The following is a 115,343-nucleotide window of genomic DNA, read 5'->3' as shown; positions in this document are numbered from 1 at the left end:
CCGGAAGTACTCGGCAGCATCGAGTACGGCGTGAGCGTGCTGGGTTGCCCCCTGGTCGTGGTCCTGGGCCACGACTCCTGCGGCGCGGTCGCGGCCACCCGGTCCGCCCTGCAGGAGGGCACGACCGCGAGCGGATATGTGCGGGACGTCATCGAGCGGGTGACCACCAGCGTGCTGGCCGCCCACGCCGCGGGCCGCACGGAGGAGGAGGACTTCATCGCCGAGCACATACGGCACACCGTCGACCTGCTCCTGGACCGCTCCCGCGTCCTGGCCGAGGCGGTCGCCGAGGGCCGGACGGCGGTGGTGGGCCTGTCCTACCGGCTGGCCGACGGCACCGCCCGCCTGGTCACCGCCAAGGGCGTCGAGGTGAAGGCCGACGCCGCGGCCTGACGATTCCGGTGACGTACTGCCCCCGCATGCACTGACCGCGGGGGCAGTACACGGCTTCTCCGGCGGTCCGCCACCTCGTACGCCGCGCCATTTCGCGACCGCAGAGTCTATGGTTAAAGAATGGGCAAAGTTCAGCATGAGACCGGACCCCAGGGGGCGCTTGCCTGCCCGGTCTGCAAGCAGCCCCTGGCCATGACCGTCAAGAGGCGGCACAAGACCCTCGGGATCTTCGTGCCCGTGTGGACCCCCTCTCCCTGCCACAACCCGGACTGCCCCGAGTACCTGGAGGAGCCGGAGATCACGGAGGACACCCGGCGCCGGAACGACTGACCGACGACGCCCGCCACGGCGCCCGTCCCGCGGGAGCCCGCCGCGTGGTGTGCTCGCGCCCCACGGGTTCTCAGGGCCGGTCATCCGGGCCCGTCAGGTGGCGATCTCGCCGCCCCGGGCCAGCAGCAGGGCCAGGCACACGGCCGCGACCGCCACGGCCGCGGCGAAGGGCGCTTGCGGACGGGTCCGGCTCAGCGCCGCCCCGGTGAGCGCCGTCGCCGTCGCCGTCACCAGTGCCGCCGCCCCCGCGGCGGGGAACGGGCCCGGCGGGCCGAGGGCCAGGACCGCGGTCGCCGCCACCAGGGGAACCGGCAGCACCCGGCGCGTCCAGGCCGTCCCCAGCCGGTGCGGCAGGCCGCGCGCCCCCACCGCCACATCTCCGGGGATGTCCGGCAGCGTATCGGCCAGATGGGCGCCCACACCCAGCAGGGCACCCGCCACGGCCATCCACCACGGGGGCCGCAGGGGGGTGTCGAGACTCAGCGTGACGAAGGCCGGCAGGCTCGCGAACCCGGCGGCGTAGGGCAGCCAGGACCACACCGTGACCTTCAGCCGGAGGTTGTACGCCCACGCCGCCCCCACCCCCGCCAGGTGCACGGCCCCCGCCAGGGGGCCGCACATCAGTGACAGCGGCACGCACAGCGCGAGCGCGGTGTGCGCCGCCGCCCACACGGTCTGCGCGGACACCGCTCCCGTCGCGACGGGCTTGGAACGGCCCGCCGCGGCGTCACGGCGCGCGTCGAAGGCGTCGTTGCACCAGCCCACCGACAGCTGACCGCTCAGGACCGCCGCCGCGAGCAGCGCGCAGTTCCCCGCGGAGTGCCCGGCGGTGCCGGCCAGCGCCGTCACCAGAACGGTGACCGCCGCCGTCGGCCCCGGGTGGCACGACGCGGCCAGGGCGACGACCGGCCGGCCGGTCCGGCCGGTGGTCCCCCCGGTGAGCGGCATCCGGTCCGTTTCCACCACGTGAGCGTAAATCCCCGAGCGGACGGGCGGGCGGCCAAGGCCGCCGGACGGGCGACTGAGAGCGCACTCCCGCACATCCGCGGTCCGCACGGGGAACAACAGTGCCGTCGGATACCCCGGCGACCCTCATGGCGGGAGACGCATGACGACCCGGATCGCAGCCGTCCACGGCCTCCTGGCCCCCCACCGCCGGTCCCAGAAAGCCATCACCGACGCCGTGGGCGGAGCCTGCCTGCCGGACGGCCCCGGCCGCGCGGTCCTCGACCACCTCCACAGCAGCACCCAGGTGCGCAGCCGCCACATGGTGCTGCCCCTGGAGGACTACGCCGGACTGGACGGCTTCGGCGGCGCCAACGACGTCTTCATCCGCGCGGCCACCGACCTGGGCGCCCGGACCGTTCGCGGCGCGCTGCGGACCGCCGGACTGCGGGCCACCGATGTGGACCTGCTGGTCTTCACCTCCGTCACCGGCATCGCCACCCCCTCCATCGACGCCCGGATCGCGGGACGGCTGGGGCTGCGCCCGGACGTCAAACGCGTCCCCGTCTTCGGCCTGGGCTGCGTCGCGGGGGCGGCCGGCATCGCCCGCCTGCACGACTACCTGCACGGCTGGCCCGACCATGTCGCCGTCCTCGTCTCCGTCGAACTGTGCTCGCTGACGTTCCAGCGCGCGGACCGCTCACCGGCCAACCTCATCGCCTCCGGCCTGTTCGGCGACGGGGCCGCCGCGGTGGTCGCCTGCGGTGCGCACCGGCCCGCCCGGGGGCCGGCGGTCGTGGCCACCCGCAGCCACCTGTACCCGGACACCGGGCACGCCATGGGCTGGGAAGTCGGCAGTTCCGGATTCCGGGTGGTGCTCGACCCGGTCGTGCCCGAGCTGATCCGCAGCAACCTGGCCGGCGACGTCCGCGGCTTCCTGGACGAACACGGCCTGAAGACCAAGGACATCACCGCCTGGGTCTGCCACCCGGGCGGCCCCAAGATCCTGCACACCGTCACCGAGACCCTCGACCTCCCCGCCGGCGCCCTCGACCTCACCTGGCAGCACCTGGCCGAGGCCGGCAACCTCTCCTCGTCCTCCGTCCTGCACGTCCTGCGCGACACCCTGGCCCACCGCCCCCCGCCACCGGGCTCCTACGGGCTGCTCCTGGCCATGGGGCCGGGCTTCTGCTGCGAACTGGTCCTGCTGCGCTGGTAGAAGGCCGGCGGACGGCCGATGGAAAGGAGGACGCACATGCTCTGGTACCCGGCCCTGATGCTGGCCGTCGCGGCCGAACGCGCCGGTGAACTCCTCCTGGCGCGCCGCAACGCACGCTGGAGCCGGGCCCGCGGCGGCGCCCCGGCCGACCACGGCCACTACCGGTGGATGGTCGCCCTCCACACCGGGCTGCTGGTGGCCTGCCCGCTCGAAGCGCTCGTCACCGGCCGGCCCGTCCCGCCGGTGCTCGCCTGGGCGATGTTCGCCGCCGTCCTCGCCGCCCAGGCCCTGCGCTGGTGGTGCATCAGCACCCTGGGGCGGCAGTGGAACACCCGGGTCATCGTCGTCCCCGGGCTGCGCCCGGTGACGACGGGCCCCTACCGGTGGCTGCGCCACCCCAACTACGCGGCCGTGGCCGCCGAGGGCGTGGCCCTGCCCCTGGTGGGCGGTGCCTGGGTGACCGCGCTGGTCTTCACGCTCCTGAACGCCTGGCTCCTCACCGTCCGCATCCGGTGCGAGGACGCCGCACTGGCCTCCGCCGCCACGGGCGCACGCACATGATCGACGTCCTCGTGGCGGGCGGCGGCCCCGCCGGTCTGGCGGCCGCGATCCATGCCGCGCTGCACGGCATGGAAGCGGTGGTCGTCGAGCCCCGCGAGCCCCCCGTGGACAAGGCGTGCGGAGAGGGCGTCATGCCCAGTGGTGTGGCCGCCCTGCACGCACTCGGCCTGGACCCGCCGGGCCGTCCCCTGCGGGGCATCCGCTACGTGGACGGCGACAGCAGTGCCGAGGCCGAGTTCCGTCACCACTCAGGGCTGGGAGTGCGCCGCACCGTCCTGCACGCGGCCCTGCACCAGCGGGCGGCCGAGCTCGGCGTGCGCTTCGCCGCGACCAGGACCACGGCCGTGCACCAGGACGCGCACGGCGTGAGCGCCGGGGAATGGCGGGCACGCTGGCTGATCGCCGCGGACGGCCTGCACTCTCCGCTGCGCCGTGCCCTGGGCCTCCACCTGCCCGCCGGCGGACCCGCCCGGTACGGGCTCCGCCGCCACTACCGGATCACGCCGTGGACGGACTGCGTGGAAGTCCACTGGTCGGCAGCGGGCGAGGCGTATGTGACGCCCGTGAGCGAGGACTGCGTGGGCATCGCCGTGCTCAGCCGCACCCGGCGCCCCTACGACGAACACCTGCGGGCCTTCCCCGCCCTGACCGCCCGGGTGCACGGCCGGCCCGCGAGCGCCGTGCGCGGCGCCGGCCCCCTGCACCAGCGAGCCCGCCGCCGGGTGGCCGGCCGCGTCCTTCTCGCCGGTGACGCGGCGGGGTACGTGGACGCCCTGACCGGCGAGGGCATCGCCCTCGCCCTGGCCACGGCCCGGGCGGCCGTGGACAGCCTGGCCGCCGGCACGCCCCACGCCTACGAAGCGGCCTGGGCCCGCCTGACCAGACGTCACCGCCTCCTCACCCACGCCCTGCTGCGGGCGGCCCGCTACCCCGCCACCGCCCGCCTCGTCGTCCCGGCCGCCTCCCGGCTGCCCTCGGTGTTCACCGCAGCGGTCCGCGCGCTCCAATGACCCCGGGCCGCTGACCCCGGGCCGCGCGCACCCGGGCTTCGCCGCTGTGGACTCCATGCCAACCCGGTGTGGACGCGGCGCTGAAGACATCCGTGCGGCCTTCCCGGCACCGTGTACGCATGTGCACCACATCAACGTCATGCCGGCCGGTGGCCGTGAGCCGTCCGCAGTTCCCGGTAGTCCCGGGGCGGCATGCCGTAGGCCGTGCGGAAGGCCCGGCTGAACTCGGCGGCGCGGGGGAAGCCCCAGCGTGCGGCGATCGCATGGACCGGGATGTGGCGCTGAGTGGTGTCGCCGAGGTCGTGGCGGGCGCGTTCGAGGCGCTGGTGGCGGATCCAGGCGGCGACCGTCGTCGCCTCCGTCTCGAAGAGACGGTGGAGGTAGCTCAGGGAAATGTGGTGGGCCGCCGCCACGGTGCCGGGGGACAGGCGGGGATCGGACAGATGCTGTGCGATGTGCGCCCGGATGCGCAGGACCAGCGTCCGGCGGCGGGATTCGGGCGTACGGGGGTCGCCGGAATCCCGCTCCAGGGCGTGGGCGAGCAGGGCGGATAACAGCTCGACGGCGACCATGCCGAGGCGGGTGCCGTCGGAGGGGCCGCAGTGCGGGGCCTGGGTCCAGACGCGGGTGAGGTACTGGGCCAGGAGGTCCCCGATCCCGGCACTCCCCGGCAACGGCCGGTTGAGGAAGTGGTCGATGCTGCGCTGGGGGAGGGGGAGGAGTTCGCGGGGGACGAAGAGCCCCGTGCCCAGGATGCGGTCCCGGTGCGGGTCCGGCACGGCGTCGAGGGTGTAGGGGCGGGAGGTGTCGAGGAGGACGAGGTCACGGGGGCTGTAAGGGAATTGGTCGCCGGCCTGGTCGACTCTCATGGTCCCGGTGAGGGGCAGGGACAGGTGGTAGAGGCCGGGGTCGCTGCTGCGGATGAGCCGCGTGGTGCGGCGCATCCGCATGGGGGAGTGCTCGATCTTCCAGAGGCGGACGTCTCCGAGGTCGAGGAGGCGCTGCGAGGCGGTGAAGCCGGGGGCACGGGGACCGCCGGTCGCTTCCCCCTCCTCGTCGGCTCCGCTCCGCCCGGTCTCCCCGGCGGCGTCGGTCTTCTCGATGTCCAAGGGCAGGCTGCTTCCCGCTATGTACGCACGCCAGTGCTCGAAGCGCTCTGCCGGGGGCACGTCCGTGCTCCGGAAGCCGGTCTCGGTCAGCATGCACGGATGATAGCCACGGGCTCCGGCGCGCGGCCGGGCCCGCGGCACCCGGGGGCGGGGTGGTGTGGTCAACAGGTAAAGCGGTGGCGCGCGGGGGTCAGAAGTACCGGAACCGCGCGGGGGATCACCAGTACCTGACGCCCTGTTCCACGCTGCCGGCCAGGAAGCCGGAGAGCCGGGCGCCGTAGCGGATCCAGCGGCGGCGCAGGCCCGGGGACCGGGCGAGGTCGGGGGCGTGCAGGAGCAGCCAGGACCAGTTCATGAGGACCGTCCGGTGGTCGCGGCGCTCGAAGCCGGCATGGCGGTAGGCGGCGTACAGCCGGGCGCCCGACCTGCCGTAGTTCCACTTCTGCCGGGCCAGGGCGCAGAGTTCGGCGCGCAACCGGTAGTGCATGCGGGCGTCGGGCGCGTAGCCGACCCGGTAGCCGCACAGGCGGGCCCGCCAGGACAGGTCCATGTCCTCGCCGCCGCTCCGGTAGCTCTCGTCCCAGCCGCCGATCGTCGTCAACACGTCCGTCCAGGCCGCGCAGTTGGCGCCTCGCGCGAAGGGCAGGAAGTCCGTCTGCTCGGTCATCGGCACCGGTTGCTCGTCGGCGTACGCGGGGCTGAGCACACCGCTGTCCAGGCTGCCGCCGATGAGGTCGGCGTCCGGGGCGGCCCCGGTCAGCGCGGCGAGCCAGCCGGGGTCGGCGACGTCGTCCGCGTCGCAGAAGGCGATGAAGTCACCGCGGGCGGCGGCGATCCCGCGGTTGCGGGCGAAACTCTCGCCGGGGCGCTCGTGGGCGTCGATGATCCGCAGGCCGGGCAGGTCGGGGCGCGCCTTCTCGGCCACCTCGCGCGTCGCGTCGGTCGAGCCGTTGTCGACGACGAGGACCTCCCAGGGGATGGCGCAGGTCTGGGAAGCGAGCGCGCGCAGCTGCGCCGGGAGGGTGAGCGCGCCGTCGCGGACGGGGATCACGACGGAGACGAGGGCCGGGGCGCGTCCGCGTCCGGGCGCGGCCACCGGCGGCGCGCCGGCACCGGGGGTGAGGCGGGCGTCCCGCACGACGCCGGCGCCCGCGGCCCGGGCGGCGGAGACGGTGGCGGCGGTGTCGTCCATCCGGCGCCGCACCAGCAGCCGCGGCACCGTGACCCACCCGGCCGTCCGCCCGCTCGTGCCCAGCAGGTCCCGCCGCACGGCGTACGCGGCACCGTCGAGACCGGGCGCCAAGGAGATGCCCTCGACCCACGCGTCCGCCCGCAGCCGGAGCGTGCCGCACTGGACGAGGCCCGCACCCTCGCGGGCCGCGCGGGCCAGGTGGCGCAGCCAGTCCGGGAGGGCCTCGTCGCGGCCGTGGAGGAAGGCGACGTAGGGAGCCCGGACGGCGCGCGCGGCCCCGACGCAGGTCGCGGCGGCGGTTTCGGGCGCGCAGGGCACGAAGAGCGGCCGCGGGTCCGGCCGCGGGTCCGGCGGCGGGTCCGCCGGGGTGACCACGGTGATCGCGGCGGGCGGCAGAGACTGGCACAGCAGGCTGCGCACCGCGGGCTCCCACACGCCCTCGGGTGCCGCGACGACCACGCCGAACCCGGGCAGGGGCGGCTCCACGCCCGTCACCCGCCCACCGCGACCGCGTCCAGCGTGAAGTCGATGTCGTTGGGCGGCGCGACCAGCAGGGGCAGCAACTCCTCGCGGGTCGTCGCCTCGCGGCGGCGGCGCTCCTTGGCGTTCATGGCCCGGGTGTAGGAGAGGCGTTCGGCGGACCCGAAGCCCGTCCCGGGCGCCTGGGTGAGCGACTGGGGCCAGATCCGGTAGCGGTACAGGACGTGGCGCACACTGCGCAACCGGTACAGCCGGGCCGCCCGCAGCTGGAAATCGGTGTCCGCGCCCAGCCGGACCGTGCCGTCGAAGCCGCCGAGCCGTTCGAGGACCTCGCGGCGCACGACCGACGACGGGTGCAGCACCACCGTCGAACGGCCGAGGCGCATCCAGAGATTGCCGTTGCGGGGCATGCGGCGGCGGCCCGTGCTGTGGCCCGCGGCGTCGATGTATTCGTACGCGCAGCCCACCAGGTCGGCCTTGTCGCGTTCCAGCAGGGCGAGTTGGCGGCGCAGCCGGCCCGGCAGGCTGATGTCGTCGGCGTCCTGGAAGGCGACATACGGGGTGTCCACGCGTTCCAGGACCTTGTTCTTGATGCGCAGGTGGCCGACGTTCTCGGAGGTGCGCAGCACGGTCAGGCGCGGGTCCTCGGCGTAGGGGCGCAGCGCGGCCGTCCACGTCTCGTCGGGGGAGCAGTCGTCGACCACGATCAGGCGGAGGTCGGTGCGGTCCTGGGCGAGGACCGAGGCCGCCGCCGCGCCCAGGTAGTTCGCGCAGTCGTAGTGCGGCAGGACGACGGTGACCGCCGCCTGATCGGGTGCCGATGTCCGCACGGCGTCTCCCTTCCGGGGCCGCCGCAGCGGGCGGCCGCCTGTGTCGGCGTGCGGGCGGCCGCCGTGCCGGGCGGCCGCCCGGTGTCAGCGTCCGGTGCGGGCCGCCGCGGGCCGCGCCTCGGCGGCCGGGCTCCTGAAGTCGCCGTCGTCGCCCCACGGCACGTGCCGCAGCGGGCGGCCCACCGCGCCGCGTACGGCGAGGTTGGCGGCGACCGAGCAGAACCAGGCCAGGTGGACGGCCTTGACGGTCCAGCGCTTGATTCCCCGTACCGGGCCGCCGCTGCCGTCCCAGGCGGCGAGCGGCCACAGGCCGTGGAACAGGGTGCCGGTGAGGTACGTTCGCGCGGTCGCCCACGGGTAGTCGGCCGTGCAGGTCACATGGCTGTAGAGGGAGCGGCGCAGGCGGCGCAGCGTGTCGTGGGCCCCGGAGACCCGGTAGAAGCTGCCCCGGGCGTCCGGCAGGACTTCGAGGGCGTGCAGCGGGTCGGGCGCGCCGGGGTCGAGGAGTTCGAAGAGCACGTGGCCGTCGTCGGCGAGGCGGCGGGCCGGGATGCCGTCGGCGACGACGTCGGCGGCGACGAGCATGCAGGCCGCCGCGGGGTAGGCGCCCGGCGGCACGGTGACGCCGGAGACGCGGTCCATCGTCCGGGCGGCGGCCGTCGCGCGGGGCAGGGCGACGAGGTGGGCGCCGACCGCGCCGGCGCAGCCGCGTGCGTGGAAGCGGTCGACGAGCCGGGCGAGAGCGCCGGGGCCGAACTCGACGTCGTCGTCGGTCCACAGCCAGCCGGTGTGACCGAGCGGCCGGGACAGCCCGAGTGCCGTGTTGACCGTGCGGAGCTTCCCCCGGCCCGGCAGCGCGAATCCGGCGACGGGCACGGTGGAGATCCTGGTCAGCCGGCGCAGCCGGGCGACGGCCTCCGCCTGTTCGCCGGGGCCGTACTGCATGCCCAGCCAGACCGTCAGCGGCAGTGCGGGGCGGGATTCCCGTACGTCGGCGAGGGCATCGAGGAGATGACGGAGCGCACTCTCGTGAGCGGTGAGGTCGCAGCGCGCCACGTAGGTGGGCAGCAGCACCCCGAGCCCTCCGTGGGGCAGCCCGGCCCTCAAGTCCGCCGGGTCCGGCTGCACTTCCCCCGACCTGACGAGGATGAGGGGCACCTCCGGCGGGGGCAGGGGTTCAAAGCCTCGGGCCACGGCGCGCTGCCACCACGTGCGCCCGCTTCCGGCGCCCCCGAGCATCCGCGTCCCTTCGCCGGCCGACCCGTGCACCACCCGTCCCGGCCCTTCGCCGGATAGCCGCGGACGAAGGGGAATTCACCGTCGAGGCACCCGTCGCACCCATTGCGGGAGGCGCGCTGATTTCGACGCGGCGTACTCTAACCGGCGCCGTGAAGTGATCACAAGGTGTGCCGTTCGGCTCCGGGACGATGGCCGGAATACCGGCTTTCCGATGGCATCGATTCGGCGCATCCGATGGGTAGTCGTGCGGCCATCGGGCGATGGCCTGGACGAATTCCCCGGACGTTACGCGGAGTTCCTGTCGGACGACATCCGGGAAGCGGCCGAAAACAGCCGACAGGATATGCCGTCCCACTCCGTGTGCGGCGGTGCGTGCGGTCCGCGGGCCCGGCTGTGGCAGGCTGACGCCAAACATTCCGCGCCCATCGTCGCGGGCGGCGGAAGGAAGGTGTCACTCATGAGGAATTCCGCACGTGCGGAACAGCAGATGGGCGGGGTTTCCGGGCCGCCGTCCGGGCGGGATGTCCTGCTGCACGCGCACGGAATCGTGAAGAGCTACGGCCGCCGCCGCGTCCTGAACGGCGTCGACCTCGTCGTGCGCGCGGGCGAGGTCGCGGCGATCGTGGGCAGCAACGGAGCCGGCAAGTCCAGCATGCTCAAGATCTGCGCCGGGCTGCTCGCCCCGGACGCCGGCCGGGTGACCATCTCCGGACGCCTCGGCTACTGCCCGCAGAACGCCGGTGTCATGGGCTTCCTCACGCCGCGCGAGCACTTCACGCTGTTCGGCACGGGCCGGGGCATGAGCGGCCGGGACGCCGACCGCCGGGGGCGCGAACTGGCCTCCAAGCTCGACTGGCCGGTCGCCCGCCGCACCCTCGCCAAGGACCTCTCGGGCGGCACCCGGCAGAAGCTCAACGTCGTCCTCTCCGCCCTCGGCGACCCGGACGTCCTGCTGCTCGACGAGCCCTACCAGGGCTTCGACCGGGGGTCCTACGTGGACTTCTGGCAGAACGTCTGGGGCTGGCGCGACCAGGGCAAGGCGATCGTCGTCGTGACCCACATGCTCAACCAGCTCGACCAGGTCGACCACGTACTGGACCTCAGCCCCAGGAAGCCGGAGGGGGACCGATGATCCGGACTCTGCGCATGGCCGAGATGACGCTGCGCGAACTGCTGCGCCGGCGCGGGGTGCTGGGCCTGCTCCTCCTCGTGCCGCTGGTGTTCTACCTCGGCCGGCACGGCCAGCCCGGCCAGGCCATCCGCTTCGCCAGCCTGGGCGTGGGGTTCGCGGTGAGCACCGCCGCCCTCTTCTCGGCCGTCGGCGGCCGGGAGATCGAGCCCCGGCTCACCCTGTCCGGCTTCCGGCCGCGGCATCTCTACCTGGGCCGCATGCTCGCCCTCCTCGCGGCCGGGCTGCTGATCTCCGCGCTGTACGCCGTGGTCGTGATCGTGGACCAGGACGTGGCGAACCCGCAGGCGATCACCCTGGAACTGGCGCTGACCACCCTGGTGGCGGTCCCGCTCGGGCTGTTGCTCGGCCTCGCCGTGCCCCGGGACCTGGAGGGCACCCTGCTGCTGATCTCCGTCATCGGCGCCCAGATGGTGATCGACCCGGCCGAGGAGGCCGCCAAGGTGCTGCCCTTCTGGTCGACCCGGGAGATCATCACCTACGCCGTCGACGGCGCCGGCAGCGCCTCCGTCGCCTCGGGCGCGGCCCATGCCGTCGTGGTCACCGCGCTGCTGGCCCTGGCGAGCGGCGGCGTCATGACGATGCGTTTGCGGCGGCGTACCCACATGCACTTCGTGTGAATCCGCCGCGACCCTGTGCGGTACGCCGGGGGGAAAGTACTCTGTCTCGCCGATACGAACGCGTGTAGGGTTGGGCAATCGTCCTGCCGTCGCGGTGTCCACGCGCCGGCACGGTGGCCCGGCTCGTCGCCTCTCCCGGAATGGAGAGTTCGTGAACGGTGCACAGCGATTACCCCTCGGCGAATCCGCTGAACACGCCCTCTCCAGGGCGACGGAATTCCTCCGGACCGCCCGCGATGCGGACGGCTGGTGGAACGACTACGAAGTCCGCGGCCCGGGCCAGTTCTGGGCCACCGCCTTTGTCGGGGCCTCACTCGCGGAATTGCCCGGGGGCCCCGGGCGAGCGGCGGCGGTATCCGCCTGGGAGCTGCTGAGAGGGGCCCGCGGCCCGTCAGACGGCTGGGGCTACTGCCCCCGGGTTCCCGGCGACGCCGACATCACCTCCTGGGTTCTGCGGCTGGCCGAGGCGCTGGGCGCGCAGAACGACCCCCGCGCCGACGAGGGGTACCGCTTCGTCGCGGCCCACCTCCAGGAGGACGGCGGCATCTCCAGCTACCTGCCGCGGATCGCCGCGCCCTTCCTGGAGCGGGTGGCCCCCCGCTGGGACGCCTGGTACGCCGGTCACCCGTGCGTGACCTCGGCCGCCGCCGGGCTGCTCCACCTGCCGGTGCGCGAGCGGCTGCTGGACAGGCTCCGTGAGATCCAGCGGCCGGACGGATCGTGGCCCGCCTACTGGTGGCCCGATCGCGCGTACCCCACGGCCCTGGCGGCCGAGGCGCTCACCGCCGGCCGCCCGGCCGGCGACCGCCCCGAGGCGCGGGCGGCCGCCCGCTGGGCCGCCGCCACGATCGGTGCGGACGGTGCCGTACGCACCGAGTTGGAGCCGCAGGGCTCCGCTTTCGCCACCGCCTTCGCCCTGCGGGCCGTGCTGGCCGGCGAGCCGCCGGAGGGCCGGGACGCCGCCCGCCGGGCGGTCGACCACCTGATCGACTCCCAGGAGCGGGACGGCAGTTGGCGGCCGTCGGCGTGGTGCCGGGTGCCCGGCCCCATGGAGTTCGACCCGGACGCACGCGAGCACTGGGACCGCGGGCGGCGCGGCAAGGCCGCACTGGGCTCCGTCGTCCTGGACACCAAAGCGCTCTACACCACCGCGTCCGTCGTCGCCGCCCTGGCCAGGGCGAGCACCGCGGCGAGCACCGCGGCGAGCACCGCGACGGCGGCCGAGCCGAGCCGCGCGCGCCGCGCATGACGGCCCGCGGCGCGCCACGACCGGACAACGAGGGGGAACGCCGGTGAACACCTCACCGCAGTTGTTCCAGCGCACGCACGCCCCGGCCGCACCACCACCCCTGCTGGGCCCCGGCGCGGTCCTCGAGCGGCTGCGGGGGCACGAGCGGGGGCCCGTCCACATCATCGACCCGTTCAAGGTGCCGCAGGCCGAGGCCGTGGAGAAGGCGAAGACCCTGGACGGTCTCGGCTGTCCCGCCCTCATCCTCGCCAGCACCGACTACGAGTCGTTCGAGTCCCACATGGAACCCTACGTGGCGGCGATCAAGGCGGTCAGCTCGCTGCCGGTGCTGCTGCACTTCCCGCCGCGCAAAGGCTCCGGCTTCCCGCTGGCCCGCGGCGCCGACGCCGTCATCCTGCCCGCGCTGCTCGGCTCGCGCGACGACTACTACGTGTGGAAGAGCTACCTGGAGACCCTGGTCAACCTGCCCGGCCGGATCGACCGCGACGGCTGGCCGGAGCTCCTGCTCACCGTCGCCCTCACCTTCGGCGTGGACCACAAGACGGGAGACCTGCTCGGCACGGTGCCGGTGGCCACCACGAGCACCGAACAGATCGACCGGTACATCGCGGTCACCCGCAGCTTCGGCTTCCACATGGTGTACCTGTACTCCCGCTACGCCCAGGTCCCCGCCGACGTGGTCCGCCACTTCCGGCAGCGGATCCACCCCGACCAGATCCTGTTCGTCAGCGGCAACGTCCGCCGACGCGAGCACGTCACCGCGTACCTGGAGGCGGGCGCCGACTACGTGGGCTTCGCTGGAGCGCTGGAACACACCGACTGGCGGTCGGCACTCTCCGAGATCACGGCGGACCGGCCGTGAGCGCCGCACTGCCCGCGGACTACACCGCGTCCATGCTGGCCACCGAGGCCGCCAACCGCGACCACGTCACCGGCTTCGTCGCCCGCAACGGCGGCTCCCCCGCACTCGTGGCGCACACCGCGGCGCTGCGCCTGTACCTGCGGGTGCCGCACTTCCTCACCGAGTGGGTCACCGAACCGCGGCGGCGCGCCGCGGTGGCCCGGGCGCTGGCCATGGACATCGTGGCCATGAAGCTGCTCGACGACCTCATGGACGACGACACCGGGCTCGACCGCGTCGAACTCGCCTGCCTGTGCCTGCACCTTCACCTGACGGCCCTGCGGGAGATGTGCGCGCTCGCCACGGACGCCCGCGCCGTGACCGACCTGCTCGAACACGACTTCACCAAGGTCTGCACCGGCCAGATCCACACCAAGAGCCACCGCGCGCGGAACCTCGACGAGTGGTGCGCCAACGCCAGCACCTACGGCGCCACCTTTCTCGGCTGCTACGGCTCGCTCTCCGCGATCTGCGGCCGGCAGGAGACGTCCGCCGCCCCCGCGCGGCGGTTCGCCGAGGCGTTCGGCACGATCATCACGATCGCCGACGACCTGACGGACTACGACCGCAACGGCGAGCGGGAGGGAAACCTCGGTCACCTGATGCGCACCGGGGACGTGCCCGCACGGGACGTCGAGGCGCTGCTGGAGCGGCTGCGCGCCCGGGCGCTGGACGCGGTCCGGGAGCAGCCGGCCTCCTCGAGGCTCGTCCCCGTCATCGGCCTGTACACCGACGACGTACGGGACCGGCTGCTGCCGCGGCACCTCGTGCACTGACCGCCGGCCGATGGCCTACCGGAGCGCACTCCGGTAGGCCATCACGTCGTCGAAGACGAACAGGTCGACGTCGCTGTGCGCGAAGTCGTCCAGCACGTGCCGGGCGGTGTGCGCGATGGCCCGGCCGGGGCCGTTGAGCGAGGTGTTGATCAGCGCCGGGACGCCGGTCTGCGCCTCGAAGGAGGTGAGCAGGCCGTGCAGCCGCTGCTGGCCGACGCCCAGGGTCTGGATCCGGCAGGTCCCGTTGATGTGCCGGGCCTCCGGGGCGGTGCCTTCCGGCAATGGGTACTCGAAGAGCATGTACGGGGACGGCCGGCCGCCGGGGTAGAGCTCGGCGAAGCGCTCGTCGCGCATCACGGCACCCAAGGGGCGGTACCACTCGCGCTGCTTGAGCTCTTCGCTCATCCGCTTGCGCATCCCGGACACCGCCGGGTTGCCCAGCAGCGAGCGGTGCCCGAGCGCCCGCGGCCCGAGCTCGGCCGCCCCCTCCGTCAGGGCCACCACACCGCCGTCCGCGAGCAGCCCGGCGACGGCCCGGGCGTCGTACGGGACGGCCTTCAGCCCTGCCGTGTCCAAGGCGGCCAGGACGTCGGCGCGGGGCTCGCCGGCGCCGTTGCCGTACACGCTGAGCGGTTCGGGCCTGCGGCCCAGCACGTAGGTGAGGGCGTAGATCCCGGCGCCCGCCAGATGGCCCGCGTCACCGCAGGCCGGCGGGATGGCGATGTCCCGGCCGAAGGACGCGCGCAGCGCCGAGTTGGCCACGATGTTCAGCGCGCAGCCGCCGCCGAGGGCGATCGGCCCCACCCCCGTGGCGGTGCGGGTGACGTACCGGTCCAGCACGGTGTGCACGGCGGCGGTGAACAGCTCCTGGAAGGTGGCGACGACGTCCGCGGCCGAGTCGAACCCGGGTCGTCGGGCCAGGTCGGCGCGCACCCGCTCGGCCAGCTCCAGATCGTGCGTCACCCGCGGGTCCACGGCCCGCAGCTGCTCGCGTATGCGCGGGTCCGGCTGCCCGTAGCCGCCGAGCGCCATCACCTTGCCGGCGACGCCGGGGCTCTTGCCGAAGCCCAGGAGGTGGCCGATCGCGGTCCAGCCGAAGCCGTTGCCGTACCAGGGCAGCGGGTCCTTCGCGAGCCACTCCAGGCGGTCCCCCTCGACGCGGAACAGGGAGCTGCGGGTGAGCTGTCCGCGGCCCTCGTTGACCAGCACGAGGGTGCCGTCCTCGTGCCCCGCGTAGTGGGCGGCCAGCGCGGCGTGCGCCACCTCGTGCGTGACGACCACGCAGTCCACGCTCCTGCCGAGCAGCTCGCAGGTGGTCCGGTGGTGGGGCGCCCCGGCGCCGATCCGTTCCATCGCGTGGTCCAGGTCCGGTATCCGCAACAGCGCGCTGCGGACCGGGGTGCTGACCGCCACCAGCTCGATCCCACCGGTGTCCACGCACTCCTGGGACAGCACGTGTTCCAGCGCGAGGTCGCTGCGGTGGTCGTGCTTGACGCGGGTGAGCCGTTCGGTCTCGACGGCGAAGACCAGCCGCCCGTCCTCGAAGTAACCGACACCGGTGTCGTGGCCGGCGGAGTGGAGGGACAGTACCTTCATCAGCGCTCCTGGTCAGCGGGTGTGAGGGCGGGGACGGCCGAGTACGGGGCCCACTCGACGGCGCGCAGCGGCCGGCCGGTCAGCCCGCGCAGGTACAGCTCCGCCCCCACACCCGCGAACCAGGCGAAGTAGAGCCACTTGATCAGCGCCTTCTGGACGCCGCGCCGCCGCCCGCCGGTGCCGTCGAAGCCGGTCAGCGGCCACAGCCCGGCGAACAGGATGTGACGGAAGTAGTGGCGGGCCACGGGCAGGGGCCAGTCGGCGAGGTCCACGAGGTGGTTGAGGAGGAGCCTGCGGATCCTGCGGCGGGTCTCGCCCGCGGGACCGGCGACGTAGTAGTGGCAGCGGGCGTCCGGCACGAGGCGCAGCCGGGCCAGGGGGTCGGGCAGGGCGGGGTCGAGGAGCCGGAAGCAGACGTAACCGTCGTCCGAGACGTAGCGGCCCGGCATGCCGCCGGACACGACGTCGGTGGCCACCAGGATGCAGCAGCCGTGCGGGTAGTCGGTCGCGGGCGCCGCGATCGCCTTGGCGCGGGCCAGCAGGCGCGACGTGGCGAACTCCTTGGTGTGCGGGACCTTCGTGGCGCCCACCGCGCCCCGGCAGCCGGCCGCGAGGAAGTCCCGCGCCAGCCGCGCGAGGCAGCCCGCCTCCAGGGTCACGTCGTCGTCCACCCAGCCGACGCCCGCGCAGCCGAGCAGTTCGGCCACCCCGATCGCGGCGTTGAGCGTGCGGGGCTTGCCGGGACCGGGCAGGGAGAGGCCGCACACGGGCACCCGCGGCAGCCGGGCACGGGCCCGCGGCAGCAGCGCCCGCAGCCGCCGCACGGACTCGTCCTCCTCCTCGGCCGAGGACCACTGCATGCCCACGAACAGCACGACGGGGGCGTCCGGCCGGTCCTCGGCCAGCTCGGCGACGCGGTCCAGCAGCGCGTCGAGGCGCTCCGCCTGCTCGGGGAGGGTGCCGCGCGAGACGCAGGTCGGGGCGATCAGGGCGAGTGCGGGGGAGCCGGCGCGCAGGGCGTCGGCGGCGGCCCGGGCGTGGGAGAGCGGGGGAGCCTCGCCCGACGGCCCGCCGGGCAGGAAGTACCGCACCGGTACCGACCAGGACGGCGGCGGGCACAGGCCGCGGGCCGTGGTCGCGCGGACGTGGTGGGTCAGGAACGGTTCGCCGTGCCGCCGCCGGCCGTGGGCCGGCAGCGGTGTGTTGAGGCGGACGGCGGGGCCCGGCCGCAGGGACGCGGCCGGGCGGGCGGTCTCAGAAGTCACGGTCGGTGTTGGAGGTCGACCGGGCCAGGCTGCGCAGACCGTCCAGCGTGTTGCGCCACTGGCCGGTCGAGGCCATGTGGGACAGCAGCGGTGCGGCCATGGAGCGGCGCAGGAAGAACGCGCGGTAGGCGGCCTGGGCGCGGCGCTGGGCGTCGGGCACCAGATAGCCGATCCGCGCGTCGAACTCGCCGCGCACGAAGCGGTCCCAGTAGTCGGCGGGTATCCGGCCCGCGGCGACGGACTCGGTGTGCAGCGGGGTGCCCGGCAGCGGGGTCGCGGTGTAGAAGCTCGCGTAGTCCAGCGGGATGCGGCAGGCGAGGTCGACGGTGGCGCGGAACTGCTCCCGGGTCTCGCCGAGCCAGCCGACGATGAAGTAGCCGAAGCCCTTGATGCCCGCCTCGTGCGCGGAGGTGACGGCCCGTTCGATCTTCTGGAGGTCGCTCTCCTTGCGCATCCGCTGGAGGATCTCCGGGTCGCCGTGCTCGATGCCGAACCGCAGCCGTACGCAGCCCGCCCCGGCCATGTCCTTCAGGAGCGGCTCCGGCACCAGGTCCACCCGGGTCGGCGCCTCCCAGCGCACCTTCAGGCCCTGCTCGCCGATCAGAGCGCAGATCTCCCGGACGCGGCCGCGGTGCAGCGTGAACACGTCGTCGTAGAACATGATCTCCTTGATCCCCCACCGGTTCTTGAGCTCCGTCATCTCGCCGACGACGTCCTCGGGGGAGCGGTACATCGACTTCTTGTCGACGGCCTGTTTGAAGCAGAAGCTGCACTTGAAGGGGCAGCCCCGGCTGGAGATCATCGTCGCGAACGGCCGGGGAGCCATGATCGAGTAGTAGTTGTTCATCGGCAGGCCCTCACGGGACGGCCAGCCGACCTCCTCCAGGTTCACCATCGGCGCGGCGCCGCCGTCGTGCTCGCGGGTCACCAGGCCGGGAATGCCCTCCGGCTTCTCGCCCTGTTCCAGCGCCTCGGCCAGCTCGGGCATGATCGTGATGCCCTCCCCGACGCCGACGTAGTCGATGCAGTCGTGGAAGAGGTTCTCGTGCGCGTAGACCTCGGTGTGCGGGCCGCCGAGGATGACCTTGGCGCCGGTGCTCTTGGCCGCCCGGCAGGCTTCGACGGCGCCGGGCAGGCCGGGTGTGGTGGTGCTGACGCCGACCAGGTCCGGTGCGAAGTCGGCGAGCAGTGCGCGCAGCCCCTCGCTGTCCAGTCCCAGGGCGGGGGTGTCGACCTGGATGACGTGGTGGAAGCCGGCCGAGTTCAGGGCGGTGTGGATGTAGCCCAGACCGAGGTGCGGCAGGACACCGGCCCGCTTCTGGATCTGGGTGATCTGCCGGGTGTTGAGGCACAGGTCGTGGTGGCGGACCAGCGCGATCCGCAGCTTCCGCTTGCGCCAGCGCGGCAGGCCCGGGCGGGCCGGTGCCTCGGCGACGGCCGTCGAGCAACCGCCCGGCGCGGCCCCCGCCGCACCGGTACTGATGACGGGCAGTGTCTTCCGCATGATGTCCCCTCCTTCTCGGCCTTCTCGGCCTTCTCGGGCCTGTTGGTCCTTCCGGGGTCGCGCGGGCGGTGTCCTCGTCCGTCCTCAGGCGGTTCTCCCGGCCGCGAGGGACTCCAGCTGGAGCAGGTACAGGGCCAGCGGCTGGAGCCGGCTGACGCGCTGCGGCGCCCCCGGTCCGCGGCCCGCGGCCAGCAGCCGCTGCAGGACCCGGTCGCGGCTGTGCCACCAGTGCCGTTCGCCGTGCAGGGCGTGGCCGAGCAGCCGGGTGAGGTACGCCAGCCGGTGCCCGACCAGGACGAGCGCGGGGCGCTGCGCGGCGGCCGAGGCGAAGCCCAGGCCGGCGTGTTCCGGGAACGCCCGGTGCAGCGCCTGGTCGTGGAACGTGCCGTCGATCAGGAGGCGGTGCGGCACCGAGGCGAGGTGGTCGACGAGCGCGTGGTCGAGGTAGGGGGTGTGGATCACCGCGCGGCCGTCGCCGAGCGCGAAGGGGGCGAGGGCGATGGAGCGCCGGGTCCGGTTCCAGAAGAAGAAGGAGCCGAGCGGGAAGGCGGCGCCGGCGTGCCGGGCCAGCTCCCGCGCGAGCCGGGCCCGGGCCCGCTCCCGGCTCCACAGGGCCCGGGTCCGGGGGCCCAGGAGGTGTTCGACGTGCGCGCCGGTGCGGCCGGCGGCCAGCAGCCGGTCCGCGAGCCCCGGCAGGTCCCTCACGTCGTAGGGGTTGCTCCTGATCAGCTCGATACTGGGGTTCTGCGCCAGCTCGCCGCCGCCGATCCCGTCGTACCACAGGCCGCTGTGGCGGCGCAGAAAGGCCAGCAGGGGCAGGGTCCAGGCGCCGTCCAGGGTGCCCATGCCCTGGGCCGGGCCGGCGGTGACTTCCGCGCGGAACTGCGAGCGCGGCCGGGCTACAGTGCGGTGCGGCAGACCGAGGCGCCCGGCGAGGCGGGCGGCGACGCGGGCGTCGGCACCGGGGTCGGGCGGGAACTTCGCGCCGCTGACGCACAGCCGCGGCGGGGCGCCCTGACGGCAGAGCTCCAGCAGGATGTGCCGGGAGTCCCGGCCACCGCTCAGCGGCAGGACGTACGGCTCCGCGGGCAGCCGGCGCGCCACGGCGGCGCGGAACAGCTCGACGAAGCCGTCCACGGCCTGGGCCGGAGTGAGGGCCGCGGGGCCCGGCACGGGGAGCGCGGGCGCGCGCACGGCGGTCCCCTCGTCCGGGGACCAGGTCAGCGTGGCGGCGGGCGGCAGCGCGCGGACCGCGGCGAAGGCGGTGTCCTCGCCGAGGAAGAAGCCCAGCCGGATGAAGACCGCCAGCGCGTCGTGGTCGAGTGCGGTGCGCTCGCCCGGCGGCAGCAGGGCGAGCGGATCGGGGGAGAGCGCCAGGGAGGAGGCGTCGGTGCGGTAGTACAGGGGGTGCATGCCGTACCGGTCGTTGCGGACGAGCAGGCGTTCCCCGTCCCACTCCCAGGCGGCGAAGACCCCCTCGGGCACGCCCTCGGCCAGGGGGTCCCCGCCGAGGGCGTGCCCGAGCCGCGCCTGTTCGTCGCCTTCGGCCCGGACGCCGCCGGGCGTGGCGACGAGCTGGATCCGGGGCTTCACCGGGCCTCCAGCAGGGGCCGCACGGCGGCCCCGATCCGGCGGGCCACCGCCTCCTGGTCGAGTACGGACTCGGCGAAACCGATCGCGGCCTTCTTGTGCGTCTCGATCGCCGACGGGCGGGTCAGCCAGTCGTCGACGGTCCGGAACAGGTCCTCGGGCGTGGCACAGGCCCGGCCGAGAGCGTGCTCGTGGATCAGCCCGGGCACCCACTGCTCCATCGGCAGCCCCGACTCCAGCATCAGCACGGGGATCCCGAAGTAGGCGGCTTCCAGTGTGGTGTTGGGGCCCGCCTTCGAGACGAGCAGCCCGTACGGTGACCTGGACGCGCGGTCGATGTAGTCGAAGTACTGGGCCTGGGTGAGCCGGCTGTGGAAGCGCCAGTGCGCGAGCCGCTCGGCGCCGGCGGCCGCGCGGCGGGCGAGGCCGGGGTCGTCATAGCCGACGAACACCAGGTCGGTGTCCGGGTGGTGTTCGGCGATGTGGTGCACCAGCTCCAGGTAGACGTCTCCGCCGCGGTTGCAGAAGACGATCAGGCGGGGGCGGCCGGAGTCGGTGTCCCCGCCCCAGGGGCCGGCCGCCGGAGCGGCGGACTCGCTGGTCATGAAGTCACGCAGGTCGTGCTGGGCGACGAGCGGTCCGACCACCTGGACGCGGTCGGGATCACCGCCCGTCTGCGCGAGGAGGTGCTCCTTCGCCCAGGCGAAACCCACCAGCGTCAGGTCGGGATGCGGACTGCGGTGCAGCGGCAGCCGCAGGAGCCCGGGGTTGGTGACGTGGCTGACCACCCGGGTGGGCAGCCCCGCCAGCCGTACCGCGGCCACGCACAGCCGCGCCAGGAAGCCCTTCGTGCCGACCACCACGTCCGGGGCGGTGGAGCGCAGATGCGCGGTGAGCGGGGCCAGATCGGCGATCTGCTCGGGGGAGGGGGCGGTCTCGAAACCGGCGGGAAAACGTTCCTGCAAGCGGGCCATCAGAGCCATGTAGCGCCGGGTGCGGGCGGTCGCGTCCGGGCTCTCCAGGGAGATCGTGCGGATCTCGGCACCGGCCTCGCCGAGCCAGGGCAGGATCGGCTCCGCCTCCAGCAGGGTCACTTCCGCGTCGACGGCGCCGCGCAGTACCCGGGAGAACCGGGTGGCGGCGAGGTAGTTGCCGAACTCCCCCCACGTCCGCGGGGACAGCACCTGGATGTGCGGGCGGTCAGGGCGCACGGTGGGGCTCCTCGGTGAGGTCGAGGCATGCGGGGGACGGGGTGTGCGTGGGCAGCGCCTGGTACCAGAGCTGGTACGCCAGGAGCGCCCACAGCTTGCGCGAGGTGTCGCGCCGGCCGCTGAGGTGGTCGTCGGTCAGCAGCCGCACGGCACGGCTGTCGAACAGCCCGCCGCGGTCCAGCGCGGGCGCGGACAGCGTGTCCAGCAGCAGCGGGCGCAGCTCGCCGCGCAGCAGGGCGGCGAGCGGAGCCCGGAAGCCGAGCTTGGTGCGCCGCACGATGTCCGGCGGCAGCCAGTCGGCGGCGATCCGGCGCAACAGGTACTTGCCGGTGAAGCGGCGCAGTTTCAGCGCGGTGGGCAGCGTGTTGCCGTACTCGACGAGGTCCAGGTCGAGGAAGGGGGAGCGCAGTTCGAGGGCGCTGCGCATGCCGCCGCGGTCCGTCTTGGTGAGGATCACGTCGCGCAGGAAGTGGGCGACGACGGCGAGCTGGCTGCGCTGCACGCCCGTCAGGCCCGGCTGACCGGCCAGCAGCCGGGAGACCTCGGCGAAGGGGTCGTGCCCGGTCAGGGCCGCGCGGGCGTCCGGCCGCAGCAGTCCGGGCAGTTCGGCCGGCCGGAAGGGGGCCGTGGACAGGTAGAAGCGGTGCTCGGGCGCCGCGCGCAGCCCGCGCGCCAGCAGGGCCAGAGCCGCGGCGGCGGGCAGGTTGCCGGACCGGGCCGGCAGCCTGCGCACGAGGGCCCGCGTCAGAGCTTCCAGCCGGGGAGCCGGCATCAGCCGCAGCAGCGTCCCGATCGCCCGCTCGGCCTGGAAGTACCGGTAGCCCAGGAGCAGCTCGTCGGCACCGTCCCCGGTGAGCACCCCGCGGACGTGCTGCCGTGCCGCCCGGCAGACGATGCGGGTGGGCAGCAGGGAAGGGTCGGCCAGGGGCTCGTCGGTCCGGGCGTACTCCGACTCCACCACGGCGGCGAGTTCACGTCCCCCGATGCGGACGACATGGTGCTCGGTGCCCAGGTGCCGGGCGACCGAGCGGGCGTGGGCGCTCTCGTCGAAGTCGGGGTGCTCGAACCCCGCGCTGAACGTCAGAACCGGGCGCTGAGGTGAGAGTTGCTGGGCTACGGCGGCCACCGCGCTGGAGTCGAGACCCCCGCTCAGCAGCACGCCGAGCCGGAGCTCGGTGCTGGTGACCCGGCGGGCGACCGCGGCTCGGAACAGCTCCTCGAAGCGGGCGGCGGCCTCTCGCGTACCCGGCGTCCGCGCGGCCGCCGCCAGCCGCGGCCGCCAGAACTCCACTTCGCGCAGCCGGCCGCCGGAGTGCTCCAGGAAGCTGCCGGGGCGGACCTTGTGCACCCCGGTCACCGCCGAGCCGGGCGCGCAGAACGCCTGGAGCGTCAGATAGCCCGCGAGGGCCCGGACGTCCGGGGTGCGCGGGGCGTCGGGATGGCGCAGCAGCGCGGTGAGCTCGGAGGCGAAGGCGATCCCGCCGGGTATTCGCGCGTAATAGAGCGGCTTCTTGCCCATCGGATCGCGGACCAGCACCGTCGTCGCGGTGCGCGCGTCGCGCAGCACGAAGGCGTACATGCCGCGCACCCGCTCCAGCACCTTCATGCCGTGCCGTTCGTACAGCTCCACGAGCACCTCGGTGTCACCGCGCGTGCGCAACCGGGCTCCCGAGGCGCGCAGTTCCCGGCGCAGCTCCTCGTGGTTGTAGATCTCCCCGTTGAAGACGATCGCGGTGGCTCCGCTCGCGGAGACGAACGGCTGCCGGTTCCGGCCGGGGTCGACGAAGGTCAGGGCGCAGTGCGCGAAGGTCACGCCCCGGTGGTGGCACCAGTTGCTGCCGTCGGGGCCGCGGTGCGCCACCGCGGCCAGCATCCGCCCGGCCGTGGCGCGGGCGGCCTCCGAGCCGCCGGTGATGTCGCTGAATCCCACGAAGCCGCACATGCCGGCTACCCCCGGTGGGTGGGCGCCATCCCGGCCGACGAGGCGGTCTCGTGCGGCGGGGTCCTGGCGAGCGAGTGCCTGGCCCACTCGATCTGCGTGGCCAGCCCGGCGCGCAGCTCCGTCCGCGCGGTGAAGCCGAGGCGGTTCCGCGCCCGCCCGACGTCGGCCGTCGTGGCCCGCACGTCGCCGATGTGCGCCGGGCCGTACCGCGCGTCGGGCGTCCTGCCGGTCAACTCGCCCGTCAGGACGAGGACTTCGTTGACCGACGCGGCACGTCCGGTGCCGATGTTCACGACGCCGCTGCCCTTGCCGGGTGCGGCCGCGGCGAGCAGCAGCGCGCGCACGATGTCCGACACGTGGACGAAGTCGCGGATCTGGGTGCCGTCGCCGTAGATCTCGATCGGCCTGTTCTCCAGGGTGGCGCGGATGACCCGGCCGATGAACATGTCCGGGCGCTGACCGGGGCCGTAGACGGTGAAGAACCGCAGGGCGTTCACCGAGAGGGCGGCGTCGCGGCGGGCGGCGTAGGCGAGGGCGAGCCGTTCCGCGGCGAGTTTGGTGACCCCGTAGGGGGACAGCGGGCGAGGGAGGTCGTCCTCGCTCATCGTGCCCTCCGCGCCGCCGTACACGCTGGAGGACGAGGCCATGACCACGCGGGGCACGCCGGCGCGGACACAGGCGTCCATGAGGCGCTGGGTGGCCAGGACGTTGCAGTGGAGATACTCCGGGAATTGCGTCCAGGACGGTCGTACCCCCGGTAAAGCGGCTAAATGGAAGACGGTGGCGGCATTTTCCAGACAGGCGGAAAGATCCGCGGAGGCGAGATCGGCGTTGATCGCGCGGAGGGCTCCCAGCCCGGCGGACGCCGGTATGTCAGCGGTGGCCCAACTCGCTTTGCGATCGATTCCCACCACGTCGGTTCCGCCGCGCCGCAACACCTCCACGAGGTGGGAGCCGATGAAACCCGCGGCACCGGTGACCACCGCTTTTTCCACGGTTTCGACCCCGTCGTACGCGTCACCCGACATCGAGTATCCCCCTTGGTTCCGTCGGCATCCGGTCGTTCAAGGCGGTGCTCCGTGCTGGCGCTGCCCCGGGCGTCGGTCCACTGCGGGTACGGGAACTCATCCGGCCCGGACACAGGCGGGCGCCGGCGAAATATGGCCGATATCGGCTGGTGCGCAGCGACGACATGCAAGGCGAATGGCCCGGAAGACCCGTGGAGTCTAACAGTGCGATGAATCAGCAGCAACGGCTTGCCGGAGCGCGATAAAACGACACCAAACGGCTGATCATATTCCGCATGCTGCCGTCCCATTCCCGGCCCGGGCCGAAACTCCGTATGCCGAGTTGAGCAAGGCACGCGTCATTCCCAACGCACGGGAACGAACTTTATGCTGAGCCCTTCCGCGGTCCGGCGCCCGGGGGAGGGACGCGTTGGCAGGCAGCCCGTTACGGCAGCTCTCCGTACTCTTCCGCTATCTGCGCGGGGAAAGGCCGTCCGTCCTCCTCCTCGCGGTGCTCGTCCCCCTGGGGATCGGACTCCAGCTGGTGGCACCCCAGATGCTGCGCCGGTTCATCGACCACACGCTGTCCCAAAGCCCCTCCGGCCTGCTGCTCGCGGTCGCCGCCTGGTACCTCGCGGCGGCCCTCGGGCTGCTCCTGGTCACCATCGGCTGCGACGCCGTGGCCGCGCGGCTCGCCTGGCGCACCACCAACCGGCTGCGCACCGACCTCGTGGCCCACTGCCTGCGCCGCCCCTCCGGCTTCTACCAGCGCCACCCGCCCGGTGAACTCGTCGACCGCGTCGACGGCGACGTCACCCGACTCGCCGCCGTCATGTCCACGCTGGTCCTCGAAGTCCTCGCCCAGATGCTGCTGGTCCTCGGCATCCTCGGCGCCCTCTTCCAGCTCGACCGGCGCCTGGCCCTGGTCTTCGCCCCGTTCGTCGCAGTGACCCTCCTCCTGCTGCGCCGGCTCGTGGGCAGGGCCATGCCCTTCGTCGCCGCCCGGCAGACCTCCTCCGCGCAGCTCCTGGGCTTCCTGGAGGAACGCCTCACCGGCGCCGAGGACCTGAGGACCAACGGCGCCTCGGCCCACACCCTGCGCGCCCTGGAGACACGACAGGCCGACCTCTACCAGCGGGCGCGCCACGCGGCGCGGGTCTCCGTGCGCTGGCCCGCCACGGTCCAGGGCCTGTCCACCGCCAGCGTGGTCCTCGCCCTGGCCGTCAGCGTCTGGCTGCACGGCCGCGGACAGCTCTCCACCGGCACGGCCTTCGCCTGCCTCTCGTACGCCATGCTGCTGCGCCGCCCGCTGCTGGCCGTCACCACCCGCTTCCACGACCTGGAGGAGGCCGCGGTCGCCGTGCAGCGCCTCCGGGAACTGCTGCGCCAGGACGACGCCACCGTACGCACCGGCACCCGCCGCCTGCCCGCCGGACCGCTGGGCGCCCAGCTGGACGGCGTGTCCTTCTGGTACGACCCCGGCGAACCGGTCCTGCGCGACGTCTCCTTCCGGCTGCGCCCCGGGGAGCGGCTCGGCATCGTCGGCCGTACCGGCAGCGGCAAATCGACCGTCGTGCGGCTGCTGTTCGGACTGCACCGCCCCGTGAGCGGCCGCGTCAGCCTCGCCGGCCAGGACGTGGCCGGACTCGACACCCGGGCGCTGCGCAGCCGGGTCGCCCTGGTCACCCAGGAGGTGCAGGTCATCCACGCCACGCTCCGCGACAACCTCACCTTCTTCGACCGCTCCGTCGACGACCGCCGGGTGTGTGCCGCACTGGACGAGGCCGGACTCACGGACTGGCGGCGCGCACTGCCCGACGGCCTGGACACCGTCCTGGGCGCCGGAGCGCGCGGGATGTCCGCCGGACAGGAACAGCTCCTCGCGCTGGCCCGGGTGTTCCTGCGCGACCCGGCCGTGGTCCTGATGGACGAGCCGACGGCCCGGCTCGACCCGCACACCGAGCAGCAGCTCATGCCCGCGATGGACCGGCTCCTCGAGGGACGGACCGCCGTCGTCGTCCAGCACCGGCCGCACGCGCTGCGCACCGTGGGCCGCGTCCTCGTCCTCGACGCGGGGACGGTGGCCGAGCACGGGGAACGGGCCGAGCTCGCGGCCGACCCGGCCTCGCGCTTCCACGCGCTGCTGCGCGCCGGCTGACGGGCGGGAGGGTGGCCGGCATCGGCGCAGGGGGAACGTTCGGCCGGCTGGGGGCCGTGCTGCGCGGCTCGGCGGGCGCGTACTGGACGCTGACGGGGCTGTGGGTGCTGCTGCGGGCCGGGACGCTGGCGGTCGGGCTCCTGTTCCAGCGGCTGTTCGACGAGATCGGCTCCGGCGGCGGGGTCTGGCCGCTCATCGCCTGGGTGGCCGCCATCGAGGGAGCCCGGCTGTGCCTCCAGTTCGGCGTGATGATCAACCGGCTGGAGCCGCGGGTCCAGTACGGCACGACGGCCCGGCTGCGGCGGGAACTGCTGGGCTCCGCCCTGCGCGGCCGGGGAGCCGCGGCCCGCACCACCCCGGGGGAGGCCCTGCGGGTCGTGGGCGAGGACGTCGAGGAGACCGGCTTCTTCGTGGCCTGGGCGCCGACCAACCTCGCCCACTGGCTGTTCGTCATCGCCTCGGTCACCGTGATGATGCGGATCGACGCGGTGGTCACGAGCGCCCTGCTGGTGCTGCTGGTCCTGATCACCGTGGTCACGGCCGCGGTCCACGGCCGCTTCCTCCGCTACCGGCGTGCCACGCGTAGCGCGTCGGCCGAGGTCGCGGGCGCCCTGCGGGAGGCGGTCGGGGCCGTGAAGGCGGTACAGGCGGCGACCGCCGAGGACCACGTGGCCGCGCACATCGACCGGCTGAACGCGGCCCGCGCGAAGGCGGCGGTGCGCGAGGAACTGTTCGCGGGCGTGCAGCGGACCGTGATCGGCAACGCGGCCCCCCTCGGCGTCGGCCTCGTCCTGCTGCTGACGGCGGGCCGGGCGCACAGCGGGACCTTCAGCGTCGGGGACCTGGCCCTGTTCACCTTCTACCTGCAGATCCTCGCCGAGGCACTGGCCTCGATCGGGATCCTCTCGGTGCGGCTGCAGCGCGTCTCGGTGGCCCTCGGCCGCATCACCGACTTCCTCGGCGGACGACCCCGGACGCCGGACGAGGAACCGGCGCCCGCCCCCGCGCGGGCACCCGGGTTGCGGGAGCTGACCGTCCGCGGGCTCACCGCACGGCACCCCGGCTCGGAGCGCGGCATCGAGGACGTCGACCTGACCGTGGTGCGCCACTCCGTCACCGTGATCACCGGCGGCGTCGGCTCGGGCAAGTCGACCCTGCTGCGGGCCGTCCTCGGCCTGCTGCCGCACGAGCGGGGCACCGTGCTGTGGAACGGCGAACCGATCACCGACCCCGCGGCCTTCCTGGTGCCCCCACGCTGCGGCTACACCCCCCAGGACCCGCACCTGTTCAGCGGATCGCTGCGGGACAACGTCCTGCTGGGCCTGGACGACGGCGACGGGGACGGGTACGGAGACGGTGACGGGCACGGTGACGGGGACGGGGACGGGGACGGAAGGACCTTCGAGGACGCCGCGCACACCGCGGTCCTCGCCCCCGACCTGGCGGCCATGCAGGACGGCGCCGACACCGTCGTCGGCCCGCGGGGCCTCAGACTGTCCGGCGGTCAGCTCCAGCGGACGGCGATCGCCCGGATGCTGGCTCGGCGCCCCGAACTCCTGGTCCTGGACGACGTCTCCAGCGCCCTGGACCCCGCGACCGAGCAGCTCCTGTGGAGCAGGCTGCTGGACGGCTCGGTCACCGTCCTCGCGGTGTCGCACCGGCCCGCGCTGCTGCGCGCGGCGGCCCGGGTGGTGGTCCTCAAAGACGGGCGCGTGGACGCGGCGGGAACGGCACAGGAGGTGCTGGCCGAATCGGCCGAACTGCGCCGGATTCAGGCGGATCCGGGGTAGGCGCGGCGTCACTCAGCCACGCGGCGCGCCGAGCTCCGCCCAGATCCCGTCGAGCGCCTCGACGAACCGGCGGATGTCGGCGGCCTCGTGCACGGCGGAGGGCGCCACCCGGAGGATCTCCTCGCCCGTCGGCACGCTCGGCGCGTTGACGGCCTGCACATAGACGCCGTGCCGCTCCAGCAGCAGCGCCGACATCGCCTTGCACAGACGGTCCTCGCCGACGAGGACCGACACGATGTGGCTCTCATCGGACAGGAAAGGGATACCCCTGTTCCGCAACAAGCCGTGCAGCACCGCCGCATTGGCCGCGAGCCGCTCGCGTTCCCGCCGGGAGCCGCGCAGGTGCCGGACGGCGGCGAGCGCGCCGGCCGCCACCGCGGGCGGCAGTGCCGTGGTGAAGATGAACGAGCGGGCGAAGGCCCGCACCGCGTCCATCAGGACGGCGGGCCCGGCGACATAGCCGCCGGTCATCCCGAAACCCTTGGCCAGCGTCCCCATGACCACGGTGAACGCGGGGGCGAGGCCCTCCTGCGCGGCGATGCCGGCGCCCTCGGGACCGTACATGCCCACGGCGTGCACCTCGTCCACGAACGTCACCGCCCCGTACCGCTCGGCGATCTCGGCGATCTCCGCGAGTGGCGCGATATCGCCGCGCATCGAGTGCACGGACTCCGTCACGACGAGTTTGGGCCGCTGCGGATCCACCCCGGACAGCAGCTTTTCGAGATGGGCGCAGTCGTTGTGCCGGTAGATGAACTTCTGGGCTCCGCTGTGCCGCAAACCGTCGATAATGGACGCGTGATTCAACTGGTCGGAGAACACGGCACAGTCATCGATGCGGCCGGCCAGCACGGAGAGCGCGCCTTCGTTGGCGGCGTACCCGGAGGTGAACAGCACCGCGTCCTCCTTCCCGTGCAGTTCGGCGAGCTCCGCCTCCAGCGCGACGTGGTAATGGTTCGTCCCGCCTATGTTGCGCGAACCGCCGGAGCCGCCCCCGCATTCGTCGACGGCACGCTTCATCGCGGCCAGCACGTCCGGGTGCTGGCCCATACCCAAGTAGTCGTTGCTGCACCAGATCGAGATCTCGCCATGGTCAGCCGTATCGGCCGACGGGAAGCGGCCCGCGATGCGGCCGAGCTCCAGAAACTCCCTTTTCCGCTCGGCCGTCTCCTGCCCAAGGCGTGCGAAGAAATCCATGTACTCGGACATGTCTCCTACTCGCTTTCTGTCGCTTTCCCTCCGGCGCGCCTCATCGTAGGATGCCCCGCGGACCCTGCACAGTGCGCCGTCGCACGAAAGCGGAGTATCGATGACCGAATGTGAAATCCCCCTCCCGCGGATTCACACGGCATTTTCCGGCTTCTCCGGCTGTGCCGGAATACCCGGGCCGCGCCGATGAGGGGCGGTGCCACGCTCTCGGTGGCGGACGTGCTCGCGGACTCCGCGACGCGCTGCCCCGGCCGCACGGCGCTGGTGGCCGGTCACCAGCGCCTCTCGTACGGCGACCTCTGGCTGGCCGCACGCCGGTACGCGGCGGCGCTGCGCGAGGAGGGCATCGGCCCCGGCGACCGGGTCGCGCTGCTGCTGTCCAACACGCCCGCCTTCCCGACGGCGTACTTCGGTGTCCTCGCGCTCGGCGCGACCGTCGTACCGGTCAACGCGCTGCTGAAAGCGGACGAGATCGCGTACATCCTCCGGCACTCGGGGGCCCGCGCCCTGCTGTGCGCGGGGTCGCTCCTCGGCGAGGGCGAACGAGCGGCGAACCGCGCGGAGGTGCCGCTCCTGACCGTGGAGGCGGACGACGGCGCGAGCGGGGCGGCACTGGACACGCTCGCGGCCCGGGCCACGCCGGTCGAGACCCCGGTACCCCGCGCGCCGGACGACACCGCGCTGATCCTCTACACCTCAGGTACCACGGGCCGCCCCAAGGGCGTCATGCTCAGCCACCTCAATGTGCTCCTGAACATCGACACGACGATGCTCTCGCCCTTCGCCATGCACACCGACGACGTCCTCCTCGGCTGCCTGCCCCTGTTCCACACCTTCGGCCAGGTCTGCGGCATGGGGACGTGCTTCCGCGCCGGCGCGACCCTCGCCCTGATGCCCCGCTTCACACCGGACGGCGCGCTCGACCTGATGGTGCGCGAGGGCTGCACGGTTCTCATGGGCGTGCCGACGATGTACATCGCGCTGCTGGAGGCGGCGGCTGCGGACGCCCGCCGACCGCCGCTCGCCCGGGCGTACTCCGGGGGTGCGGCGCTGCCGGTCCGGGTACTCCAGGACTTCGAGACGACCTTCGGCTGTCCTGTCTACGAGGGTTACGGCCTGACCGAGACCTCCCCTTGCGTCACCTACAACCAAAGCGCCTGGCCCCGGCGACCGGGCACCGTGGGCAAGCCGATCCGGGGCGTCGAGGCGGAGATAGCCCGGGCCGGTACCGAGCACGAGATCGTGCTGCTCCCACCGGGCGAGGTCGGCGAGATCGTGGTCCGCGGCCACAACGTCATGATCGGCTACCTCGACGACCCCGCGGCCACCGCCGCCGCCCTCGTGGACGGCTGGTTCCGCTCGGGCGACCTCGGGATGAAGGACGCCGAAGGCTACCTGACGATCGTCGACCGCAAGAAGGACATGATCGTGCGCGGTGGGTACAACGTGTACCCGCGCGAGGTCGAGGAGGTCCTGTCCCGCCACCCGTCCGTCGCCCAGGCCGCGGTGATCGGCGTCCCGGACGCCCGCTACGGCCAGGAGATCCACGCGGTGATCGTCCCCCGCCCCGGCGCCGCGCCGCACGCGTCCCTCGCGGCGGACATCATCGCCTGGAGCCGTCGGCGCATCGCCTCCTACAAGTGCCCGCGCCGCGTGGAGTTCGCCGCTGCCCTCCCCCTGGGCCCGAGCGGGAAGGTCCTCAAACGGGAACTCGTCGCCCTGCTCGGAGCGGGGACGGGTGACCAACTTCCGGACTGAGGTGCTGATTCCGTTGTGCCGGGGCCGGGTGCGTCATGGCCGGGTGCGGCGGGGCTTTGCCGCTAGTGAGGTCGCCGGGTCGAGGAGTCGGCGGACAGGTGCCACCCCCTGGGAATGATCATGACGTGGGTTAGCCTGAAGATCTTCTACACCTGTAGCCGGTGCGAAGAGGACGCTGATCCGCAGGGACGTGTGATCTCCGGTCGACCTCACCCCTGGCGGAGGCTGCGCACCGGCGTTAGCCCAAGAGAGGAAGAACTTGCCTACCACGTCACTGCGGATTCCCACCCCGGACGGACAGTCCGACGCTTTCGCCGCCTTTCCCGACGGAGGCGAACGGCACCCGGGTGTGCTGCTGTACACGGACGCCTTCGGCGTCCGGCCCGTGCTGGAGGAGATGGCCCGCGAACTGGCCGGGCACGGGTACTACGTGCTCGTCCCCAACCTCTACTACCGCAACGGCCCGGCACCGGTGGTCGAACTCCCCGAGCACATCGGGGAAGAGGACCGGCCCGCGCTCATCGCCGAGCTGATGCCCCTGATGGTGGCGCACACCACCGAACGCATCCTGAGCGACGCCGACGCCTACCTCGCATTCCTCACCACCCGGCCCGAGGTCAGCGCCGGACCGGTCGCCGTGATCGGCTACTGCATAGGCGGCGCCTACGCGATGCGCACCGCAGCGGCCCACCCCGACCAGGTGGCCGCCGTCGCCGGATTCCACCCCGGGCCCCTGGTCACCGACGCGCCCGACAGCCCCCACCGCCTCGTCTCCACGGTCACCGCCGAAGTCCACCTCGGCATCTCCGAGAAGGACCAGGCGGCCGAGGCCCCCACCGAGCTCTACCAGGCCCTGGACGCGGCAGGGGTCAGCCACACCACCGAGATCTACCCCGACACCGCCCACGGCTTCACGATGTCCGACACCGACGCCTTCAACCAGGCCGCACTGCGGCGCCATTGGGACCGACTGCTTCCCCTCCTCGGCCGCACCCTCACCAAGAGCTGAAAAGCGGCGCCGGCGACGTCCCCGCCGGGGTTGCCGGCGCTTCGGCCTTGCTTCGCCCATGCCCCTGTGCGTGACGCTGGTCGGCGGGGTGCCGGAGTGATCGAACCCTGTTCACCTGTCGAGAGGAGCCCCCCATGGTGCCGACGTACCAAGACGGCGTATCGCGCCGGGACGGCCGGCCGACCTTCGTGCTCGTGCACGGCGTGCACAGCAGTTCCTACGCCTGGTCGCCCGTTCTCCAGCGACTCGCGCTGCTCGGGCACCGGGCGCTCGCCGTTGACCTGCCGGGCCACGGCCCGAACGCCGGCTTCCCGCTTTCCTACCAGGCACCGCAGGATCTGGAGGCTTTCTCGGCGCAGCCCTCGCCGCTGGCCGGGGTGAGCTTGCAGGACAACGTCACCCACGTCGTGGAGGCGGTGCGCCGGGTCGCGGAGTACGGGCCGGTGATCCTGGTGGGGACCAGCGGCGGTGGGGCGACCATCAGCGGTGTGGGCAACACGGTGCCCGATCTGATCAGCCGGATCGTGTACGTCTCCGCGTGGTGCTGCGTCGAATTGCCGAGCGTGGCCGACTATCTGGCGACTCTGGGGCACCGTGACATCGCCTCAGCCATGGTCAACTGGCGTTCGGCCGACCCGCAGTTCCTCCTCATGACCAAGGAGGCTCTGATGGCCGACGCGACCGACGAGCAGTTCCGTGCCTTCCTGAACATCCTTGAACCTGCTGACTCCGCGCGCGTCCTCACTGATGACGCCCGCGTCCGGGCTGACACGTGGGGACGGATCCCCCGCGCCTATATCCGCTTCTCCCTGGACCGGGCGATCCCGCTCGCCATGCAGGATCGAATGATCGCCGAGGCCGACGCGCTGACGCCGGAGAACCCTTTCCAGGTTCACACGGTGGACACCAGCCATGTCGGCGTGCAACTCCGCCCTGGCGAGATAGCCGAGATCCTCGACAAGCTCGCCTGAGAGATGCCCCGCTTTGCCTGCCCACGCGATCCGAATGCGAGCACTTTCGACGGGCCCCGGCACCCAACGGTTTTGCGTACCCGTGCGAACCGGACCGGTGAATCTTAAGGGAAGGAAACCACCGAGGCGTCGGACCGAACTCGGTAAAACGAGCCGGACGCCGGCCGGCGGTGACAGCTCCGCTTGCCGCCGCCGCGGCGGCCTTTCACCGATCACCGGATCGTTGTGGGCGGATGGCGCGATGGGCGAGAACAGGGCCGAGGTCGCTCACCGACCGTCCCACGAACGAGCTATGGCGATCACGCGGCGGCATACCCCACAATGCGGAATCAGTCCGGCAATTATTGCCGGAAGGCCATCAAGGGGGAGGAACACCGATGAACCCTCTGAGAGGAGCCGCGGGAGCCGTTCTCGCCGTCGGACTCGGGTTCGCCGCGGTCGGCTGGACCGCGCCGTCAGCCACCGGCGTTCACGCCGCACCGTCCACGCGGGTTCTCACCGACGTCGGCTGCAAGGGGCCCACCTGCTCCGGCCAGGATCCTCATGCCATGCAGTGCTCCACAACGGGTGACGTGCTGACCCTCGAACACCAGGAGTTGCAGGGCCGCACGATCAACCTGCGCTGGAGCCGTGACTGCCAGGCGGCCTGGGCGGAGCTCACCGGCGGGATGCCCGGAGACGACGCCCTCGTCCAGAACAGCACCGGCGAGACCCAGCACCGGTCGATCGTCTCCGGTTCGACGACGTACTCGCCGATGGTGAACGACGAGAACCTCACCGTCCGCGCGTGTGTGACCCTCCGGTCCGGCAGCCAGAAGTGCACCCTGCATCACTGACCGCGAATAACGGCTGCCGTCACCACCCGCTCCGTCCCCGTTTTCAGCGCGTCGCCCGCTCCGCCGCCTCTCGGGTGATGTCGGCGTAGAAGCGGAAGAGGGCCGGGCGGGCTTCGCCGTGGTCGTGGTCGCGGCCGCGCAGGGCCGCCCAGCACCGGGCGACGAGCTCCCGGGCCTCGGTGCCCGGCCAGGGGCGCGGGAGGAGCTGAGGCGGCAGCAGCGGGTCCGGCTCGATGGCGCGGGTGAGCTCGGCGGCCAGTTCGACCGCGATGGTCAAGAGAGCGGAGGGGGAGAGCGCGGCAGGCCCGGTGAGACGGGCGAGCCGGGGCCGGGCGACGCGGCTGAGGCGGTGGTAGCGGTCGGCGATCTCCGCCAATGGCCATAGCTCGCGGGCGAGTTCGTCAGGAGCGTGAGTGTCGCCCCGGCGCAGGTCCGTCGTGGTGAGGAGGGTGAGCGCGCCATGGGCACCCAGCCGGTGAGCTGCCTCTTCGATGTACGGTTCCCAGGTGTTGGCGCAGACGTACAGGCCGTTCTGCAGCGGGGCGCCGCCGAGGTGGACGAGCGTCTCGCGCAGGGAGTCCCGGGCGGCCCGCGCCGATTCGGGCACCGCGAAGGCGGCCAGGTGCCAGACGCCGTCCCAGGGTGCGAGCCCGGCGTCCTGCTGGAACGCGTGCCGGAGGAAGTCCGCGTTGGGGGCGAGGGCGCGCGTGGTGTCCGCGGTCGCGTGGAGTTCCGCCTTGCGGCCTCGGCCTTCGTGGGTGAACCGGCCTTCGGCCACGAGTCGCTTGACGCACAGCCGCACCTGCTGGTCGCTCATGCCCAGGGTGTTGGCGACCGTGTACAGCTCGTCCGCGCTGACGGTGCCGTCCTCGCGGATCAGGGCGTGGACGAGCATGCGGGTGGGGATCTCGACGTGGTCGGTCACGGCGTGCTGAGCCCCTTCGTCTCCTTCGTCCCCTTGGGCTCGACGGGGCGACGCATGGTGGTCACCGCGCCGAACCCCATGAGCCCGCGCAGGTAGGGCGTGCGCTCGGTCCGTACGGCCGTGAAGCCGAGCCGCTCGTACAGGGCCCTGGCGCGCGGGTTGGTGTCGATCACGTCCAGCCTGATCTGCCGGCAGTCCTGCTCCGCCGCTACGGCGGCCACTTCCTCGATGAGCAGGCTCCCGACGCCGCGGCCGCGTATGCCCGGGGCCACGGCGATGCCGTCCATGACGAGCTGTCCGGGGTCCGGGCGGCGTTCGAACAGGGCGAGGAAGAGGAGGCGGTGCAGCCCTCGCAGGTGCCCGTACGCACGCAGCACGGCGGAGGCCGAGCCCCCGGTGAAGGCCCGGCCGCCGAGCTGGTAGCCGGCGAGGCCGACGAGCTGCCCGTCGAGAAGCGCGCACACGGCGCGATCGGCGTTCAGGTGATCGGCGAGGAAAGACACCGCCTTGTCCGGCGGGTTCAGGGCGGGGCCGAGCTTGCGGCCGAAAGCGTCCCAGTACAGCTCGGCCGCCCGCCGTTCGGCTCCGGCCGGAACGCCCCGCCGGACGCTGACCGGTCCGGTGCCGGTGCCTGCTGTGCCCAGTCCCATGCCGTGCCCCCTTCGTCGCTGTAACCTCGACTCAAAACTATCACGAGCAGGACGGTCGTACGTGAAATGATAGTTTTGATGGAGTGCAGAACCGAACAGAGGCGGTCCGATCTCATGGGTCCGAAGATCCAGCCCCGACGCCGCGGGCTCCGCATCACCGTGTGGTCACTCGTCACGGCCCTGGCCGTGACCGCCGGCCTCGTCGGCGTGGTGCTGTGGCAGAACACCTACGGCATGGACGAACAGCGGGTCTCGATCCGCCACGGGGGCCACACCCTCAACGGCTTACTGGCCACCCCCAAGGGCGACCGCAAGCCCCACGGCCTGGTCGTGTACGTACACGGCGACGGCCCCGTCGACGCCACTCACGACGACGGTTACCGGCCCATGTGGGAAGCGAACGCCGCGGCCGGATACGCCTCCCTTTCCTGGGACAAGCCCGGCGTCGCGGGTGCCCCCGGAGACTGGCTCGCCCAGTCCATGGACGACCGGGCCGACGAAGCGGCAGCCGCCATCGCCTGGGCGCGTACCCGCCCGGACATCGACGGTGACCGGATCGGGCTCTGGGGTGCCAGCCAGGCGGGTTGGGTCCTGCCGAAGGTCGCCGCCAAGACGCGCGTGAGCTTCGTCATCGCCGTCTCGCCCGCGATCAACTGGCTCCGGCAGGGCCGCTACCACCTCCTGGCCACGCTGCGCGCCGACGGGGCGTCAGCGGACCGAACCGAAGCCGAGATCACCAGGAGCGATACGACCCGCCGACTGCTCGCGCGCCGCGCGACGTTCGAGGAGTACCTGGCGGCCATGGGCGATGACGTGGACGGCATGACCGCCGGCCGCTGGGGCTTCATCTCCAAGAACTACACGGCGGACGCCACGCAGGACCTCCGCGCCTTGCGCGGCATACCGGTGCTGCTGACCCTCGCCGGTCATGACATCAACGTGGACACCGCTGACACGGACCGCACCTACCGCAAGGTGCTGGGCGCGAGTGGCGCACTGACGGTCAAGCGATACCCGGACGCGGCGCATTCACTGCTCAAGCAGTCCGTCGAGCAGTCGGACCTCAAACTCACGCTGACCGCGCTCTTCTCCCCGCGGGCTCTTTTCGCGGACAGGTTCCTGGGCGAGCAGCGACAGTTCTTGAAGGACCGCGGCCGAGGAAAACATGACGCTTGAGCTATTCAGTAGAGGGGGAAGGCCCGGCCCCCCCCGGATGCCAGGGTTCGCGTTCGCCACGGAACGCCGCCGAGGCGGGGGAGAGCGCCCCGCGCCGCAGCTCCTCGGCAAGACCGGCAGCCGTGAGGGCACTCAGTGCGGTGCCGCCGAGGAAGGCGGCGCCGAGTTCCACCGCCGTCAGCCGGAGGCCGGCTGGAGCGGTCGTGGGACCTCAGGTGACGCTCCCGGCTTCCGTCTGTAGCCGGTGGCGCCCGCTGTTCCACGGGCAAGGCGCGAACTCTGCTCGGCCACACAGTGCGACTGGAACTGAGAAGCAGTCATCGGACATGTGCACAGCGCGCCGGACTGGGCTGCCGCCCGCGCGAGGCAGCCCGGTCGGCCGCGCAGCGGTCTGCGCTCCCTCCCTGCTTGACCGCCTTCAGAGGCGCCCCTAAATTTAGAGAGGTCTCTAAGATGCGGAAGGGACGGGCGGATATGCCGACGGTTGCAGGCGGTCTGCGTGAGCAGCACAAAGCTCGACGACGGGGCCGTATTCTCGACGCGACGCGCGAACTCCTGCGGGACAGCCCCGAATCGGTGATCAGCACCGAGCGGATCGCCGAGCGGGCGGATGTCGCCCCGGCCACCGTGTACAACTTGATCGGACCGCGGGACAAGATCTGGGAAGCGCTCGCTGCCGCGTTCATGGACGAACTCGGAGCCCGGCTGGCGGAGTTGGAGCCCGGCGATTCGCGGGAGGTCGTCAGGTCGACCGTCCGGCTGTTCGTGAGTGACCCGGTGGTGTCGCGTCGCATGGTGCGCGAGTGGGAGGACAGCGGCCTCGTGCTCGACCGCAGCCCTCTCACCCAGCTCCGCCAGGCGATGGCGGAGGCGCGGACGAAGGGCCTCCTGCGGGCCGACATCGACACTGACGCGTTGGCCGCGGTTGTCGCCGCTTCGTGCGTGGGTGCCCTGCATCAGTGGGTCGCCGCCCTGATCGACGACGACCGGTTCCTCGCGCGTGCTCTGTTCGCGCTGGACGTCGCGCTCGCCGCTGCGGCCGCGGATCCCCACCGCGATCAGCTGCTGGCGCCACTGCGCATCCGAGGCGCGGTATGACGGCCGGCGCCCTGCCACGGCACCGAAGCTTCGTGGGCGGCGACGGGGTCCTGCTGGCGGCGGATGTGTGGGGCGAGGCGTCCTCGCCCCCTCTCGTCCTGTTGCACGGCGGCGGTCAGACGCGACACGCATGGCACCGGGCCGGCCCTCGACTGGCCGCGCTGGGGTGGCGAGTCATCGCCCCTGACCTGCGCGGACACGGCGCCAGTGGATGGTCGGCCGGTGGCGACTACGGCCTCGACGTGTTCGCCGAGGACGTCCGGGCGCTCGTCGCCGAACTCGGCGACCGGCCCGTGCTCATCGGCGCCTCGCTGGGAGGTCTGAGTGCGCTGCTCGCCGCCGGTGAGGCGCCCGGGGCGGCCATTCGCGCTCTGGTGCTCGTCGACGTCGCCCACCGGCCGGATCCCCGCGGGGTCCGCCGGATCGTCGCCTTCATGAGCGGCCGGCCGGACGGCTTCGCCAGCCCCGGGGAAGCGGCCGCGGCGGTCTCCGCCCACCTGCCGCACCGCCCGCCTCCGGACGACCCCGAGGGGATCCGGAAGAACCTGCGCCGCCAGGGTGACCGCTGGGTCTGGCACTGGGACCCCCGGATACTGGGCAGCTTCGAGGGCCGGATGGACCCGCCCGGCATGGCCGAGCGCCTCCTCGGCGCCGCGCGTCACGCCGACGTGCCGACCCTGCTCGTCCGCGGCGGGATCAGCGACGTGGTGCGCGAAGACATCGCCGAGGAGTTCTGCGAGCGGGTTCCCCGAGCCCGGCGCGTCGACGTGGCCGCCGCGGGGCACATGGTGGCCGGCGATCGGAACGAGCACTTCCTCGATGCGATCCTGCCGTTCCTGGAGGAGATCGAGTAGGCCGTGGGAGCCCGGCCGGGGGAGTGCGTGCTGCTCAGCTGAGCAGCACGCGTGTGTGCGGAGACGGGCCGGCCCCGTTCACGTACCGGCCCGAAGCGCGCGGACTGTGCCTATGTATCGCGAGGCGGGACACCTTGCCGGACTATGAGGGCGGCTACGAGGCACACGGCCCCGGCGACCGCCATTCCGGACGAGGGGCCGAGGGCTGACATCACCCCGGTGGCAGCGGCCAGGGTGAACGTTTCCAGGCTCATCCGCGTCGTGCCGAACATCGCGGCGCCGGCTCCGCCGCGCTGGGGGGGGGACGTACTTCAGCGCTTGCCCGTCCGGGACACCTTCGGTCAGCCCGAGGCACAACCCGATGACCCCGGCCGCGACGAGAAGGGCGGTGGGCCGGCTCGTCACCTGCAGGACGGCGGCTGTGATGGCGCAGGCGAACAGGGAGCTTGTCACCAGAGGCCGGGCCAGCCGGCGCGCGAGACGGGAGGCGAGGAGCGGGAGGACCGTCGACGGCACGGTCAGGAGGCTGAGCATGGCCGCCGCCCGGCCCGAATGCATGCTGCGGGCTGCGCCGAGCTGCGGGAGCACGGTCAGTCCCACCACGAGCATGCCCATAAAGGCTCCCGTCGCCACCGCGTACGCGCGATAGGCGGGGATCCGCAACAGATCCACGGGGATCGCGGGGTCAGAGGCCTGCCGTTCCACTCGGAGCAGGCAGGCGGCACCGGCTGCCGCGAGGACGATGAGCCCGGTCGGCGCCCACCACGGGACACCCGCGCCGAAGCCCAGCCCGAGTGCGGTCACCAGGGCGGCGACCACACCCCCGAAGAGGACGGCACCGGCAAGATCGAACTTCTGGTGCAGCCCGGGGCTTCGAAGGCCCGGAATCCCGATCGTGGCCACGGCCGCGAGTGCGGCCACGGCCCCTGGCGCGACGAAGACGAGCGGCCATCCTCCGACGGCCATGAGGGCCTGGGAAACGACCGGACCCAATGCGAGGCTGCCGCCCAGCACGGCGCCCGTGTAGCCGTACACGCGACGGCGCTCCTCCGGTGGATACACGGCCAGGACCATCGAGGAGCCACCTGCGGCACACATCGCTGCCCCGACCCCGCCGATCGCGCGCAGGGCCACCAGAGACCACAGGTCCGGGGCGAGGGCGGACAAGACCCCGGTGGTTGCGACGACGATGTTGCCGACGGCGAAGAAGCGAGTGCGGGTCAGACGATCCGCCATCGCCCCGGCCGGCAACAGGGCCGCGGCGAACAGCCCGTTGTACGCGAGGACGATCCACGGGCCCAGGGCGGCTGTGCCGGGCAGTTGGGCGGTCACATCGGGAACAGCGGCCGTGGCGCCGGTGATGGCGAGCGGGAACACGGCGGTGGAGACGAGGTCGGCGACGAGGACACGCCGACGTTGACGAAGAGACAAGGTGAACATGGGGTGCGCTCCGGAACAGCGAAATCCGAGCGCCACGAAGGCGCTCCTGGCCAAGTGGTCAGGAGCGACGGCGAGAACGGGAGTTTTGCGCCGTCGCTCTCAGCGACGGCGCACCTTGTCTGTTTTCGGCATGGGCACACGCTAGCAGCGGCATCGGGCGAGCGGTCCGGCGCGGGTGCTGCCATGGGCGGTGGCCATGGCAGCACCCGCATGCCCTTTGGGTGGGCCGCCTGCGCGAAGGCTCGCCGCAACAGGAGGGGAACGCGGGAGAGGTTAAGCCCAGTTGCCCCGTACCCGTGTCATCGTGACGCCATGAACATCAACGTCCGCCCGGCTTCGGCCTTCGGGGATGTCCGCGCCGTGCTCGGCCCGAAGTCACCTGAGGCCAATGTCTGCTGGTGCCTGAGCTATCGGATCCCTTCCAAGCTCAACAACGAGCTCCGGGGACGGGCACGCGGGGAGTACGTCGCCGAGCTGTGCGGTGCGGAGCCTCCTCCGGGAGTCATCGCCTACGACGGCGACGAGCCGGTCGGCTGGGCCGCCGTCGCACCGCGCTCCGACACCTCCTTCGCGCGCAACCGTAAGATCCCGCACGTCGACGACCTGCCGGTCTGGTCGCTGTGGTGCATCCGCGTACGTCCTGGCCACCGGAAGCAGGGCCTTTCGCACGCCCTCATCGCCGGCGCGGTCGATTTCGCCCGCGCCCACGGCGCACCGGCGATCGAGGCGTACCCGCTCGACAACGGTGACGCCAGGGTCGACCTGACGATGGCGTACGCAGGGATCCGGAAGAACTTCGAACGCGCCGGGTTCGTCTACGCCGCCGACACCACGTCGGTGCTGGCCGGTCATCCCCGGGTCCTGATGCGGTTCGACCTGCGCTGACAGACCTCACCGGGAGGTGCCGTCGCCGGCTCCTCGTCTGCGCGTACACGATCGCGCAGAATACCGCTGGATCCACCGACGGCGCCGTCCGGCCGCCCTGGTGACCCACAGACACGGCGGGTGCTCACGCCCGCGACGGCCGGAGGTCAGTCGCCGGTGCTGAGGGCGTCCAGGTGCCGTCGCAGTACCTGCCGGAGCAGCTGCGGCGGATAGCGGTCCGGCAGCAGCGTCGCCTGGAGATTCAGACCGTCCAGGAGAGCGGCCAGCCGCGTGCTTTCCAGGTCGACGTCCATGTCGCTCGGCAGCCCGCCGGCGCGCTGAGCTTCGTGCAGCACGCGCGACATCAGAGTGTGCAGGTCGGCCTGCATAGCGGCGGCGCAGGGCCGCAGTTCGGGGCGGGTGTGTGCTGCTGTGGTGAAGGCGAGCCAGAGTGCGGACTCCTGGCGGCGGGCCTCGTCCAGGGGGAGGAACTCGGCCAGGAGCTCTTCTGTCGCGGCCCGGCGGTCGGTGCGGCCGTCGGGAGCCAGCAGCCGTTCGGCGTGGGTACGGATGCGGTCGCCGATGCGCCGGCTCAGCTCCCCCATCGTGAAGGTCATCAACTCGTCGTGGTCGGCGAAGTAGTGGCGGACCGAGCCGACGGCGAGTCCGGCTTCATCGGCAACGTTGCGCAGCGACGCGTGCTCCAGCCCATGCCGGGCGGCGACGCACAGGACTGCCTGCGCTACCGCTCTGCGGCGGGCCGCGGGGTCGACGATCTTTGGCATGTTGCCTTTATAGCACGACTGGGCTAATACTTATTTAGCTCAGTTGCGCTATAGAGATGGGTGGTATCCGCGTGAACCCCTGGCTGCTCACCGCGATCATCGTGGTGGTCGTGATCGCGGTCGTGATCAAACGAATGATCGGCGAACCGGTCAGCGTACGGGAGCTCTTCGCGGCCCCCGTGATCCTGACCGGGATCGGCATCCTGTCCCTCGTCAAGAAGACGGATCTGACCGCCACCGACATCACCTGGGTCATCGCGGGCGCCGTCTTCGGTGTGGCGCTCGGCGCACTCCGCGGCGCCACCGTTCAGCTCGTCGACAAGGGAGGCGTCCTGTGGCAGCGGTACACCGGCCGCACCTTCCTCGCCGTGATCGGCACCGTGGCGATCGCGGCCGGCTTCAATGTCCTGGCAGTGCAGATGGGCATGCACGAGAACGCGCGTCCCCTCCAGCTCGCCATCGGTGTGAGCTTCCTCGGTGAGTCCCTCATGATCGGCTGCCGCGGCATGACGTCGGGCATCCCCTTCGCCCCGGCGCGAAGTCGCTGACTCTGTGCTTCACCCCGTGCCCTCGCCATCGTCGGGGAGATCGCTCAGCGGACAGAGGCAGGGCCGGGCGCGAGTCCGACCCAGCGAAGCACCGCTGGAGCGCGACCCGCACCGGCGGGCGGGACCTCGCACCGGGGAAGATACAGGCATGAGCATCATCGTGCGGTCCTTCGACCGCTTCGACGAGGCGGCCGCGTTCGACCCGGCCGGCGGCGAGCTCGGCCCCCGCGCACGGGTCGGCTCCCTGCCCCCGGGACGGACCCCCGCCGGTCACTACGGCGAGCTGGACGGCGTCCCCGTCGTGCTCTACCGCGCGACCGGCGGCCTGCGCCTGCGGCTGGGAGAGAGGGATGTCGCCGTCGACGGCCACGTGGAGATCCGACACGAACGGTCGTCCGACCGCTGCCGCTTGACGGTCGGAGCGACCACTCTCACCTACCCGGCGCCGGACACCCTCCTCGACCCGGCGGACGACCCGACGCCCTTCGCCGAGGCGGAGGACTTCGACCTGGGCCTGTTCGCAGCCAACGTCGCGGGTGACGCCCGGCGCAGAGATGCGGTGTATCGGTAAGGGGTCGGTACCGCGCGGTTCCTCGCTAGCCTGTGCCGCCACAGCGAGGGAGAAACATGAGCGAGAACCAGAGGCAGCCGGAGTCTGACGAACCTGACGGCCACCCCGATGGCCGACGGCACCGGAGCTATTTCCCCTTACGGGACCGCAGCTTCATGGCCACGACAGTCATCGCGCCCGTCGTGGTCGCCGCCGCGGCGGCGGCGATCGGTCTCGCCATCACCGGTGGGTTCTCCTGGGTGACCGGCGAGGTCAAGGGGGAGGAGCCGCCCCTCTATGTGTCGGGGTCCCGGGCGCCCCGCACCGTGGAATCACCCGCGGCGGCCCCGAGCGTCAACCCGCCGGCAGCAGGAGAAGCCCGGGCCGGCTCCTCACCGGCCCCCACCGGATCGCACACCCCAGCCGATCAGGAGGGCGCCCGGAGCGAGGGCGTCAACGTCGGCCGGCACATGTACCAGTGCCCGTGGAACGTGTGGGTGGTGAAGACACCGCCGGGCGAACTGGTGAATCCACCGGTGAAGGGTCGTGAGGTGGACAGCTCCCTGGTCTCCTCCCGGAACGCGGGAGACCCCGACAAAACCCTGCTCACCCTGACCCTCCAACCCCAGGGTTCCAGACCGCTGGTGGTGAAGGAGATCCGGATCAGAGTGGTCAAACGCCACCCGGTACCGCCGCCCGGCCAGGCGACGGTGCTGGGGCTGCTCACCGCGGGTTGCGGTGGCGGCCTGGCGACGGTGCGGGCCCACGCCGACCTGGACGGCGGCGGCCAGTACGCCCGGGTAGTGACCACCGGTGGCACGGCGTCGATTCCCTGGGAGATCACGGGCGGCAGAACGCTGGAGGTGGACCTGACCGTATCCACCCGAGGATGCGACTGCTCATGGGTGCCGGAGATCGTCTGGGCGAAAGACGGTGAAGTCCACACCACCCAGTGGCTCGATGACGGACTGCCGTTCCGCACGATCCCCTCGGCCGGCTACCGGCGAACCGCCTGGAAGCTGCATTACGCGGACGACCCCGGCGACCCCGGGTTCAGCCAGGACACCTGGCTGCCCGTCCCCTTCGACACGCAGCTGCTCAACTGAGGCGGACGAAGCAGGCGGGGCAGGTGACTACGACCTGCGCCGGGCCCTGGCCGGCCGCGGGCCTCCCCGGGAACCACTCGCTGCTCGCCAAGGCCCGGCGCCAACCGGGCGGAGCGCTGATGCGGCGGGCCCGACGAGGCCCTGCACCTGGCGAGCGCACTCCAGATGGCGGGATTCCCGCACGTGATAGGCAGCCTCTGGCCGGTCGACGACGCCGAGTCGCTGCAGCGCGCCCGCGCCTTCTCCACGGACCCGCACTCGTCGTCCGACCCGGCCCGGGGTCCCGCACCGCGCGGCGCTCGCCGCCCGCACCGCGCGCCCAGCCGCACCCTCGCACTGGGCGGGGCATGTCCACAGCGGCGCCTGAGTACTACCGTAAAAGGCCAACTGGCAATGGATAACGGGGGTTTGAGATGCCGGACCGTATGCCTCGTCTGGGCTTACTCGCGAGCGTGGCCGTCGAAAGAGCGTACGCGGGCGACAGACCACTGAGCGAGCGCCGCGCCCGGAAGGCCGCCGAGGCGGGCCACGCCAAGGGCATGACCGTGTACGGACTCGGGCTCGCCCTGCTCGGCCGGTACGAGGAGGCGCACATCTGGCTGACGGAGGCCGCCGCGGCGGGTGACCCCGTCGGCCTCGCCGCCCTCGTGACACTTGAGGTCGAGCGAGGCCAGGAGCAGCGTGCCATGGCTCACCTCCGCAGGGGGGAAGCCGAGTTCGGGGCGCTGAGCATGCGCATCGCCCTGCTCCAGGTGTGGACGCGGCGTACCGTGCCCTTCGATGCCGAGGCACTCCCGGGCGGGGTGCCTGACCCGGCGCTCGATCCGTCGCCGACCGCCTACGTGCGCCGGGTCGCACGCGCCGGAAGCACGCCGTTCGAGTGGGCGCAACTGCGCAAGCAGTTCGACCTGCACCCGGCCACGGACTCTTCGAAGGTCATCCTGGCGCTGGTGATCGTGCGCATCGCCGAGGGCGACATGGCCCTCGCGCACGCGTGGTGCACGGCGGCGGTGGAAGGCTGCCGAGGGGTGTGGAACCAGACCGGCCCCCGCCCGTCGGAGCCGCCCGCCGACGTGCCCATGGATGCCTCGGGGCGTCCTGCCCCGGACGGGGTCCCCGCCGAGAAGTGGCAACGCGCTCTGCACCTCTGGGAGGAACTGCACGAGCTCTGCGGAGGCGTCGACGAAGCCGCCCAGGAGACGATTCTTCCAGACACCCCCCGCCACGTCAGCGCGGAAGCAGCCAAGTACCTGGGCTCCTGCGCCGCTCAGAAGGGCGACCTCACCACCGCCCAGGCGTGGCTCGAGCGCGCCGCGCGCGAGGGCGACCCGGAGGCGATGCTCCTCGTCGCCGAGGTGGTCAGGGACCGCTTCGGCATGACGCGGGCCGAGCCCCGCTTCCGCGAGGCCGCGGACGCGGGCAGCGCCCCCGCGATGCACCTGTACGCGGAGCACCTGCGCGGGCAGGGCCGACCGGTCGAAGCGGAGGGCTACTTCCGCCGCGCCGTGGCCGAGGGCTCCACCGATTCGCTCCTCAACCTGGGCGTCCTCCTGCGCCACCAAGGCGACGACGCCGGCGCCGAAACGTACTACCGCCGGGCGATGGAGGTGGACGACCGGGCCACCCGGGCCAACGGCCACAACAACCTGGCGAACCTCCTCCACGCCCGCGGCGACGACGCGGCAGCCGAACCGCACTGGCGCACCGCCGCCCAGGAAGGCAACCCCGCGGCGATGGCGAGCCTGGGAGCGCTGTGCGCGCAGCGCGGTGACCTGGCAGCGGCCGAACGCTGGTTCCGTTCGTCGGCCGGGGCGGGCGACACCGCCGGCATGCTCAACCTGGCGCACGTACTCAAGCGGCGCGGTGCGATGGGGGAAGCCGCGGAATGGCTGACGAGGGCGGCCTCGGCCGACGCCTCCGGCCCGGCGCCACCCCCGGAGCGCCCTTTCGGCGCGGCGGACATCGACGACCGGGCGAACGGGCCTGACGGGAAGGGCTCGGGAAGCCCGAACGAGACAGGGCGGGGGTGACCGTCACCCGAGGGCAGCTGGCCCGGCGCACCCCCCCCGCGCAGAGGGCCGGCTCGCTCAGCGGTCGACAGGCTTGCCGGGCTGGTCGTGGGTCGAGCAGTGGATACCACCGCCGCCGGCGGCGATGGTGTCGATGTTCACCGGCACGATGTCGCGGTCGGGGAAGTGCTCCTTGAGAATCCCCCGTGCCCGGTCGTCGGCGCGCTGGTCGCCGAACTCCGGCATGAACACCGCGCCGTTGGCCACGTAGAAATTGGCGTACGAGGAGACGAAGTCGTCTCCTGTGCCGGTGATCCGGTCGGGGTCGGGCTGCGGCAGGTCGATGACCTCCAACCGCTTGCCGCGCGCATCGGTGGCTTGGGTGAGGACGGACCTGGCCTGGTCGGCGGAGCGTGACCAGACGTCGGCGGGGGCACCGGGGAACGCCTTGTCCAGCAGCACCACACCGGGTGCGGCGAACCGTACGAGGCTGTCGACGTGCGCGTCGGTGATGTCCTGACCGCGCACCCCGGCGAACCAGATCACCTTCTTGACGCCCAGGGCCTCCTTGAGCTCCGTCTCGATGGTCTCCCGGCTCTTTCCGGGGTTGCGGTTGTCGTTGACGACGGAGCTCTCGGTGACCAGCAGGGTGCCCTGGCCGTCGGTCTCGAAGCAGCCGCCCTCGGCGACCAGCGGGGCCGCGCTGCGCGGGATCCGGTACCGCGGCAGCAGGGAGCGACCGACTCGGGCGTCGCTGTCGTGCTTCTTCTGCTTGTTGCCCCAGCCGTTGAAGTGGAAGTCGACGCCCACGGCCCGGCCGGATTCCTCGACGAACACCGGGACGGTGTCACGGGCCCACAGGTCGTCCACCGGCAGCGGAATCACTTCGACCTGGGAGCCGCAGGCCCGCTGGGCAGCGGCCTGCTGGCCGGGCCGGGCGAGCATCACGACGTACTCGTACTCCGCGACGGCCCGGGCTACCCGGGCGATGTCTTCGCGCACCGCGCGCAGGTCCAGGGTCCAGACCCGCCGCAGGGCGGGCCAGGACATGAAGGTCCGCGCGTGGCTCTCCCACTCGGCCCCGAACCGGCGATCCGCTCCCGTCCGGGAGGCCGGGCGGGCGGCAGCGGTGGCGCCGGATCCTGACGGATCCTGCGACCGGCACGCCGACGCCCCGGCGGCGAGCACGCCCGTACCGGCGACGGCGCGCAGGGCGGTACGGCGGGACACGAGGTGGGGGGACAAGGGGACTCCAGTGCCGAGACGAACAGTGCGGGCTCCGTGCCACGCACCGCTCAGCCGCGGTGTGCGCATGGCGACAGCCCGGTCACGCACAGCGGCCGATGCTGCGCGCCGCCATGACCGATTCCTGACTGAAATTTCAGTCAGGAATCGAAGGTAACATGGGACAGCAGTGGCCTGTGAGACCAAAACACGGAAGTGAGCGCATGTCCCGTCGTCGCACCGTCATCCTGGAGGCCGCCGCCCGAGTCGTCGCGCAGCGCGGCATCAGGGGCTTGCGCGTGGAGGAGCTCGCCGAGGAAGCCGGCGTGTCGACTTCGCTGATCTACTACCACTTCCAGGACCGCGCCGGCCTGATGTCCCACACGCTGGAGTTCATCAGCACCCGGGCCGAGCAGTACACCGACCCCGCCACGGACCCCGACACCGACCCCCGCGGCCATCTCGAGGAGATGCTGCTGCTGGAACTGCAGGACACGCCGGTCGTCATCGAGAACAGCACCGCCTGGGGCGAGCTCCGAGCCACCGCCGTCTTCCAGCCCGAACTCCGTGAGCAACTGCGCACCGCCACCGCGCGCTGGACCGACTACGCGGGTGACCTCATCGAGCGCGCCCAGCGGAGCGGGAGCATCCCGCCCGAGGTGTCCGCCGAAGACGCGGCCGACCGCCTCACCACCCTGGTCGAGGGCCTCAGTAAACGCTGGCTCAGCGGCTCCTTCTCCCTGGAGCGCGCCCGGGACCTCCTGCGCGGCGCCGTCACCGCGGAACTCGGACCGCGTCCGTGAGCCGCGCCCGCCGGGCGGGGACGACCGGAAAGGGGAGGACCGGGTAGTCGCGGTGCCGCCCCGGTCCGGGGCGTGCTCCTTCCCCGACCGGTGAGGAACGGGTCGAGCCGGCCTTCTTCGCCGATCTGACCGATGCCGGCGCCACCGTCTTCGCCGGTGGGTAGGTCTGAGTGTGCGGTCGCCGCATGGCGGCACGCTCTTCCTCATGGAGGTGGCGCAGATGACACAGGATTCCGGAGCGGCGCAGCACCCGATCCCGCCCGCTGTTCAGGAGGCGTACGGTCCGGGCGATCTCAGCTCGACGGCCCTGTTCGGCGGGGGATACACCAATTTCGGATACTGGCACGGCATCGATCTCGGTCGGCCGCTGACCGAGCAGGACCGCATCAGCAGTCAGCGGGCTCTGTACCGGCACGTGCTCGGTGCCTTGGCGCCCACTGACGGGCTACGGGCCCTTGAGGTCGGCTGCGGGCTCGGGGCCGGCTGTGCTGTCGCGCTGGAGGAGTACGGCTTCGCGCACGTCACCGGCATGGACATCCATCCGCAGCAGCTCGAGCGTGCCGGGCAGGCCAACGCCGGTCTGCTGGCCCGCACCCCCGCACGACTGCGCTTCGCACGCGGCGCAGCTGAGAAGATGCCGTTCGGGGAGGGATCGTTCGATCGCCTGTACAGCGTCGAAGCCGCCCAGCACTTCCGTGATCTCGGCGCCTTCGCCCGGGAGGCCGCACGCGTGGTGCGGCCCGGTGGCCGCGTCGTCGTCGCGAGTTTCTTCATCCCCGACACCGATGAGACCCGTGCCGGGCGGCTGGCCGAACTGCTCGACACGTTCGCCAGCGGCCTGGATGTCGCCCACACCATCCCCCTGCTGACCAGCAGCCTGGAACAGGCCGGCCTGACCAGCATCCGTGCCACGTCGATCGGGTCGTCGGTATGGCCCGGATGGGACCGCTGGCTGTCCGGCATGTGGGCGCCCGGCACCTGGCCGCGCAACTTCCTGCGGGCCTACCACGAAGGCACCCTCGACTACTTCACGGTCACCGCGGAACGCCCTACGGCATGACGGACGGCCGGCTTTGGGAACCTGGTGCCGTACGACCACGTGCCCTGTTCCGTTGCAGTGCCTCACGCGCGGCGAGGTAGCCCGCGATCCTGAAGGCCGGCTCGTGGGAGCCGAACGCATGGGCGCGGGCCTGGCGCAACACCACCCGAGTGGCTGGGACGACATCGTGTTCGGGTAGCCGCAACTGCTCCTCGATGCCCGCGGCGGCCGCTGCGAAGAACCGCGGCAGGTCCTCCGCGGGTTCGTACGCCACCGCCAGGCCCTCGGCCACCTCGAAGGCGAAGCCCTCAGCCGCGGGCTCGAAGTCCACGGTGATCTCGGCGAACTGCGGCGCGCAGTTCACCCGTTGATGCAGCACGCGCACACCACGGATCGGGCGCGGCGGAAACCGGGACGGCGCTGTCGACATACCGGAACGCTACACCTGCCCGGCCGCCCCCCTTACCTTCTTGGCGGCCGCCGCTGACGCCCGGTCGTGCGGCGCGGTGACCACGGGAAGCTCGCGCAGTCTGCGGATGGGGGAGCAGAAGACCGGGAGGAAGGCGCCCGCCAGGCAGATCGCGCCCGACCAGACCGCCATACGGACGCCCGCCACCTGGCCGACAAGGCCACCGAGGGCGGAGCCGACGGCCGTGGCGCCGGTGAGCAGGAACCGGAAGGTGGCGTTCATGCGGCCGAGCAGCGGGTCGGGGGTCACATGCTGGCGCAGGGTCACGCCGAGGACGTTGTCGATGCCCGTCTTCGTCATGATCGCGAGCCACCCGGTGCCGGCCACCCACAGCCACGGCCCGTCGCCGATCAGCGCGACGGCAAGGGCGCCGGGTGCGAACCAGAGCCCGGCCAGCCCCAGGGTGCGGCCGTGGCCGAGACGGGCGGCGATGGGGCGCGCGAGCCCGGCACCGAGCAGAATGCCCACGCCGCCGGCCGCCCAGTACACCCCGAGCACCCCGGCCGACAGGTGCAGTTCGCGGGTGAACAGCACCGGCAGTACGGCATTGATCATCTGTGCGCCGAGGTTGGTGAGAGTCGCGGTAAGGGCCAGCGCCCGCAGCTCCCGGCTGCCGAGGACGTGGCGCAGCCCCTCGGCGATCTCGACCCGCAGCCGTCGCCGGTCGGCCACGACCACGGCAGGAGCGCGTCGTCGGCCGATGCCCATGAGGCCCACGGCGGAGACCAGATAAGCGACGGACCCGCCGAGAATCGCGAGAGGGGCGGTGAAGAACTGGACCAGGAAACCGCCCGCGCCGCGACCGGCGATGCCGGCGCCGCCCATCAGGCTCACGAGGGCGGTGTTCGCCGGCACCAGGCGCTCGCGGCCGACCAGTTCGGGCAGGACGCTCTGCGAGCCGACATCGAAGAACACCGTGGCGCAGCCGTTCAGCAGCACCACCGCGTACAACTGCGGCAGCGACAGCGCGCCCAGCCACCAGGCGACGGGGATGGAGGCGAACAGCGCCGCACGGGCGGCGTCGGCGGCCACCAGCACCCGGCGGCCGGGCAGGCGGTCCACCCAGACGCCCACCGGCAGACCGATGAGGAGGAAGGCGACGGTGGACAGCGCGGCCAGCGCACCGGCCTGGCCGGGGCCGGCGTCGAGGGTGGTGACGGCGAACAGCGGGATCGCCACATAGCCGACATTGCTGCCGAGGTGGCTGAGGGCACCCGCGGTGAAGAGCACGCGGAAGTCGCGCAGCCGCCACGGCGAAGGGAGTGCTCGGGTCATGCGCGCTACCGTGCGCGGCCACCCACCGATCCACCCAGTGTTTTACCCTCAGCTAAATGATAGAGATCGAACTCGGCCTGGAGGACATGGCCCGCACCCGCTTCGCGATCTCCCCGCTGTGGGAGGTGGTGGCCAGTGTCCGCGTGCTCAAGGGCGCGGACGAACACGGCCTGCACCGCACCTGGGCCGAACAGGTGCGCCCGCGGCTGAAGACGGCCGGCCTCGACCTGCGACCGCTGTTCGACCTCGTCCCGGTGCCGACACGCTCCCCCTGGGCCGGCCGCGTTCCCGGGTTCATCTGCCCGCCGCCCACGACGCCACTTCCCTCACTGGACGTGGAACTGGCCACGGTGCGGGCCACCCCGCCGGCGCTGCTGCACACGACGGCCGAGGTGCCGCCCGAACGCATGGCGGCGCTGCGCGCCGACCCGGCAGCCGAGCTCGGGCGGCTGGCCGACGTGTTGGAGGCGTACTGGGAGCTGGCGCTGGCACCGTACTGGTCGCGGATCCTCGCCTTGCTGGAAGGCGACATCCGATACCGGGCCGGCCGTCTGGTCGAAGGCGGCGCCCAGCACTTGTTCGCGGACCTCGACCCCCAGGTCACCTGGGCCGGAGGCACCCTGCACCTGGAGCACCGCACCGCGCGCGGAGCGCGCCGACTCGACGGCCGCGGCCTGCTGCTGGTGCCGTCAGCCTTCGTGTGGCCGCGCGTGTTCTCCGTGCTCAACGAGCCGTGGCAGCCGTCGCTGCGATACCCGCCACGCGCCGTCGGCACGCTCTGGCACGCACCAGCGTCCACCGGCTCCGAGGCACTGGCGGGGGTGCTCGGCCGCACCCGCGCGACCCTCCTGACCGAGCTGACCGTCCCCGCCTCGACCACTGACCTCGCCCGCCGCACGGGACTGACTCCCGGCGGCGTCTCCCAGCACCTGACGGCCCTGCGCACCGCGGGCCTGGTCAGCGCCCACCGCGCGGGCAGAGAGGTGCTGTACGCACGCACCCGGGCAGGAGAGACCGTCGTGGAAGCGGCAGGCGCCGGGTCACTGCCGTCCGCCGCCCGAGCGTGAATTACGTGCCGACTGCGCGGGCGACGTACATGGAGGGTGAGAGGGCTGCCGGCCGGCGAAGGTGCGCTCCTGTGCCTCAGCGCGGGCCGAAGACGTAGAAGTACCAACCGGTAGGGGAGCCACTACCTCCCCAGTAGAAGCACTCGTTCACCACGTGGGTCCGTGACCAACGCTGATTCTCCGCATAACACTGATCGAATGTGCCGAACGGCCCCTGATATCCGCGTGCCAACTGGGCTGGCGCGCCAATGGACTTCTCAACAGCCACAACGGCGGCGCTGCTCGTCGGCCGGGACGTTGCAGAAGGGGAAGCCGAGGCTGTTCCTGCTCCGGCAAGCAGCCCGCCTGCAACCACGGCCAGAGTGATGATTGCGGCAAGCGCACGGTGAGAACGCATACAGAACCTCCAGCTGGGATTTGGCGGGCAGCTTCTCCACAAGCAATCCATCTTCGACTCACAACGCATGGACAGCCATCACTCGGTCGGGTGAACTGTCGTCACCGTGAGGACCAGGCGTTCTGCGGTGTCGATATCCGGGCGCAGTTGGACTCCGTGCAGTGCAAGGAAGGTGACGCACGAGAGCCAGGACAAGGTGCACCGACCGACCGACCGACCGTCGTACGGCTTACGTGTTGCAGTACTCGGCGTCGACGATCTTGCGCATGGATGTCCCATCCCAGTCCCCGTTGAAGTTGTAGGCGAGCTGGTGGCGGCCGTCCTCGGTGGTCACGGCCATGGAGAGCCAACCGACCATGCCTCCGCCGTGGCCCCAGACCGAGGTGCCGCAGCTCGTCTCGAACCGCTGGAGGCCGAGCCCGTAGGACTTGGACCCGGGCCCGGGGGCTGCGACGGTCTTCATCGCCTTCAGCTGCTTCGGAGGCAGGAGCTTGCCGCGCAGCAGGGCGCTGTAGAACCGGTTCAGGTCGCCCGCGGTGGAGATGATGTCGCCGTCGGCCCAGCCCTGCGACCCGTTCATCTCGGTGATGTCCTCGATCCGGTCGGGCGCCGACGTGAACAGCTTGGCGTAGCCGCGGCTGCTGGGCCGGGGCAGGTGAATGCTGTTGCCGGGGTTGGACGTGTTCTTCAGCCCCAGTGGCCTGATGATGCGATCGCGGACCTCCTCCTCGTACGACCTTCCGCCGGCCTTCTCCACGATCAGCCCCGCCAGGATGTAATTGGTGTTGGAATACGAGAATTTGGGCTGAGCACCGGGCGTGAACAGTGGCTCATGGGAGAGCGCTATCTTCACGTGCTCCTCGGGCGGCACGGTGTCGTAGCGGTGTCTGAGGTAGCCCTCGCCTTCCAGGTACGTTTTCCTGTACTCGTCGTCGGCCATGTAGTCGAACAGGCCGCTGGTGTGGCTGAGCAACTGCCGGACGGTGATCCTGCTGCCGTCGTTCCCGTTGCCCCGCACCACGCCCGGCAGTTGGTGCTCCACGGTGTCGTCGAGGCTGAGCCGGCCTTCGGCCTCCATCTGGAGCAGGACGGTCGCCACGAACGTCTTGGTGATGCTGCCGACGCGGAACTTGTCGTCCTTGCCGCGCGGCGCACCCGACGTCAGATCACCCACACCGGACGCTGACTTCCAGACGCCGTCGGTGTCACGTGCCTGGGCCGTGATGCCGGGGACGCCCGCCTTCACCGCCTCGTCCATGGCGCGCTGCGTGGCCCGATGGCCGCCCCTCGTGGGAGCCGCGTCCGATGCCGCCTGGGCGGGTGTGACGAAGGCGGTGGCCGCGATCGCGGCCACCGCGACACCCACCACGCCGGCCGTCGTGCTCTTCCGTAACGCCATTGCGTACTCCTCACAGTCGTGTGCACCGGGCCGTACTCGTGCGACCCGGGCGCAACTGCGGAATATCTCTGGCCGCGTTGCGGGAGGGCCGCCTGTGTACCAAGACCGCAAACACTGCCGGAGTGGTTGAGGAGAGCGGCAAAAGACACTTGCCGTACCTGCCGTCGAGGAACGCCCTCGCGCGACTGGGCCTCGCCGCAGGAGCGGTGGAGGCGATTTCGCGGTGCGGTAAGAACGGACGGTGACACCGACCGGCCGTTCTGCCCCGTTCCGTGAGCTTCTGAGGCTAGAAGAGGCGGGCCCGCATGTGCTGTGTGAGGTTTTCGAGGATCTCCCGCAGCCACGGGCTGCGAACGGCCGGCAACCGGGCCAGAGCGTGGTGGAACGCTCCCGAATCGGCCCGGAACAGGTGATGAGGGTGCGGCGCGGGCGGATCGTCGCGCAGGACGCCGTCGGGCATGCTGCCCGACGCCGGGAGGGGCAGGTGCGGCTCAGGGAAGGCCAGCCACAGCCACACCCCGAACGGCAGCGGCACCGGGTGCGCCGAGGCCACCGGCCCGGCCGGGGCCCAGACTTCTCCCGTCTGCGGATGGACCGGTACGAGGACGATGTCGGCGCCCGCGCCGGAAACGGGCCGGCCCGGCCCGGCTATCACGGCGCGCCGCGCCGGTGCACCCGCGGGCAGCAGGGCGTCGAGAGCGCGTTGGAACACTTCCCCGGTCAGGCCGTCCGGGACCGTCACCGGCCGGCCTTCCGAGGCTGCCAGCAGGTGAGCGAGCGCCCGGCCGGCCGCGGCCTCCCACTGCGGGCTCCAGGACCACCAGTACCTCGACCCCGGCTGCGCCGCCCACCCGGATATCGGCGCGAACGGCGGCGTGCTCTTCCCTTCCGCCATCAGCTCCGCCCAGGAGAGCGGTGCGGCGTCGGCGCCGTTGACGGGGCGGCGGCGGACGGCGTCCGGGGCGAGCCACACCGCCTGCCAGAGGGAGCAGTCGTCGATCCGGCTCGCCACGGGCAGACCGCATGCCGCGCAGGCCATATTGGGACCGTCGGCCCCGTCGAGGCCGCAGCAGTATCCGCCGCCTTTCTCCGGGATCAGCACAGTGCCGCGGGCGTCACCGGGTGCGATGACGATCGCGCCGGGCGCGCCGTCGGACAGCGCGTAGACCGGCGCGTAGATGCCTCGGGCGGCCGCCTCATCCGGATGGATCTCCTCCCACCTCCGCCACGGCGGCCCCCAGGGCTCCGGGTCCACGGCGAAGGTGCCCGGTTCCATGAGTACCGGAAGCTGAATGCCGTTCCCGTACTTCTGACGGGCGTGGGCGGGCAGGGTGACTTGGGACAACGGGATGGTCAGCTCGGCGCCGCACCCCGCACATACGAAAAAGAACAAACGTCCTCCGCTGGGAAACGGAGGCATCATCGCAGCTCAGCGGCAGGTCGCACCAATCAATTTTCGGGGCGGCCGGGGCCTGCCGGGATGGCCGGGGCCGGCCGTCAGGCGCGGCAGCGCAGCATCTCCAGCGGGGGATTGGCGTGGAAGTCCGCCCAGAAGTCCGCACCGAACGCGCGGACGCCGGCCTCCGACACCGTCAGCGGGACCCAGGTCACCTCGCTGAATCCGGCTGCTCGCAGGCACTTCTCGTAGACCTCGCGGCGCGGACGGTTGGCGAGGAACGAGATCGGCGGGTCGAGCAGTGCGGTGGTCCGGACTTGCGGTCCGGTCTCCGCTTCCTCGCCGGTGAGCTCGCTGCGGAAGCCGTACTTGTCCGGGGGCGGCCCGTCGAAACGGAAGTCGGGTGACTGGTTGAGCACGAAGAACTCACCGCCGGACCGCAGGCTCCGGTGCGCGTTGCGGCACATCCGCTCCGCGGTGGCGATGTCCTCCGCGTAACCGAACAGCTGGACCGCCGTGGCGAGGTCGAAGCGCTGCTCGAAGGGCCGCAGTGCGGACACATCGCCCACCTCGTAGCGCACGCCCAGGGGATCGTCCTCCTCAAACCGCTGCGCCACGGCGACCATTTCACCGGAGATGTCGATGCCGAGCACCTCCGAGGCGCCGCGCCGCTTGAATTCCCTGCTGTAGAAGCCGGTGCCGGAGGCCAGATCGAGAACGGACTTGCCGCGCACGTCCCCGACCATGGCCAGGAAGGCGGGCACCACGGCGTACTGCTCCAGCGGCAGGGCCTTGAACCCCTCGAACGCCTCGCCGATCTCGTCATACTGCTGCCCGCTCATCGCGCTGCCCTCCCTGCCGCTACGTCATCCCCTCGACCCCGGCGCACCGTCTCCGGTGCACCGAGCCCCTGACGGGCAGTCTCCCCGCACCTCGGCAAACCGTCGTACTGGCAGAAGCCACAAAGACGCGGACTCTGTTCCGGTCTTGCGTACAGCAGGACGCGTTCGCCCGATGCCCGGGCCTGACCAGCGATCCCGTGCTCTACGTGGTCATCGCGCCGCGTCCCGGTTTCCCGGAAGCCGGCACGCGCGACAGGGCTCTCGCTGCCATCGCGCGGGCCGGCCTCTCCATCGAGGGCGCACCAGACACGGAGATCCACCCTGAGTTATACGATGAGGCGACAAATAATCAGAAGGGGTTGAATCCTCGCAAGGCCCCTATATGTATTTGACATGCTGCGCTGTCATATTCGTGCCAGATCGCCCCGCTCGTCTCGTCGCACCCATCAGGGGAAGGCAGAAACATGGGCAGATTCAGGTACGGCTCCTCGGCGTCGGCCATCGTGCTGGCCGCCTCGGGGTTGCTCGCCGCCGCGGAAGGTACGGCTCACGCCGAAGCGGCTCAGGACAGCATCACCATGCTGAAGCAGGAGAAGACCCAGTGGTGCTGGGTCGCCTCCGGGCTGACCATCGCCAAGTTCCAGGGTTACGGCTCCACGCAAACGGATTTCTGCACCCGGGCCCAGCCCTCCTACGGCTGCAACAACCAGCCCGCCACGCTCGACGACATGGCCAGGGGCTGGGGCAGCCTCGGCCTGGCACACACCGGCTCGGGACTGAACAGCGCGGCCACGTTCAACCAGGTGTACACCGACGTCAAGGCGGCCCGGCCGATCGGTGCCCGCATCGGGTGGACGTCCGGCGGGGGCCACATGAACGTGGTCTACGGCTTCGACAACTCGAACAACACGATCGCTGTGGGCGACCCGTGGCCGGACACCACCACGTACACGTGGTGGAACTACAACGACTACGTGAGCAACAGCTCGTCCAAGTGGACCCACTCCCGCATCGGCATCTCCCGCTAAGGCAGGCGACATGCGCGACACCAGCGGCACCAGAACGTCCAGCAAGCGGGCGGGCTCTCGCCTTCCCCGCCTGTCCCTCGTCATCACACTGAGCGCGTCCGCACTGCTGTCCGTCGTCGGTCCGGCCCAGGCGGCCCCGGCCAAGGACCCTCTCCCGGCCGACATCCCCGACTACCAGGCCGCTCTCAACGCGGTGAAATCCGCCGACGTCCGCAACGCCGTCTGCCGCTTCCTGCGCACCCCGGTGCCCGCCGGCGGCACCGGCGGGCTGGTGCAGACGATCCCCGAAACGGCAGAGCCGTGCCAGGGGCTCCCGGCGTTCACGATCAAGGACCCGCTGGCACTGAACGAGATCACCCCAGGGTTCGTCGCGGGCACCGCCCAGCCCCTGCCCACCGAGGCGATCAAGCTGACGCAGCTCGTCTCCTCGCTGAGCGTCACCGTCAACGGCCGTGACGCCACGGTCATGCTCGCCCCCACCCAGGGCGGCGGCTGGCACCTGGCGGCCGTGCGCGACGGCGCCGGCGACGCCACGTACGCCAGCAAGGCCACCGTGGGCACGCTGGTCTTCACCGAGCCGCAGATCCGCGGCTGGTACCAGCTCAAGCTCACCACCGTCGAGCCGCTCAACGACCAAGCCCGGGAAGGGCTGGGAGGCCAGTCCTCGGTGTCCCTCAGCGACTACCAGAAGCTGGTCAAGGCCCGCTACGCCGACAAGCTGCCCGGGTCGGAGTACGACACCAAGGGCTACTCGAGCGGATACAGCCCTCAGCGCAAGGCGGACGACGCCTCGCCCTCCGCCCCGCTGCTTGCCGGCGGTTCCGGCGCGGCACTCGCCCTCATCGGCGGGGCCGCCGTCGCGCTCCGCCGACGCCGGCGGGCCGGCACCCGCTGAGCCCGCGTCCGTACGCCTCCTCGCTCCGCCCCGGCAGCCGGCCGGGGTGGAGCGCATCCCTGCTCCGGAGCCAGGTCAGTCCCGGGACCCGCGCAGCTCGTCGGCGGCGAGCCGTCGCATCGGCGAGACGAAGCCCATTCACGCCTACAACACCCTGCCGGCACTCTGCCACAAGGGCGACCCCGCAGCCCTTGAGCTGCGCGATCTGTACGCACGGGCACCGTGGCCCCCACACCCGCATAGAGCCCGGCTCACGGAAGCGCGGGTGGTGCGGGGCCGCTCTACGCCGTGGGAGCGTTCGGCCACTTGACGTGTGTGTCCTCACCGGAAGATCCTCCGTTCGTTCCCCAGCTTCTCGTCCACTCCTTTCCCACCACACGAAACGCGAGAATTCCCATGGCTATACCTGACAAACGCCTGACCGCGACGGTGTCCCGGCGGGGCGTCGGCCGGCTGTTAGGAGCCGCCGCGGCCACTTCGCTGCTCGGCGGTACCGGGCGGGCCGCCGCGACCGGATCGGGCCCGGCGGACCTGGTGCTCTACAACGGCGATGTGATCACGATGGACCCGAGACGGCCGCGAGCGACGGCCGTGGCCGTCCGGGCGGGCCGGATCGTCTACGTGGGCCCGGACGCCGGCGCCCGGTCGTGCGCCGGCAGAGGCGCCGAGACGGTGGACTTGCGGGGCCGGACGCTGATCCCCGGCATCAACGACACCCACCTGCACGCAGCGGTGTACCGGCTGAACCTTCCGCCGTACGCGCTGGACCTCGGCCCGGCCACGGCGAAGTCCGTCGCTGACATCGTCGCCGCCGTGGCAGCCGAGGCCGGACGCACCCCGGCGGGGGAGTGGATCCGCGGCGCCGGGTGGAACCCCTATCGGCTGGCCGAGAAGCGGGAGCCGAACCGGGACGACCTCGACCGGGTGTCGCCGGACCACCCGGTGTTCCTCCAGGACAACGGCTACCACGTCAGCGCGGTCAACTCCCGCGCCCTCGAACTCGCCGGAATCACCGACGTGGGGCCGAACGGAACCAGGAAGCCCGGCGTCGACTACGACGCCCAGGGGCGCCCCACCGGTGTACTGCGCTACGGAGGGCAGGCGCAGGTCCAGCTGCTGCTGCCGCCCCGCACCCGGGAACAGCGCAAGCAGGCGATCCAGGACGCGCTCACCCGCCTGCGGGCGGAGGGCATCACCAGCTTCACCGACCCGGGCCTCGGGCCCGGCGGCGACGGACTCGGCGGCGGCACCCAGGGCATCGAAACCCTCAACGCCTATGCGGATCTGGCCCGGGCCGGAACCCTCGACGCGCGGGTGAGCGCGCTGTTCCTGCCCTGTTCCCAGTCCGGCGGATCGGCCGCCGCGGTCGACAAGGCGTTGCGCGCGTTCACGCCGCCGAGCGGCGTCGACCCCCGCCGGTTCGCGGTGCGCGGCGTCAAGTTGTTCTCCGACAGCGGCGGTGACCTGCTGGTCGCCGGTAACACGAACGAGGAGCGGGCCGCCGAACTCACCGAGATGGTCCGTATCGCCCATGCCGCCGGCTACCAGGTGGGGGTGCACTGCTACCGGTGGGTGCCCACCGTGGTGGACGCGTTCACCGCCGCCCTGCGCCGCCACCCGCGCCCCGACGCGCGGCACATCGCGATGCACGGCGCATTCGTCCCGGCGAGCCTCCTGCCCACGATGGCCAGGTATCGCATCGGCCTCGGCCCACAGGCACAGAGCTGGGCCAACGCGATCCACGGAGCGGCCCAGGGGCCGGCCGGTGACGCCTTCCTGCCGTGGCGCTCGGCGGTGGACGCCGGAGTACCGCTCCTGGGCAGTTCGGACACCCCGGTGAACACGCCGAACTGGCGGGCGGGTGTGCAGGCACTCGTCACCCGGCGCGGTGCTTGCGGCGACGTGCACGGACCGGAGCAGCGCCTGACCCTGGACCAGGCCCTGGCCGCCTACACCACCGCCGGCGCCTGGCAGGACTTCGCCGAGAGCTGGAAGGGCTCGGTGAGCGTGGGCAAGGTAGCCGACCTGTGCGTGCTCGGCGGCAACCTGCGCACCACACCCGCGGAGGAGATCGCCGGTGTGCCGGTGGCCATGACGGTCTTCGACGGCCGGATCGTTCACCAAGCCTGACCGCGGTCGGGCCGTCCCCCCGCCGAGCCCTGCCCCGCCGGGAGGTGCGGGGAGCTCGCGCTCATGGCCGCGCCCCCGGCCACCCCCTGCCCCCTCGGTGCCCAGCCACCGAGGGGGCAGGGGCAGAGCGGCCGACCGGCGCGTCAGCCGATGAGCCCCGGGGCGAAGTAGTCACGCAGCCGGGCGATCTTTCCGTCGCGGATGCGGAAGATCTGCACCAGGGAGTGTGTCGTGTCCTCTTCGCCCTCGTCTCCGTCGAGGACTGTGTCGATTTCGGCGATGAACACGTCGGGGCTGGAGGTGGTGTGCAGTACGTACCCGGACTTCTCCAGGTTCGGTGAACGGCCGCCCTGCGCCTGCCGCTCGTAGTACGCCGCCATGGCCTTGCGGATTTCCTCGCGGCCTTCCAGTCGCCTGGGGAGGGAAGCGCCGGGAGGCAAGAGCGGTGCCTCGAAGATGCCGTCCTCGGTGAAGCTCTCGGCAAGTGCATCGGCGTTGCGGGTCATGGCACCGGCGTAGACGTAGCTTTCGAAGATTTCCTGCGGCGTTTTCGGCACGGGCAGCCTCCCTGCACGCGGACACGGAGTACCACATCACCACAGCGACGCCCGCGAAGAGACGGGTTCCGGTGAACGATCAGCCCGTTCGGCCGGGGCGGGGTGCGACGCCTCTGCCGTCCGGCGAAAGGCGCCGCGGTCGGGCGGTGGGTGCTCAGTTGAAGACGAGCACGTCCGTGCGCATGGGAATGGGGCTGTTCCACTCGATGTGGATCTTGAAGTTCACGACGCCGTTACCGGGGGCGATGCTCGATGCCCGGATGGGCGCGGACGCGACGAAGCGGTTGCCGTTGCCGTCGATCTCGGAGGCGATGATGACGACGGTCGAGTTCACCCCGATCACGCTCCAGGAGAGCTGGAGGTTGTGCGTGCCGTTGCCGGGGCCCCACGTCCACCAGTTCCGCCAGACGGCGTTGACGTTCCCGCCGATCGCCTCGGCGGCGCCCGCCCGGGTGTCCACCTCCCCGCTCTCTCTGACCTGCGGAACCGTGGAGTCGGCTGTGTCGGATGTGCTCACAGAACCCTCCTCTGCTGCCCGGAAGAGCCCGGCGGGCCATCTCCGGCTGCTGTTCAGTGTCCGCCGGACGACACGGCACCATAATCACGCGAAAGGGTGAAAACACCGGAAGAGCTCGGCCGACGCGGGCAGCGCGAGCCGGATGATGCCCGATTGCGGGGTGGGGAGAAGGAAGAACAGAGCCGTCAGGCGGGGCGGAAGCGGCGCCCCTGCACCATGCGTCCGTAGTAGTTGAACCACGTGCGGGCCTGGGGGTCGTCGGCGAAGGGGTAGTCGGCTCCGAGTTGCCGTGCCGCGCTCAGGCCGGAGATCAGGGCGTGCTCCTGGCTGTTGACGGCGGTGTGGGCGCCGCAGTACCAGACGTGACCGCGGCCTTGCAGCGTGGGCAGCAGGGGCATGAGCAGGAGCATGTGCCGCATGTCGTGGACGACGTGCTGGAACCACTCGCGCGCGATGACGGTATCGGGGCGCACGGGGCGTTCCAGGTTGTAGGTGACGAGGCAGGGCCGGTCGGAGGCGCGGGCCCAGGGCTGCTGGTTGTGCATCACATACGTGACCTCGTAGTTGTCCGGCCGGGGCCCGTAGTGGCGGACGAACGTGCTGCGGGACCCCAGCACGTCGGTGGCGTCGCGGGGCAGGATCGAGTCGTCGTGGTGCGCCACGGCGTCATGGTGCAGCTCGCTGCTGTAGCGCACGCCGCCGAGGAGTCGCCGTTCCAGCGCGGTGGGCCGGTCCAGCAGGGCGAGCGCCTGGTTGGCGTTGCAGGCCAGGACGACGGCGTCGAAGTGGGCGCGGCGGCCGTCGGCATCGCGGAGGGTCGCGCCGCGCGCGTGCCGGTGGAGGCCGGTCACCGGGCGGGCGAGGTGGAGGCGATCGGCGAAGCCGGCGGTCATGCGCCGGTAGATCTCCCGGGTGCCGCCCTGCCAGGTGGTCATGGGCGTCGACTTCTCGACGTCGAAGAAGTCGAGGTAGCGGGCGAACATGGCGGCCGGCATGGAGAAGATGTCCGTCGCCAGGACGAAGTTGACGAACATCGGCTTGAGGATGGCGTGGCGGAACCCGGTCGAGATCCCCCACCGGTCCAGGGCCTGGCGCATGCTCACGTAGTTGAACGGGTCGGCGGCCGCGGCGAGGCGGGAAGGCCGCCGACTCAAGGCGCTGAAAGCGCGCAGGGTGCGCAGCATGCGCCGGAAGGCGGTGAGGTCGTTGCGGTACTGCCGGGTGAGGGAGCCCTCGAAGTCGTGGGCATGGACGCCGCCCTGGTAGTGCACCGCATAGGAGAAGCGCGTGGGGACGGCGGTGATGTCGCAGTGACGCAGAAGCGCCGAGAAATTCTGGTAGACGGAGGGGATGAAGGCGGTCACCGACATGTCGAAGGGCAGGGTCGTGCCGTCTCTTTGCGGCATATCGACGGTGGCGGCGTTCCCACCGATTCTCGCTCTCTCCTCGAACACCTCGACGTGGAACCGTTCGGGGTGCCGGGAGAGTGCCCAGGCGGCGCCCAGTCCGGCCATGCCCGCCCCGACCACGGCGACTCTCAAGGGTGGGGGCAACGGGTACGCCTTTCGGTATGCGCCTCGGTGTGCGCGTCATGCTCGGTGTGCGCGTCATGCCTGGGACCGATGTCCGTTTTCCCCTAGATTCTGGCCATGTCTCATGGCGAAGTCGAGGTGGGTGCTCCGGGTGTCGGATTTTCCTCGCCGAAAGGCGGGGAAGGGCGGCCTCTGGGGAGGAGCGCGGTGTTCCTGCGCTGTTTTCTGTTCCCGCTGGCTCTTATGGTGATCACACCGCCGCTGGTCCTGCTGCTGTGGTGTGCGTGCGTGCGTTTCGACGGTTCGCCGGCCGCGCTGGCCCGCGCGGCCGTGGCGGGGGAGTTGCTGCGCGGTATTCCTCGCCCGAGCGGGCCCAGCGCACTCGCCGTCGCCGGATTCATCGCTTTCGAGGCCCTGCTGCTCAGGGCGCTGCCGGGGCGCCTCCACCAGGGGCCCGTGACGCCGCACGGTGTGCGCCCTCAGTACCGCGCGAACGGCATGGCCGCTCTCCTGGTCACGCACGGGGTGTACCTGGCCGCGTCGTTCGGTCTCGGGCTCTTCCCCGCGGGGGTCCTCTACGACTCTTTCGGTTCGCTCCTGGCAACCTCATGTCTGCTGTGCTTCGTGCTCTGCACGGCCTGGTACGCGAAGGGCCTGCGGTGGCCCTCCGGCCCGGACCACGGGTCCACCGGCCACCGGGTCCTGGACTACTTCTGGGGTACCGAGCTGCACCCGTCGATCGGATCGGTCGACCTGAAGCAGCTCTTCAACTGCCGGGTGGGGATGATGTCCTGGAGCCTGCTCCTGGTGTCCTTCGCCGCCGCGCAGTACGAGCGGCACGGGGGCGTCTCGTCCTCCATGGCCGTCGCCGTGGTGCTGCAACTGGCCTACATCGTCAAGTTCTTCCACTGGGAAGAGGGCTACTGTTCGACCCTGGACGTGATGCACGACCGGTTCGGCTACTACCTGTGCTGGGGCGTGACGGTCTGGCTGCCCGGTGTCTACGCCCTCAGCACCCTGTATCTGGTGTCACACCCCCGCCAGCTGTCCTGGCCGGTCACAGCCGCCCTGCTGGTGACCGGGGGAGCCGCCCTGGCCGTTAACTACTCGGCCGACGAGCAGCGCCAGCGTGTGCGGCGGACCGGCGGGGCCACCCTCATCTGGGGACGTCCCCCGAAGGTGCTGGAGGCGTCCTTCACCACGCGCGACGGCGGTGCCCATCACACCCTGCTGCTGTATTCGGGCTGGTGGGGCGTGGCCCGTCACTTCCATTACCTGCCCGAGTTCGTGCTCGCGCTGTGCTGGGTGCTGCCCGCCGGGACGGACCGGCTGCTGCCGTACTTCTACCCGTTCTTCCTGGCCGTTCTGCTCGTGGACCGCTGCGGCCGTGACGAGCGCCGTTGCCTGGAGAAGTACGGTGACGCCTACCGGGAGTACTGCGCGAAGGTGCGCTGGAGGATCATCCCCGGTCTCTACTGAGGCGCCGGCCGCTCGTGAGCCTGCTGCTGAGGAACGCGCCGGAGGTGGCGCCCCAGGGCCCAGAGCGGGAAATAGCGCACGTACAGCCGGTAGTCGAGCATGCCGGTGCCGAAGAAGACACCGTTGACCTTGGCCGGGGTCCATGTGCCGTCCGGCTTCTGGTGGGAGCAGAGCCAGCGGACTCCGCGCAGGACGGCCGGGTCGTCCGGTGCGGTGAGGTCCATCAGGGCGAGCAGCGCCCATGCGGTGGAGACCGGCTGGCTTTCGTCCGCCTCGGCGTAGCGGTTCTCGGTGCAGCCGCGGTGGTGTTCTCCCCAGCCCCCGTCGGCCCGTTGTGCCGAACGGAGCCAGTGCGCGGCGCGGCGGAGCGCCGGGTGCGTGCGCGGCGTCCCCGCGGCACGGAGCCCGCGGACGGCGAACCAGGTGCCGTAGATCCGGTTGATGCCCCAGGCGGCCGGCCAGGACCCGTCGGGCAGCTGGCCGCGCAGCAGGAAGGCGGTGGCTCGGGAACGGACGCGGGCCAGGGCCCCCTCGGGCAGGGCGGGATCGTCGCGGTCCACGGCGGACAGGGCCAGCAGCGCCGAGGCGGTGCACTCGACATAGGAGTCCTCGACGACGCAGCGCGTGAACATCTCCGCCGGGTTGAGCGCCTCCAGCCGGCGGGCGCCGCGCCGGGCCTCGTAGGAACCGAAACCTCCGTCGGGGTTCTGCCGGTCCAGCAGGAAGGCGACGGCGCGCCGGACCGCCTCGTCGGTGCACCGCCGTGCCGACGGCAGCCGTGGGCGGGCGTGGAGCAGCGCGGCCACGGCCTCGGCGGTGCAGTCGCTGACCGGCCAGCGGTGACCCCCCTCGGAGAAGCACCATCCGCCCAGGGCGGGGGAGCGCGCGGTGACCGCCCGGTCGGGGATCTCCTCGGTGATCTGCGCGCCTTGGAGGAAGGAAGCCGCGCGGAGCAGGGCCGCCGCGCCGGCGTCCCGGAGCCGGCTGTCGTCCGCCAGGAGGGCCTCGACGGCGAAGGAGGTGTCCCAGGTGTGCGAGCGGGCCCCGGCGAAGCGGGTGCCTTCCTGCTCGTCGTTCCAGCGCCAGTACGACTGGGCGTCCAGCGCCCGGGCCACCGCTGCCGAACCGGGCTGCCGGTGATGCAGCACCAGGACGTTGAGCAGCCCGTTGACCGGTGAGAGGCAGGGCCCGCCGGTGACGTGCTGCTCGTGCTCGACGCGGTGCAGGCAGCGCTCCAGGGCCCGCCGCCGCAGCCGTTGGACGGGCCGGCGCTCGTACGCGCGCGTGAGGGCGTACAGGCAGCGCAGCAGCCTTCCCGGCGGTACGTGGATATCGGGTCCGGACACCGCTGTGCTGCGGGGCGCTGTGTCCGTGCCGAAGAGTTCCTGCCGCAATCGGCGGCCCAGCGGGCCCAGCTCGGCCCGGAACCGGGTGCCGTGGAGGTAGGCCATGGCCTGGTGGATGGAGCGGGTGTGGCAGTAGAGCCGGTCGGGGTGGAGGGGAGCCCACCGGGGGAGCAGGAACACCTCGGGCGGCGCGGGGTTGACCCCGCGATAGTCGTACAGGCCGAGCAGGGCCAGCCAGAACTTGCCCCAGGTGGCGATGGCGGCGACGCCTCCGGGCCGGGTCCGCAGCCACGCCGCGGCGCGGGCGCACAGCGGTTCCCCGGGCGCCGAGCCGAGCAGGCGGAGCGCGACGTAGGCGAGCGTGGTGCAGTACGTGGAGGGCCCCGACGCGGGGTGCAGGCCCCACCCTCCTTCGGGTGTCGCGGTGACGGTGTAGTGACGGATCATCGCCCGCCGCTCGGCGTCGGCCGGCATGAGCCCGGTGATGCGGGAGACGATGACGTACTGGGAGAGGATCATCGTGTTCCACACCATCTCCCCCTCCCACGAGCCGTCCGGCCGTTGCTCGGCCAGCAGCCGGTCAAGGGCCCTGCGGTGTGCTTCGTGAGGGGGCGGGGGCGTCGCGGTGACGGTCCGCGGCGGATGGTGCGGTGCGGGGGCCGGTGGCCGCGTGCTCTCGGTCAAGGTGTTCCTGCCATTTGCGGATGATGAGGTCCTGGAAGAGGTGGACGGCCGGGTTGAGCTCCACGACGGGTGCGGCGTGGTGGAGCTGGTAGCCGGCCTGTTCGGCTTCGACGGCCACTCCGTCCTCGCGCAGCAGCGGTCGCACCGTCAGCGCTCCGGCGGTCTTCATCAGCGGGCCCATCAGAGGCCGGGGCACGCGCAGCCGGGTGCCGGGGACCGTCAGGGCGTCGAAGTAGAAGACGAAGAACACGCGGGTGGTGGTGCGGTCCATGGGCAGCACAAAGCACCAGTGCTTGATGGCGCCGCCGGTGTCGGACCGCTGGTAGGGGTAGTCGAAGGTCAGGTCGATGGAGGTGGTGTCGACGCGTCGGCGGTCCACGAACCGGCCGGTGAAGCGGCCCCCGCCGATCCGCGTGCGGTAACTCAGCCGCACGCTGTCGCCCACGGGCTCGCAGTGGGTCAGGACCGCGTCCCAGAAGGGCCGGTACTTGCGGTGCAGGTAGGCGTGGGAGAAGTCGCTGACATTGTCGAAGATCATGGAGTGGTGGGCGCGCCAGGTGAAGTCGGCGTCGATGCGCGCCCAGGGCCGGGGCCCCTCCAGCTCGGGAATGCCCGGAACGGGGTGCTCTCCGGCACGGGCCGGGTCCCCGGGAAAGACCCAGATCAGGCCGTGCCGGGCGGCCACGGGGAGGCCGTGCGGGCGGCCGCGGGCGTGGGAATCGTCGTCGTGGGCGCCGGGTACGGCGGAGCCGGCGTGGGCCGGGCCCCGGCAGGCGCACCGGAGGGGGCGGCCGCCGACCGCTCCGGCGCCCTGGAGCCGGCTGTGGTCGCAGCGGTTCTCCACGGCGTGGAGGGTGCCGTCGTCGCCGCGGTGGACGGCGATGGACCGGCCCCAGAAGCGGGTCTCGACGACGCGGCCAGCGGCCACGTCGCGGTCGTGCGCCACCGGGTACCAGTAGTCGGGGTCCAGACCGGCCGCCCGCACCTTCTCCCGCTTGCTGCGGGCGGCGGTGAAGTCGGGAGGGCCGGGTGCCGGCGGTGAGGCGGGAGCGGACGGACGGGGCCGGAGGACGCTCACCGCTGTCCTCCCGGACCGGTGGCGATCGGGGATGCGCGCCTGCGATAGCGCACCGGACAAGGGGTGTGGGGCCCGGGGATGAAGGTGGAGTAGTCGGGCACGGGGCAGCCGGGTCCGTCGAGGCGCAGGTCGTAGGCGCGCAACAGCACACTCCAGATGATCTTGACTTGCTGGTAGGCGAAGGCTGTTCCCACGCAGCGGTGCCGGCCCCCGCCGAACCCGATCAGCGCGTACGGTGCCGCGTGCTCCTCGCGACCGGGCCCGTACCGGCCGGGGTCGAAGCGGTCGGGGTCGCGGAAGATGCCGGGGAGGCGGTGGGAGACCGCGGGGGAGACCATGACGAGGTGCCCGGCCGGAACGAGGTGGGCGCCGTGGACGAAGTCCCGCAGCGCCTTGCGGATCAGCACGATCAAGGGCGGGCGGAGCCGTTCCGCCTCCCGCACGCAGTGCTCCAGGTACTGCATGCGGCGCAGCAGGGCGATGTCGAGGGTGTCCGCGCCGCGCGTCGTCTCCTCCTGCTCGCGGAGGACCGCGGGCAGGTGCCGGGGGTGGCTGAGCAGCAGGGCACCCGTCCACGCGGCGAGGATCGCGCTGGTGTGCTGCCCGGCGAAGACCATGCCGATGAGCAGGCCCACGACGGTCTCGTCGTCGAGCGGCGCCCCTCGCGCGGTGCGGGCGGCGAGCAAGGTGGTGAGCATGTCCGGCGTCGGTCCGGGTGCTTCATGAGGCGGACGGGCGGCGCGGCGGGCGGAGATGACCTCGCCGAGCGCCCGGCCGAGGGCCGCGCGCGCCCGGTCCCGGCGGCGGAAGGCGGGCAGCGGCACCCCCGGGCTGAGCAGCCCGGCCAGCCGGATCCCCGATTCCAGGTCACGGAAGAGACGCGGGAGTTCGGGGCCGAGCCGCTCGCTGACCTCCTGGCCCAGCAGACAGCGGGTGGCGACGGCGACGGTGATCTCGTTCATCGTCTCCACGAGGTCGGCCTCACCGCTGTCACCCCAGGCACGGATGTGCCTGCGCACTTCCTCCTCCATGACGCGCGCGTGAGCGGCCAGACTGCGTGAGGTGAGGGCGGGCAGCAGGTGGCCGATCTGCCGCTCCATCTCCGCGGGTTCGGCGTCGTAGGCGACGCCGGGGCCGAAGACAGGCGTCATGAAGCGGTACGCCTCCTTGGGGCTGAGCACCGACTCGTCCGCGCGGAAAACGGCCTCGTGCGCGGCACGGCCGCACAGGAAGGTCACCGGCCGGCCCAGCAGCGTGAAGGAGAAGACATCCCCCGACCGCTCGCGGGCGCCCCTGAGGAAGGCGACGGGATCGCGCCCGAAGGGCACGGCGTGCCCGAGCCAGGGCAGCCGGACGCCTGCGAGCCGGGGCGGGCGTACCGGGACGGCGGGCCTGCCACCACCGTCCGCCGCGTACCCGCCCCCGCCCGGGCACAGGGCCCCGCACCCGCCCGCCACCGCGGCCCCGCTCGCTTCCCCGCTCACCGGGCCACCTGTGCCTGGGAGCCGCCCCGGCCGCTGCGTGCCGTCGGGATCACCCGCGGCGCCGGCACCACGCCCCGCCGGGCGAAGCAGGCGAAGGCGTCCTCGACGGCCGAGGCGATACTCGTCGGCCGGTACCCCAGTTCCTCGACGGCCCGCGAGCAGTCGGCGCGCCGCTGCGAGCGCAGGAAGCGGACCGCCGCCGGGGTGAACCGCGGCTGGTGATGCGGCGCCACGGCGGTCATGACCGGCTGCACCACCTCCGCGACCCCGGCCATGACCGAGGCGGGCACCCGCAGGAGCGGCTTCGGCCGGCCGGAGACCGCGCTGTAGAGATCCATCAACTGGTCGACGGTGCGGAATTCGGTGGAGAAAAGGTATTTGCGTCCCGGCCTGCCGTGCCGCATCGCCAGCACATGCCCCTCCACCACATCCGCCGCCGAAACGAATTCGAAGCCGCCGGGCAGATAGGCCAGCAGCCGCCCGTGGGCGAAGTCCCGCAGCACCCGGCCCATTCGCGAAGGCGCGTAGTCGTGCGGCCCCAGGATCGCGGTGGAAACGGCGACCACCACATCGAGCCCCGCCACCGCCGCCCGGAGACACTCGTGCTCCACCAGGGCCTTGGTGGTGGCATAAGGGGTCTGCCGGGAAAACGGGTAATAGGGCACGTCCTCGGCGCTCGGCCGCCCGCGGATTTCCCCGGTCGCACCGAAGGACCCGGTGACCACGACCCGTTCGACACCGCGGCGCCGCGCCACTTCCAGGACGTTCCGGGTGCCCAGGACGTTCGTACGGTAGATCTCGCGCCGTCCGCCCTGCGTGGTGGAGATCCGGGCGGCGCAGTGATAGACACGATCACACCCGGCCATTGCTCTCGCTGTCGCCGCGATATCGCGGATGTCCCCGGAAACGCAGTGCACGGGAAGGCCCTCCAGCGCCCGTGACCGGGAAAAGCTGTCGTTCATCACCAGCGCCCGGACTTCCTCCCCGTCCCTCAGCAACCGGCGTACGAGGTTGGCGCCGAGATGCCCGGTGGCGCCTGTCACCAGAATCAACATTCCTCCATCGAAAAAGCACGGGAGCGGCCGGCAGAGCGGGAAAGCGAAGTTACCCGGGCGCGATACCCGTACGCAATGAAGACACCACGAAAAGAAATAAACTGTGCCGGCGGTGAAAGGGCGGCCCACGGGTCGGGGGGCGGACCGCGTTCGGCGCGCTGCCGATGACGCGTGGAAAGAGAGACGCTGTGCGACAACCGGATGTCATCGTGGTCGGCGCCGGACCCGGCGGCTGCGCCTGCGCCCTGGCCTTCGCCCGCCGGGGCGCCCGGGTGGTCCTGCTCGAAGCGACCCGCACACCGCCCCGCCGCCTGGCCGGCGAATGGATCCAGCCCGCCGGAGTGCAGGCGCTGCAACGCCTGGGTGTCGACCCGCTCCGGCTCGGGGCGGCGACACCCGGCAGCGGCTTCCTCGTCCACCCCGGTGACGGCAGCCCGCCGATCACCCTTCCCTTCCCCGACAGCACCGCCGTGACGCTGCCGCACGACGAACTCGCCGCACAGCTCCGCCGTGCCGCCGCCCGCACCTTGGGGATCGACCTGGTCACGGGGGAGCGCGTCCTGGGCGTCCGGCCCTGCGGCACGGTGCGCACGACCCGCGGCAGCCGGCAGGCGCCCCTGGTGGTCGGTGCGGACGGGCGTTCCTCGGTCGTCCGCAGGGCGGTGGTGCGGGCCCCCGCGGCCCGGACTCCGCTGTCCCGCATGGCCGGGTTCCTCCTGCCCGACATTCCCCTGCCCCGCGAGGAGTACGGCCACATCATGCTCGGCGGACCCGGCCCGGCGCTGGCCTACCGGCTCGGACCCCGAACCGTCCGCCTCTTCCTCGACGTCCCCCTCGCCTGCCCCACCTCAGGCGAACTGGCCTCCTATCTGCGCCACGGCTACACATGGGCCCTCCCGCCGGCCCTGCGTCCTGCACTGGCCGGAGAGTTGCGGGCGGGACGCGTGCAGTGGGCCGCCAACCACTTCTGCCGGCGAGTCGTCTACGGGCGCGGTCGCTGCGCGCTGATCGGGGACGCCGTCGGCTTCAGTCACCCCCTCACCGCTTCCGGGCTGACGGCCGCCTTCCTCGACGCCGAACACCTCGCCCGCTCAGCCGACGTCGAGACCTACGCGCGCGGGCGCAGGGCGGCGTGCCGGGTGCCCGACAGGATCGGCGCCGGCATGCACCGCATGCTGACCGACCACACCCCCGGCACGCGGGCGCTGCGGCAGGCCATGTTCACCACCTGGCGCGCGAACCCACGGCACCGGGACCGCACGCTGCGCCTGCTCGCGATGACCGACGTCCGCAGCAGCGCCTTCCATGCCGCCCTCATGAGCGTGCTCGGGCAGGCCCTGGCGTCCTCCGCGCGGCACGCCGTGCTCAGTGGGCAGTGGGCGGGACTGGGCAGGGAACTGGCCCAGTTCGCGGCCTGGCTGGAGTGGATCAACGGCCCGAAGGCCGGGGTTCCTCCGCAGCAGGGCGGGGGGCGGCTTCCGACCTCTTTCCTCGGCCTGTGATCACTCCGGCCGCCGCCGGCACCCCCGCGGCCGCGGAGGGGGACGGCTCACCGGCTGCCCGAGCCGGACCCAGCCGGGCGGTCATGGCTCTGAACGCCGAGCCGGCCATCCAGAGGTTGCCCAGGAACCAGGGCAGATTCGGCGCGTAGAAGACGAAGAAGGCCAGCGGGCTGTGTACCGGCATCGCCGGGTAGCCGCCGGCGTGCGCGTGCCAGAAATACAGCAGCACCGAATAGGCCACGTACGAGGAAACAGCCAGCTGCAAGGGGTAGCGCCACGGAAGCCCGCGCACGATCGCCACGATCAGCGCGATGTTGAGTCCCTGGGTGAGGAAGACATTGATGGTTTCGAGGGCGAAGGGCAGGGCCACGTCCCCTTGGCCGTAGTAGGTGCTGTCGCCCATCCCGTAGACGCGGAAGAGCCGTGCGAACACGTCCTGGTGCTGGTCGATCGTGCGCCAGGCGGTCACGAAGTACAGCTCCAGGGTGAAGGCCATCACCAGGGAGAAGACGAGAAAGCCGACGGCCGCGCGTTCCTGGCGCGGCAGCCGGGCCCCCCGGACGCCTCCGCTGCGGGGGGAGTCGAAGGGGACCATGCGGAACGTCGCCGTACGGCAGTAGGCCGACCACAGGCGCCCGTACTTCGCACGGCAGCGCCGGTCGTCCCGCAGCGCGCGGTGGACGAACAGCGCCGCCAGGAACACCGGGACGGCATAGGGAAGCAGGGACGCGGTGCCGCACAGCATCGTCCATGCCGTGTACATCATCAGCTCACCGGTGTAATTGAGCTTGCGGCCGACGCCCCAGAAACCGGAGACCAGCAGGCGCCCGCCGAGCGCCCGCGCGGGGCGCCCCCAGATGACCGCGCGGGCGTCCTCCTTGAAACGGTGCTTCTGGGCATTGGCCCCCCGGAACATCCAGAAACCGGCCGCGAACAAGGCGATGGACAAAGCGGCCTGCCACCACGGCAGAGGACTTTCGACGTCGCGCAGGACCCGGCCGGGAAGGCTGTAGAAGAAGGGCACCAGAACGAAGTCGCCCCACACCAGCATCCAGCCGAACCGCTCCGCCTTGATGTCCCAGGTGTGCACCATGCCGTACTCGAACTGAAAGTAATTGGCGACGTACAGGAGGAACATCACCTGATACAGAACCATCCGGCCGCCGAGCTCCCCGCGCTCCGCGTACTGCGCCGCCGCGAAGGAGACGTTGACCAGGAACAGCCCGATGAGCGACGGGCGGTAGGAGAAGAGCTTCAGGTCGACCCCGGCCAGCTTGGGGTTGAGCTCCACCCCCAGGAACCACTCACGCACCACGGCGGCGGCACCGCGCCCGGCCCCCGCCCCGGCGCCCCGGCGGCGCCCCACCGCGTACAGCGCCCCCGCCACCGCGAAGGCCAGCACGTTCGCGGCCACGAACAGCGCCGGCGAATGATCCGCGACGAAACCGAGCGCGTCCGGGCGCACCCACCACACGGCCGCGGTCGCGGCCAGGGCCAGGCCGAAGAGCAAAAATCCGTTGAGCCGGTAGCTCTCCCGGCTGCCGTCCCCCAGCGGGGAACCCGCGTGGACGCGCCCCGGCAGCAGGAGGGAACCCGCGAACAGCACCCCGACGAACCCCACGACCAGCACGAGCGCGAAACCGACGGTGCCCCAGCCTTCCAGCGATGACTCCATGACGGCCGAGCATCCCAGGCGACAGGCCGTGGCCGCGGGCAGCACGGGCGGCCGGCCCGCCGCGTCACCGGATCGGAGCAGGAGCCGCACTGCGTGGCGTCGGTTCCCCGCCGTCCCTCTTCGGCAATGCTTGCTTCACAAGGCGGCCGGTGACCGGGTCTGCCCGGCTGTGCACCGCGCCTGCCGGCTCAGCGTCGGCCGGGACAGTCGGGGCAGTCGAGACGGGAGAGAGGGAGAAGGAATGGACGCCGGATCGTCCTCCGCCCACGAGGCCGTGGGGCCACCGTCGTTCGGCGAGGCTCGGGGAAGGCGGCAGAAGGCGCGCGCCGCGGGCCTGGACCCGGACTACTGGTACGCCGTCGCGTACGACAAGGCGGTGGCTCCGGGACGCTCGGTGGAAGTGCGCTTCTGGGACCGCTCCATCGCCCTCTACCGGGGGCGCGACGGTGTGCTGCGGGCCCTGGAGAACCGCTGTGCGCACCGCCAGCTCGCCCTCACCCTGGGGGAGGTGACCGGCTGCCACCTGACCTGCACCTATCACGGGTGGACCTACGACGGTGACGGCCGCGTCGTGCATTACGCCCACGACCTCTTCGGCCGGCCCCGGCCCGAGGTCCGGATCCGCAGCTACCCGGTGACCAGCCGGTACGGGCTCATCTGGATCTTCCCCGGAGACCCGCGGCTCGCCGGACAGCGCGGCGTCCCGCACCTGCCCGAGCTGGACGGGGGATCCGCGTGGACCCGCATGGACCTGTCCTACGACTGGAGCGCCCACCACTCCGTCGTCCTGGAAAACTTCAACGACCTCGCCCACGAGTACCTCCACCGGAAGTATCAGGCGTTCTGGGACGCGCGGCTGGCCGACCACGCCTCGTCCGGCGACACGGTGAGGACCCGCTACCACGTGTCCATCGGCAACAAGCCGGTCGTCGGATGGATCCTGCGGCACGTGCAACTGAAGGCCGAGGTCATCGAGATGACCTACGACTATCCGTACCAGCTCACCGAAGTCGGCGACCGGATCAGGTTCCGCGCATTCTTCCTTCCCACCAGCCCCACCACGACCAGAGTCTTCATCGTCCTCAGCTGCCAACTGACGTCATTCCACTGCGGCCCGGTGCGCTTCGGCGTCCCGCGCCCGCTGGCCCGGGCGCTGACCGGCGTGAGCCGCTCGGTCCTGCTCGACCGGGTGTTCAGCCAGGACGGCGCGGCCGTCACCTGGGAGCAGTCGGGCTACGAGGCCCACCACGACGCTCCCTCCCTCGAACTCAACCCCTCCATGGCGCTTTTCCAGGACCTCATCATCCGCAAGTGGGCGGACACTCTGTCCCGGCCGCCGGTGCGTACCCCGCGGAACGGACGCGCACCGACCCCGGAGACCGACAGCGGCCGGTGACCGGGGGGTGACATCCCAGGCGGGACGGCCGGGCGACGGTCCGCCGTCCGTGCTCAGCCGACACCCCGGTGAACACCCTCGCCCTGCCGGCGCACCCGGCGCGACGATCCGGCGGTGCCTTCGCCGCTCCCCTCCGCGAGAAGGGCCCAGCCCGTGCGATGTCCCCCGTTCCGCGCCGGCCGGCGCGAGGACCCCCTCGGCGGACCCGGCCGGGGGACGGACCGGCCACGAAAAAGGCTGCGCGCCTGGAGGCCCTGGCACTCGCCCCGCACGACGCTCCTCGCCTGCGCCCTGTTCTGCCTGGTGGCCATCGTCGCGGGAGTCAGCGGACTGGACCGCCTGAGCACCGGCGGGAACACGCCCGACGGCTCACCGGCCGTACGCGCCGGCACGATCTTGAGCGAGCGCTACGGCCGGTCCGCCCCCGACCTCGTCCTCCTGCTGCGGGACCCGGCCGGGAACGGCGACGGACAGCGAGTCATTGACGCGGCGCGCACGGTCGAGCGGCACGTGCGGGGGAAACCAGGGGTGACGGCCACCGCGTCCTACCTGACCGCCCGCGACCCCTCGTTCCTCTCCCGTGACCGTCGTTCCACGCTCGTCACGGTCGTCCTGGCCGGGGACGAAGCGCGAAAGACGGACACCGCCCGGCACCTCGTCCCCCTGCTGAAGACCGGCCGGCCCGGCCCGGAAGTGGCCCTCACGGCGACGGGCCCGGCGTGGACGCGCGTCGAGACACTGGAGCGCAACCGAGCGGACCTCGTGCGGGCGGAACTCATTTCCGCACCCCTGAGCGCACTCATCCTGCTGTTCGTCTTCCGGTCGCTCCTCGCGGCCCTGCTGCCCGTCGTCAGCGCACTCGTCGCCACAGCGGGAACGCTCGCCGCACTGCGGGCGCTGACCTGCGTGACCGAGGTCTCGGTCTACGCCTCCAGCATCACGTCCGCCCTCGGCTTCGGGCTGGCGGTGGACTACGGCATCCTCATGGTCTCCAGATTCCGCGAGGAGTCCGCCGCCGGCGCCGGCCCGGAGGCGGCGATCACCCGCAGCGTCCGCACCGCCGGGCGCGCCGTCCTCGTCTCCGCGGGCATCGTGGCGACGTCCCTGTGCGCCCTGTTCGTCTTCCCCCTCGGGTTCCTGCGCTCGGCGGCCGCGGCAGGCATCGCGGTCATCGTCTTCTCCGCCGCCGCCTCCGTGATCGTCATCCCGGCCCTGCTGGCACTCGGCGGCCGGTACATCGACCGGTTCGACCTCTTCGGCCCGTTCCGGCGCCGCCGCTGCGGCGCACCCCCGGGAGACCTCGCCTGGCGGCGCGCGGCCCTGGCCATCACCCGGCGTCCCGTCGTCTGCGCGCTGACGGCGGCAGCGGCACTGACCGTCATGGCACTGCCCGCCGCCCACGCCGTCCTCGGACCGAACAGTACGGAAGACCTCCCCCGCGACACCGAGGCTCGCACCACGGCGACGGCCATCCGCGACGACTTCCTCTCGGCCCCCGGACGCGACCTGGTCATCGGGCTCCCCGCCCGCACCCCGCGACCGGACGTGGAACGCTACGCCCGCGCCTTGTCCGGCCTGCCGGACACCGCCGGTGTGCGGACCTTCACCGGCCACTACCGGGACGGCAGGAAAACGGCCGCGCCCGAACCCTGGGACGCCGCCTTCTCCACGCCCGCCGGCCCCGTCCTGACCGTGACATCACGCCACGCCCCCGCCGACGACCGGTCGGCGGCACTCGTCCGTCACGTCCGCGCCCTGCACGCTCCCGGTGAGGCGCACGTCGTCGGGGAAGCCGCACAGAACGTGGACACCCTCGGGGCGATCCGCCACTCCCTGCCGTGGGGGTTCGCCATCGCCGCCTCGGCGTCGCTCCTCCTCATGACGCTGTTCACCCGAAGCCTCCTCGTCCCCGTCAAGGCCCTGGTCATGGCCTGCTGGAGCCTGGCCGCGACCTTGGGCCTGCTGGTGTACGGCTTCCAGGACGGCCACCTCCAGGACGCCGGCCACCAGGGCAGCCTGTCCGCCGTCGCGCTGGTGTTCCTCCTCATGACCGCCTACGCGCTGTCCGTGGACTACGAGGTGTTCCTCGTCGCCCGGATCAGGGAGGAGTACCTCGCCTCCGGCGACAACACCGCGGCCGTGGTGGCGGGCATGCAGCGCACGGGCCGCCTCATCACCGCCGCGGCCCTCGTCTTCGCCGCGGCCATGGCGAGCCCGGCGACGTCCGCGACCGTCCCCTTGCAGCTCACCGGCCTCGGCCTGGCCTGCGCGGTCCTGCTCGACGCCACGGTCGTACGAGGCGTGCTGGTGCCCGCCCTGATGACCCTGGCGGGCGGGGCCAACTGGTGGCTGCCCGGCCGCCGCGGCACACGGCCGGTCAAGCCCGTTCAGCAGGAGGAAGTCTTGTCGTAGGCGTCCACGAAGACGCCCTCGGCGCCGTAGGCGCGCCGGACCCGGTCGTACAGCGAGCAGTCGTACATCGCGCGGTACTCCTCCCGCGTGAGACCGGACAGCACGTAGGGGGCCTCGTACCCGTGGTGCTCGGCGACCCACGCCTCGAACCGCCGGGTGGCGGCCTTCGGGTCCCAGGGCTCGCCCCGGCGCACGGGCCCGGGCACGTCGTAGACGACGGCGACGTCCATGAACAACTGCCGCTCGCCCGCGGCCGCCCCGGGCTCCGGCCCCACCAGGCCCGGGGGGTCCGTGCGGGTCAGCGTCGCCGGGCAGATCCACAGCTTGTCCACTTCGAAGATCTCGTGACAGGCCCGGACGATGCCCTCCAGGTGCCGCGCGGGGACGAGCGCCTCCTGCCCCACGACATGGCGCCCGTAACGACGGCGCATCTCCCGTGTCTCGGTGAGTTTCAGGAACGCGACGCTGGGACGCATCAGCCATCCCAGCAGAAGACGGAACAGCGGGTGGTTGCCGAAGGGCACGAGCAGTTCGGCGGCCCAGAACAGGCTCCGGCTGTGCCGGTGGTAGTAGTGCCTCAACGGCAGGCACTCCACTCCACCGCCCGCCCGCGCACGGTTGTGGGCGTGAGCGTAGAACCAGGGCTTGTACCACCGGCAGGCGCGGTTCCTCCTGCTCGCCGGGCGGTCGGTGAACTCCCCGGTCACGACCACGCCCTCGGCGGGCCCGTAGACGAACCCCTCGACGAACGCGGGCCCGTCCGCCGCGCCCGCGAGACGGACCAGGTCCCGGCACATCCCCCCGACGTCGGAGACCGGGTGGTACCGCACCTCGACCCACGGGCGGGCGGGCACGACACGCAGTTCGGCCGCGACCACGAAACCCAGCGAGCCCCTGCTCCACGGCAACGCGCGGAAGAGATCGCTGTTCTCCGTGGCCGAGGCCCGGACGACCTCGCCCGTCCCCAGCAGGACGTCGTAGCTCTCCACGATGTCCGTGAAGAGCCCGTGACGGTGGGAGGAGGTCTCGATGCCGAAGCCCATCGCCAGGCCGCCCACCGTGAGGGCTTCCAGCTCCGGCACCACCGGGAGTGTCCATCCCCGGCGGACGAGGTGGCGAACGAGCCGGCCCACGGTGACACCGGGCTCGACACGGACCACCCGGCGCCGCGCGTCCAGTCCCAGGACGGCGTCGAGATCGATCCTGACCGGCTGGGCCGCGTCCTTGTAGAAGTGCTCGCGGGACATCGAGACCGACTGCCATTCCTTGGCACCCGTGCAGAGCGACCCGCCTCGGCTCCGCTGCCGTACCTCCGCCTGGAGACGCGCGACGCGCGTGTCGTGCGCCACCCGGCGGCGCAGCACCCGGCGGCACGCGGCGTGCGCGGACCGCACGAAGGAGAACACCTTGTCCGCCGGCAGCACCAGGGGGATCAGGACGATCCAGCGGTGGCGCACGACGGCGTCCAGGAGCCGGTCGCTCCAGGAGGGGCGGGGCGGTGCCGCGCCGGGCGGGGCGCCGTGGACGGCGGGGTCTTCGGAGGTCTGGGTCATGGGTGCTTCCTCGTGTCGAGCACGCCGCTCGGAGCGGCGCTGCCGAGGGACGGGGCCAGGGGACAGAGCCGGGGGCAGGGCCGGGGAGCCCGGCCTCAGGATGCCGGCGCGCAGCGATCGGCCGGCCGACGGCGAGGCCGGCGACCGCGTCGCGCCTCAGGACGGCTTGCGGGCGAACCAGCAGCCGATCAGGAACGTGCCGTTGCGGGCCGCCGTGCACAGGGAGGTGCCCGCCCGCTCCATGAGGTCCAGCAGCGGCGTCTTGTCCGCGGGGGGAATGGCGGCCATGACGTCTTCCAGCTCCCGCCAGTTGGGCTCCAGAGCCCCGTCCGCACCGACGTCGCGCAGGTCCTCCACCACGAAGCCGGCCGCGAGGAGATCCCGCCGCAGGGCATCGGGCGTGGAGAGGCCGGGCAGGGCGAAGCCCCTGCAGACGGGTTCGACGAACCGTTCTTGCTGCTCGGTCGTCAGCCCGGTCGCCTGGAGCCAGTCGCTGCCCAGGTAGAGGCCGCCGGGCTTGAGGACACGGGCTGCTTCCGCGTGGACCCGCGTCTTGTCGGGCATGTGGCAGATGGCCTCGATGCTGTAGACGGCGTCGAACGACGCGTCCTGGAAGGGCATGTCCGCGGCGTCCCCCACCCGGAAGTCCGTGAGGTGGGAGAGACACCGCGCCGCCGCGTGGGCCCTGGCGTGCTCGACCCGGTGCTCCACCAGGTCCAACCCGGTGACGTGGGCGCCGCTGTGCGCGGCGATGGTCACGGCCGGGCCGCCGACCCCACTGCCGATCTCCAGCACCTTCATCCCCGCCGTGAACCCGCCCCGGTCGGCGAGGTCACGTTCTCCGGCGGCCATCGCCTCGGCCCGGCTCTCACCGCCGTGGAAGACGGGGAAGTGGTGTGACTCGCCCCATGTGGCACGGTAGATGTCCGTGCAGAACGCGTAGTAGTCACGGATCATCCGGGTGGAACGCCGCGTGCGCTCCGCGGGGTCCCTCGCCAGTTCCTCGTACGCCGCAATTTCCTGGGCCGCTTCCATCACCACTCCTCGGACCGAACGGGCGGCCGCCGACATCGCGGAGCCTGTCCGCACCTCATCAGGGCCGAGTCGGCGCAGCGCACCTGGTGAACGTCTGCCGATCCTGGCACAGGGGAAGGCCGCGACCCGTGACCGTCGGCGCGGCTGTCACCCGTATGACCGGACCTGCCGCCGGGTTTACCAGGGGACGGCCTGCCCCTGGTAATCGAGGAAGTGGAGGCCGGGCTTCCCCTGATGGCGCTCGATGGTCTCCGCGACGCCGGGCACGCTCTCTTCCACGCTGAGCTCGGCGTCGGGTCCGCCGAGCTCGGTGCGGACCCAGCCCGGGTCCATGAGCAGCAGCGTCCGCGTGTCGTCGGCGTGGCGGGCGGCGTAGCAGCGCATCAGCTGGTTGAGTGCCGATTTGCTGGCCCGGTAGAGATCCTGCCCGCCTTCGGTGTTCAAGGCGATGCTTCCCTGGTCGGAGGACATGACGCCGATGGTTCCGGTCGGCGCGACCAGCGGCCCGAGACCCTCCACGACGCGCATCGGACTGAGGGCGTTGGTGATCATGACCTCGGTGAACGTGGCCGTCGGAACCTCACCGATCGGGGTGTCGCCGCGGGTGATGGCGGCATTGACGAAGAGCAGGTCGAGCGCGCGCTGCGCCAGGCGGTCGCGCAACGCCGAGAGCTGTTCCGGATCGGTCATCTCCACTGACTCGACGGTCAGTCGTCCAGCGGACGCTTCGGCCAGGTCGTGCAGGCCGGTGCGCCGACTGCCGCGGACGGTGCCGATGACGTTCCAGTCGCGACGGAGTAATTCTGCGGCGAGCCCGAGGCCGAGGGCGCGTGAGGCCCCGATGATGACGGCGGTCTTGCGGGTGTCGTTCATGTGATTCCTTCACAGCCGTTGCCGGCCGGATGAGTTCGGGTGGCGATCAGGCTGCAAGTCTCCGAGCGCTCCGGCCCGGACGTCCAATACCCTTCCGACCCCATTGATACCGTCACGGCATGGATCTGGATCTGCGCAAGCTCCGCTACTTCGTCGCGGTGGCGGAACACCGGCACTTCGGCCGGGCGGCACAGGCGTTGTTCATCGCGCAGCCGGTCCTCAGCCGCCAGATCCGCGCCTTCGAGCGGGAGCTGGGGTACGCGCTGCTCACGCGGACCACGCGCAGCGTCGAGCTGACCCCGGCGGGAAAACAGCTGTATGACGAGGCGCCGAGGATCACCACGGTGGTGGACGGGGCGCTGCGGCGCGTGCGCGAGGCCCACCGGGGCGAGCAGCGACTCGTCGTCGCCTTCTCGCCCGGCCTCCACGTGGCGGACGCGATCCGGGCGTACACGGTGAGCCGTCCGGGGGCCGTCATCGATGTCTTTCCGCTGCGCTGGTGGGAACGGGACGCGCCGCTCCGCGACGGCCGCGCGCACCTGGGGTACCTCCGGCGCCCCTTCGACGACTCAGGGCTGTACACCGTCCCCATCGGTCACGAGACCAAGGTCGCCTGTCTGCCCGTGACGCATCCGCTGGCCGGCCGCCGTAGCCTCACATCGGCCGATCTGGACGGTGCGCCCCTCCTTGACGGCAGCACGCGGCGGACGTCGTCGCTGGAGGAGAAGTTCGAGCTCATCGCCTCCGGGCAGGGCGTCGCGCTCGTCCCCGTCAGCATCGCGCACTCCTACTCCCGCCCCGACCTCGTCTACCTGACCGTCACCGACGCCCTGCCCGTCGAGACCTGCCTGGCCATACCCGAGGACAACCGCACCGGACCCGCAGCAGACTTCCTGGAGATCGCCACCGCAACGCTGCGCCTGCGTGCCGAGGGGCCGGAGGGGGAGACAAGGGCGGGGGCGGCGAATCGGGCACCCGCGCCGTCCACGGACTGACCGAAAGGCGCGGGGCGTTCAGCCTGCCTGGTCATGGCCTGCCGGCTGTATCGCTCGGTCAGGCCGGGGTAGGGGCAGTCCTCAACGCCCCCTGAACAAGCGAGTGCGCACTGAGCGAGGGTCAGCGTCCTAAGACACGCGAGGCACGAACGGGTGATGTCTGGCATGCCGTCCTGGCGGTGGGGGAAGCCCTGGGGCGACATGTCGTGCATTCCAAGGGGGGCGTTCATGCGTCGTCTTGCTGTAGTAACTTTCCTGAGTCTTGCGGCCCTTGGCGCGCTCGCCACACCGGCCGGTGCCGTGCCCGACCCGGTGGCGATCGTCGACTGCGCCGTTCAAGATGTCACCGGTCTCGTGGACCCCGCCAACCTCGCAGCCCCCACCGAACTTCCCGTCGTCAGCTGCCTGGCGCCCTGATCCGGGGGAAGGCCGCAGCGGTCCGCTGACCGAGGCGGTCGCCGGGGGCGCGGGCCCCGTGCCGCCGCCCTGACCGTGCCGAACGCCCTCTGTCCTGGGAGAAGTCCCAGGGCAGAGGGCGTTCGGCGTGACGGGAGCACGTACCCCGCACCGCCTGGGCCGGTGCGCTGCCGACCGTCCCGGCCGAGCGGCCGGACCCGCCTCGGATCGCTCCTCGTCACCGCCCTTGCGGCCACGCTCGCGCTCAGAGGGGGGGCGACGCGCGCGCCGACGAGCCCCAAGTAAACGTGAGATAGCCAACATTGCCACGCCTTTACTCTCTCATTGCCTGCTGTGTTCGATGGGGTGGGCCACTTCTGATCACACCGCACACATCCGACGGCAGTCGCCGGCGTCACGTCGGCAAGACCGATAGGGATGCTCACCCTGATGCCCGAACACTGCTCTGAACTGCACCTTTCCGAGGCTCAACTCGGGGTCTGGCTGGCGGAGCGTGCCGGGCTCAGCCGTCCCGGTGCCTACCAATGGGCTGAATACCTCGTCCTGGACGGCGATGTCGACCCCGGCCTCCTGGCCGCCGCGGTCACCACAGCGGCCGCCGCATGCGAGGCGGTCAACGTCCGCATCGTCGAAATGACCGGCTCATCACCGGTGCAACGGCTTCTTCCGGACCCGGAACACACCGTCGACGTGGTCGACCTCCGGGAAGCGCCAGACCCGGACGCCGCCGCACAGGAGTGGATGCGCACCGAGATGACCAGGGCCGGCGGCGGCGACACCGGGCCGTTGTTCCTGGGGGCCGTGCTGCGCGTGGCCGACGAGCGCTCGCTGCTGTTCCACCGGGTTCACCACATCGCTCTGGACGGGGCCGGCATGGCCCTCTTCGCCGAACGCGTCGCCGAGATCTACACCTGCCTCTACGACGGGCGCGCCGTTCCGGAGAGCGGCTGGGCCGGACTGCATCCCTTACTGCGCGCCGAGGCCGCCTACCAGGAGGCCGCCGCACGCGCCGCGGACCGGGACTGGTGGCTGGAGCGACTGGCCGGTCGGCGGGACTTCCTGAGCCTCGGCACCCACGCGGCCCCGGCCGCGGACCGCTCGCTGCGGCTGACCAGGGTGCTGTCGGCGGAGGAGTTCGCCGGTTTACGGGACGGCGCCGGGCGGCTCGGGCACCGCTGGACCCGGCTGCTGACCGCGGCGACCGCGGTCTACCTGCACGCGGTGACCGGGAGCCGCGATGTCGTCCTGAGCCTGCCGGTCGCCGGCCGTCCGGCCGCACTCACCCGCACCGTGCCGGCGATGACCGCCAATGTCCTCCCCTTGCGGCTGCCCGTCGATCCGGCGGCCCCCCTCGGCGCGCTGCTCGACCGGGTCGGCGACGAACTGCGGCTGGTGCGCCGTCACCAGCGATACCGGGGCGAGCGCCTGCGGCGTGAGCTGGGCTATCCGGAGGACGGCCGGAAGTTCTTCGGTCCGGTGCTCAACATCCAGCGCTTCGACCGGCCGTTGCGGTTCGGCCCGACGACGGCGACCGTCCACAACCTCCAGGCCCCGCCGTCCGAAGACCTCTCGATCGTCGCCTACGACCGTGGCGACGGTCTGCTGCGCCTCGACTTCGATGCCAATCCCGCCAACCACGGCGAGGAGTTGCTGCGGGATGTCGCCGACCGCTTCCTGCACGTGCTGGGGCAAGTGGCCGAGGCTGACCGGCAGACGCCACCGGCGCGGGTGGCCGCGTCCACGGCGGAGGAGCGCCGGCACGTCACCGCGCTCGGCACAGGTGACCGCACGTCGGCCGCGCCCGCCGACACGGCCGCCGGCCGGTTCGCCGAACAGACCTCCCGCACGCCCGACGCCGTCGCGGTCCACTCGGCCGAGACCGGCGAGCGGTTGACCTACCGCGCACTGGACGCGCGGAGTTCGGCGCTGGCCGCCGCGATCACCGCGGCCGGCGCGGGCCCCGAACAGACCGTCGCGTTGCTGCTCGAACGATCGGTGGACCTGGTCGTCGCGGTGCTCGCGGTGGTGAAGGCGGGCGCGGCCTGCGTTTCCCTGCAACGGGACGACGCGGTCCTGCGGCAGGAAGCGGTGCTGTCCGACGCGGGAGCACGGATCCTGCTCACCGACCGGCACACCGCGGAGGACCGCATCGTCACCCGGGCACGTGAGCGCGGTGTGCGGCAGTTGGACGTACGGGCGCGGGGAACCGCGGCCGGGGAGCCCCGGGCGACGCCGGACGCGCCGGCGTGCGTGATGTTCACCTCCGGCTCCACAGGGCGCCCCAAGGGCGTCGTCATCACCCAGGGCAACCTGGCCCGGCTCGCCGCCGACCGGTGGTGGTCCGAGGGCGGCGCGCGCCGGGTACTGCTGCACTCGCCGCACGCCTTCGACGCGTTCAACCTGGAACTGTGGGTGCCGTTGCTGACCGGCGGCGAGGTCGTCATCGCCCCGCCGGGCAGGCTGGACCCGGCCGCCCTGTCCCGGATCACGGCGGCCACCGGGATCACCGGGCTGTGGCTGACCGCCGGGCTGTTCAACGCGTTCGCCACCGAGGACCCCGCCTGCCTGTCCGGGCTGCGGCAGGTCTGGACCGGCGGTGACGTGGTGTCCCCGGCGGCGGTGCGCGCCGTGCGCTCCGCACTGCCGGAACTCACCGTCGTCAACGGCTACGGGCCCACCGAGACCACGGTGTTCGGGACCAGATTCGCCGTCCAGGAGCTGCCGGAGGACGCCGGTTCGGTCCCCATCGGCACGCCGCTGGACGGCAAGCGGGTGCTGCTGCTCGACGACGCGCTGCGGCCGGTTCCACCCGGCGTGGTGGGCGAGGTGTACCTCGGGGGCGCGGGCGTCGCGCGCGGCTACCTCGGGCAGCCGGCCGCGACCGCCGAGCGCTTCGTGCCGGACCCGTCGGGCCCGCCCGGCGCCCGCGTCTACCGCACGGGCGATCTGGCCCGCTGGAACCGCGACGGGCGGCTGGAGTTCGCCGGGCGGGCCGACCGGCAGATCAAGCTCCGCGGCTACCGGATCGAACCGGGGGAGATCGACGCCGCGTTACTGGCCGAGCCCGGCGTGCGGCAGGCCGCGACGATCCTGCGCGAGGACCGTCCGGGAGTGCGGCGGCTGGTCTCCTACGTGGCCACCTCCGGCGACACGACGGCGCTGCTCAAGGGTGTGGCGGACCGGCTGCCCCCGTACATGGTGCCGTCGGCCGTGGTGGCGGTGGACCGGCTGCCGCTCACCCGCAACGGCAAGCTCGACCGGGCCGCGCTGCCCGCACCGGACACCGGAGCCACGGACACCGGAAATACGGACGCGGCCAGGGCCCCTCGCACCGCCGCCGAGTACCGGCTGGCCCAGCTGTTCGGCGAGGTCCTCGGTCTGCGAAGCGTCCCCCTCGACCAGGACTTCTTCCAGCTCGGCGGCGACAGCATCAAGGCGATCCAGCTCGCCGGCGCCGCGCAGCGGGCCGGCCTGGCCGTCAGCACCCCCGACGTGTTCCGCACGCCCACCGTCTCCGCACTCGCCGCCGGCCTCGGAGCGGTGCCCGAACCGGGGCACCGGATCGCACTGGGTGACGCGGACGACCCCACGGTCCCCCTCACGCCCGTCATGCACTGGCTGCGCGAACGCGGCGGCCCGATCGACGGCTTCGTCCAGTCCCTGACCGTGCGCACCCCGGCGGGCATCACCGAAGCGCAGGTCCGCGCGGTGGTGCAGGCACTGGTCGATCACCACGGCATGCTGCGGCTCTCGCTGAGAGCGGTGGACGGGCTGTGGGCCCTGGAAGTGCTGCCGCGCGCCACCGTCGAGCTGAACAGCCCGGGCACCCTGCCCGACCTCGGCAACGGGCAAGCGGTCCGCGCGAGCTGGCGGGAGGCCGGACCGGCGGAACCGGGCGAACTGACGCTCACCGTGCACCATCTCAGTGTCGACGGTGTCTCCTGGCGCATCTTCCAGGAAGACCTCCGCACCGCCTGGGAGGCCGTCCGGCACGGCCGCACCCCCCGGCTGCAACCGACGGGCACCTCCTTCCCCCAGTGGTCGAAGGCCCTGGTCCAGTACGCGCACCACCCGTCCGTCCTCGGGGATTTCTCCCGGTGGCAGGCGGTACCCGAGGATCCCCCCGTCGCCGGCCGCGCGCTGGACGGCGCGGTGGACACCGAGGACACCCGAAGGCGGCATTCCCTCAGCCTCCCGGGCACGCTCACCGCACGGCTGATGACCGACGCCACCGCGGCCTTCGACTGCTCGGTGCACGAACTGCTGCTGACCGCGTTCGCCCTGGCCGCCGCCGACTGGCGGGAGGGACCGGACGCGCTCCTGGTGGACCTCGAAGGCCACGGGCGCGAGGAATTCGCCGCCAATGTGGACCTGTCCCGCACCGTCGGCTGGTTCACCACCCTGTGCCCCCTCGTGCTCGACCCCGGCTGCTCCTGGGCGGACACCCGCACCGACCCGGCGGCGCTGGACGGCGCGGTGGCCAGGGTGCGGACCTGCGTACGGGACGCCGCGCGCGCCGGCCTGGCCTACGGTCTGCTGCGCCACCTCAACCCGCAGACCGCACCGGCGCTGGCCGCCCGGCCCACGCCGCAGTTCGCGTTCAACTACCTGGGCCGCTTCGACGTCGGCGGTGACGGCGACTGGGCCGTGCCCACCGACTCCTCGGTGCTCGGCCCGGCCACCGGCGGCAAGCTGGCGATGGGCCACACCGTGGAACTCGACACGGTGATCACCGATCACCCGGACGGCCCCCGGCTCGTGGCGCACTGGTCCTGGCCGGGTGAGCTGCTCACCGAAGAGCGGGTCTCCGCACTGGCGCGCCGGTGGTTCGACGTGCTCGAGGCTCTGGCGCGGCGGGGCCGCGCCAGGGCGACGGGTGAGCTGCCCCTGCCTCCCTTGGCTCAGGGGCTGCTGTTCCACTCGCTCTACGACCACGACGGCACCGACCCCTACCTCGTCCAGTTCGTCTTCGAGCTCGGCGGAGCACTGGATGCCGCCGCGCTGCGCGACGCGCTCCACCGCCTGCTGCTGCGCCACCCCCAGCTCTCCGCGGGCGTGCGGCACGGCCCGTCGGGGCGCCCGGTCCAGGTGGTCGTCCCGGACTTCTCCGTCGCATGGCAGGAGATACCCGCGCACGAGGACCTGGAGCGCTTCCTCGACGCCGACCGCAGGAGACGCTTCGACCTCGCCGGCCCCCCGCTCGTCCGCGCGGCCCTGCTGCACCATGCCGACGCGCGGCACACCTTCGTCCTGACCACGCACCACCTCCTGCTGGACGGCTGGTCCATGCCGATCCTGATCAAGGAGCTGTTCTCGCTCTACGCCGGTCACGCACTCCCGCCCGCGACGCCGTACCGCGACTTCCTCGACTGGCTGTCGACACGGGACTCCCGCGCGGACGAGGCCGCCTGGCGCGCCCTGCTGTCCTCCGTGGACGGCCCGACGCTGGTCGGCGGCGCGGGGCGGCGCGGTTCGGCCGCGGCCCGCCACCGGCGGACAGCGCAGCTGGACGACGCCACGAGCGCGCGGATCGACGCCCTGGCGCGGCAGCACGGCCTGACCGCCAACGTCGTCGTCCAGCTGGCGTGGGCCGTCCTGCTCGGTGCCATGACCGGACGGGACGATGTGGTGTTCGGAGCGACGGTCTCGGGCAGGCCGGCGGAACTGCCCGGTGCGGAACACATCGTCGGCCTGCTCATCAACACCCTTCCGGTGCGGGTCCGCCTCGATCCACGCCGGTCGGTCGCCGAGAGCCTCGCCGAGCTGCGCGCCCAGCAACTGACCATGCTGGACCACCAGCACGCCGACCTGACGCGGCTCCAGTCGATCGCCGGACACGCCGAGCTCTTCGACACCGTCGTGGTCTTCGAGAACTATCCCGTAGACGAGAACGCACTGCGCGATCTCGTGCCCGGCCTCGACATCCGGGACGTCCAGGGCCGGGACGGCACGCACTACCCCCTGACGCTGATCGCCATGCCGGACCGCGGCCGCCTGCGGCTCCGCCTCGACCACAGCGCCGATCTGCTGGACGAGGAGGGAGCCCGCCGCCTGCTCGATCGCCTCGGTGCGCTGCTCCACCAGATCACCGCCGCCCCGGCGGCACCGCTGGGGCGACTCGATCTGCTGCTCCCGGACGAACGGGACGAACAGGCCGCACAGGAGAGTCCGGCGGACACCGGGGCGCACACAGCACCTCTCGCCCTGCCCGCGCTGTTCGAGGAGCAGGTGCGCCACCGGCCGGCGGCCCCCGCCCTCACCTGCGGGAACACCACCCTGACGTACGGGGAGCTCAACGCGCGGGCGAACCGTCTCGCGCGGCTCCTCATCGCGCGCGGGGCCGGACCGGAACGCCTGGTCGCCCTGGTCCTCGGACGTTCCCCGGACCTCGTGGTCGCCGTGCTCGCCGTGCTGAAGTCCGGAGCCGGCTACCTGCCCCTGGACCCGGCCCTCCCCGAGGAACGCGTGCGGCAGGTGCTGGCCGACGCCGCTCCCGTGCTCGTCGTGACCGACCAGCCGCTCGCGGTGCCGCATCCGCGGATCGTGCTCGACGGCACCGACCCGGCCGCCTCCTACCCGGCGGACGACCTCAATCTCGCCGTGCACCCCGACAGCGTCGCCTACGTGATCTACACCTCGGGCTCCACCGGAGCCCCCAAGGGCGTCGTGGTGTCGCACCACAACGTGGGGCGGCTGCTCGCGGTGACCGACGCCCGCTTCGGCTTCGGCGGCGACGACGTGCACACGCTGTTCCACTCCTACGCCTTCGACGTCTCGGTGTGGGAGCTGTGGACGGCCCTCGCCCGCGGTGGCCGCCTGGTGGTGGTGCCGGACGACGTCGCCAAGTCGCCGCGGCAGCTCCTGGAGTTGCTCGCCCGGGAGCAGGTCACCGCACTGAGCCAGACCCCCTCGGCGTTCTACCAGCTCATGCGGGCCGAAGCGGAAGCGGAGCCGGGCGCGCTGCCCGCGCTGCGGGTCGTCGTGTTCGCCGGCGAGGCGCTGGAATTCTCCCGCATCCGCTCCTGGCACGGCCCCGGCCGGCCGAGGCTCGTCAACATGTACGGGATCACCGAGACCACCGTGCACGCGACGTACGCCGAGCTGACCGACCCCGACGAGACCGCCGGCGTCATCGGCACCGCCCTGCCCGACCTGCGGCTGCACCTGCTGGACCACGCGCTGCGGCCCGTCCCGCCCGGCTGCCCCGGTGAGATCTACGTGGCCGGCCCCGGGGTGGCACGGGGGTACCTGGGACGCCCCGGGCTCACCGCGAGCCGATTCGTCGCCGACCCCTTCGGCGCGCCCGGCGCCCGCATGTACCGTTCCGGGGACCTCGCGCGGCGCCGGGCCGACGGCACGCTGGAGTACCTGGGCCGGACGGATCACCAGGTGAAGATCCGCGGCTACCGGATCGAGCCCGGGGAAGTCGAGCGCGTCCTCGAACAGCACCCCGCCGTGGACCGCGCCGTGGTGCTCGCGGACCCGGACGCCGACGGCGGCCGACTGCTCTGCTACGCCGTGACGAAGGGAGAGCCGACAGCCGCCGAGCTGCGCGCGTACGCCCGGACGGTCCTGCCCGCGCACATGGTGCCCGCCTTCATCCTGCCGGTCGCCGACATCCCGCTGACCGGCAACGGCAAGCTGGACCGCAGAGCCCTGCCGCGACCGGAGTCCGCGGTACCGGTCAGCCGCCCGCCGGCGACCGAGCGGGAACGGCTCCTGTGCGCGCTGTACGCCGAGACCCTGGGGGTCCCCGAGGTCGGCGCGGAGGACAGCTTCTTCGATCTGGGCGGGCATTCGCTCCTGGCCACCCGCCTGATCAACCGGGTGCGGGCGGAGACCGGCTCCGAGCTGAGCATCCGGACCCTGTTCGACGCCCCGGTCGTCGCCGACCTGGCGAGGCGCCTGCCGGAGCCGTCCGGCACCTCGCGTGCCGGGCTCGTCCAGGCCGTACGGCCGGAGCGCATCCCGCTCTCGCCCGCCCAGCGCCGGCTGTGGTTCTTCAGCCGCCTCGCCGGCCCCAACGCGGTCTACAACATGTCCTTCGCGATCCGGCTGAGCGGCCCCCTGGAGGCCGGGCACCTGCGCGCGGCTCTCGGCGACGTGCTCGCCCGCCACGAGAGCCTGCGCACCACCGTCACCGAAACCGACGGCGAGCCGTACCAGCACATCCACAGCCCGCAGGAGCCACCGTTCGAGAGGGTGACCACGTCGGAGGCCGAGCTGCCCCGCCTGTTCGCCGAAGCGGCGGGCCACGTCTTCGACCTCGGCGGTGAACTCCCGGTCCGCGCCCGGCTCTTCGAGACCGCGCCCGAGCAGCACGTGCTGCTGATCCTCCTGCACCACATCGCCGCCGACGGCTGGTCACTGGCTCCGCTCTCCCGGGATCTGTCCACCGCCTATCGGGCACGCGTCGCGGGCGGGCTCCCCCAGTGGGCCGACCGCCCCGTGCAGTACGCGGACTACGCCCTCCGGCAGCACGGCATTGACCTCAGCGCCGGGATCGCCTACTGGAAGGAGACCCTGCGCGGCGCTCCACAAGAGCTTTCCCTGCCGTTCGACCACGCCAGGCCCCAGGTGTCCGCGCACCGGGGAGAGACCGTCGGCTTCACCCTGGACGCCGGCCTGCACGCACGGCTGGGCCGGCTCGCACGGTCCACCGGCACCAGCTTGTTCATGGTGACGCACGCCGCGATCGCCGTGCTGCTGTCACGGCTCGGCGCCGGCGCGGACATCCCCATCGGCACGCCGGTGGCCGGGCGGCACGACGAGGCACTGCACGAAACCGTCGGCTGTTTCGTCAACACGGTGGTGCTGCGCACCGACCTCAGCGGAACACCGACGTTCACCGAACTGCTGGAGCGGGTCCGGAGCACCGACCTCGACGCCTTCGCTCATCAGGAAGTGCCGTTCGAAGCGGTGGTCGAGGCGGTCAACCCGCCGCGCTCCCTGGCCGGCCACCCCGTCTTCCAGGTGATGCTGGCCTTCCAGGACACACCGCCCGTCGCCTTCGACCTGCCGGGTCTGCGCGCGGAGCCGGTGCCCGCGCCCGGCGGCGCCTCCCGGATGGACCTGCTGTGGAGCCTGCGCCCGCACCACGGCGACCACGGAGCGGAGGCCGGTGTCGAAGGCGAGCTGGAGTACGACACCGAACTGTTCACCCCCGCCTCCGCCCGTCTGCTGATCGCGCGGCTGGAACAACTGCTGCGGGCAGTGGCGGCGGAGCCGCACCGGCGGATCGACGAGCTCCCCGTCCTCGTCACCGGCGAGCGCGAGCAGATGATCAGCCGCTGGAACGCCACCGCCCACGACGTGCCCGGGACCACCGTGGCCCGGATGTTCGCGGCACAGGCCCTGCGCGCTCCCGACGCACCGGCCGTCCGGCACGGGGACACCGTGCGCACCTACCGGGAGCTGTCCGAGCGGGCGGCCCGCATCGCCGCGGAGCTGAGGGGCCGCGGGGCCGGCCCGGGCAGCCTCGTCGCACTGGAGCTGCGACGCGGCCCCGACCTGCCCGCCGCGCTGCTCGCCGTCCAGTCGGTCGGCGCCGCCTGGCTGCCCCTCGACCCCGCGCTCCCGCCGCAGCGGACAGCGGCACTGCTGGCGGACGCCCGCCCCTTGCTGGTGGTGCGCGACGACGAAACCCTCACCCTGGCGACCGGCGCCCGGGAACCGGCCGTCGTGCCGGAGAACACGGCGTACGTGATCTACACCTCCGGCTCCACCGGACGGCCCAAGGGCGTCGTCGTACCCCACAGCGCGCTGACGAACCTGGTGCTCGCGCTGCGCGAGCAACTGGCGGTCGGTGCCGAGGACCGGGTCCTGGCCGCCGCGCCCGCGGGCTTCGACATGTCCCAGCCCGAGCTGTGGCTGCCCCTGGTCACCGGCGCCACGATGGTGCTCGCCGACCAGGGCGCGCTGCGCGAGCCCGACGAACTGACCGCAATGCTCGACCGGCACGAGGTCACCGTCATGCAGGCGACCCCGTCGCTGTGGCAGACGCTCATGGCCCGGTGGCCGGACCGGCTGCGCCACATCCGCGCGGTCATCGGCGGCGAAGCGGTCCCCGCGGAACTGGCCGGAACACTGTCCGGCCGCACCGCTTCCCTGCTGGCCTGTTACGGCCCGACGGAGACCACCGTCTGGTCGACCACCCACCCGGTCGGCCGCGTGACGGGCGGCACGGTGCCGCTCGGGCACCCGCTGTGGAACACCCGGTGCTACGTCCTCGACGCCCGGTTGCAGCCCGTGCCCCCGGGCGTGACCGGCGAGCTCTACCTGGCCGGCGCCGGCGTGGCCACGGGGTACCTGCACCGGCCGGGACTGACCGCGACCCGCTTCGTCGCCGACCCCTTCGGACCGGAGGGGCACCGGATGTACCGCACCGGCGACCTCGCGTCGTGGACCCCCGACGGGCTGCTGCGCTTCCACGGCCGGACCGACGATCAGGTGAAGATCCGCGGCCATCGCGTCGAACTCGGTGAGATCGAGGCCGTGCTCGCCCGCCACGAAGACGTCGACGCGGCCGCGGTGGCCGTCCACGACCGGAAGGCCGACGACCGCCGCCTGGTCGGCTACGTCGTCCCCGCCCGCGCCGACCTGCGCTCGGTGCGCGCGCACCTGGCCACGCACCTGCCGGACTACATGCTGCCCGCCCGCCTGGTCGGACTGGACGAGCTTCCCCTCAGCCCCAACGGCAAACTGCTGCGCGACCGGCTGCCCGAGCCGGACTGGGCCTCCGCGGCCGACTCGCCGCCTCCGCAGAACCTGCGCGAGCACTTCATGTGCCAACTCTTCGCCGACGTCCTGGACCTGCCCCGGGTCGGTCCCGGCGACAACTTCTTCGAACTGGGCGGGCACTCGCTCCTGGCGGCGCGGCTGACCGACCGGGTACAGGCGGTGCTCGGGCTGGAACCGACGATCCGGAACGTCTTCGAGGCGGCCACTCCCGCCGCACTGTGCCGGCTCCTGAACCGGACGCCGCCGGACGGGGATACCGCCCCGCCCGGGCGAAACCGAGAGCTCGGGGGAGAGGCGTCACACCTCGTGCCCTTCCGCACGGGCGGGCCCGCGGCGCCGGTGTTCTGCGCGCCCCCGCTCAGCGGGATCAGCTGGCTGTACGCGGGGCTGCTGCGGCACATCGACCGGGACCACCCGGTGTACGGCATCCAGGCCGAGGGACCCGGCGGGGTGAGCGACCTGCCCGGCAGCGTCCCGGCGATGGCCGAGCGCTACGTGGACCTGATGCGTTCGGTACACCCCCGCGGCCCGTACCACCTCGTCGGCTGGTCCTTCGGCGGACTGGTGGCCCACGCGATGGCGGTCCGGCTGCACGAACTCGGCGAGCCGGCCGGAACGCTGTGCCTGGTGGACACGGCCGCCGACGCCGCGGCCGCACCGCACGAGCCCATCGACGACCAGCGCGTCTACCGGGTGCTGCTGACGGCCGCCGGCCTGGACGACAAGCGCTGGGCCTCTGCGGACCTCGACTTCGCCACCGTCTCGGCCCTGCTGCGCCGGGAGGGAAGCCTGTTCGCCCGGTTCACCGAGGACGACATCAGCCGGGTCATCGCGGTGTCGCGTCACCACGACAGACTCGCGCGCGCCTACCGGCCCTCGCACTACCCCGGCGACGCCACCTACATCGAGGCGACGGGGGACGGCCCACGCCGCGTCCCGAACCACGAACTGTGGCGGCCCCACATCGGTGGCGACCTGACCGTCGCCTACGTCACCGCCCGCCACTACCGGGCGATGCAGCCGCAGCACGTGGGCGACGTCGGGGTCCACCTCCGCGACCTGCTGAGGAGACACCGTTGACCCGCACCGGCCCCGGCGCCCTCGCCGAACTCCCCCCGGGCACCCGGGTGGTGATCCGGCTGCCCAACGGCCGTGAACTGGCGGACGTGCTGCTCGCCTGCTTCGACCTGCGCCTCGTCGCGGTCCCCCTGCACCCCCGCACCACCGACCGGGCCGTCGCGGGCATCGCCGAGCGCGTCGGTGCGGCGGCCCTGGTGGACCCCCGCGGTCTGCACCGCACCGGCCTGCCCGACGTCCACACCACCCCGGACGACCTGGCCTTCATCATGTTCACCTCGGGCTCCACCGGTCCGCAGAAAGGGGTCATGCTCGGCCGGCGAGCCGTCCTGGGCAACGCCGCCAAGACCGCGGCACTGCACGGACTGACACCCGAGCGCCCGCACGGGACCTGCCTTCCGCTGTACCACTGCAACGCCCTCGTCATGTCGCTGCTCGGCACACACCTGACCGGGACACCGCTGACCCTGCAAGCCGCCTTCGACCCGGCCGGCTACTTCGCGGCGCTGGACGCCACCGGCGCCCGGACCGCCTCGATCGTGCCCGCCCTGCTGTCGGACCTGCTGGAGACCGGCCCCGACTGGCCCGACGGCCTGGAGTACCTGATCACCGCGGCCGCCCCGCTGACCAGCGATCTCGCCCGCCGGTTCCACCGCCGGTACGGCCCGCGCCTGCGGCAGGGCTACGGCCTGACCGAGGCCGTCAACTTCAGCTTCACCATGCCCGCCCTCGACGACGCCGCATTCCGCGACCAGTACCTGGCGCACACGCCCCCGGTCGGGGCACCGCTGCCGGACACCGAACTGCGCCTGGAGTCCGGTGAAGTGTGGATCAGAACGCCGGACCTGATGACCGGCTACTGGCAGGACAGCCGCACCACGGCGGCCACGGTCACCGAAGACGGCTGGCTGCGCACCGGCGACCTGGGCGAACTCCGCGACGGCCTGCTGGTCCTGCGGGGCCGCGCCGGAGAACGGATCAACCGCGGCGGGGAGAAGCACTACCCGCTCGACCTTGAACACGGCTGGCGCGAAGCCGGCCTGTCCGGCCGGTTCGCAGCGGTCGCGGTGGACGAACCCACGCTCGGCCAGGACATCGGGCTGGTCACAACGGAGCAGCCGGTCTCCGCCGTGCGCGGCCTGTACGAACGGGCGCCGCTGCGGCCGTCGGCGATCCAGTTCGGCGGGTTCCTGGCCACTGTCACCGGCAAGCCCCGGCGCACGGCGATGAGCCGCGGTCTCACCGCGCGCCGCCTGGCCCCCGAACGCTACGAGCGGCTACTGCGCCACGCCGCGGCCACCGCGCACGACCTGCTGCGCACCGGGGCCGAGGACCCCGGCCTGCGCGTGCTGGCCGCGTGGGCGGGAGAGCACCGGCCACCGGCGGACGGCGAAGTCGTCTTCGATGCCTTCGCCTTCATGCGGGAGCACTGGCATGACGAGGGCGACGCGGAACTCTCCCTGGCCAAGGCCCGCTGGCACCGGACGCTCCTCACTGAGTGGCCCCTGGCAGCGCACGCGGAACTGACCGCGGACGTGGTGGCCCGGCACGGATGCGAGGGGCCACCCGTGCCGCTGGGCACCGAGGTCCGCTTCGGGGACGGCTCGCTGCTCGTCCTCCCGCACGGGCCCGCGGCCGACGGCCCGGTGTGGCCGCTGGGCCCGCTGCTGTCCTTCCTGGACGGCACCACCGGGGGCGGCCGGACGGACCGCTGGACGTGGCTGGCCCGGCAGCGCCACCGGGGGTCACCGACCACGGGCTGCTCGGTCCTGCGCGCCGGGCGACACGACCTGGGCGGGGTGCTGTGGGCACGACAGCCGGATTCCGGACCGAACGAGCACGCGGGAGCGACTGGATGACACACGGCCCCGAAACGACCGGCCGCATGAAGCGGTCCCCCGACCACGAGGACGAAATCCTCGACGTCCAGCGGCACCAGGATCCCGGCAGGAACCAGCTGACCCCGGTGGTGAAACTGCCCCCGAACGTCGCCCTGGCCGTGGTCGACGCCCTCACCGGCCTGGTCCGGGCGGCGCACCGCACGGAGAAGGCAAGCCCGACCCCGGCCGGCGCGCTCAAACAGGCGCAGGAATTCGAAGAAGGTGACGTCTTCCTGCTGGAGCCCCCCTTCGAGGGCTTCTTCGCCGACCGCTACCTGATGGACTTCTACGACACCACCGCACGCGACATATGTTCGCGCATGCACCTGCACACCGGCCTGCGGTTCGTCCGCATGATGACGGGCCCGGACACCACGATCCGGGTCTCCAGCCTGTCACCCATCACGGTGCGCCCCGCGGCGGGAGGCTGGACCGACCCGCTGCGCACGTTCACCGACGCGCTGCCCGGCACCCCCACCGGGGCACACCGGGACCGGCACAACGTGATCGTGCCGCCGAACTCCTGGGTGGACATGCAGATTCCGCGCGGAGTGTCCCACCAATTCAACGCGGTAGGACCGCACGCGGTGATCGACTCGGTACACCCGGAGGAATCCATCGAGACGCTGCGCGAGGGAATGTCGGGGTACCGGATGATGGCGCAGACCATCTTCCTCGCCAAGGACAAGAGCCCGGCCACCACCTGCGCCGACGTCGATGAATCCCCGCCGGCCGGATCGACCGGCTCTACGCCGCCGCCTGATGTCCCGCTCAGCCGATGACGCAGGTGGTGCCGGATGCCGGGTTCAGCAGACTGACGATGATATTGAACGACCTGCCGCACCGGTTCATCGGGATATCGAGGGGTACCTGGAGCACGTTGGCGGAGACGGCGCCGGGGGAACGCGCGAAGACTCCCTGGGCACCGCCGTCAGCGGCGGCGGTTCCCAGCAGCACGACCACGATCGCCACCCCCGCGCACATCGTCAGTCCGGCGACGAACGCCTCCTCGGCGACCGGAGCGTTCCACCCGAGCGTTCCAGGCTGCCTTCCTCTCCGCTGGCCAGAGCTCACTTTCGCGTTCCAGCGTCCCGAAGTACCGGGATTTCATGGCGGCTGGGACACATGACCCACCAGGATCGGGTGGTCCAAGCGCCGCATCCGACGATCCGGCGCGCACGGGAGATTCGGGGCGTGCCGGGTGGCGGCACCGACGTGAAGGAGCACTTTTCTTGACCACTCACCTTCGACGCGGCGCCGGCCTTCGGCCGTTACTGGCGCTGATAGCGGCACTGTGCGGGATCGTCGGCGCCGCCGCGCTCGGTCCGACCCCGGCGGCAGCAGCCGATCAGCGTCAGGCGATCTACGCCATCGCGCACCGGGTCAACACCCTGGACGGCGTGGACGCCGCGCTCAGCCACGGCGCCAACGCCATCGAGATCGACGTCTGTGCCTGGTGGAACCCCAACGAATGGCGCGCCTGGCACGACTGTTCCTCGGCCGGTGACAACCGGCGGGGCCCCAGCTTCGACAGCATGATCGACCGCATCGTCTCCCACGCCGGCGCGGGGCGCCGGCTGGGGCTGGTCTGGCTGGACATCAAGGACCCGAACTACTGCGGAGAAGCGCCGAACCGCACGTGCAGCGTCGCGGGACTGCGCGACAAGGCGCAGAGGCTGACGGCCGCCGGGATCCAGGTGCTCTACGGCTTCTACGAGTACCACGGCGGCAGCACCCCGGACGTCGGCGGCCGGGGCTGGAAGAGCCTGGAGGGCAAGCTCGGCAAACTGGAGGGCATCACCACGACGGGGACCCGCGATCAGGTCCGGAGCGCCTTCGACCGGTCCGGTTCCGGATTCCCGGCCGGCCGCCGGGTGATGGACTACGGCGACACCAACCTCCCCAACGGATTCGGCAACTGCACGGAAGCCGACCGCAACACCTGCGCCGAACTGAAGAAGGGCGCCGCGGACCGTGCCGCCGGGCGACTCGCGGCCACACTGTCCTGGACAGCGACCTACAACGATCCCTGGTACGTCGACAAGCTGCTGGGCGACGCACGGGTGGACGGCATCATCGCGGGCTACGGCAACTTCACCGGAGAGCACGAGTACGACAACGGCTGGCAGTGCGCCAACGCCATCAACCTCGTCCGTGACTGGGTGAACCGCCACAGCACCACCCACCGCATGGCCACGAGCGCAGACCGCATGTTCACGTAACGGACGTCGGGCCAGGACCGCAACCGGTCAGTGCCCCTGGGCCCCTCGGAGCCGTCGGCCGGAACCCGGCCGACGGCTCTGTGTCCGAGGGGGCTGACTCATGTCCCTCAGCCCGGCTCACCCAGGAGAGCCAAAAAATACCGGCGGCGATGCCGAGAACCCGTGGCCGGCTCCGTCCCCGCCGTGAACGCGGCCAGAATGGCCGCACAGTACCGAGGAGGAACACGATGGCCAAGTACCTGCTGCTCAAGCACTACCGCGGCGCTCCGGCTGCGGTCAACGACGTGCCCATGGACCAGTGGACACCGGAGGAGATCTCGGCCCACATGCAGTACATGAGCGACTTCGCGGACCGGCTCGAAAAGACCGGCGAATTCGTCGACGGTCAGGCGCTCGCCCCCGAGGGCACATTCGTCCGGTACGACGGCGAGGGACGCCCGCCGGTCACCGCCGGGCCGTTCGCCGAAAGCAAAGACCTCATCGCCGGCTGGATGGTGATCGACGTCGACAGCTACGAGCGCGCCGTCGAACTGGCCGGAGAGCTGTCGGCCGCCCCTGGAGCGGGCGGGAAGCCGATCCACGAGTGGCTCGAGCTGCGCCCGTTCCTGACCGCGCCGCCCACCGGCACGGAGTGACCTCACCGATGACCGAGGCCCTGTTCCGAAGCCTCGCGCCGAGCGTACTTGCCATCCTCGTCCGGGCGGTCCGGCGCACCGCCCGGACCGCACCCGACGGCAGCCCGGCGACGCTCGACGCCCGGGCCGGATGGCCATGACTGGACGCCTGTCTGGTACGTCCGCAACTGCTGACCGTCGCCCCCTGCCGCCTCGCCGGCGCGGCGTGCGGCACCTGCCGGGCACCGGCCGACCAGGCCTAGCGCTATCCTGGATTCTTTTTGCGGGGAGGCATGGGGCCCATGGAATTCCGGTTGCTCGGATCGGTGTCAGTCGTCACCGAGGACGGCGATCTGCCGCTCGGCCCCGTCAAACGGCGCAGTCTGCTGGCCGCCCTGCTGCTGCGCCCCAACGGCCCGGTCATGGTCGAACAACTGACAGCCGCGCTGTGGGACCAGGAGCCGCCGCCGCGCGCCCGCGGTGTCATCCAGGGCCATGTGTCGCGGCTGCGGACCTTGCTGACCAGTGCCGACGCCGGGGCGTACGGCATCGAGCTGCTCACCCAGGGCACGGCGTACGTCCTGCGCGTGCCGAAGACCCGGCTGGACGCGCACCGCTTCGAGCACCTGGTGGCTCAGGCGCGCGAGCGGCGCGACCCGGCCGAGGCCGTGACGATGTACCGGGAGGCACTGTCGCTGTGGCAGGGACCCGCCCTGGCCGACGTCTGTCCGAGCCCACCGCTCCAGGCCGCCGCGCAGGCCCTGGAAGAGCTCCGGCTGGCCACGGTCGAGCAGCTGGCCGCGGGCTACGCGCGATTGGGCGAGCACGCACGGGCCGCCACCGTCCTGCGCACCGAGGCGGTCGCCCACCCGCTGCGCGAATCGCTGTCCGCCGCCCTCGTGACAGCACTGCATCGGGCGAACCGCCGGTCGGACGCGCTCGACTGGTTCCACCGCACCCGGCGCCTGCTCGCCGACGAGCTGGGGATCGACCCGGGCCGCGAGCTGTCGGACGCCTACGCGATGGCCCTGCGTGAGGAGGCCGACGAAGCGCCGACGCAGACAGCGACCCGCACCCGGGCCGCCACGGTGCACGCAGCGCCCCTCCCGCCCACCACGCCGGCCACCTTCCCTGCCGACGCGGCTGACCTGCTGCCGCGGGCACCGCGCGGCTTCCACGGGCGGACGCAGGAGCTCGCCGCCCTGTGCCGGGCCGCCGAGAACGAGGCGCCCGTCTGCCTGGTCACCGGCCCGGCAGGGGTCGGGAAGACCGCGCTGGTGCTCCAGTGGGCCCACCGCTATCGCGCCGATTTTCCCGGCGGCCGGCTCTACGCCGACCTGCGCGGCTTCGGTGACACCGGCGAGGCGACCCTCGCCGAGGTACTGCGCGAGTTCCTGCTGGCCCTGGGTGTCGCGCCGAGCCGGATGCCGGAGTCCGCGAGCGGCGCGGCCGCGCTGTTCAGAACGCTCACCGCCGACCGGGAGCTCCTCGTCATACTGGACAACGCGCGCGACTCCGAGCAGGTCAGACCGCTCCTGCCGGGCGGTCCCCGCTGCGTCACCGTCGTGACCAGCCGCTACCGGCTGCCGGGGCTGATCGTCACCGACGCCGCCCGGACCCTTCCCATGGACGTCCTCACGCCCGAGGACGGCACGGCACTCCTCGCCGAGGTGCTCGGCAAGGAACGGGTGCTCGCGGAGCCGGCGGCCGCGCGACGGCTGGCCGAGCTGTGCGGCGGGCTGCCCCTCGCGCTGCGGGTGGCGGCCGCCAGACTGGCGGACCGGCCGGACTGGGCGCTGAGCGCGATGAACGCCGAAATGGTCGACGCGACCCGCAGGCTGGGACTGCTGGACGTCGAGGACACCGGCGTACGCGCGGCCCTGCGACTGACCGTGCGGCAGCTCCCGGAGCACGTCGCCCGTCACTTCGCCTGTCTCGGCCGCCACCCCGGAACACACTTCGACCGGTACGCGACGGCGGCCCTGACCCGGACGGATCCGGCCACCGCGGAGGCGACGCTGGAACAACTGGCCGCTTCGCACCTCGTCACGGAAACCGCGCCGGGACGCTGGACACTGCACGATCTCGTACGCCTCTACGCGCGCACTCTGGAGTCCCGGCCCGATGCCCTCACGCGCGTGCTCGACCACTACCTCGCCACCGCCCTCGCGGCGGCAACCGTGGCCGAACCCGGCAACGAGTCGTGCGTCCCGCTGCCCCCGGACTTCCTCGCCCCCACGGCCGTGAGGACCTTCACGGACCGGGACGACGCCATGGCCTGGTACTCGACCGAGCGGGACGACCTCATGCAGGCGGCCGCGGCCGCGCACGCGGCCGGGCTGCACAGCAGGACCTGGCGGATCGTCATGCTGCTGTGGCCGCTCATGGCGCGCTGGGTACTGGACGGCTGGACCCCCCTCCTGGAAATGGCGCTCGAGGCGGCGCGGGCCGACGCCGACCCGGCCGCCGAGTCGCGGGTGCGGGCCCTGCTGGGCTGGGTACTGACCGAGGAGGGACGCAGCGACGAGGCGCTGACGTGTGTCAAGGCCGCCCCCGCGCTCTCCGCCCACGCGGGCGACCTGCGCGGCGAGGCATCCGCCCTGGTTGTCCTGTCCTGGGCCCAGGCCGCGCTGGGAGACCTGGACGAGGCGGCGGAGGGCTGCGCACGGGCGGTGGAACTGGCCCGCAAGGCCGACGACCGGTACACCGAACGACTGGCCCTGTACCACCTCGCCCGGTACCGGCTGGACACCGGACAGTGGCAGGCGGCGCTCGACACGGCCACCGCGGCCCTCGCCTTCGAGGACCTCCCCGGCACCGTGGTCGCCTCCCGCGTGCTGCTGCTCACCACGACGGGAGAGGCGCTCCTGGGGCTCGGGGACGAACCCGAGGGCATCCGGCGGCTCGGCATGGCGGCGCGAGAGGCCGAGATCTCCGGCTACGACGACGGGGCGGTGCGGGCGCTCGGCGTGCTGCTGCGGGTATCGGCGGACGCGGGACTCCAGGCCCGGTACGACGCGGCGGTCGCGCGGCTCACGACACGGACGTAAGCCGTCGTTACCAGCGGCCGGCCTCCGCGGTCAGCGCCCACGACGTATCGCGAGAGGCGGCGCAGGTGGAGTCCCCGCGGGCACTGGGCGTCCGCCCGCTGTCCGATACGGACTCCGCAACGGTGGTCAGCGCACGGCGGGCAGACGAACGCCGGCGATGCGGCCGAACCCGTCGAAGTCGACCTCGGCGGTGTTGCCACCGGGGAGCCGGGCGACGACCTGCTCCCCGTCCTCCTGCCACGCTACGCCGTGGTGGTCGAAGAACCCCGTCACCGCGAGGCGGGCGGAGTGGCCGATGAGGGAGGCGCCCGTCATCAGCACCCTCGGCAGCGCGAAGGGATCCAGGCCGGGCCGGGGGATCTGCGGGTCGTCGGGCAGGAAGTAGACCTGCGTCGTGGGGCCCGCGGGCCGGCCGATGTAGCCCGGGGCACCGGCAACACCCATTCCGGCGAAGGCCAGGGTCTCGGCGGCACGCCGCGGGTCGGCGAAGCCGGAGAGGTCGAGCACCTCAGCGGTGAGCTCGGCGATACCGTGCGCCTTCCCGAAGCGTTCGACCTCCTCGGCCAGGGCCGCGGCCGGGGTGCCCCGCAGACTCGGATTCGCCCAGGCCCACATCCACGACTGCTCCTGAACGTCGAACGTACCGAGCACGGCGATCCGCAGCTCCAGGCCGCCTTGCTGGTAGAGACACCTGGACAGGTCCGCAGTCCACGGGCCCTGGGGCAGGAAATCGGTCAGAACCTGGAGCTGCTCGCCACCCCACGCCGTGTGTCGCTCCGCCTCGTTCAAGAACGCGTCACTAAAATTGTTCACAGCCTGGACCCTATCGGGCTTGAATCCATGGCCTGGCCCCACCTTTGGCCCACCTTTGCCCCTCATGTGCCCCCTCATTCCGCCCGTCGACCTGGACGGTCACCCGCTTCCTCCCCGGCCTCTGTTGCCCACAGTCCCTGGCGGGGTGCTGGGCTCGCTCCCACGGCGGCGGTGGCCGGCCGCGGCCCCGCTGCGGCAGCTCGCCGAGCGACGGCAACACGCCCGATACATCCGGACCGGAAGAGAGCAGCCCATGAAGATCCGCCTGACCAGTGTCTTCGTCGACGACCAGGCCCAGGCCGAGCGCTTCTACACCGAGATCCTCGGCTTCGTGAAGAAGCACGATGTCCCGGTGGGCGAGAAGGACCGGTGGTTGACCGTCGTCTCGCCCGACGAGCCCGGCGGTACGGAGCTCCTCCTGGAGCCTGCCGGTCACCCGGCGGCCAGGGCCTACCGTGAGGCGCTCATCCGGGACGGTATCCCGCTGGCCCAGTTCGCTGTCGACGACGTGCGGGCGGAGTACGCGCGCCTGTGCGGCCTCGGAGTCCGCTTCACCCAGGAGCCGCTGGAGACGGGTGCCGTCACCACCGCCGTCTTCGACGACACCTGCGGCAACCTGATCCAGATCGCGACCCAGCCGCAGTAACCGGGCCGGCCGCATGCAGGGCGCATCCCGGCACCGTAGTGACGTGAGGGGCCGTCATGGAGATACCAGCCGGATGATTCCCCGCGCCGCGTGGACGAGGTCGGCGTTGCTCTCGGCCGGCGTGCCGTCGGGTAGCCGGAGCACATCCTCCAGGCCAATCCGCGTGTCCAGCCGGCGTGAGGCCGCCAGTTGCAGGACGGGCCAGGCGGCGTCGTCTTCGCCGTGCAGGAGAATCGGCGAGGTCGCACCGGGACGGAGTTCGTCGAGCAGGTCGGCCGCGGCACGGACCGCGGTCTGCGGGCTGGTGTCGGTGATCTCGGCCAGGACGCGCAGGACGCGGTCGGCATGTGGCCAGCTGAGGAAGCGCCGTGCTGCGGGAGTTCCGGAGTAGATGCCGGCCTCGATGCCGACACCGCGGTCCAGCAGGGCGGTGGCGACTTCGGTGGCGCCGTCCTCGTGCCAGTTCACGGAGGCGTGATCCGGCAGCACGGTCCAGGACCGGACCTGGGCCGCGCGGGCTCCGGGGTCCGGTGCGGCCCAGGCGCCGGTGGTGACGCCGACGGGGATGCCCGGGACGGCGGCCCGTACGGCTTCGAGGGCCGCGGCGACGGCTGTGGAGTCCAGCGTGTCCGCGCCGTCGCGGTCCTTGGGATGGAGATGGACGTCCTGGGCACCGGCGGCGACGGCTGCGCGGGCTGCCGTCGCCATCTCGTGCGGGGTTATCGGGAGATGAGCGCATGCGACGCGGCTCCGGGAGCCGTTCAGACAGACTTGCAGCATGAAGTGATCTTCTCAGGCGGCTCTGACACCCGCCGCCTACCGCGCGGGCGAGCCGGTCCTCACGGTGCTGGAGCGCTTCGGCGGTGTCGACCAAGCGGCAAGTACGGCCGCGCCGGGTGGCCAGGGCGGCCAGCCCCGTATATGTCGCCGGGTGGTAGCCGAGGAGCACCTGCTGACCGAAGGTCGCTCCCGTGTGCTGTTTCCTCCGCCTTGCCCAGCGCTGAACCTGGTGCTTGTGTACTCAGTGGTTCACGCCCCTGACCTGCTCCTGTAGCTGAAGGGGCGTCAGCCGCGGCGGCGGTGTGTGGTGCGGGCAGCACGATCCGATCAGGCTTGCTCGTTTTCGTTATCGACCTTTCCGCGGAAGGAAACACACGACATGAACGTCCCGGCCCGTATCACCGTATGTCCAGAGCGCCAGATGCTCGAATACATGCTCGACCGCAATCGGGCCGAACTGATCGACACGGTGCGTGGCCTCTCTGAAACGGAGGCCCGCCGCCGTCTCGTCCCCTCCATGACCACGTCGATCGGTCTGATCAAGCACGCCGCGTTCGCAGAAAGGAAGTGGTTCCAGCACATCCTGGGAGGTTTGCCGGAATCCGCATGTGACGGTGCGATGGTGGGCGAAGCCAGTTTTGACATCAGCGACGACGAAACGGTCGCCGACGTGATCGCCGAATTCGAGCGCGCCAGCAGCCGCGCACGAGCGATCGCCGCGGGCATCGACCTCGACGCCACCCGAGAGCACCCCGCTTGCGGCACGGTCAGCCTGCGATGGATCTACTTGCTCATGATCCAGGAATTCGCCCGCCACGCCGGCCACAGCGACATCCTGCGTGAGCAGACCGAAGCCACCCGCCGGAGTTGAGCGATTCCGTCAGCGCCCGCCTCAGCAGTTTCCCGACGGGCGTCGCCGGACGCGGACTGAACCGGAAGGCGGCGCACTCGTACCGTCCCGAACCGGCTCCTCGAAGGCGGGCCGGCGTGCTGCCGACACTCGGGTTCGCCGCCAAGGGCGCGCCCTACGCTTCAGCGCGCCGGAGAGAGGCGGGCGTACGCCCGATGAGGTCCCGCGCAGTGCGGGTGAAATGGGCCTGGTCGGCGAAGCCCGCGGTGGCCGCGGCAAGGGCAGCAGTCGACTCCGGCAGCTCGGCGATCGCGGTGGCGAGCCGGCCCCATCGGCGCAAGCGGATCAGCGCGATGCCCACGTCCTGGCGGACCAGGGCGCGCAGCCGCGGGGCCGACAGGCCGACCTCGTCGGCGATGGCGGTGATGGGCAGGTCCGGATCGCGCAACGTGCACAGGTGGACGGCGTGAGCGACTCTCGGATCGAGCGGGGCCGGGGGGCCGGCGAGTGCCCGCAGCTCGGTGTATCCGGCGGTCAGGTCCACACCGGTGCCGGGGCCGTCGGAATCGGTGGTGCCGAGCGCGGCGAGCAGGCGGCGGACCTCGCCGGCATCGAGCCGGATCGGCCCCGGGCAGGGAGGCAGCAGCCAGGAGTCGATGAACAGGGCGATGTAGGGCGAGCTCGCCGCACAGCTGTGGGCCAGCTGGGGCGGAACGATCAGCCCGGGCGCCGCCACCATGGGCCGGCCCGGCTGGAGGAGCTGCGCGTGACCGCCGATCGGCAGCACGGCCTTCCACGCGGGCAGCCGGTGCAGGGCGACACGGAACGGGCGGGATTCGGCGAACATCGTCCCCTCGGTGCTGCAGGCGAAGACGGTGCGTCGATCGTTTTCTTCAAGTGCCCAGGCACGCGGTGAGTGGATCATCGTGCCATGTACGCTATCGCTGCCGCCGGGTTGGCGGCGTTCCTGGTCGTCACGGGGGTCATGCACTTCCTGGCCCCCGGCTACTTCCGCACGCTGATTCCCGCATGGCTGCGCCGGGAGCGGCTCCTGGTGGCCGCTAGTGGGGCGGCGGAGGTCGTGGTGGGTGTGCTGGTGCTGGTTCCGTGCAGCAGATCGGCCGGGGGCTGGGCCGCTGCCGTCCTGATCACCTGTTACCAGGTGTCCCACCTGGACGCGCTGCGCCGCGCGCGGCCCAACCGGCCCCGGCTGCTGGAGCGGCCGGTCGGAGCGGTGGCCCGGCCGGTGGTGAACGTCCTGTACATCGCCTGGGCGGTTGCCGTGGCCCGATCCGCGGCCTGACCCCGCTGCGCGGCGGCCGATTGTCCGAGGCGGCACCGAAGGCCGCCCGTAGTCACAGAGGAAGTCATGCCATGAGTCATCGCCTCGTTGTCATAGGTGCCGGTTACGCCGGCCTGCTGGCGGCCAAGCGCCTCGCCCGCAAGCTGAGCCGCAGCGATGCCACCGTCACGCTGGTCAATGCCTCGGACCGGTTCGTGGAACGGGTCCGCCTCCATCAGGTGGCCGCCGGACAGCCATTGGCGGCACCGTCGTTGCGTCAACAGCTCAGCGGGACATCGGTCCGGCTGGTCGTCGGACGCGTGACCGCGATCGACACCGCTCGCCGGACCGTGTGCACTGATGCCGCGCCCGGTGCGCTCGGCTACGACACCCTGGTGTACGCGGTGGGCAGCCAGGCGCGCTTCGACGATGTTCCCGGGGCGGCCGAGCACGCCGACGCTGTCGCCGACCTCGAACAGGCGACACGGTTGCGGCACCGGGTCGCCGAGATCGCGTCCGGCGGCACTGTCGCGGTGGTCGGCGGAGGGCTGACCGGGCTGGAAACCGCCGCGGAGCTGGCCGCCAGTCACCCCGGGCTACGAGTGAGGCTGTTCACCGGGGCCGATGACGTCGGGTGCGGGCTCGCGCCCCGAGCCCGCACCCACCTGCGGCGCGCTCTGGACCGGCTGGACGTTTCGGTGCACCCCGGGACCGTCATCGCGACGGTGCGGGAGGACGGCTTGGACACGCGCGACGGCACGTCGTTCGCCGCTGACGCCGTGGTGTGGACCACGGGGTTCCGCGCGCCGGAGCTGGCCCGCGCCGCGGGCTTCGCCACGGACGAGAGCGGGCGGATGCTCGTCGACGCCACCCTGCGCTCCATCTCGCACCCTGAGGTGTACGCCATCGGCGACGCGGCCGCGGGGGTGTCGGCGGGCGGGGCACCGAGCCGCATGTCCTGCCAGACGGCGCTGCCCATGGGCCGGGGCGTGGCCGAGGTCATCGCGGCCCGGCTGGCGGGCCGCGAGCCCGCGCCCGTTCGGATCCCTTACGCCTTCACCAACATCAGCCTTGGCCGGCGTGACGGTATCGTCCAGTTCACCCATGCCGACGACCGCCCGCGCAGGTTCGTCCTCACGGGACGCGCCGCGGCGGCCTTCAAGGAGGCTGTCATACGCAGCACGGTACGTTCCGGGCCGCGCCGTGAGTCAGGCAGTGACGAGTCGGATTCCTGAGCCGGCCCGCCTGCCGCTGAGATCCCGTAACCTCACGAGGTCCGCTCACGAACACGTGCCCAGGCCGTGTGGTGAAAGGTCGCCGTTCCTCGTGAGGGTCTTCATGCGGGGCGGAGAGGTCTGAGTGCATCTCGCGAGTCGCGTGAGTCCCGCGGTACCCGGCGGTCGTACTGTCGACCCGATACCGAGGAGGGCTTCTGATGCGCAGGGTGACCTATTCGATGGGCATCTCGCTCGACGGCTACATCGTCGGGCCGGACGGTGACTTCGGCTGGTCGGCGCCCGACGAGGAGGACTTTCGCTTCGTCACCGACGAGCTACGAGGCACCGGTGTCCATCTGTTGGGACGACGGCTGTACGAGACGATGCTGTACTGGGAGACCGCCGACCAGGATCCATCGCTCGACGACTCCATGCTCGAATGGGCCGCCCTCTGGAAGTCGCTGCCCAAGGTGGTGTTCTCCACCACGCTGTCAGCGGTGCAGGGCAATGCCCGCCTGGCCTCCGGCGGGCCCGCGGAGGAGATCGAGCGGTTGCGGGCCGAGCCGGGGGAGGGCGACATCGCGATCGGCGGCGCGGCTCTCGCCGCCGAGGCGGCCGCGTCGGGGCTGATCGACGAGTACCGGGTCAGGGTCTACCCGGTGCTGGTCGGCGGCGGTATTCCGTTCTTTCCCCGGCACGAGCGCCGAGTGGATCTCGAACTCGTGGAGACCCGCACCTTCAGCTCAAGAGTCGTCTACCTCCGCTACCGGGTTGCGCGCTAGGTGACGCGGAATTCACGTCCGCAGGAGAAGCACCGTCACGGCTTCAGGCGCGGGGGCGCAACGGCCCCATGCGATAGAGAACCTCGTCATGGTCGCCGCCCGGAAGCTCCTCCGCCCGGAACAGCAGCTCGGTGTGCATGCGGGCGTCGTATTTCCTGGCGACCATATGCAGCAGCATGGTGATCGCCTTGTTCTGCTCGGAGACACTGGTTTCCACATACGTGGCCCCCGCGGCCAGCTGGAGATCGATCGCGTTCACGAGGAGGTCGATCCCGAGGCCCGAAATGCCGTTGTCGGGCCTGACCGCCGCCTGCCAGATGAAGAACGTTTCCGGTTCGCCGGGTCGGCGGTAGCCGGTTATGAAGCCCACGATGTCGTCACCCACGGTGGCCACCAACGACGTCTCGGCGAAGTCCCGGAACCAGAGCGTGTAGTGATAGGAGCTGTTGTCGTCCAGCATCGGCTCGTTCAGGACCATCTGCCAGACGGCGACGGCGTCCTCCGGGGTAGGAGTGCGGTAGCGGACGGCGGTGCTGGTTTTCTCCGAGAGCGAGCCGGTCATGGTTCTTCCCTTCGCGTCAGGCGCAAAAAGCGTCAGTCGGTGGTGGCCAGGGCCGGCAGTGACCGCACGGCCGGATCGGTGATCCGGTGCGTGCTGGCGATCGCGGCGACATGCCCTTCCACGGACACATCCAGCAGGTGGACCGGAGACACGGGCCAGTCCTCGGCGGGTTTCCCCTGGGGCTGGGCCAGATCTCCCCGCACCCCGATACGGTCCAGCCGGGCCGCCAGGCCGTGTCCCGTGAGTTTGACGGCGGCCTCTTTCCTCGACCAGAGCCTGGTGAAGGCTCCCGGCAGTTCATGAGCGGGCAGTCGGGCCAGCGCCGCGCGTTCGTCCGGTGTCGCGGTGCGCGCGATGAGCCTCTCCGGGACACCGGGGTTCATCACCGTGTCGAGGTCGACGCCCACGAGCCCCTGCGCCACGACCCCGATCAGGACCCGGCGGCAGGTGTGCGCGACCGAGTAGTCGTACCCGGCTCCGACGACGCGAGGACGGCCATGGCCGGCACCGCAGCGGTCACACGTACGCGCGATGCGCACCAGGCGGGCGGGCACGCCGGTGTACCAGCGGGCGACCAAACGCTGCGCCGCGCGTGAGGTGACGAACAGATTCCGCCGCCCGCCCCCGGGAATCGCCCCGGCGCGGGCCCCCTCTTCGGGCGCCAGCAGCACTTCCCAGTCGGGTCGTGTGCGCACGGGCACCGACCAGAGGTGGCACTGGCCGGCGGCGGGCAGCATGCCGACGGCAGACAGTTTCGCTCCCTTCCCGGACGGCTCGGAGAGTGTCGCCCGCGGCCCCGGCCGCCGGGGCCGCGGGCGACACCAGCCGGGTCAGACTTCGTATTCGGTTCCCACACCGTCGAAGCGGAGACGGTCTTGAATGAAGACTTCCTCGCCGTTCTTGTCATAGCCGGTCAGGAGGCCGGCTTCCATGAGGCGGATGACGATCTGGGAGCTGAGCTCCTGCTGGCCGGCATCGCTCAGTTCGCGGATCAGCTCCTTATAGCCGACCTCCTCTTTGAGGAGGCGGCTGAAGATCTGCCGGTGCTTTTCCTCCAAGGGCCACTTGATCATGTCGCGGCCCTCCTCATTGGCGAGGACCTGCTTGGGCTCCAGGCTGAACGTCTCGGGGTCGACCTTGTAGTACGGCTTGAGCGTCACCTCCTCGCCGTTCCACTGCAAGCGCTTGATGCGGTTGAGCCGCTTGGTCAGCTGGCTGATCCACTGCACGCGGGCGGGATTGAGCTCTTTGTCGGTGAAATCGTCGCTCAGTTCCGTGCGCTGGTGGCGTCCGATGCTCATCATGGTCGTCGCGCGGTCACGGAAGTCCGTCACCGACCAGGTGCCGTCCTTGCTGGAGGCGGCCAGGCGCTCGAACCAGCGCTTGCGGTTCAGACGCCCGTCGTCGGATTCGCTGATCCGCCGCCTGACCCAGAACTCGGACTCCGGTTCGGTGAAGGAGGCCAGGGTGTAGAAGGAGGCGAGGAACTCGTGGTACTGCTCATACGTCTCACGATAGGCGCGGTTGTACCAGGCATGGACCTCGTCGGCTTCCTCCTCCTGCTGGGTGATCCGGTCGATCGCGGCGGCCGCGGAGACGGCCGACTGCGTGGCCAGGTGCACGCCCTGGGAGAACAGCGGGTCGGTGAAGCAGGCCGAGTCGCCCGAGAGAAAGTAGCGGCCGCCGGAGTACACCTCGGAGTCGTACGACCAGTCGTGGACCACCCGGACCTCGTCGACCATCTCGGCGTCACCGAGGATCTCCTTGGCCCGGACGGCCTTGGCGAGGGTCTCCCGGTAGAAGCGGTCGGGGCCCGCCTTCTTCACCTCGCTCGACTTCGAGCGGTCGACGACCAGTCCGACGCTGTAGAGGTCGCCCTTGAGCGGAATCATCCACACCCAGCCGTCTTCGAAGGTGATGGAATAGGTCGTCCCCTTGAGGTCACCCTCGAAAGGGTCGGGGAGGCGGAAGTACGACCAGATGGCGAAGCTCTTGTAGAACTCGTCGTAGCGCCGCACTTTGAGCTGCCGGGCCAGGGGGCCGTTGGCGCCGCCGGCATCGATCACGAAGTCGAAGTCCACCCGCTCCGCGTCATCGCCTTGGCCCACGGTGAGCGACACCTTGCCGGGGTCGGATATGTCGACCTGCGACACCGGCGTGTTCTCGTGCACCCCGATGCCGCGTTCCTTGACCTCGTCGAGGAGGAGCTTGTCGAATTCCTCGCGCCTGACCTGGATGGCATGGTCGAAGACCCACGGTGAGGTCTGCGGGGTGGCGAAGGAGAAGGTCCACGGAGCCTCGTCCTGTCCCCACAGGAAGGTGGCCGAGGGCTTCTTGACGAAACCCGCGGCATCGATCTTCTCCTGCAGGCCGAGCCGGTGGAAGATCGACAGCGAACCGGGGAGGAAGGACTCTCCGACCCGGTAGCGGGGGAAGCTGTCGCGCTCGTAGACGACCGGTTCGTGGCCGAGCTTGTGCAGCGTGAGGGCGGCGGTGCAGCCGGCGGGTCCGGCCCCGATGACGGCGACGGTCGATCGGTTCATGGGCGTCTCCTTTACGACGGCGTGGACTTGATGGATTTGACGCGGCTCGGAGAGAGGTAGGAGAAGCCGCTCGCGGCGTTCTCGAACATGGTGATCCCGGCCTGGAAGCGGCATGCGTCGCCGATGGAGACTTCCGGGGCGACAGTGCAGCCGAGGCCGAAGAAGTTCCCGTCCCCGATCTCCACGCTGTTACCGCAGTGGAAGTTCGGGGCGAAGAAGTTGCCCGACCCGACCCGGGAGTGGTGCCCGAATGTGCACCGGTAATTGACGACGTTGTAGCTTCCGAGAACGGTATGCACGCCGACGTAGTTGTCCGGTCCGATGACATTGCCCCTGCCCGCGACCGCGGCGGGATCGACGCGGGAGGAAGGGTGGATGATGTTGACTGCCTCCCACCCCCGAGGGGTGATGACCCCTTCGATCAACTCACGCCGCAGTTCCATGTCGGATACGGCGAGGAGCACCTTCGTCCCCTCGTCCGGCTCGGATGCGGCGAGCTTCGACCACTTCCCGTCCGGCGCGTGGACCTCCTCACCCTCGACAGCGAGGTAGTGCCCGATGCCGAAACCGCAGTCCTCGGCATAGCGCGCCACTTCCCCTGCGAACTTGCCCGCCCCTATGACGACCAGGTCGGTCACTGCTGGATCCTCTTCTTCTTGAACCGGGCCGAGACGGGTATCTCGTCGATCACAGTGACCTTGGCGGGTATCTTGAACGGCTCGACCTTGCCGTCGAGAAACTCGCGGACGTGCCGGCGGACTTCGGCCCTGCTCATGTCCCCGCCGGGTTTGACGTCGACGTGCACAGCCTGTCCTGTGATCGAGTTCGGCTTCCCGTAGACGGTGCAGTAGGCGATGTGGGGACTGCCCATGAGGATCGACTCGAGTTCGAGCGGGAGGACCTTCTCGCCGCCGACGTTGATGATCTCCTTCGCGCGGCCCTTGACTTTGATGTAACCGTCCGCGTTCTCCTCCACGAGGTCGCCCGTGCGGAACCAGCCGTCCTCGGTGACGGCCTCGTCGGAGTAGTTGAGATAGCCCATGAACTGTGTCTTGGTGCGCAACTGGAGCTCCCCGCCCACGACCCGGTACTCGACGCCCTCATCGGAGATCTTGAAATACGTGCTGGACGACGACTCGCTCTGCGTGGTCGAGATGCCTGTCTCGCTGGTCCCGAAGGTCTGGAGGAGACGGGCGCGCGGGAAGGCTGCGTGGACGCGCTTGAGCAGTTCCTCCGGCATGGGCTCGGTCCCGTAGGTGATCAGTCGCAGGCTGGAGAGGTCGAACTTCTCGTGAAAGTCACCGATGAGGATGAGGTTGAGGAACGTCGGGCTGGTCGGAAGCAGACGGATGCCGTACCGCTCGACCAGCGAGCAGATTTCCTCCGGCGTGCGTTTCGCCGGCACGACGGCGGTTGCCGCGCTGCGCACGACACCCAGCAGCGAGTTGATTCCCCCGATGTGGTCGGCCAGGAGGAACAGCAGGATGTGCGGAGGCTTCTTGCCCACGCGCTCACTCGTGCCGACCTTCTCCTCCACCAGGGCATCGAAATTGTGCAGAACCGCCTTCGGCGCTCCCGTCGACCCGCTGGACAGGAGGACGAGCCCGGCCGAACCGGAGTCGATCAGCCCTCCATAGAGCTCTGCGGCCTCACCGGGAGGCGAGTCGAACGGTTCGACCGCGACGTCTCCGTCCACCTCCACGAGGTGTCGGGGGCGGCACGCCTCGCGGACGGCCGTCAGGGTCGTCTCGGTGAATGCCACGACGGGCACCGTCACGGCCTTGCGGCGGTAGAGGGCGAAGAGCGCGGCGATGTGGGAGAACGAGAAGTCCCCTCTGAGGACAACGGCGTCGTGCGCCTTCACTCCCGCCTCGTCCAGCAACGTCTCGATGCGCCGGATCTCCCCGGCCAGTTCGGCGTACGTTCGGCTCGATCCCTCATGGACGACGGCAGTGCGGTCTCCCCACCGCTCCAGCCTGCCGATCAGGGTGTCCCTCATTGGACTCCTCCCAGGTACAGCGTCTCGCCGGTGACGAAGTCGGACCGGTCCGTGGTCAGGAATTCGACCGGTCCGACGATGTCCTCCATTTCGCACATCCGCCCGATCGTCTGCCGCCCGACGACGGCGTCGAGGGTTTCCGGCGCGAGAGTTCGGGTGAGGACGGTACGGACCGGCGGCAGGCCGATCCCGTTGACGCGTATGCCGAACCCGGCCAGTTCCTTGCTCATGACACGGGTCAGCTGCTCGACGGCACTCTTGCTCGCCGAGTAGACGAGCTGGCCGTCCAGTGCCCACGGCACGGCGACCGTCGAGACGTTGAGGATCGCCGCGGCCTTCCGCGGGCTCTTCTGCAGCAGCTTGGCGGCCTCTCGGCAACAGTTCAGCACCGCGAAGAAGTTGAGGTCGAATATGTCGCGGGCCGTCTTCTCCGGTGTCATCATGAAATGGTTCATGACCGAGGTCCCGGCATTATTGACCAACGTGTCCAGATGCCCGAACTCGCGGCGGGCCGCGCGGAACATGGACCGCGCCTGTGCGGCGTCGGTCAGATCGACCTCGTGGTGGTGGTATTCGGGGTGGTGAATGCTCGAGGGCCGCCGACTGCACCCGACCACGGTGTCCCCGCGTTCGAGGAAGTGCTCGGCCAGAGCCTTTCCTATACCGGTCCTGGTTCCGGTGACCAGGGTGATCATCAGAGCTGCCCGTGCCCGGTCACGCCGGCTCGGAGACGGCGACGCCGGCTTCGACGAGCTCCGCCTCGATGAACTCAATGAGCCGGCTGACCCTGCTGAACGGGCTCACCCTCTGGGACACGGCTTTCTCCGAGGTCAGCGAGATCTCCTCGTCGTACGCGTCCTCAACGGCCTCCTCCACCTGGGTCAGGAAGTTGACCAGTTGCATGGAGTCGAAGACTCCGTTGTCCCCGTACAGGGTGAGGGAGGGCAGTTCCGCGGTGGGGATCTTCTCGTCCCTCCGCTCGTTGACCTCTTCTACGACATCCGTGATGAGTGTGAGAAGTCGGTCGTTCATGGTCGGAGTACCTCCCGAGGTGTGAGGGGGTGTGCTGCCGGGCGGGCTGTGTTCGGTGGGGCTCCCCCGCGAAAGGGGCAAGCTGTCATGGCCCTGACATGAATGCTGCCTGAGCAGTGCCGTTCATCCTCCGGGGCTGCGGCACGAGCGCTTTTGCGGAGTGAGAATCCGCCGCACGCGTCCGGTCACTCAGACGGTGCTGAGGCGAACTTCCGGGGTGCGGTCACGAATATGCCGCATGGCGTTCGCACCCGTCAAAGAATTCGAGAAGGTGTCGAGTCAGGGAAGTGTGCTCCATTCCCTGTGCTCGGCCTCCCGGATCTCCTCCTCGGCCGTTCGCTCGACGCGCGATACCGCCATCCGCAGGATCGGTGGTGCCATCAGGGACGTGACCACCGCGACGAGCACCACGATGGTGTACGCCGCCACGCTGAGAATGCCGAGCCGCAGCCCCACCATACCCACGACGATCTCGATGACTCCCCGCGCGTTGAGGCCGGCCCCCAGGGCCAGTGCCTCCCACCGTTTCAGCCCGCTCAGGCTCGCGCCGGCCCAGGCGCCGAGAAACTTACCGACGACGGCGACCAGGAGCATACCGAGCCCGGCCAGGGCGACGCTTGCGTCGATCAGCGCGCCGAGGTCCATGCGAAGGCCCGCGGTGGCGAAGAAGACCGGCGCCAATATGGACAGCGCGATAGTGCGCAGCGGAGCCAGTTTCGCCGGTTCGACCTTCCCTTCGCGCCCGATGAGAATGCCGCCGAGGAAGGCGCCCAGGATCGGCTCCAGATGCAAGGCGTGGGTGGCGGCCGCCGCGAGGAGGATCAGCGCGACCGCTGTAGCGGCTGCCACGCCCGGCTCCGAGCTCTTGCTCACCAGCCGAAAGGCGTGCCGGACCAGCCACCGTCCGACGGTCAGCGCCGCGAAGGCCACGAGGGCTACCGAAGCGAGTGCTTTCAAGACCGGCGCACCGCTCATGCCGGTGACAGCGACCGACGAGACGACGGACAGCATGAACCAGCCGAAGACGTCGTCGATCACCCCTGCGGTCAGGGTGAGTTGTCCGATATTGCGGTGGAGCAGTCGCATCTCCATCAATGTCTTGGCGATGACCGGGATCGCGCTCACGCACATCGCGACACCGAGGAACAGGGCGAAGACGCCCCGGTCCGTGCCGTCCGGGACCAGTGCGGCCGGCAGCAGGAACGCCGCTCCGATGCCGAGGCCGAGCGGGACGATCAGGCCGCCGCCGCTGACCAGCACGGCCGTCCTGCCGCGTCGGCGGACCAGGTCCAGATCCAGGTGCATGCCCGTGACACCGACGAGCAGCAGCACGCCGAGCTGGGCGACGGCGTCCAGGAGGTGCATCTGTTCCTGACTGCCGGGAAAGAGCCAGCCGGACAGGCCGGGGGCCAGGTGCAGGAGCACGGAAGGGCCGAGAACGACACCCACGAGGAGCTCACCGACGACGGCGGGTAGACCTGAACGGGCGGCGAGTCTGCCGAAGGACAGTGCCAGCACCAACAGCAGCGCCACCTGGAGCAGAAAGATCAGCAGTTCATGAGCGGCGAGCGGCGTGACCGTCGTCGGCGCGGACGAAAGAAGCACGTTTTCCCCATTCGGATGGGCCCAACGATCGCGAACGTGATCGGAGAACAGGTTTGCAGAATCCGTCACGGCAAAGGAAGTTCGCGCATTCGAGCGTAGGTCAGCCGGCAGAGGGGGCTTCACGAGCTCATGCGGGACACCGGGCAGGGGAGTGCGGGCGGAGACCAGGGACTCGATCTCGGCGAGGATGTCGCCGGGGCG

The 115,343-nt window shown here is 71.7% G+C and carries 93 protein-coding genes and 1 pseudogene (1 of these 94 running past the window's edge); 48 read left to right on the top strand and 46 right to left on the bottom strand.

The window, feature by feature from the left end:
* Window positions 1-393, top strand: the 3' portion of a protein-coding gene (locus ABZ951_RS03025; protein WP_344089645.1) for a carbonic anhydrase. It extends 243 nt beyond the left edge of the window; the window shows 393 of its 636 coding nt (coding positions 244-636); its start codon lies beyond the left edge, outside the window; its stop codon occupies window positions 391-393.
* A 120-nt stretch (window positions 394-513) separates the two neighbouring features.
* Window positions 514-723, top strand: a complete 210-nt coding sequence (locus ABZ951_RS03020; protein WP_344089646.1) for a hypothetical protein — start codon at window positions 514-516, stop codon at window positions 721-723.
* 93 nt (window positions 724-816) lie between these two features.
* On the opposite strand, the gene ABZ951_RS03015 is transcribed toward ABZ951_RS03020, so the two are convergent.
* Entirely contained in the window at window positions 817-1,671 is an 855-nt protein-coding gene (locus ABZ951_RS03015; RefSeq protein WP_344089655.1) for a UbiA family prenyltransferase, read from the bottom strand.
* A gap of 160 nt (window positions 1,672-1,831) precedes the next feature.
* Between ABZ951_RS03015 and ABZ951_RS03010 the strand changes: the two genes are divergently transcribed.
* Genes ABZ951_RS03010 through ABZ951_RS03000 form a run of 3 tightly spaced genes read left to right on the top strand, consistent with a single transcriptional unit; the run spans window position 1,832 to window position 4,458 of the window.
* Window positions 1,832-2,887 (top strand): 3-oxoacyl-[acyl-carrier-protein] synthase III C-terminal domain-containing protein, encoded by a 1,056-nt coding sequence (locus tag ABZ951_RS03010; RefSeq protein WP_344089647.1) that lies wholly within the window; start codon window positions 1,832-1,834, stop codon window positions 2,885-2,887.
* Window positions 2,888-2,923: 36 nt separating this feature from the next.
* Complete coding sequence (locus tag ABZ951_RS03005; RefSeq protein ID WP_344089648.1) at window positions 2,924-3,448, top strand: isoprenylcysteine carboxylmethyltransferase family protein; 525 nt, start codon at window positions 2,924-2,926, stop codon at window positions 3,446-3,448.
* Window positions 3,445-4,458, top strand: a complete 1,014-nt coding sequence (locus tag ABZ951_RS03000; protein WP_344089649.1) for an FAD-dependent monooxygenase — start codon at window positions 3,445-3,447, stop codon at window positions 4,456-4,458. Before ABZ951_RS03005 ends, ABZ951_RS03000 begins: the two co-directional genes overlap by 4 nt.
* A 137-nt stretch (window positions 4,459-4,595) precedes the next feature.
* Here ABZ951_RS03000 and ABZ951_RS02995 read toward each other — a convergent pair whose 3' ends face one another.
* The 4 genes from ABZ951_RS02995 to ABZ951_RS02980 form a co-directional block, all read right to left on the bottom strand.
* Window positions 4,596-5,660: a helix-turn-helix domain-containing protein gene (locus ABZ951_RS02995; protein WP_344089650.1), complete on the bottom strand. Its 1,065-nt coding sequence runs from the start codon at window positions 5,658-5,660 to the stop codon at window positions 4,596-4,598.
* Between the two features lie 124 nt (window positions 5,661-5,784).
* Window positions 5,785-7,245, bottom strand: coding sequence for a glycosyltransferase (locus tag ABZ951_RS02990; protein WP_344089651.1), 1,461 nt, complete (start codon window positions 7,243-7,245; stop codon window positions 5,785-5,787).
* A 5-nt stretch (window positions 7,246-7,250) separates the two neighbouring features.
* Entirely contained in the window at window positions 7,251-8,069 is an 819-nt protein-coding gene (locus tag ABZ951_RS02985; protein ID WP_361278690.1) for a glycosyltransferase family 2 protein, read from the bottom strand.
* An 84-nt stretch (window positions 8,070-8,153) separates the two neighbouring features.
* The gene (locus tag ABZ951_RS02980; RefSeq protein WP_344083363.1) at window positions 8,154-9,263 is read right to left on the bottom strand and encodes a glycosyltransferase family 2 protein; all 1,110 of its coding nucleotides are present in this window, start codon (window positions 9,261-9,263) and stop codon (window positions 8,154-8,156) included.
* Between the two features lie 502 nt (window positions 9,264-9,765).
* Between ABZ951_RS02980 and ABZ951_RS02975 the strand changes: the two genes are divergently transcribed.
* The 5 genes from ABZ951_RS02975 (at window position 9,766) to ABZ951_RS02955 (ending at window position 14,043) form a co-directional block, all read left to right on the top strand.
* Window positions 9,766-10,440, top strand: a complete 675-nt coding sequence (locus tag ABZ951_RS02975; protein WP_344083367.1) for an ABC transporter ATP-binding protein — start codon at window positions 9,766-9,768, stop codon at window positions 10,438-10,440.
* The gene (locus tag ABZ951_RS02970) at window positions 10,437-11,117 is read left to right on the top strand and encodes a hypothetical protein (protein ID WP_344083370.1); all 681 of its coding nucleotides are present in this window, start codon (window positions 10,437-10,439) and stop codon (window positions 11,115-11,117) included. The genes ABZ951_RS02975 and ABZ951_RS02970 overlap by 4 nt, the downstream gene beginning before the upstream one ends.
* 151 nt (window positions 11,118-11,268) lie before the next feature.
* Window positions 11,269-12,366, top strand: coding sequence for a hypothetical protein (locus ABZ951_RS02965; protein WP_344083373.1), 1,098 nt, complete (start codon window positions 11,269-11,271; stop codon window positions 12,364-12,366).
* Window positions 12,367-12,409: 43 nt separating this feature from the next.
* Entirely contained in the window at window positions 12,410-13,228 is an 819-nt protein-coding gene (locus ABZ951_RS02960; protein ID WP_344083376.1) for a geranylgeranylglyceryl/heptaprenylglyceryl phosphate synthase, read from the top strand.
* Window positions 13,225-14,043 carry a Moenomycin biosynthesis protein MoeN5 gene (locus ABZ951_RS02955; protein WP_344083379.1) on the top strand — a complete coding sequence of 273 codons (819 nt, stop codon included), beginning with the start codon at window positions 13,225-13,227 and terminating at the stop codon, window positions 14,041-14,043. The genes ABZ951_RS02960 and ABZ951_RS02955 overlap by 4 nt, the downstream gene beginning before the upstream one ends.
* A gap of 15 nt (window positions 14,044-14,058) precedes the next feature.
* Here ABZ951_RS02955 and ABZ951_RS02950 read toward each other — a convergent pair whose 3' ends face one another.
* The 7 genes from ABZ951_RS02950 to ABZ951_RS02920 form a co-directional block, all read right to left on the bottom strand.
* Complete coding sequence (locus ABZ951_RS02950; protein WP_344083382.1) at window positions 14,059-15,639, bottom strand: carbamoyltransferase C-terminal domain-containing protein; 1,581 nt, start codon at window positions 15,637-15,639, stop codon at window positions 14,059-14,061.
* Window positions 15,639-16,904: a hypothetical protein gene (locus ABZ951_RS02945; protein ID WP_344083386.1), complete on the bottom strand. Its 1,266-nt coding sequence runs from the start codon at window positions 16,902-16,904 to the stop codon at window positions 15,639-15,641. Before ABZ951_RS02945 ends, ABZ951_RS02950 begins: the two co-directional genes overlap by 1 nt.
* Entirely contained in the window at window positions 16,894-18,408 is a 1,515-nt protein-coding gene (locus ABZ951_RS02940) for a radical SAM protein (RefSeq protein WP_344083389.1), read from the bottom strand. Before ABZ951_RS02940 ends, ABZ951_RS02945 begins: the two co-directional genes overlap by 11 nt.
* A gap of 84 nt (window positions 18,409-18,492) precedes the next feature.
* Window positions 18,493-20,001 (bottom strand): asparagine synthetase B family protein, encoded by a 1,509-nt coding sequence (locus tag ABZ951_RS02935; protein ID WP_344083392.1) that lies wholly within the window; start codon window positions 19,999-20,001, stop codon window positions 18,493-18,495.
* Window positions 19,998-21,209 (bottom strand): Moenomycin biosynthesis protein MoeGT1, encoded by a 1,212-nt coding sequence (locus tag ABZ951_RS02930; protein ID WP_344083395.1) that lies wholly within the window; start codon window positions 21,207-21,209, stop codon window positions 19,998-20,000. Before ABZ951_RS02930 ends, ABZ951_RS02935 begins: the two co-directional genes overlap by 4 nt.
* Window positions 21,199-23,139, bottom strand: coding sequence for an asparagine synthase (glutamine-hydrolyzing) (gene asnB / locus ABZ951_RS02925; RefSeq protein ID WP_344083397.1), 1,941 nt, complete (start codon window positions 23,137-23,139; stop codon window positions 21,199-21,201). Before asnB ends, ABZ951_RS02930 begins: the two co-directional genes overlap by 11 nt.
* Before the next feature lie 17 nt (window positions 23,140-23,156).
* Window positions 23,157-24,179, bottom strand: coding sequence for an NAD-dependent epimerase/dehydratase family protein (locus tag ABZ951_RS02920; RefSeq protein WP_344083399.1), 1,023 nt, complete (start codon window positions 24,177-24,179; stop codon window positions 23,157-23,159).
* Between the two features lie 409 nt (window positions 24,180-24,588).
* Between ABZ951_RS02920 and ABZ951_RS02915 the strand changes: the two genes are divergently transcribed.
* Entirely contained in the window at window positions 24,589-26,316 is a 1,728-nt protein-coding gene (locus ABZ951_RS02915; RefSeq protein ID WP_344083401.1) for an ABC transporter ATP-binding protein, read from the top strand.
* 11 nt (window positions 26,317-26,327) lie between these two features.
* Window positions 26,328-28,106 (top strand): ABC transporter ATP-binding protein, encoded by a 1,779-nt coding sequence (locus ABZ951_RS02910; protein WP_344083403.1) that lies wholly within the window; start codon window positions 26,328-26,330, stop codon window positions 28,104-28,106.
* Between the two features lie 12 nt (window positions 28,107-28,118).
* Here ABZ951_RS02910 and hemA read toward each other — a convergent pair whose 3' ends face one another.
* A complete protein-coding gene (gene hemA / locus ABZ951_RS02905) occupies window positions 28,119-29,315 on the bottom strand; it encodes a 5-aminolevulinate synthase (protein WP_344083405.1) in 1,197 nt (398 codons plus the stop codon).
* Between the two features lie 186 nt (window positions 29,316-29,501).
* Between hemA and ABZ951_RS02900 the strand changes: the two genes are divergently transcribed.
* From ABZ951_RS02900 to ABZ951_RS02885, 4 genes are all read left to right on the top strand, one after another.
* The gene (locus ABZ951_RS02900) at window positions 29,502-31,073 is read left to right on the top strand and encodes a long-chain fatty acid--CoA ligase (RefSeq protein WP_344083408.1); all 1,572 of its coding nucleotides are present in this window, start codon (window positions 29,502-29,504) and stop codon (window positions 31,071-31,073) included.
* A 259-nt stretch (window positions 31,074-31,332) separates the two neighbouring features.
* Window positions 31,333-32,082 (top strand): dienelactone hydrolase family protein, encoded by a 750-nt coding sequence (locus ABZ951_RS02895; RefSeq protein ID WP_344083410.1) that lies wholly within the window; start codon window positions 31,333-31,335, stop codon window positions 32,080-32,082.
* 134 nt (window positions 32,083-32,216) lie between these two features.
* Complete coding sequence (locus ABZ951_RS02890) at window positions 32,217-33,053, top strand: alpha/beta hydrolase (RefSeq protein ID WP_344083412.1); 837 nt, start codon at window positions 32,217-32,219, stop codon at window positions 33,051-33,053.
* Between the two features lie 377 nt (window positions 33,054-33,430).
* Window positions 33,431-33,889 carry a DUF2690 domain-containing protein gene (locus ABZ951_RS02885; protein ID WP_344083414.1) on the top strand — a complete coding sequence of 153 codons (459 nt, stop codon included), beginning with the start codon at window positions 33,431-33,433 and terminating at the stop codon, window positions 33,887-33,889.
* Between the two features lie 43 nt (window positions 33,890-33,932).
* Here ABZ951_RS02885 and ABZ951_RS02880 read toward each other — a convergent pair whose 3' ends face one another.
* Both ABZ951_RS02880 and ABZ951_RS02875 read right to left on the bottom strand, forming a co-directional pair.
* On the bottom strand, window positions 33,933-34,814 hold the full coding sequence (locus ABZ951_RS02880; RefSeq protein ID WP_344083417.1) for a PaaX family transcriptional regulator C-terminal domain-containing protein: 882 nt from the start codon (window positions 34,812-34,814) through the stop codon (window positions 33,933-33,935).
* Window positions 34,811-35,464 carry a GNAT family N-acetyltransferase gene (locus ABZ951_RS02875; RefSeq protein WP_344083420.1) on the bottom strand — a complete coding sequence of 218 codons (654 nt, stop codon included), beginning with the start codon at window positions 35,462-35,464 and terminating at the stop codon, window positions 34,811-34,813. The genes ABZ951_RS02880 and ABZ951_RS02875 overlap by 4 nt, the downstream gene beginning before the upstream one ends.
* A 114-nt stretch (window positions 35,465-35,578) precedes the next feature.
* Between ABZ951_RS02875 and ABZ951_RS02870 the strand changes: the two genes are divergently transcribed.
* From ABZ951_RS02870 to ABZ951_RS02860, 3 genes are all read left to right on the top strand, one after another.
* Complete coding sequence (locus ABZ951_RS02870; RefSeq protein WP_344083422.1) at window positions 35,579-36,640, top strand: alpha/beta hydrolase; 1,062 nt, start codon at window positions 35,579-35,581, stop codon at window positions 36,638-36,640.
* Window positions 36,641-37,114: 474 nt separating this feature from the next.
* Window positions 37,115-37,738: a TetR/AcrR family transcriptional regulator gene (locus ABZ951_RS02865; protein ID WP_344083425.1), complete on the top strand. Its 624-nt coding sequence runs from the start codon at window positions 37,115-37,117 to the stop codon at window positions 37,736-37,738.
* Window positions 37,739-37,770: 32 nt separating this feature from the next.
* Window positions 37,771-38,592, top strand: a complete 822-nt coding sequence (locus ABZ951_RS02860) for an alpha/beta hydrolase (protein ID WP_344083428.1) — start codon at window positions 37,771-37,773, stop codon at window positions 38,590-38,592.
* Window positions 38,593-38,670: 78 nt separating this feature from the next.
* Here ABZ951_RS02860 and ABZ951_RS02855 read toward each other — a convergent pair whose 3' ends face one another.
* Window positions 38,671-40,086, bottom strand: coding sequence for an MFS transporter (locus ABZ951_RS02855; protein ID WP_361278673.1), 1,416 nt, complete (start codon window positions 40,084-40,086; stop codon window positions 38,671-38,673).
* A gap of 258 nt (window positions 40,087-40,344) precedes the next feature.
* Here ABZ951_RS02855 and ABZ951_RS02850 point away from each other — a divergent pair, with 258 nt between their 5' ends.
* Window positions 40,345-40,917: a GNAT family N-acetyltransferase gene (locus tag ABZ951_RS02850; protein WP_344083434.1), complete on the top strand. Its 573-nt coding sequence runs from the start codon at window positions 40,345-40,347 to the stop codon at window positions 40,915-40,917.
* A 146-nt stretch (window positions 40,918-41,063) separates the two neighbouring features.
* Here ABZ951_RS02850 and ABZ951_RS02845 read toward each other — a convergent pair whose 3' ends face one another.
* A complete protein-coding gene (locus ABZ951_RS02845) occupies window positions 41,064-41,681 on the bottom strand; it encodes a TetR family transcriptional regulator C-terminal domain-containing protein (RefSeq protein WP_344083437.1) in 618 nt (205 codons plus the stop codon).
* Window positions 41,682-41,737: 56 nt separating this feature from the next.
* Here ABZ951_RS02845 and ABZ951_RS02840 point away from each other — a divergent pair, with 56 nt between their 5' ends.
* From ABZ951_RS02840 to ABZ951_RS02820, 5 genes are all read left to right on the top strand, one after another.
* The gene (locus tag ABZ951_RS02840) at window positions 41,738-42,229 is read left to right on the top strand and encodes a DUF1453 domain-containing protein (RefSeq protein ID WP_344083440.1); all 492 of its coding nucleotides are present in this window, start codon (window positions 41,738-41,740) and stop codon (window positions 42,227-42,229) included.
* 148 nt (window positions 42,230-42,377) lie between these two features.
* On the top strand, window positions 42,378-42,800 hold the full coding sequence (locus ABZ951_RS02835; protein ID WP_344083443.1) for a hypothetical protein: 423 nt from the start codon (window positions 42,378-42,380) through the stop codon (window positions 42,798-42,800).
* 155 nt (window positions 42,801-42,955) lie between these two features.
* Window positions 42,956-43,885: a hypothetical protein gene (locus ABZ951_RS02830; RefSeq protein WP_344083446.1), complete on the top strand. Its 930-nt coding sequence runs from the start codon at window positions 42,956-42,958 to the stop codon at window positions 43,883-43,885.
* 141 nt (window positions 43,886-44,026) lie between these two features.
* Complete coding sequence (locus ABZ951_RS02825) at window positions 44,027-44,377, top strand: hypothetical protein (protein WP_361278723.1); 351 nt, start codon at window positions 44,027-44,029, stop codon at window positions 44,375-44,377.
* On the top strand, window positions 44,338-45,915 hold the full coding sequence (locus tag ABZ951_RS02820; RefSeq protein ID WP_344083449.1) for a tetratricopeptide repeat protein: 1,578 nt from the start codon (window positions 44,338-44,340) through the stop codon (window positions 45,913-45,915). Before ABZ951_RS02825 ends, ABZ951_RS02820 begins: the two co-directional genes overlap by 40 nt.
* Window positions 45,916-45,972: 57 nt before the next feature.
* Here ABZ951_RS02820 and ABZ951_RS02815 read toward each other — a convergent pair whose 3' ends face one another.
* Window positions 45,973-47,139 (bottom strand): agmatine deiminase family protein, encoded by a 1,167-nt coding sequence (locus tag ABZ951_RS02815; protein ID WP_344083452.1) that lies wholly within the window; start codon window positions 47,137-47,139, stop codon window positions 45,973-45,975.
* Window positions 47,140-47,342: 203 nt separating this feature from the next.
* Between ABZ951_RS02815 and ABZ951_RS02810 the strand changes: the two genes are divergently transcribed.
* The gene (locus tag ABZ951_RS02810; protein ID WP_344083455.1) at window positions 47,343-47,921 is read left to right on the top strand and encodes a TetR/AcrR family transcriptional regulator; all 579 of its coding nucleotides are present in this window, start codon (window positions 47,343-47,345) and stop codon (window positions 47,919-47,921) included.
* Between the two features lie 205 nt (window positions 47,922-48,126).
* Window positions 48,127-48,981 (top strand): class I SAM-dependent methyltransferase, encoded by an 855-nt coding sequence (locus tag ABZ951_RS02805; protein ID WP_344083458.1) that lies wholly within the window; start codon window positions 48,127-48,129, stop codon window positions 48,979-48,981.
* Here the strand turns inward: ABZ951_RS02805 and ABZ951_RS02800 are convergent.
* Together ABZ951_RS02800 and ABZ951_RS02795 are read right to left on the bottom strand one after the other, a co-directional pair.
* Window positions 48,971-49,390: a hypothetical protein gene (locus ABZ951_RS02800; RefSeq protein WP_344083461.1), complete on the bottom strand. Its 420-nt coding sequence runs from the start codon at window positions 49,388-49,390 to the stop codon at window positions 48,971-48,973. The two genes, ABZ951_RS02805 and ABZ951_RS02800, sit on opposite strands and share 11 nt — an antisense overlap.
* A 9-nt stretch (window positions 49,391-49,399) precedes the next feature.
* Window positions 49,400-50,704, bottom strand: a complete 1,305-nt coding sequence (locus ABZ951_RS02795) for an MFS transporter (RefSeq protein WP_344083464.1) — start codon at window positions 50,702-50,704, stop codon at window positions 49,400-49,402.
* Window positions 50,705-50,760: 56 nt separating this feature from the next.
* Here ABZ951_RS02795 and ABZ951_RS02790 point away from each other — a divergent pair, with 56 nt between their 5' ends.
* A complete protein-coding gene (locus tag ABZ951_RS02790) occupies window positions 50,761-51,771 on the top strand; it encodes a DUF5937 family protein (protein WP_344083466.1) in 1,011 nt (336 codons plus the stop codon).
* A 626-nt stretch (window positions 51,772-52,397) separates the two neighbouring features.
* Here ABZ951_RS02790 and ABZ951_RS02785 read toward each other — a convergent pair.
* The 3 genes from ABZ951_RS02785 to ABZ951_RS02775 all read right to left on the bottom strand — a co-directional run bounded on the left by ABZ951_RS02785 (window position 52,398) and on the right by ABZ951_RS02775 (window position 55,805).
* A complete protein-coding gene (locus tag ABZ951_RS02785) occupies window positions 52,398-53,567 on the bottom strand; it encodes a serine hydrolase domain-containing protein (RefSeq protein WP_344083469.1) in 1,170 nt (389 codons plus the stop codon).
* Between the two features lie 286 nt (window positions 53,568-53,853).
* Complete coding sequence (locus tag ABZ951_RS02780) at window positions 53,854-54,960, bottom strand: hypothetical protein (protein ID WP_344083472.1); 1,107 nt, start codon at window positions 54,958-54,960, stop codon at window positions 53,854-53,856.
* A 104-nt stretch (window positions 54,961-55,064) separates the two neighbouring features.
* Window positions 55,065-55,805, bottom strand: coding sequence for a class I SAM-dependent methyltransferase (locus tag ABZ951_RS02775; protein WP_344083475.1), 741 nt, complete (start codon window positions 55,803-55,805; stop codon window positions 55,065-55,067).
* A 464-nt stretch (window positions 55,806-56,269) separates the two neighbouring features.
* On the opposite strand from ABZ951_RS02775, the gene ABZ951_RS02770 reads away from it, so the two are divergent.
* The 3 genes from ABZ951_RS02770 to ABZ951_RS02760 all read left to right on the top strand — a co-directional run bounded on the left by ABZ951_RS02770 (window position 56,270) and on the right by ABZ951_RS02760 (window position 59,858).
* The gene (locus tag ABZ951_RS02770; protein ID WP_344083478.1) at window positions 56,270-56,833 is read left to right on the top strand and encodes a papain-like cysteine protease family protein; all 564 of its coding nucleotides are present in this window, start codon (window positions 56,270-56,272) and stop codon (window positions 56,831-56,833) included.
* 10 nt (window positions 56,834-56,843) lie between these two features.
* On the top strand, window positions 56,844-57,728 hold the full coding sequence (locus ABZ951_RS02765; protein ID WP_344083484.1) for a hypothetical protein: 885 nt from the start codon (window positions 56,844-56,846) through the stop codon (window positions 57,726-57,728).
* A gap of 396 nt (window positions 57,729-58,124) precedes the next feature.
* Window positions 58,125-59,858, top strand: a complete 1,734-nt coding sequence (locus ABZ951_RS02760) for an amidohydrolase (protein WP_344083487.1) — start codon at window positions 58,125-58,127, stop codon at window positions 59,856-59,858.
* A gap of 143 nt (window positions 59,859-60,001) precedes the next feature.
* On the opposite strand, the gene ABZ951_RS02755 is transcribed toward ABZ951_RS02760, so the two are convergent.
* From ABZ951_RS02755 to ABZ951_RS02745, 3 genes are all read right to left on the bottom strand, one after another.
* Window positions 60,002-60,415, bottom strand: coding sequence for a nuclear transport factor 2 family protein (locus ABZ951_RS02755; protein ID WP_344083491.1), 414 nt, complete (start codon window positions 60,413-60,415; stop codon window positions 60,002-60,004).
* Between the two features lie 154 nt (window positions 60,416-60,569).
* Window positions 60,570-60,932: a hypothetical protein gene (locus tag ABZ951_RS02750; RefSeq protein WP_344083494.1), complete on the bottom strand. Its 363-nt coding sequence runs from the start codon at window positions 60,930-60,932 to the stop codon at window positions 60,570-60,572.
* Between the two features lie 185 nt (window positions 60,933-61,117).
* Window positions 61,118-62,473 (bottom strand): FAD-dependent oxidoreductase, encoded by a 1,356-nt coding sequence (locus ABZ951_RS02745; RefSeq protein ID WP_361278659.1) that lies wholly within the window; start codon window positions 62,471-62,473, stop codon window positions 61,118-61,120.
* Window positions 62,474-62,707: 234 nt separating this feature from the next.
* Here ABZ951_RS02745 and ABZ951_RS02740 point away from each other — a divergent pair, with 234 nt between their 5' ends.
* Window positions 62,708-63,943 (top strand): hypothetical protein, encoded by a 1,236-nt coding sequence (locus tag ABZ951_RS02740; RefSeq protein WP_344083500.1) that lies wholly within the window; start codon window positions 62,708-62,710, stop codon window positions 63,941-63,943.
* Here ABZ951_RS02740 and ABZ951_RS02735 read toward each other — a convergent pair.
* From ABZ951_RS02735 to ABZ951_RS02720, 4 genes are read right to left on the bottom strand one after another with little or no spacing between them, the layout of a single operon-like run.
* Window positions 63,937-65,823 (bottom strand): prenyltransferase/squalene oxidase repeat-containing protein, encoded by a 1,887-nt coding sequence (locus ABZ951_RS02735; protein WP_344083503.1) that lies wholly within the window; start codon window positions 65,821-65,823, stop codon window positions 63,937-63,939. The genes ABZ951_RS02740 and ABZ951_RS02735 overlap by 7 nt on opposite strands.
* 46 nt (window positions 65,824-65,869) lie before the next feature.
* Complete coding sequence (locus ABZ951_RS02730; protein WP_344083506.1) at window positions 65,870-67,051, bottom strand: Rieske 2Fe-2S domain-containing protein; 1,182 nt, start codon at window positions 67,049-67,051, stop codon at window positions 65,870-65,872.
* Entirely contained in the window at window positions 67,048-68,535 is a 1,488-nt protein-coding gene (locus ABZ951_RS02725; RefSeq protein WP_361278654.1) for a cytochrome P450, read from the bottom strand. Before ABZ951_RS02725 ends, ABZ951_RS02730 begins: the two co-directional genes overlap by 4 nt.
* A complete protein-coding gene (locus ABZ951_RS02720; RefSeq protein WP_361278651.1) occupies window positions 68,532-69,578 on the bottom strand; it encodes an NAD-dependent epimerase/dehydratase family protein in 1,047 nt (348 codons plus the stop codon). Before ABZ951_RS02720 ends, ABZ951_RS02725 begins: the two co-directional genes overlap by 4 nt.
* A gap of 200 nt (window positions 69,579-69,778) precedes the next feature.
* Here ABZ951_RS02720 and ABZ951_RS02715 point away from each other — a divergent pair, with 200 nt between their 5' ends.
* On the top strand, window positions 69,779-71,092 hold the full coding sequence (locus ABZ951_RS02715) for an FAD-dependent monooxygenase (RefSeq protein WP_344083514.1): 1,314 nt from the start codon (window positions 69,779-69,781) through the stop codon (window positions 71,090-71,092).
* On the opposite strand, the gene ABZ951_RS02710 is transcribed toward ABZ951_RS02715, so the two are convergent.
* On the bottom strand, window positions 71,019-72,767 hold the full coding sequence (locus ABZ951_RS02710; protein WP_344083517.1) for a DUF1295 domain-containing protein: 1,749 nt from the start codon (window positions 72,765-72,767) through the stop codon (window positions 71,019-71,021). The two genes, ABZ951_RS02715 and ABZ951_RS02710, sit on opposite strands and share 74 nt — an antisense overlap.
* A 241-nt stretch (window positions 72,768-73,008) precedes the next feature.
* Here ABZ951_RS02710 and ABZ951_RS02705 point away from each other — a divergent pair, with 241 nt between their 5' ends.
* Both ABZ951_RS02705 and ABZ951_RS02700 read left to right on the top strand, forming a co-directional pair.
* Window positions 73,009-74,163 (top strand): Rieske 2Fe-2S domain-containing protein, encoded by a 1,155-nt coding sequence (locus tag ABZ951_RS02705; RefSeq protein WP_344083520.1) that lies wholly within the window; start codon window positions 73,009-73,011, stop codon window positions 74,161-74,163.
* A 153-nt stretch (window positions 74,164-74,316) separates the two neighbouring features.
* Complete coding sequence (locus ABZ951_RS02700) at window positions 74,317-76,575, top strand: MMPL family transporter (protein WP_344083523.1); 2,259 nt, start codon at window positions 74,317-74,319, stop codon at window positions 76,573-76,575.
* Here ABZ951_RS02700 and ABZ951_RS02695 read toward each other — a convergent pair.
* The 3 genes from ABZ951_RS02695 to ABZ951_RS02685 all read right to left on the bottom strand — a co-directional run bounded on the left by ABZ951_RS02695 (window position 76,551) and on the right by ABZ951_RS02685 (window position 80,036).
* Complete coding sequence (locus ABZ951_RS02695) at window positions 76,551-78,128, bottom strand: FAD-binding oxidoreductase (RefSeq protein WP_344083526.1); 1,578 nt, start codon at window positions 78,126-78,128, stop codon at window positions 76,551-76,553. The two genes, ABZ951_RS02700 and ABZ951_RS02695, sit on opposite strands and share 25 nt — an antisense overlap.
* Before the next feature lie 156 nt (window positions 78,129-78,284).
* Window positions 78,285-79,163: a methyltransferase domain-containing protein gene (locus tag ABZ951_RS02690; protein WP_344083529.1), complete on the bottom strand. Its 879-nt coding sequence runs from the start codon at window positions 79,161-79,163 to the stop codon at window positions 78,285-78,287.
* A 177-nt stretch (window positions 79,164-79,340) separates the two neighbouring features.
* Window positions 79,341-80,036, bottom strand: coding sequence for an SDR family NAD(P)-dependent oxidoreductase (locus ABZ951_RS02685; RefSeq protein WP_344083532.1), 696 nt, complete (start codon window positions 80,034-80,036; stop codon window positions 79,341-79,343).
* A 119-nt stretch (window positions 80,037-80,155) separates the two neighbouring features.
* Here ABZ951_RS02685 and ABZ951_RS02680 point away from each other — a divergent pair, with 119 nt between their 5' ends.
* From ABZ951_RS02680 to ABZ951_RS02660, 5 genes are all read left to right on the top strand, one after another.
* Entirely contained in the window at window positions 80,156-81,031 is an 876-nt protein-coding gene (locus ABZ951_RS02680) for a LysR family transcriptional regulator (RefSeq protein WP_344083535.1), read from the top strand.
* Window positions 81,032-81,259: 228 nt separating this feature from the next.
* Entirely contained in the window at window positions 81,260-81,448 is a 189-nt protein-coding gene (locus tag ABZ951_RS02675) for a hypothetical protein (RefSeq protein ID WP_361278644.1), read from the top strand.
* A 429-nt stretch (window positions 81,449-81,877) separates the two neighbouring features.
* Window positions 81,878-93,268 (top strand): amino acid adenylation domain-containing protein, encoded by an 11,391-nt coding sequence (locus tag ABZ951_RS02670; protein WP_344083538.1) that lies wholly within the window; start codon window positions 81,878-81,880, stop codon window positions 93,266-93,268.
* On the top strand, window positions 93,265-95,124 hold the full coding sequence (locus tag ABZ951_RS02665) for a class I adenylate-forming enzyme family protein (protein ID WP_344083541.1): 1,860 nt from the start codon (window positions 93,265-93,267) through the stop codon (window positions 95,122-95,124). Before ABZ951_RS02670 ends, ABZ951_RS02665 begins: the two co-directional genes overlap by 4 nt.
* A 26-nt stretch (window positions 95,125-95,150) precedes the next feature.
* Complete coding sequence (locus tag ABZ951_RS02660; protein ID WP_344083544.1) at window positions 95,151-95,927, top strand: hypothetical protein; 777 nt, start codon at window positions 95,151-95,153, stop codon at window positions 95,925-95,927.
* Here the strand turns inward: ABZ951_RS02660 and ABZ951_RS02655 are convergent.
* Window positions 95,917-96,117 carry a chaplin gene (locus tag ABZ951_RS02655; protein ID WP_344083547.1) on the bottom strand — a complete coding sequence of 67 codons (201 nt, stop codon included), beginning with the start codon at window positions 96,115-96,117 and terminating at the stop codon, window positions 95,917-95,919. The two genes, ABZ951_RS02660 and ABZ951_RS02655, sit on opposite strands and share 11 nt — an antisense overlap.
* Window positions 96,118-96,377: 260 nt before the next feature.
* Here ABZ951_RS02655 and ABZ951_RS02650 point away from each other — a divergent pair, with 260 nt between their 5' ends.
* The 3 genes from ABZ951_RS02650 (at window position 96,378) to ABZ951_RS02640 (ending at window position 101,031) form a co-directional block, all read left to right on the top strand.
* The gene (locus ABZ951_RS02650; RefSeq protein ID WP_344083550.1) at window positions 96,378-97,367 is read left to right on the top strand and encodes a phospholipase; all 990 of its coding nucleotides are present in this window, start codon (window positions 96,378-96,380) and stop codon (window positions 97,365-97,367) included.
* 227 nt (window positions 97,368-97,594) lie between these two features.
* The gene (locus tag ABZ951_RS02645; RefSeq protein ID WP_344083553.1) at window positions 97,595-98,002 is read left to right on the top strand and encodes a YciI family protein; all 408 of its coding nucleotides are present in this window, start codon (window positions 97,595-97,597) and stop codon (window positions 98,000-98,002) included.
* A 281-nt stretch (window positions 98,003-98,283) separates the two neighbouring features.
* Window positions 98,284-101,031 carry an AfsR/SARP family transcriptional regulator gene (locus ABZ951_RS02640; RefSeq protein ID WP_344083556.1) on the top strand — a complete coding sequence of 916 codons (2,748 nt, stop codon included), beginning with the start codon at window positions 98,284-98,286 and terminating at the stop codon, window positions 101,029-101,031.
* Window positions 101,032-101,157: 126 nt separating this feature from the next.
* Here the strand turns inward: ABZ951_RS02640 and ABZ951_RS02635 are convergent, their stop codons facing one another.
* Window positions 101,158-101,844 (bottom strand): DUF6882 domain-containing protein, encoded by a 687-nt coding sequence (locus ABZ951_RS02635; RefSeq protein ID WP_344083559.1) that lies wholly within the window; start codon window positions 101,842-101,844, stop codon window positions 101,158-101,160.
* A gap of 253 nt (window positions 101,845-102,097) precedes the next feature.
* Here ABZ951_RS02635 and ABZ951_RS02630 point away from each other — a divergent pair, with 253 nt between their 5' ends.
* Entirely contained in the window at window positions 102,098-102,490 is a 393-nt protein-coding gene (locus ABZ951_RS02630) for a VOC family protein (protein WP_344083562.1), read from the top strand.
* A 54-nt stretch (window positions 102,491-102,544) separates the two neighbouring features.
* Here the strand turns inward: ABZ951_RS02630 and ABZ951_RS02625 are convergent, their stop codons facing one another.
* Window positions 102,545-103,270 carry a 3-keto-5-aminohexanoate cleavage protein gene (locus ABZ951_RS02625; protein WP_344083566.1) on the bottom strand — a complete coding sequence of 242 codons (726 nt, stop codon included), beginning with the start codon at window positions 103,268-103,270 and terminating at the stop codon, window positions 102,545-102,547.
* A 379-nt stretch (window positions 103,271-103,649) separates the two neighbouring features.
* On the opposite strand from ABZ951_RS02625, the gene ABZ951_RS02620 reads away from it, so the two are divergent.
* Window positions 103,650-104,141, top strand: coding sequence for a DinB family protein (locus tag ABZ951_RS02620; protein WP_344083569.1), 492 nt, complete (start codon window positions 103,650-103,652; stop codon window positions 104,139-104,141).
* Between the two features lie 154 nt (window positions 104,142-104,295).
* Here ABZ951_RS02620 and ABZ951_RS02615 read toward each other — a convergent pair whose 3' ends face one another.
* Entirely contained in the window at window positions 104,296-104,967 is a 672-nt protein-coding gene (locus ABZ951_RS02615; protein ID WP_344083572.1) for a helix-turn-helix domain-containing protein, read from the bottom strand.
* 84 nt (window positions 104,968-105,051) lie between these two features.
* On the opposite strand from ABZ951_RS02615, the gene ABZ951_RS02610 reads away from it, so the two are divergent.
* From ABZ951_RS02610 to ABZ951_RS02600, 3 genes are all read left to right on the top strand, one after another.
* A complete protein-coding gene (locus tag ABZ951_RS02610; RefSeq protein WP_344083575.1) occupies window positions 105,052-105,423 on the top strand; it encodes a MauE/DoxX family redox-associated membrane protein in 372 nt (123 codons plus the stop codon).
* 71 nt (window positions 105,424-105,494) lie between these two features.
* Complete coding sequence (locus tag ABZ951_RS02605; RefSeq protein ID WP_344083578.1) at window positions 105,495-106,637, top strand: FAD-dependent oxidoreductase; 1,143 nt, start codon at window positions 105,495-105,497, stop codon at window positions 106,635-106,637.
* A gap of 200 nt (window positions 106,638-106,837) precedes the next feature.
* Window positions 106,838-107,401 carry a dihydrofolate reductase family protein gene (locus ABZ951_RS02600; RefSeq protein WP_344083581.1) on the top strand — a complete coding sequence of 188 codons (564 nt, stop codon included), beginning with the start codon at window positions 106,838-106,840 and terminating at the stop codon, window positions 107,399-107,401.
* A gap of 43 nt (window positions 107,402-107,444) precedes the next feature.
* On the opposite strand, the gene ectA is transcribed toward ABZ951_RS02600, so the two are convergent.
* The 8 genes and pseudogenes from ectA to ABZ951_RS02560 form a co-directional block, all read right to left on the bottom strand.
* Entirely contained in the window at window positions 107,445-107,963 is a 519-nt protein-coding gene (gene ectA, locus ABZ951_RS02595; RefSeq protein WP_344083584.1) for a diaminobutyrate acetyltransferase, read from the bottom strand.
* 32 nt (window positions 107,964-107,995) lie between these two features.
* Window positions 107,996-108,700: a 4'-phosphopantetheinyl transferase superfamily protein gene (locus ABZ951_RS02590; protein ID WP_344083587.1), complete on the bottom strand. Its 705-nt coding sequence runs from the start codon at window positions 108,698-108,700 to the stop codon at window positions 107,996-107,998.
* A 93-nt stretch (window positions 108,701-108,793) separates the two neighbouring features.
* Window positions 108,794-110,515, bottom strand: a pseudogene (cmlS, locus tag ABZ951_RS02585) (chloramphenicol-biosynthetic FADH2-dependent halogenase CmlS); the annotation flags it as partial.
* 2 nt (window positions 110,516-110,517) lie between these two features.
* Entirely contained in the window at window positions 110,518-111,144 is a 627-nt protein-coding gene (locus ABZ951_RS02580) for a hypothetical protein (protein ID WP_344083590.1), read from the bottom strand.
* The gene (locus ABZ951_RS02575; RefSeq protein WP_344083593.1) at window positions 111,141-112,505 is read right to left on the bottom strand and encodes a long-chain fatty acid--CoA ligase; all 1,365 of its coding nucleotides are present in this window, start codon (window positions 112,503-112,505) and stop codon (window positions 111,141-111,143) included. Before ABZ951_RS02575 ends, ABZ951_RS02580 begins: the two co-directional genes overlap by 4 nt.
* Window positions 112,502-113,200 (bottom strand): SDR family oxidoreductase, encoded by a 699-nt coding sequence (locus ABZ951_RS02570; protein ID WP_344083596.1) that lies wholly within the window; start codon window positions 113,198-113,200, stop codon window positions 112,502-112,504. Before ABZ951_RS02570 ends, ABZ951_RS02575 begins: the two co-directional genes overlap by 4 nt.
* Before the next feature lie 19 nt (window positions 113,201-113,219).
* Window positions 113,220-113,537: a hypothetical protein gene (locus tag ABZ951_RS02565; RefSeq protein ID WP_344083600.1), complete on the bottom strand. Its 318-nt coding sequence runs from the start codon at window positions 113,535-113,537 to the stop codon at window positions 113,220-113,222.
* A gap of 279 nt (window positions 113,538-113,816) precedes the next feature.
* On the bottom strand, window positions 113,817-115,343 hold a 1,527-nt coding region (locus ABZ951_RS02560; RefSeq protein ID WP_361278628.1), incomplete at its 5' end, for a cation:proton antiporter.

Origin of the sequence: Streptomyces sp. NPDC046215, from assembly GCF_040646215.1 — a bacterium.
Lineage (GTDB): Bacteria > Actinomycetota > Actinomycetes > Streptomycetales > Streptomycetaceae > Streptomyces > Streptomyces stramineus.
This window is presented reverse-complemented; position numbering and strand designations above follow the sequence as displayed.

Excerpts from the sequence above, each read along its gene's own strand:
- ABZ951_RS02775 (WP_344083475.1), bottom strand. The coding sequence starts at position 55,805 with ATGAGCGGGCAGCAGTATGACGAGATCGGCGAGGCGTTCGAGGGGTTC.
- ABZ951_RS02640 (WP_344083556.1), top strand. The coding sequence starts at position 98,284 with ATGGAATTCCGGTTGCTCGGATCGGTGTCAGTCGTCACCGAGGACGGC.
- ABZ951_RS02575 (WP_344083593.1), bottom strand. The coding sequence starts at position 112,505 with ATGAGGGACACCCTGATCGGCAGGCTGGAGCGGTGGGGAGACCGCACT.
- ABZ951_RS02680 (WP_344083535.1), top strand. The coding sequence starts at position 80,156 with ATGGATCTGGATCTGCGCAAGCTCCGCTACTTCGTCGCGGTGGCGGAA.
- ABZ951_RS02605 (WP_344083578.1), top strand. The coding sequence starts at position 105,495 with ATGAGTCATCGCCTCGTTGTCATAGGTGCCGGTTACGCCGGCCTGCTG.
- ABZ951_RS02795 (WP_344083464.1), bottom strand. The coding sequence starts at position 50,704 with ATGACCCGAGCACTCCCTTCGCCGTGGCGGCTGCGCGACTTCCGCGTG.
- ABZ951_RS02845 (WP_344083437.1), bottom strand. The coding sequence starts at position 41,681 with ATGCCAAAGATCGTCGACCCCGCGGCCCGCCGCAGAGCGGTAGCGCAG.
- ABZ951_RS02835 (WP_344083443.1), top strand. The coding sequence starts at position 42,378 with ATGAGCATCATCGTGCGGTCCTTCGACCGCTTCGACGAGGCGGCCGCG.
- ABZ951_RS02900 (WP_344083408.1), top strand. The coding sequence starts at position 29,502 with ATGAGGGGCGGTGCCACGCTCTCGGTGGCGGACGTGCTCGCGGACTCC.
- ABZ951_RS02875 (WP_344083420.1), bottom strand. The coding sequence starts at position 35,464 with ATGGGACTGGGCACAGCAGGCACCGGCACCGGACCGGTCAGCGTCCGG.
- ABZ951_RS02630 (WP_344083562.1), top strand. The coding sequence starts at position 102,098 with ATGAAGATCCGCCTGACCAGTGTCTTCGTCGACGACCAGGCCCAGGCC.
- ABZ951_RS02870 (WP_344083422.1), top strand. The coding sequence starts at position 35,579 with ATGGGTCCGAAGATCCAGCCCCGACGCCGCGGGCTCCGCATCACCGTG.
- ABZ951_RS02770 (WP_344083478.1), top strand. The coding sequence starts at position 56,270 with ATGGGCAGATTCAGGTACGGCTCCTCGGCGTCGGCCATCGTGCTGGCC.
- ABZ951_RS02810 (WP_344083455.1), top strand. The coding sequence starts at position 47,343 with ATGTCCCGTCGTCGCACCGTCATCCTGGAGGCCGCCGCCCGAGTCGTC.
- ABZ951_RS02765 (WP_344083484.1), top strand. The coding sequence starts at position 56,844 with ATGCGCGACACCAGCGGCACCAGAACGTCCAGCAAGCGGGCGGGCTCT.
- ABZ951_RS02570 (WP_344083596.1), bottom strand. The coding sequence starts at position 113,200 with ATGATCACCCTGGTCACCGGAACCAGGACCGGTATAGGAAAGGCTCTG.
- ABZ951_RS02760 (WP_344083487.1), top strand. The coding sequence starts at position 58,125 with ATGGCTATACCTGACAAACGCCTGACCGCGACGGTGTCCCGGCGGGGC.
- ABZ951_RS02740 (WP_344083500.1), top strand. The coding sequence starts at position 62,708 with ATGGTGATCACACCGCCGCTGGTCCTGCTGCTGTGGTGTGCGTGCGTG.
- ABZ951_RS02645 (WP_344083553.1), top strand. The coding sequence starts at position 97,595 with ATGGCCAAGTACCTGCTGCTCAAGCACTACCGCGGCGCTCCGGCTGCG.
- ABZ951_RS03005 (WP_344089648.1), top strand. The coding sequence starts at position 2,924 with ATGCTCTGGTACCCGGCCCTGATGCTGGCCGTCGCGGCCGAACGCGCC.
- ABZ951_RS02950 (WP_344083382.1), bottom strand. The coding sequence starts at position 15,639 with ATGAAGGTACTGTCCCTCCACTCCGCCGGCCACGACACCGGTGTCGGT.
- ABZ951_RS02830 (WP_344083446.1), top strand. The coding sequence starts at position 42,956 with ATGGCCACGACAGTCATCGCGCCCGTCGTGGTCGCCGCCGCGGCGGCG.
- ABZ951_RS02625 (WP_344083566.1), bottom strand. The coding sequence starts at position 103,270 with ATGCTGCAAGTCTGTCTGAACGGCTCCCGGAGCCGCGTCGCATGCGCT.
- ABZ951_RS02865 (WP_344083425.1), top strand. The coding sequence starts at position 37,115 with ATGCCGACGGTTGCAGGCGGTCTGCGTGAGCAGCACAAAGCTCGACGA.
- ABZ951_RS02685 (WP_344083532.1), bottom strand. The coding sequence starts at position 80,036 with ATGAACGACACCCGCAAGACCGCCGTCATCATCGGGGCCTCACGCGCC.
- ABZ951_RS02975 (WP_344083367.1), top strand. The coding sequence starts at position 9,766 with ATGAGGAATTCCGCACGTGCGGAACAGCAGATGGGCGGGGTTTCCGGG.
- ABZ951_RS02790 (WP_344083466.1), top strand. The coding sequence starts at position 50,761 with ATGATAGAGATCGAACTCGGCCTGGAGGACATGGCCCGCACCCGCTTC.
- ABZ951_RS02710 (WP_344083517.1), bottom strand. The coding sequence starts at position 72,767 with ATGGAGTCATCGCTGGAAGGCTGGGGCACCGTCGGTTTCGCGCTCGTG.
- ABZ951_RS02590 (WP_344083587.1), bottom strand. The coding sequence starts at position 108,700 with ATGCTGCCCGCCGCCGGCCAGTGCCACCTCTGGTCGGTGCCCGTGCGC.
- ABZ951_RS02675 (WP_361278644.1), top strand. The coding sequence starts at position 81,260 with ATGCGTCGTCTTGCTGTAGTAACTTTCCTGAGTCTTGCGGCCCTTGGC.
- ABZ951_RS02920 (WP_344083399.1), bottom strand. The coding sequence starts at position 24,179 with ATGTCGGGTGACGCGTACGACGGGGTCGAAACCGTGGAAAAAGCGGTG.
- ABZ951_RS02995 (WP_344089650.1), bottom strand. The coding sequence starts at position 5,660 with ATGCTGACCGAGACCGGCTTCCGGAGCACGGACGTGCCCCCGGCAGAG.
- ABZ951_RS02670 (WP_344083538.1), top strand. The coding sequence starts at position 81,878 with ATGCCCGAACACTGCTCTGAACTGCACCTTTCCGAGGCTCAACTCGGG.
- ABZ951_RS02660 (WP_344083544.1), top strand. The coding sequence starts at position 95,151 with ATGAAGCGGTCCCCCGACCACGAGGACGAAATCCTCGACGTCCAGCGG.
- ABZ951_RS02690 (WP_344083529.1), bottom strand. The coding sequence starts at position 79,163 with ATGGAAGCGGCCCAGGAAATTGCGGCGTACGAGGAACTGGCGAGGGAC.
- ABZ951_RS02940 (WP_344083389.1), bottom strand. The coding sequence starts at position 18,408 with ATGCGGAAGACACTGCCCGTCATCAGTACCGGTGCGGCGGGGGCCGCG.
- ABZ951_RS02890 (WP_344083412.1), top strand. The coding sequence starts at position 32,217 with ATGGTGCCGACGTACCAAGACGGCGTATCGCGCCGGGACGGCCGGCCG.
- ABZ951_RS02620 (WP_344083569.1), top strand. The coding sequence starts at position 103,650 with ATGAACGTCCCGGCCCGTATCACCGTATGTCCAGAGCGCCAGATGCTC.
- ectA (WP_344083584.1), bottom strand. The coding sequence starts at position 107,963 with ATGACCGGCTCGCTCTCGGAGAAAACCAGCACCGCCGTCCGCTACCGC.
- ABZ951_RS02565 (WP_344083600.1), bottom strand. The coding sequence starts at position 113,537 with ATGAACGACCGACTTCTCACACTCATCACGGATGTCGTAGAAGAGGTC.
- ABZ951_RS02785 (WP_344083469.1), bottom strand. The coding sequence starts at position 53,567 with ATGGCGTTACGGAAGAGCACGACGGCCGGCGTGGTGGGTGTCGCGGTG.
- ABZ951_RS02800 (WP_344083461.1), bottom strand. The coding sequence starts at position 49,390 with ATGTCGACAGCGCCGTCCCGGTTTCCGCCGCGCCCGATCCGTGGTGTG.
- ABZ951_RS02610 (WP_344083575.1), top strand. The coding sequence starts at position 105,052 with ATGTACGCTATCGCTGCCGCCGGGTTGGCGGCGTTCCTGGTCGTCACG.
- ABZ951_RS02805 (WP_344083458.1), top strand. The coding sequence starts at position 48,127 with ATGGAGGTGGCGCAGATGACACAGGATTCCGGAGCGGCGCAGCACCCG.
- ABZ951_RS02970 (WP_344083370.1), top strand. The coding sequence starts at position 10,437 with ATGATCCGGACTCTGCGCATGGCCGAGATGACGCTGCGCGAACTGCTG.
- ABZ951_RS03000 (WP_344089649.1), top strand. The coding sequence starts at position 3,445 with ATGATCGACGTCCTCGTGGCGGGCGGCGGCCCCGCCGGTCTGGCGGCC.
- ABZ951_RS03015 (WP_344089655.1), bottom strand. The coding sequence starts at position 1,671 with ATGCCGCTCACCGGGGGGACCACCGGCCGGACCGGCCGGCCGGTCGTC.
- ABZ951_RS02885 (WP_344083414.1), top strand. The coding sequence starts at position 33,431 with ATGAACCCTCTGAGAGGAGCCGCGGGAGCCGTTCTCGCCGTCGGACTC.
- ABZ951_RS02850 (WP_344083434.1), top strand. The coding sequence starts at position 40,345 with ATGAACATCAACGTCCGCCCGGCTTCGGCCTTCGGGGATGTCCGCGCC.
- ABZ951_RS02600 (WP_344083581.1), top strand. The coding sequence starts at position 106,838 with ATGCGCAGGGTGACCTATTCGATGGGCATCTCGCTCGACGGCTACATC.
- ABZ951_RS03020 (WP_344089646.1), top strand. The coding sequence starts at position 514 with ATGGGCAAAGTTCAGCATGAGACCGGACCCCAGGGGGCGCTTGCCTGC.
- ABZ951_RS02840 (WP_344083440.1), top strand. The coding sequence starts at position 41,738 with ATGGGTGGTATCCGCGTGAACCCCTGGCTGCTCACCGCGATCATCGTG.
- ABZ951_RS02705 (WP_344083520.1), top strand. The coding sequence starts at position 73,009 with ATGGACGCCGGATCGTCCTCCGCCCACGAGGCCGTGGGGCCACCGTCG.
- hemA (WP_344083405.1), bottom strand. The coding sequence starts at position 29,315 with ATGTCCGAGTACATGGATTTCTTCGCACGCCTTGGGCAGGAGACGGCC.
- ABZ951_RS02615 (WP_344083572.1), bottom strand. The coding sequence starts at position 104,967 with ATGTTCGCCGAATCCCGCCCGTTCCGTGTCGCCCTGCACCGGCTGCCC.
- ABZ951_RS03010 (WP_344089647.1), top strand. The coding sequence starts at position 1,832 with ATGACGACCCGGATCGCAGCCGTCCACGGCCTCCTGGCCCCCCACCGC.
- ABZ951_RS02735 (WP_344083503.1), bottom strand. The coding sequence starts at position 65,823 with ATGGTGTGGAACACGATGATCCTCTCCCAGTACGTCATCGTCTCCCGC.
- ABZ951_RS02695 (WP_344083526.1), bottom strand. The coding sequence starts at position 78,128 with ATGACCCAGACCTCCGAAGACCCCGCCGTCCACGGCGCCCCGCCCGGC.